Source organism: Erwinia tracheiphila (assembly GCF_021365465.1).
Taxonomy (GTDB): domain Bacteria; phylum Pseudomonadota; class Gammaproteobacteria; order Enterobacterales; family Enterobacteriaceae; genus Erwinia; species Erwinia tracheiphila.
The window spans coordinates 2,878,260-2,993,602 of record NZ_CP089932.1 but is presented as its reverse complement, the minus strand read 5'-3'; the positions used below and the strand labels follow the sequence as shown (position 1 = coordinate 2,993,602).

89 protein-coding genes, 1 tRNA gene and 16 pseudogenes (1 of these 106 only partly in view) are annotated in these 115,343 nt (G+C 49.6%); 62 read left to right on the top strand and 44 right to left on the bottom strand.

Features of this window, described 5'->3' with window-relative positions:
* The 4 genes from cydC to LU633_RS15735 all read right to left on the bottom strand — a co-directional run.
* Positions 1-1,246 carry the 5' portion of a heme ABC transporter ATP-binding protein/permease CydC gene (cydC, locus tag LU633_RS15750; RefSeq protein ID WP_016189681.1) on the bottom strand. Its footprint begins 482 nt before the window's first position, so the window shows 1,246 of its 1,728 coding nt (coding positions 1-1,246); its start codon is at positions 1,244-1,246; the stop codon falls past the left edge of the window.
* Between the two features lie 3 nt (positions 1,247-1,249).
* Positions 1,250-3,010 carry a heme ABC transporter permease/ATP-binding protein CydD gene (cydD, locus tag LU633_RS15745; RefSeq protein WP_040465275.1) on the bottom strand — a complete coding sequence of 587 codons (1,761 nt, stop codon included), beginning with the start codon at positions 3,008-3,010 and terminating at the stop codon, positions 1,250-1,252.
* 141 nt (positions 3,011-3,151) lie between these two features.
* The gene (gene trxB / locus LU633_RS15740) at positions 3,152-4,120 is read right to left on the bottom strand and encodes a thioredoxin-disulfide reductase (protein WP_016189679.1); all 969 of its coding nucleotides are present in this window, start codon (positions 4,118-4,120) and stop codon (positions 3,152-3,154) included.
* Positions 4,121-4,213: 93 nt separating this feature from the next.
* A complete protein-coding gene (locus LU633_RS15735; RefSeq protein WP_152664173.1) occupies positions 4,214-4,531 on the bottom strand; it encodes a hypothetical protein in 318 nt (105 codons plus the stop codon).
* A gap of 117 nt (positions 4,532-4,648) precedes the next feature.
* On the opposite strand from LU633_RS15735, the gene lrp reads away from it, so the two are divergent.
* From lrp to LU633_RS15705, 6 genes are all read left to right on the top strand, one after another.
* Positions 4,649-5,143, top strand: coding sequence for a leucine-responsive transcriptional regulator Lrp (gene lrp / locus LU633_RS15730; RefSeq protein WP_006118610.1), 495 nt, complete (start codon positions 4,649-4,651; stop codon positions 5,141-5,143).
* Between the two features lie 118 nt (positions 5,144-5,261).
* Positions 5,262-8,591: a DNA translocase FtsK 4TM domain-containing protein gene (locus LU633_RS15725; RefSeq protein ID WP_040465274.1), complete on the top strand. Its 3,330-nt coding sequence runs from the start codon at positions 5,262-5,264 to the stop codon at positions 8,589-8,591.
* 204 nt (positions 8,592-8,795) lie between these two features.
* On the top strand, positions 8,796-9,407 hold the full coding sequence (lolA, locus tag LU633_RS15720; RefSeq protein WP_016189677.1) for an outer membrane lipoprotein chaperone LolA: 612 nt from the start codon (positions 8,796-8,798) through the stop codon (positions 9,405-9,407).
* Positions 9,408-9,472: 65 nt separating this feature from the next.
* Positions 9,473-10,762: a replication-associated recombination protein A gene (locus tag LU633_RS15715; RefSeq protein ID WP_046372255.1), complete on the top strand. Its 1,290-nt coding sequence runs from the start codon at positions 9,473-9,475 to the stop codon at positions 10,760-10,762.
* A 91-nt stretch (positions 10,763-10,853) separates the two neighbouring features.
* Entirely contained in the window at positions 10,854-12,146 is a 1,293-nt protein-coding gene (gene serS, locus LU633_RS15710) for a serine--tRNA ligase (RefSeq protein ID WP_016189675.1), read from the top strand.
* Positions 12,147-12,476: 330 nt separating this feature from the next.
* Positions 12,477-13,628, top strand: a complete 1,152-nt coding sequence (locus tag LU633_RS15705) for an MFS transporter (RefSeq protein ID WP_016189674.1) — start codon at positions 12,477-12,479, stop codon at positions 13,626-13,628.
* Between the two features lie 27 nt (positions 13,629-13,655).
* Here the strand turns inward: LU633_RS15705 and pflA are convergent, their stop codons facing one another.
* From pflA to ycaO, 4 genes are all read right to left on the bottom strand, one after another.
* The gene (gene pflA / locus LU633_RS15700; RefSeq protein ID WP_016189673.1) at positions 13,656-14,396 is read right to left on the bottom strand and encodes a pyruvate formate lyase 1-activating protein; all 741 of its coding nucleotides are present in this window, start codon (positions 14,394-14,396) and stop codon (positions 13,656-13,658) included.
* 153 nt (positions 14,397-14,549) lie between these two features.
* Positions 14,550-16,832: a formate C-acetyltransferase gene (gene pflB / locus LU633_RS15695; RefSeq protein ID WP_016189672.1), complete on the bottom strand. Its 2,283-nt coding sequence runs from the start codon at positions 16,830-16,832 to the stop codon at positions 14,550-14,552.
* Between the two features lie 79 nt (positions 16,833-16,911).
* The gene (focA, locus tag LU633_RS15690; RefSeq protein WP_016189671.1) at positions 16,912-17,766 is read right to left on the bottom strand and encodes a formate transporter FocA; all 855 of its coding nucleotides are present in this window, start codon (positions 17,764-17,766) and stop codon (positions 16,912-16,914) included.
* 366 nt (positions 17,767-18,132) lie between these two features.
* Positions 18,133-19,890 (bottom strand): 30S ribosomal protein S12 methylthiotransferase accessory factor YcaO, encoded by a 1,758-nt coding sequence (gene ycaO / locus LU633_RS15685; RefSeq protein ID WP_016189670.1) that lies wholly within the window; start codon positions 19,888-19,890, stop codon positions 18,133-18,135.
* Positions 19,891-20,198: 308 nt separating this feature from the next.
* Between ycaO and serC the strand changes: the two genes are divergently transcribed.
* The 11 genes and pseudogenes from serC (at position 20,199) to LU633_RS15630 (ending at position 33,897) form a co-directional block, all read left to right on the top strand.
* On the top strand, positions 20,199-21,284 hold the full coding sequence (gene serC, locus LU633_RS15680; protein WP_016189669.1) for a 3-phosphoserine/phosphohydroxythreonine transaminase: 1,086 nt from the start codon (positions 20,199-20,201) through the stop codon (positions 21,282-21,284).
* 82 nt (positions 21,285-21,366) lie between these two features.
* Positions 21,367-22,653, top strand: a complete 1,287-nt coding sequence (gene aroA, locus LU633_RS15675; RefSeq protein WP_016189668.1) for a 3-phosphoshikimate 1-carboxyvinyltransferase — start codon at positions 21,367-21,369, stop codon at positions 22,651-22,653.
* A 185-nt stretch (positions 22,654-22,838) separates the two neighbouring features.
* A complete protein-coding gene (gene cmk / locus LU633_RS15670) occupies positions 22,839-23,522 on the top strand; it encodes a (d)CMP kinase (protein ID WP_016189667.1) in 684 nt (227 codons plus the stop codon).
* Between the two features lie 103 nt (positions 23,523-23,625).
* Complete coding sequence (rpsA, locus tag LU633_RS15665) at positions 23,626-25,299, top strand: 30S ribosomal protein S1 (RefSeq protein ID WP_016189666.1); 1,674 nt, start codon at positions 23,626-23,628, stop codon at positions 25,297-25,299.
* A gap of 88 nt (positions 25,300-25,387) precedes the next feature.
* Positions 25,388-25,672 (top strand): integration host factor subunit beta, encoded by a 285-nt coding sequence (ihfB, locus tag LU633_RS15660; RefSeq protein WP_016189665.1) that lies wholly within the window; start codon positions 25,388-25,390, stop codon positions 25,670-25,672.
* Positions 25,673-25,852: 180 nt separating this feature from the next.
* Positions 25,853-26,272 (top strand): annotated as a pseudogene (tnpA, locus tag LU633_RS15655) (IS200/IS605 family transposase).
* A gap of 311 nt (positions 26,273-26,583) precedes the next feature.
* Positions 26,584-28,842 (top strand): ComEC family protein, encoded by a 2,259-nt coding sequence (locus tag LU633_RS15650; protein WP_016189663.1) that lies wholly within the window; start codon positions 26,584-26,586, stop codon positions 28,840-28,842.
* A 34-nt stretch (positions 28,843-28,876) separates the two neighbouring features.
* Positions 28,877-30,628, top strand: a complete 1,752-nt coding sequence (gene msbA, locus LU633_RS15645) for a lipid A ABC transporter ATP-binding protein/permease MsbA (protein WP_016189662.1) — start codon at positions 28,877-28,879, stop codon at positions 30,626-30,628.
* Positions 30,621-31,601, top strand: a complete 981-nt coding sequence (lpxK, locus tag LU633_RS15640; RefSeq protein ID WP_016189661.1) for a tetraacyldisaccharide 4'-kinase — start codon at positions 30,621-30,623, stop codon at positions 31,599-31,601. Before msbA ends, lpxK begins: the two co-directional genes overlap by 8 nt.
* Positions 31,602-31,644: 43 nt before the next feature.
* Complete coding sequence (locus LU633_RS15635) at positions 31,645-32,778, top strand: winged helix-turn-helix domain-containing protein (protein ID WP_052734699.1); 1,134 nt, start codon at positions 31,645-31,647, stop codon at positions 32,776-32,778.
* 78 nt (positions 32,779-32,856) lie between these two features.
* On the top strand, positions 32,857-33,897 hold the full coding sequence (locus LU633_RS15630; protein ID WP_046371791.1) for an IS481 family transposase: 1,041 nt from the start codon (positions 32,857-32,859) through the stop codon (positions 33,895-33,897).
* Positions 33,898-33,931: 34 nt separating this feature from the next.
* Here the strand turns inward: LU633_RS15630 and LU633_RS15625 are convergent, their stop codons facing one another.
* Positions 33,932-35,275: an IS4 family transposase gene (locus LU633_RS15625; RefSeq protein WP_046371940.1), complete on the bottom strand. Its 1,344-nt coding sequence runs from the start codon at positions 35,273-35,275 to the stop codon at positions 33,932-33,934.
* A gap of 71 nt (positions 35,276-35,346) precedes the next feature.
* Here LU633_RS15625 and LU633_RS15620 point away from each other — a divergent pair, with 71 nt between their 5' ends.
* The 6 genes from LU633_RS15620 to LU633_RS15595 all read left to right on the top strand — a co-directional run bounded on the left by LU633_RS15620 (position 35,347) and on the right by LU633_RS15595 (position 39,084).
* The gene (locus tag LU633_RS15620) at positions 35,347-35,487 is read left to right on the top strand and encodes a hypothetical protein (protein ID WP_016189659.1); all 141 of its coding nucleotides are present in this window, start codon (positions 35,347-35,349) and stop codon (positions 35,485-35,487) included.
* 84 nt (positions 35,488-35,571) lie between these two features.
* Positions 35,572-35,754: a Trm112 family protein gene (locus LU633_RS15615; RefSeq protein ID WP_016189658.1), complete on the top strand. Its 183-nt coding sequence runs from the start codon at positions 35,572-35,574 to the stop codon at positions 35,752-35,754.
* Positions 35,751-36,497 (top strand): 3-deoxy-manno-octulosonate cytidylyltransferase, encoded by a 747-nt coding sequence (gene kdsB, locus LU633_RS15610; RefSeq protein ID WP_016189657.1) that lies wholly within the window; start codon positions 35,751-35,753, stop codon positions 36,495-36,497. Before LU633_RS15615 ends, kdsB begins: the two co-directional genes overlap by 4 nt.
* A gap of 515 nt (positions 36,498-37,012) precedes the next feature.
* On the top strand, positions 37,013-37,348 hold the full coding sequence (locus LU633_RS15605; RefSeq protein WP_052734695.1) for a hypothetical protein: 336 nt from the start codon (positions 37,013-37,015) through the stop codon (positions 37,346-37,348).
* Positions 37,349-37,356: 8 nt separating this feature from the next.
* Positions 37,357-38,571: an IS91 family transposase gene (locus tag LU633_RS15600; RefSeq protein ID WP_046371879.1), complete on the top strand. Its 1,215-nt coding sequence runs from the start codon at positions 37,357-37,359 to the stop codon at positions 38,569-38,571.
* A gap of 300 nt (positions 38,572-38,871) precedes the next feature.
* Positions 38,872-39,084: a hypothetical protein gene (locus LU633_RS15595; protein ID WP_016189655.1), complete on the top strand. Its 213-nt coding sequence runs from the start codon at positions 38,872-38,874 to the stop codon at positions 39,082-39,084.
* A 129-nt stretch (positions 39,085-39,213) separates the two neighbouring features.
* On the opposite strand, the gene elyC is transcribed toward LU633_RS15595, so the two are convergent.
* Complete coding sequence (gene elyC, locus LU633_RS15590; protein WP_016189654.1) at positions 39,214-39,987, bottom strand: envelope biogenesis factor ElyC; 774 nt, start codon at positions 39,985-39,987, stop codon at positions 39,214-39,216.
* A 128-nt stretch (positions 39,988-40,115) separates the two neighbouring features.
* Between elyC and cmoM the strand changes: the two genes are divergently transcribed.
* The 8 genes from cmoM (at position 40,116) to LU633_RS15550 (ending at position 51,345) form a co-directional block, all read left to right on the top strand.
* Positions 40,116-40,904, top strand: coding sequence for a tRNA uridine 5-oxyacetic acid(34) methyltransferase CmoM (gene cmoM / locus LU633_RS15585; protein ID WP_016189653.1), 789 nt, complete (start codon positions 40,116-40,118; stop codon positions 40,902-40,904).
* Positions 40,897-42,219, top strand: a complete 1,323-nt coding sequence (gene mukF / locus LU633_RS15580; protein WP_016189652.1) for a chromosome partition protein MukF — start codon at positions 40,897-40,899, stop codon at positions 42,217-42,219. Before cmoM ends, mukF begins: the two co-directional genes overlap by 8 nt.
* A complete protein-coding gene (gene mukE, locus LU633_RS15575) occupies positions 42,200-42,916 on the top strand; it encodes a chromosome partition protein MukE (RefSeq protein WP_016189651.1) in 717 nt (238 codons plus the stop codon). Before mukF ends, mukE begins: the two co-directional genes overlap by 20 nt.
* Positions 42,909-47,372 carry a chromosome partition protein MukB gene (gene mukB, locus LU633_RS15570; protein ID WP_016189650.1) on the top strand — a complete coding sequence of 1,488 codons (4,464 nt, stop codon included), beginning with the start codon at positions 42,909-42,911 and terminating at the stop codon, positions 47,370-47,372. Before mukE ends, mukB begins: the two co-directional genes overlap by 8 nt.
* Positions 47,373-47,549: 177 nt before the next feature.
* Complete coding sequence (gene ldtD / locus LU633_RS15565; protein ID WP_016189649.1) at positions 47,550-49,361, top strand: L,D-transpeptidase; 1,812 nt, start codon at positions 47,550-47,552, stop codon at positions 49,359-49,361.
* 186 nt (positions 49,362-49,547) lie between these two features.
* Positions 49,548-50,096 carry a YcbK family protein gene (locus LU633_RS15560; protein WP_016189648.1) on the top strand — a complete coding sequence of 183 codons (549 nt, stop codon included), beginning with the start codon at positions 49,548-49,550 and terminating at the stop codon, positions 50,094-50,096.
* Positions 50,097-50,134: 38 nt separating this feature from the next.
* Positions 50,135-50,764 (top strand): MBL fold metallo-hydrolase, encoded by a 630-nt coding sequence (locus LU633_RS15555; protein ID WP_016189647.1) that lies wholly within the window; start codon positions 50,135-50,137, stop codon positions 50,762-50,764.
* Between the two features lie 134 nt (positions 50,765-50,898).
* Positions 50,899-51,345: a hypothetical protein gene (locus tag LU633_RS15550; protein ID WP_152664172.1), complete on the top strand. Its 447-nt coding sequence runs from the start codon at positions 50,899-50,901 to the stop codon at positions 51,343-51,345.
* Between the two features lie 531 nt (positions 51,346-51,876).
* On the opposite strand, the gene LU633_RS15545 is transcribed toward LU633_RS15550, so the two are convergent.
* Positions 51,877-53,067, bottom strand: a complete 1,191-nt coding sequence (locus tag LU633_RS15545; protein WP_016189645.1) for an amino acid aminotransferase — start codon at positions 53,065-53,067, stop codon at positions 51,877-51,879.
* A 271-nt stretch (positions 53,068-53,338) separates the two neighbouring features.
* On the opposite strand from LU633_RS15545, the pseudogene tnpA (LU633_RS15540) reads away from it, so the two are divergent.
* A pseudogene (tnpA, locus tag LU633_RS15540) lies at positions 53,339-53,779 on the top strand (IS200/IS605 family transposase); the annotation flags it as partial.
* A gap of 85 nt (positions 53,780-53,864) precedes the next feature.
* On the opposite strand, the gene ompF reads toward tnpA (LU633_RS15540), so the two are convergent.
* The 4 genes from ompF to LU633_RS15520 all read right to left on the bottom strand — a co-directional run bounded on the left by ompF (position 53,865) and on the right by LU633_RS15520 (position 59,597).
* Positions 53,865-54,974: a porin OmpF gene (gene ompF, locus LU633_RS15535; protein WP_040465273.1), complete on the bottom strand. Its 1,110-nt coding sequence runs from the start codon at positions 54,972-54,974 to the stop codon at positions 53,865-53,867.
* Between the two features lie 297 nt (positions 54,975-55,271).
* Positions 55,272-56,672 carry an asparagine--tRNA ligase gene (asnS, locus tag LU633_RS15530; protein ID WP_016189641.1) on the bottom strand — a complete coding sequence of 467 codons (1,401 nt, stop codon included), beginning with the start codon at positions 56,670-56,672 and terminating at the stop codon, positions 55,272-55,274.
* 173 nt (positions 56,673-56,845) lie between these two features.
* Positions 56,846-58,051, bottom strand: a complete 1,206-nt coding sequence (pncB, locus tag LU633_RS15525) for a nicotinate phosphoribosyltransferase (protein ID WP_016189640.1) — start codon at positions 58,049-58,051, stop codon at positions 56,846-56,848.
* Between the two features lie 322 nt (positions 58,052-58,373).
* Entirely contained in the window at positions 58,374-59,597 is a 1,224-nt protein-coding gene (locus LU633_RS15520; RefSeq protein WP_046371938.1) for an IS91 family transposase, read from the bottom strand.
* 223 nt (positions 59,598-59,820) lie between these two features.
* Between LU633_RS15520 and LU633_RS15515 the strand changes: the two genes are divergently transcribed.
* Positions 59,821-60,654, top strand: coding sequence for an RNase A-like domain-containing protein (locus LU633_RS15515; RefSeq protein ID WP_016189639.1), 834 nt, complete (start codon positions 59,821-59,823; stop codon positions 60,652-60,654).
* 2 nt (positions 60,655-60,656) lie between these two features.
* Entirely contained in the window at positions 60,657-60,965 is a 309-nt protein-coding gene (locus LU633_RS15510; protein ID WP_016189638.1) for a contact-dependent growth inhibition system immunity protein, read from the top strand.
* A gap of 261 nt (positions 60,966-61,226) precedes the next feature.
* Here the strand turns inward: LU633_RS15510 and LU633_RS15505 are convergent, their stop codons facing one another.
* The 5 genes from LU633_RS15505 to LU633_RS15485 form a co-directional block, all read right to left on the bottom strand.
* Positions 61,227-62,450, bottom strand: coding sequence for an IS91 family transposase (locus tag LU633_RS15505; protein ID WP_046371936.1), 1,224 nt, complete (start codon positions 62,448-62,450; stop codon positions 61,227-61,229).
* A gap of 117 nt (positions 62,451-62,567) precedes the next feature.
* Entirely contained in the window at positions 62,568-63,272 is a 705-nt protein-coding gene (locus LU633_RS15500; RefSeq protein WP_046371935.1) for an IS6 family transposase, read from the bottom strand.
* A gap of 222 nt (positions 63,273-63,494) precedes the next feature.
* Positions 63,495-63,782, bottom strand: a complete 288-nt coding sequence (locus LU633_RS15495) for a hypothetical protein (RefSeq protein WP_016189636.1) — start codon at positions 63,780-63,782, stop codon at positions 63,495-63,497.
* 17 nt (positions 63,783-63,799) lie between these two features.
* The gene (locus tag LU633_RS15490; RefSeq protein WP_016189635.1) at positions 63,800-64,078 is read right to left on the bottom strand and encodes a helix-turn-helix domain-containing protein; all 279 of its coding nucleotides are present in this window, start codon (positions 64,076-64,078) and stop codon (positions 63,800-63,802) included.
* The gene (locus LU633_RS15485; protein WP_016189634.1) at positions 64,068-64,388 is read right to left on the bottom strand and encodes a type II toxin-antitoxin system RelE/ParE family toxin; all 321 of its coding nucleotides are present in this window, start codon (positions 64,386-64,388) and stop codon (positions 64,068-64,070) included. Before LU633_RS15485 ends, LU633_RS15490 begins: the two co-directional genes overlap by 11 nt.
* 162 nt (positions 64,389-64,550) lie before the next feature.
* Between LU633_RS15485 and LU633_RS15480 the strand changes: the two are divergent.
* The 5 genes and pseudogenes from LU633_RS15480 to LU633_RS15460 form a co-directional block, all read left to right on the top strand.
* Positions 64,551-64,625, top strand: a pseudogene (locus LU633_RS15480) (IS6 family transposase); the annotation flags it as partial.
* A pseudogene (locus LU633_RS15475) lies at positions 64,624-64,890 on the top strand (Mu transposase domain-containing protein); the annotation flags it as partial. The pseudogenes LU633_RS15480 and LU633_RS15475, both read left to right, overlap by 2 nt.
* Positions 64,890-65,345 (top strand): annotated as a pseudogene (locus tag LU633_RS15470) (ATP-binding protein); the annotation flags it as partial. The pseudogenes LU633_RS15475 and LU633_RS15470, both read left to right, overlap by 1 nt.
* A 354-nt stretch (positions 65,346-65,699) precedes the next feature.
* On the top strand, positions 65,700-66,008 hold the full coding sequence (locus LU633_RS15465) for a hypothetical protein (protein WP_016189631.1): 309 nt from the start codon (positions 65,700-65,702) through the stop codon (positions 66,006-66,008).
* Between the two features lie 295 nt (positions 66,009-66,303).
* On the top strand, positions 66,304-66,636 hold the full coding sequence (locus tag LU633_RS15460; RefSeq protein WP_046371934.1) for a hypothetical protein: 333 nt from the start codon (positions 66,304-66,306) through the stop codon (positions 66,634-66,636).
* A 134-nt stretch (positions 66,637-66,770) separates the two neighbouring features.
* Here LU633_RS15460 and LU633_RS15455 read toward each other — a convergent pair whose 3' ends face one another.
* Positions 66,771-67,994, bottom strand: a complete 1,224-nt coding sequence (locus LU633_RS15455) for an IS91 family transposase (protein WP_046371933.1) — start codon at positions 67,992-67,994, stop codon at positions 66,771-66,773.
* A 167-nt stretch (positions 67,995-68,161) separates the two neighbouring features.
* Here LU633_RS15455 and pepN point away from each other — a divergent pair, with 167 nt between their 5' ends.
* A complete protein-coding gene (pepN, locus tag LU633_RS15450; RefSeq protein ID WP_016189629.1) occupies positions 68,162-70,777 on the top strand; it encodes an aminopeptidase N in 2,616 nt (871 codons plus the stop codon).
* A gap of 259 nt (positions 70,778-71,036) precedes the next feature.
* On the opposite strand, the pseudogene LU633_RS15445 reads toward pepN, so the two are convergent.
* The 4 genes and pseudogenes from LU633_RS15445 to ssuE form a co-directional block, all read right to left on the bottom strand.
* A pseudogene (locus tag LU633_RS15445) lies at positions 71,037-71,180 on the bottom strand (aliphatic sulfonate ABC transporter substrate-binding protein); the annotation flags it as partial.
* Positions 71,181-71,195: 15 nt separating this feature from the next.
* A protein-coding gene (locus LU633_RS15440; RefSeq protein ID WP_233481926.1) for an IS1 family transposase occupies positions 71,196-71,893 on the bottom strand; the annotation gives its coding sequence in 2 pieces (ribosomal slippage) (positions 71,196-71,644 and positions 71,644-71,893; 699 coding nt in all).
* A 40-nt stretch (positions 71,894-71,933) separates the two neighbouring features.
* Positions 71,934-72,146 (bottom strand): annotated as a pseudogene (locus LU633_RS15435) (aliphatic sulfonate ABC transporter substrate-binding protein); the annotation flags it as partial.
* A 10-nt stretch (positions 72,147-72,156) separates the two neighbouring features.
* Positions 72,157-72,698 (bottom strand): annotated as a pseudogene (gene ssuE, locus LU633_RS15430) (NADPH-dependent FMN reductase).
* Positions 72,699-72,904: 206 nt separating this feature from the next.
* On the opposite strand from ssuE, the gene LU633_RS15425 reads away from it, so the two are divergent.
* The 4 genes from LU633_RS15425 to LU633_RS15410 all read left to right on the top strand — a co-directional run bounded on the left by LU633_RS15425 (position 72,905) and on the right by LU633_RS15410 (position 76,870).
* The gene (locus LU633_RS15425) at positions 72,905-73,612 is read left to right on the top strand and encodes a M91 family zinc metallopeptidase (protein WP_046371930.1); all 708 of its coding nucleotides are present in this window, start codon (positions 72,905-72,907) and stop codon (positions 73,610-73,612) included.
* Positions 73,613-73,645: 33 nt separating this feature from the next.
* Positions 73,646-74,866: an ISL3 family transposase gene (locus tag LU633_RS15420; protein ID WP_046371929.1), complete on the top strand. Its 1,221-nt coding sequence runs from the start codon at positions 73,646-73,648 to the stop codon at positions 74,864-74,866.
* A 286-nt stretch (positions 74,867-75,152) separates the two neighbouring features.
* Positions 75,153-76,163 (top strand): quinone-dependent dihydroorotate dehydrogenase, encoded by a 1,011-nt coding sequence (pyrD, locus tag LU633_RS15415; RefSeq protein ID WP_040465365.1) that lies wholly within the window; start codon positions 75,153-75,155, stop codon positions 76,161-76,163.
* A 161-nt stretch (positions 76,164-76,324) separates the two neighbouring features.
* On the top strand, positions 76,325-76,870 hold the full coding sequence (locus tag LU633_RS15410) for a cell division protein ZapC (protein ID WP_016189624.1): 546 nt from the start codon (positions 76,325-76,327) through the stop codon (positions 76,868-76,870).
* A 190-nt stretch (positions 76,871-77,060) separates the two neighbouring features.
* On the opposite strand, the gene LU633_RS15405 is transcribed toward LU633_RS15410, so the two are convergent.
* Positions 77,061-78,275 (bottom strand): IS91 family transposase, encoded by a 1,215-nt coding sequence (locus LU633_RS15405; RefSeq protein ID WP_046371879.1) that lies wholly within the window; start codon positions 78,273-78,275, stop codon positions 77,061-77,063.
* An 8-nt stretch (positions 78,276-78,283) separates the two neighbouring features.
* A complete protein-coding gene (locus tag LU633_RS15400) occupies positions 78,284-78,424 on the bottom strand; it encodes a hypothetical protein (RefSeq protein ID WP_161796965.1) in 141 nt (46 codons plus the stop codon).
* 405 nt (positions 78,425-78,829) lie between these two features.
* Here LU633_RS15400 and LU633_RS15395 point away from each other — a divergent pair, with 405 nt between their 5' ends.
* The 7 genes from LU633_RS15395 (at position 78,830) to rmf (ending at position 88,803) form a co-directional block, all read left to right on the top strand.
* Entirely contained in the window at positions 78,830-79,870 is a 1,041-nt protein-coding gene (locus LU633_RS15395; protein WP_046371928.1) for an IS481 family transposase, read from the top strand.
* A 776-nt stretch (positions 79,871-80,646) separates the two neighbouring features.
* A complete protein-coding gene (gene rlmKL / locus LU633_RS15390) occupies positions 80,647-82,764 on the top strand; it encodes a bifunctional 23S rRNA (guanine(2069)-N(7))-methyltransferase RlmK/23S rRNA (guanine(2445)-N(2))-methyltransferase RlmL (RefSeq protein WP_016189623.1) in 2,118 nt (705 codons plus the stop codon).
* Positions 82,765-82,769: 5 nt separating this feature from the next.
* Entirely contained in the window at positions 82,770-84,680 is a 1,911-nt protein-coding gene (locus LU633_RS15385) for an ABC transporter ATP-binding protein (RefSeq protein ID WP_016189622.1), read from the top strand.
* A gap of 28 nt (positions 84,681-84,708) precedes the next feature.
* The gene (gene pqiA / locus LU633_RS15380; protein WP_016189621.1) at positions 84,709-85,983 is read left to right on the top strand and encodes a membrane integrity-associated transporter subunit PqiA; all 1,275 of its coding nucleotides are present in this window, start codon (positions 84,709-84,711) and stop codon (positions 85,981-85,983) included.
* Positions 85,970-87,610, top strand: coding sequence for an intermembrane transport protein PqiB (gene pqiB, locus LU633_RS15375; RefSeq protein WP_016189620.1), 1,641 nt, complete (start codon positions 85,970-85,972; stop codon positions 87,608-87,610). Before pqiA ends, pqiB begins: the two co-directional genes overlap by 14 nt.
* Positions 87,610-88,236 carry a membrane integrity-associated transporter subunit PqiC gene (gene pqiC, locus LU633_RS15370; RefSeq protein WP_016189619.1) on the top strand — a complete coding sequence of 209 codons (627 nt, stop codon included), beginning with the start codon at positions 87,610-87,612 and terminating at the stop codon, positions 88,234-88,236. The genes pqiB and pqiC overlap by 1 nt, the downstream gene beginning before the upstream one ends.
* A gap of 399 nt (positions 88,237-88,635) precedes the next feature.
* The gene (rmf, locus tag LU633_RS15365) at positions 88,636-88,803 is read left to right on the top strand and encodes a ribosome modulation factor (RefSeq protein WP_016189618.1); all 168 of its coding nucleotides are present in this window, start codon (positions 88,636-88,638) and stop codon (positions 88,801-88,803) included.
* A gap of 101 nt (positions 88,804-88,904) precedes the next feature.
* On the opposite strand, the gene fabA is transcribed toward rmf, so the two are convergent.
* Positions 88,905-89,423: a bifunctional 3-hydroxydecanoyl-ACP dehydratase/trans-2-decenoyl-ACP isomerase gene (fabA, locus tag LU633_RS15360; RefSeq protein ID WP_016189617.1), complete on the bottom strand. Its 519-nt coding sequence runs from the start codon at positions 89,421-89,423 to the stop codon at positions 88,905-88,907.
* Between the two features lie 67 nt (positions 89,424-89,490).
* Positions 89,491-91,308: an AAA family ATPase gene (locus LU633_RS15355; RefSeq protein WP_232426800.1), complete on the bottom strand. Its 1,818-nt coding sequence runs from the start codon at positions 91,306-91,308 to the stop codon at positions 89,491-89,493.
* Between the two features lie 124 nt (positions 91,309-91,432).
* Between LU633_RS15355 and matP the strand changes: the two genes are divergently transcribed.
* Positions 91,433-91,909: a macrodomain Ter protein MatP gene (gene matP, locus LU633_RS15350; protein ID WP_016189615.1), complete on the top strand. Its 477-nt coding sequence runs from the start codon at positions 91,433-91,435 to the stop codon at positions 91,907-91,909.
* 174 nt (positions 91,910-92,083) lie between these two features.
* Here matP and ompA read toward each other — a convergent pair whose 3' ends face one another.
* Together ompA and sulA are read right to left on the bottom strand one after the other, a co-directional pair.
* Complete coding sequence (gene ompA / locus LU633_RS15345; protein ID WP_016189614.1) at positions 92,084-93,151, bottom strand: porin OmpA; 1,068 nt, start codon at positions 93,149-93,151, stop codon at positions 92,084-92,086.
* A gap of 347 nt (positions 93,152-93,498) precedes the next feature.
* Positions 93,499-94,008, bottom strand: coding sequence for an SOS-induced cell division inhibitor SulA (sulA, locus tag LU633_RS15340; protein ID WP_016189613.1), 510 nt, complete (start codon positions 94,006-94,008; stop codon positions 93,499-93,501).
* Between the two features lie 202 nt (positions 94,009-94,210).
* Here sulA and LU633_RS15335 point away from each other — a divergent pair, with 202 nt between their 5' ends.
* On the top strand, positions 94,211-94,849 hold the full coding sequence (locus LU633_RS15335) for a TfoX/Sxy family DNA transformation protein (protein ID WP_016189612.1): 639 nt from the start codon (positions 94,211-94,213) through the stop codon (positions 94,847-94,849).
* On the opposite strand, the pseudogene yccS reads toward LU633_RS15335, so the two are convergent.
* From yccS to LU633_RS15320, 3 pseudogenes are all read right to left on the bottom strand, one after another.
* Positions 94,809-96,161: pseudogene (gene yccS / locus LU633_RS15330) on the bottom strand (YccS family putative transporter); the annotation flags it as partial. The gene LU633_RS15335 and the pseudogene yccS overlap by 41 nt on opposite strands.
* Positions 96,146-96,857, bottom strand: a pseudogene (locus LU633_RS15325) (IS1 family transposase). The pseudogenes LU633_RS15325 and yccS, both read right to left, overlap by 16 nt.
* A 48-nt stretch (positions 96,858-96,905) precedes the next feature.
* Positions 96,906-97,628, bottom strand: a pseudogene (locus tag LU633_RS15320) (FUSC family membrane protein); the annotation flags it as partial.
* 75 nt (positions 97,629-97,703) lie between these two features.
* Here LU633_RS15320 and LU633_RS15315 point away from each other — a divergent pair.
* Positions 97,704-98,865: pseudogene (locus LU633_RS15315) on the top strand (IS3 family transposase).
* A 151-nt stretch (positions 98,866-99,016) separates the two neighbouring features.
* Here LU633_RS15315 and LU633_RS15310 read toward each other — a convergent pair.
* A complete protein-coding gene (locus LU633_RS15310) occupies positions 99,017-99,463 on the bottom strand; it encodes a YccF domain-containing protein (protein ID WP_016189607.1) in 447 nt (148 codons plus the stop codon).
* Positions 99,464-99,594: 131 nt separating this feature from the next.
* Between LU633_RS15310 and helD the strand changes: the two genes are divergently transcribed.
* Complete coding sequence (gene helD, locus LU633_RS15305) at positions 99,595-101,649, top strand: DNA helicase IV (protein ID WP_016189606.1); 2,055 nt, start codon at positions 99,595-99,597, stop codon at positions 101,647-101,649.
* Between the two features lie 458 nt (positions 101,650-102,107).
* Here the strand turns inward: helD and LU633_RS15300 are convergent, their stop codons facing one another.
* On the bottom strand, positions 102,108-102,536 hold the full coding sequence (locus LU633_RS15300; RefSeq protein WP_051124321.1) for a DUF2057 family protein: 429 nt from the start codon (positions 102,534-102,536) through the stop codon (positions 102,108-102,110).
* A gap of 117 nt (positions 102,537-102,653) precedes the next feature.
* Here LU633_RS15300 and LU633_RS15295 point away from each other — a divergent pair, with 117 nt between their 5' ends.
* Complete coding sequence (locus tag LU633_RS15295) at positions 102,654-103,862, top strand: IS256 family transposase (protein WP_046371926.1); 1,209 nt, start codon at positions 102,654-102,656, stop codon at positions 103,860-103,862.
* 36 nt (positions 103,863-103,898) lie between these two features.
* On the opposite strand, the pseudogene LU633_RS15290 reads toward LU633_RS15295, so the two are convergent.
* A pseudogene (locus LU633_RS15290) lies at positions 103,899-104,087 on the bottom strand (DUF2057 family protein); the annotation flags it as partial.
* Between the two features lie 196 nt (positions 104,088-104,283).
* Between LU633_RS15290 and LU633_RS15280 the strand changes: the two are divergent.
* A protein-coding gene (locus LU633_RS15280; RefSeq protein WP_325175726.1) for an IS1 family transposase occupies positions 104,284-104,981 on the top strand; the annotation gives its coding sequence in 2 pieces (ribosomal slippage) (positions 104,284-104,533 and positions 104,533-104,981; 699 coding nt in all).
* 63 nt (positions 104,982-105,044) lie between these two features.
* Positions 105,045-105,458, top strand: coding sequence for a CoA-binding protein (locus LU633_RS15275; protein WP_016189604.1), 414 nt, complete (start codon positions 105,045-105,047; stop codon positions 105,456-105,458).
* A gap of 12 nt (positions 105,459-105,470) precedes the next feature.
* On the opposite strand, the pseudogene hspQ reads toward LU633_RS15275, so the two are convergent.
* Positions 105,471-105,787: pseudogene (hspQ, locus tag LU633_RS15270) on the bottom strand (heat shock protein HspQ).
* A 58-nt stretch (positions 105,788-105,845) separates the two neighbouring features.
* Entirely contained in the window at positions 105,846-107,036 is a 1,191-nt protein-coding gene (rlmI, locus tag LU633_RS15265; protein WP_016189602.1) for a 23S rRNA (cytosine(1962)-C(5))-methyltransferase RlmI, read from the bottom strand.
* Positions 107,037-107,123: 87 nt separating this feature from the next.
* On the opposite strand from rlmI, the pseudogene yccX reads away from it, so the two are divergent.
* Positions 107,124-107,401, top strand: a pseudogene (yccX, locus tag LU633_RS15260) (acylphosphatase).
* Between the two features lie 42 nt (positions 107,402-107,443).
* Here the strand turns inward: yccX and LU633_RS15255 are convergent.
* A complete protein-coding gene (locus LU633_RS15255) occupies positions 107,444-107,770 on the bottom strand; it encodes a TusE/DsrC/DsvC family sulfur relay protein (RefSeq protein WP_016189600.1) in 327 nt (108 codons plus the stop codon).
* Positions 107,771-107,889: 119 nt separating this feature from the next.
* Positions 107,890-108,546 carry an FtsH protease modulator YccA gene (gene yccA, locus LU633_RS15250; RefSeq protein WP_016189599.1) on the bottom strand — a complete coding sequence of 219 codons (657 nt, stop codon included), beginning with the start codon at positions 108,544-108,546 and terminating at the stop codon, positions 107,890-107,892.
* Positions 108,547-108,763: 217 nt separating this feature from the next.
* Here yccA and LU633_RS15245 point away from each other — a divergent pair.
* Positions 108,764-108,851, top strand: a tRNA-Ser gene (locus LU633_RS15245).
* A gap of 439 nt (positions 108,852-109,290) precedes the next feature.
* Positions 109,291-110,778, top strand: a complete 1,488-nt coding sequence (agp, locus tag LU633_RS15240) for a bifunctional glucose-1-phosphatase/inositol phosphatase (protein WP_016189598.1) — start codon at positions 109,291-109,293, stop codon at positions 110,776-110,778.
* Positions 110,779-110,838: 60 nt separating this feature from the next.
* Here the strand turns inward: agp and LU633_RS15235 are convergent.
* Positions 110,839-112,210: pseudogene (locus tag LU633_RS15235) on the bottom strand (NAD-dependent succinate-semialdehyde dehydrogenase).
* Between the two features lie 724 nt (positions 112,211-112,934).
* Here LU633_RS15235 and LU633_RS15230 point away from each other — a divergent pair.
* A complete protein-coding gene (locus tag LU633_RS15230) occupies positions 112,935-114,143 on the top strand; it encodes an IS256 family transposase (RefSeq protein ID WP_046371923.1) in 1,209 nt (402 codons plus the stop codon).
* A 99-nt stretch (positions 114,144-114,242) separates the two neighbouring features.
* Here the strand turns inward: LU633_RS15230 and LU633_RS15225 are convergent, their stop codons facing one another.
* Both LU633_RS15225 and wrbA read right to left on the bottom strand, forming a co-directional pair.
* Positions 114,243-114,473: a YccJ family protein gene (locus tag LU633_RS15225; RefSeq protein ID WP_016189597.1), complete on the bottom strand. Its 231-nt coding sequence runs from the start codon at positions 114,471-114,473 to the stop codon at positions 114,243-114,245.
* A gap of 20 nt (positions 114,474-114,493) precedes the next feature.
* Entirely contained in the window at positions 114,494-115,093 is a 600-nt protein-coding gene (gene wrbA / locus LU633_RS15220) for an NAD(P)H:quinone oxidoreductase (RefSeq protein WP_016189596.1), read from the bottom strand.
* Positions 115,094-115,343: the final 250 nt, after the last annotated feature.

Below are 115,343 nucleotides of genomic sequence, written 5' to 3'. Positions count from 1 at the left end.
TGGTCATGCTACGTAACGAGGCTTCGTCCCATTTTTTAAGTGGCTGGCCATGAATAACAATGTCTCCGCTATCGACATCCCAGGCGCGCGTGAGCAGCTGCAATAGCGTGGATTTGCCACAGCCCGTTCGCCCCAGCAGAGCAATATGTTCACCGGCGCTCACGTCCAGTGAAACGTCATTCAGCACACTTCGGCCATTTGGGTAAGAAAAATTGACATTGTGTATACTCAACGCTGGCGTAGTCACCCCGCCTTGCTGGCGGGTGGGAAAAATAACGGCGGGCGGCTGATTGATTATCTGTGTTAATCGTTCTGCTGAAGCAATAACCTGCCCGAGGTGCAGGAAAGCGCCGCCGACGGGTGCAATTGCTTCAAAAGCGGCAAGTGCGCAAAAAACGAAAAGGGCAATTAGCGCCCCAGGGTGTGTCTCATTCCCGATACCACCAGCGCTTAACCAAAAAACCAGCACAACGCTGGTGCCAGTAATCAACAACAATAAAGCCTGTGAAAGACCTGTCAGACTGCTTTGTGTGCGCTGTACATTCTGCCATTTTGCTTCGGTCATCCGCAGATCATTTCTGAAGCGTTGAGCTGCGCCATACAATTTCAGTTCCGTCTGACTTTGCAGCCAGTCGGTAAGCTGTGCGCGGTACTGCGCCCGAAGGGCTGTTAACGTCTGACCTGCTGAAAGGCCCGGGCGATAAAAAAGCAGGGGAAGCAACAGTAAAGTTAACGTCAGTATGCCCCCCAGCAACAGTGCTAATTGCCAGTCCAGAAAACTTAACCCCGCTGTTATCGCAAGGATTACTATAAGTGCGCAAACGAAGGGGGAAAGGATGCGCAGGTAAAGATGATCCAGGGTGTCGACATCCGCAACCAACCTGTTCAGCAGATCGGTACGGCGAAAGTCTGTCAGCTTCGCCGGAGAGAGGGGAAAAAGTTTGCTGAAGGAAAACACCCGCAAATGTTCAAGTACTCTGAACGTAGCATCATGGCTTACTAACCGCTCAAAATAACGAGCAGCGGTGCGAACGATCGCTGCGCCACGAACGCCTGCTGCGGGTAACATGTAGTTGAAGCTGAACAACCCTGCCATGCCAGCAAGTGAAGAAGCCGCCAGAAACCAACCTGACAGGGTGAGCAGCCCAATACTGGCCAGCAACGTAATCATCGCCAGCACTACGCCCAAAGTCAGACGCCAAAAGTGACGGCGATACAGCGCAAGAAAAGGGCGTAAAATCTTCATAAATTATCCCCTGTCGCGTGAAATGAGTTGAGCAAACAGGCCACCCTCTTGTGAAAGTTGCTCGACGTTGCCTTGTTGAACCAGCCTGCCTTCGTGCATAAGCCAGATTTCATCCCACAGATGCAGTAAGTGTAAATGGTGAGTTACCAGTAAGGTGGTATGTTGGTAAGACGCTGCAATTAATGCTTTATTAACATGATATTCACTTCGGCTGTCGAGGCTGGCTGTCGGTTCATCCAGCAAAAGCATTTTACAGGATTTATACAATGCTCTGGCTACTGCGACACGCTGTGTCTGGCCAACAGAAAGTTTATCGGCCTGTTCACCGATTTCACTTGCGAGGCCGTCAGGTAAATGTGGGATGAACTCTGTCACGGCCGCTGTATCACAAATCTGCTGCAGTCTCGCCAGGTCTCTGCTGCCATCAGGCGCAATATTTTCAGCCAGCGTATTGGCTGGCAGGTGAGGATTCTGCCCGACCCATGCCAGGTGCTGGTGCCAGTATTTCTGTCGGACATCACGCAGCTCCACACCGTTTACGCGAAGCGAACCTTGATAAGGAAGATTGCCTAGTAGCACATTCAGTAATGATGTTTTGCCGGCACCGCTCTGACCAATCAGCACAACTCTTTTGCCAGCACTCAGGGTAAAATTGAGAGGGCCTGCCAGTAATGTATTGTGTGGTGAAAGTATCCTGAGTCCTTCAGCCACCACGTTGAATTCATGGCTGAAGTCCGGTTCCTGTTCGCCGCGTTCAGCTGGTATTTCTGCCGTTTCCGTCAGAAACGCTTCCAGCGCATCGGCTCCACCTATTGCCTGCGCTTTGGCATGATAAAATGTACCCAGCTCTCTCAAAGGGAGAAAAAACTCAGGTGCAAGAATCAGAGCCAAAAATCCTGCAAAAAGTGTCACCCCATGTCCATAGTGGCCAAAGTTGAGTTCACCCAGATACGAAAAACCAAAATAAACCGCGACCACGGCGATGGAAAGTGAAGCGAAAAATTCCAGCACGGCGGATGAGAGAAAAGCGAGGCGCAAAACGGCCATTGTATGCTGGCGAAAATTCGTTGAGGCCATGCGAATATCCTGCGTCTCCTTTTCTGCGCGATAAAAGAGTCTGAGCGTATCAAGCCCGCGTAACCTGTCAAGAAAGTGACCGCTAAGTCTTGCCAGCGCTTTAAAATTGCGCCGGTTGGCATCCGCAGCGCCCATTCCTGCCAGCGCCATAAATAACGGAATCAACGGCGCAGTGACAAACAGAATGACGGCTGCCACCCAGTTGATCGGCAACAAAATCAGCAAAATTAAGCAGGGAATAAGTGTTGCCAGCAGCATCTGAGGCAAATAGCGTGCAAAGTAATCCTGCATATCTTCAATTTGTTCGAGCAGCAAAGTGGCCCAGGTTCCCGCTGGTTTTCCCTGTATCCACGCGGGGCCGAGCACTTCCAGTCGGTTTAGCACGTTTTCACGGAGGTTTCTGCGAATAACGTTGCCATATTCAAATCCTGCTTTTTCTCGTAACCAAACCAGAAGAGCGCGCAGAAAAAAGCAGCCGATCAGCATAATAAACTGCGAAAAAAGGTTCTCGCGGGGCAGGTTATCGACAATCAGCGACTGAAACATGTCAGCCATCAGCCATGCCTGCGCCAGTATAAACAGCGCACTAAAAATGCCGAGAAGCTGCGAAAGCCGCAGCCAGCCTTTACCGTGGACGCTTTGGCATTTTAGCCAGCGCAATAGTTGTTGCTGCCGTGATTTATTCATATCTTTTGGGAAGCCCGCGAGTGAGCCGTCGGCGCGGCCCGTGATGAATCGGGAAAATTATGGTAAATAGTACCGTGCAGCAATTAAAAAGGCGACCAGTTATGGTCGCCCGCAGGAAAGTTAGCTCAACTTATTAACAAGTTACTGGGGCTTTTTAACTAACCCATCCAGATAGCGTTCTGCATCCAGTGCGGCCATACACCCCGTGCCGGCAGAAGTAATTGCCTGACGATAAATATGATCCATGACATCGCCCGCAGCGAATACGCCTGGAATATTGGTTTGTGTCGCATTACCCTGGAGGCCAGACTGAACTTTTATATATCCATTTTCCAGCTCAAGCTGATCTTTGAATATGGCGGTATTCGGGCTGTGACCAATTGCAACAAACAGGCCCGCAATATTAAGTTCTTTCGTCTCAGTATTATCCAGCGCTGAACGCAAACGAAGAGAGCTGACACCCATCTGGTCACCGATGACTTCGTCCAGCGTCTGATTGGTATGCAGCACAATGTTGCCATTGCGAACTTTTTCCATCAGGCGGTCAATAAGGATTTTCTCGGCCCTGAAGCTATCCCTGCGATGAATAAGGTGCACTTCAGCAGCAATGTTTGCCAGATAAAGCGCTTCTTCAACCGCAGTATTTCCTCCACCAATAACGGCAACTTTTTGGTTACGATAGAAAAAACCGTCACAGGTGGCACAGGCAGAAACCCCGCGGCCTTTGAATTCTTCCTCTGAAGGCAGTCCCAGATAGCGCGCTGATGCACCTGTTGCGATAATCAGCGCATCTGCGGTGTATTCCCCGTTGTCACCTGTCAATCTGAACGGACGATTTTGCAGATCAACGCTGTGGATATGGTCGAAAATGATTTCCGTGTTGAACTTTTCTGCATGTTCCTGCATGCGTTCCATAAGCCGCGGTCCTGTGAGATCGTGCGGATCGCCGGGCCAGTTTTCCACTTCAGTGGTGGTGGTCAGCTGACCTCCTTGTTCCATACCGGTAATCAATACCGGATTCAGATTGGCGCGAGCCGCATATACGGCGGCGGTATAGCCTGCCGGACCAGAACCCAGAATAAGTAATTTACTGTGTTTAACGGTGCTCATGAGACCCTCAACTGTTTTTATTTTCAGGATTGTTTGCGATTGTAGGGAATTTACCGGAGCAAAAAAAGCGTTCAGCGATTTTGTTCACAATGGTTATAACAGGCTAAATCGATTTAAGCTGATCCACTTTGGATAATAATGCGCAAAAACAGAGCAAATGATGATGCCAGATGGTGCAATAAGGCCAAAATATCTATTAAAAAATGGCCAGTTAGCAACACATACGGCATGTTGTACTGATTTAGGTTGTTTTACTTTGACAATCGGCTGGGCTTTTGCGAAAACATTATAGGAAGCAATGGGTGTTTCGGCTGGCGAATTAGTATAACTCGCTGATTTTGCGCTTTCGGTCAGATATACCCGGTCTGTCATTGGTAATGAAGCATGGTGTGGACAGACAACATGCTTCATGCGAATGGGCGGTAAATCTCGCAGCAGGCTCCAGACTTCACTTAGAACATCCCTGCGATAATTTAAATTGAGCAGGGGATGGCAGGTAAAGGGAAGGTTTTAAGAGAGACAATAATAATGGTAGACAATAAAAAACGGCCTGGTAAAGATCTCGACAGAATTGATCGTAATATTCTGAATGAATTACAAAAGGATGGGCGCATCTCGAATGTTGAACTATCCAAACGGGTAGGGTTATCTCCGACACCCTGCCTTGAGCGCGTTCGTCGCCTTGAACGTCAGGGGTTTATTCTTGGGTATACTGCTCAACTGAATCCACACTACCTTGATGCATCGCTGCTGGTATTTGTTGAGATTACTCTTAATCGTGGGGCCCCGGATGTGTTTGAGCAATTTAATGCTGCGGTGCAAAAACTTGAAGAAACTCAAGAGTGTCATCTTGTTTCAGGTGATTTCGACTATTTATTGAAAACGCGCGTTCCTGACATGTCGGCGTACCGTAAATTGCTCGGTGAAACCCTGCTACGCTTGCCGGGCGTTAACGACACGCGTACTTACGTGGTCATGGAAGAAGTGAAGCAAAGCAACCGACTGGTGATTAAAACGCGGTAACACACATCGGGTGCAAATCCTGACAGATTTCGGTACACTCCTGTGAATTCATACAGGTTCAGCGTCGGGTAAGCCCGGCGCTGCTGCTTTCATTGTTTACAAGCACCTGGAGATGCGCTTGAGCCAGGAATATACAGAAGATAAAGATGTTTCGTTACAACCGATGAGCAGCGGACGACGTCTGCTGGAAGCCTTGTTAATTATCGTTGCTCTTCTCGCCGTTTATTTAATGGTTGCTCTGGTGAGCTTCAACCCTTCCGATCCCAGTTGGTCACAGACTGCCTGGCATGAACCCATTCATAACCTGGGTGGTGGTGTGGGGGCCTGGCTTGCGGATACGCTGTTTTTCATCTTTGGCGTGATGGCTTATGTTATCCCGCCAGTAATATTGGGGTTTTACTGGATAGTTTTTCGTCAGTGCAACATGCAGGAGTATATCGACTACTTTGCTGTAGCATTGCGGCTTATAGGTGTACTTGCTCTTGTCGTGACAACCTGTGGACTGGCGGCCCTGAATGCAGATGATATCGGGTATTTCGCTTCTGGTGGTGTGATAGGAAGCTTGCTAAGTAATGCTATGTCACCCTGGTTTAGTGGTCCAGGAGGAACGCTGACATTACTGTTTATATGGGCTGCGGGCTTGACCCTTTACACGGGGTGGTCATGGCTGATAATTGCCGAAAAAATCGGCAGTGTGGTAATGGTCATCCTGACATTTGCCAGTAATCGTTCACGCAAAGATGATCGGTGGCAAGAAGAAGAGTACCAGAATGATGAGTACGAAGAAGAGTGGTACAAGAGGTCAGCATCTTCTGAGTCCCTGCCGCATCCATCTGATGAAAGTGATGATGTGCTCCTGTCTGCCCCGAAAAAAGCACGTCACGAAATTATTCAGCATAATAATGAAGATGACGCTCCATTTTTAGCTATGCCGCCCGCTTCAGTGAGGGCTGGCGAAGATTCAAAAATAGTACCGCAGCCTGTATCGCTTTCTGCAAGGCCAACACCACCAGTGATGGCAGCATCTGCTGATGCTCAAGGCCAAACCACAATTCCGCAACCTCTCCAAACGGCGTCTATACCAGACAAGAACGCACTGGCTGAATGGTCTGAGTTTACCGTGCCTGAAGAGGTACCAGCCATATCTTTGCCTCAGGTTGGCCAGGATGATGCTCCGAGCATGGGTAACTGGCGTGATGTATCTTTATCATGTGATTTTTCTTCGCAGGACGTTTCGCAGCCCGAAGATGTAAAACCAGCAGAAATACCTGCCGCCATGCCCTTTATGCCTGGATTGACAGCAGCCAGTGGGTCTGTAAATACGCAGGTGAAGCAGGGTGCTGGCCCTGAACTACCGCGCCCAAATCCGGTCAGGCTGCCGACTCGACGGGAGCTTGCTTCGTGGGGGATTAAATTACCTTCGCAGCGAATGGCTGAAGAGAAAGCTAAAGAAGATGCACTGCGTCAGCAAAGGGATCTGTCTCAGCCATCTGCCGAAACTGATGAAGGTGCGGAAGAAAGTGAACAGGCTCAGTTGCGCGAGGCTTTCCTTGCAGAGCAGCAGGATCGTTATGGTGAAAAATTTGCTGATGATGCTGATGAAGAGCGCGAGCAGGCAGAACTGGCGCGCCAGTTTTCAGCGCAACAGGAACAGCGTTATCAATATACGCAAGAACCGGAAGAAGGTCCGACTTTCCAACTCAATACGGCAGGCACTTTCGATTTCTCGCCGATGAATGACCTGGTCGATGACGGGCAAGGTGAACCATTGTTTACGCCCTCGGAGATTGTTGAGAGTCAGGATACCGTATGGCAACAGCCTGCCATACCGCCCCAACAGATATCATCCGTTGAGCAACAGCAAACTGTCATCACTGCTCAACCTGAAGCATCTGCACAGTCCGTTGCTGACAGCCTGTTCCATCCGTTTTTGGTACGCCATGAGCAACCATTGGAAAGGCCAACCACACCGTTACCCACTCTTGACCTACTGAGTGCTCCTCCGGCAGAAGCCGAGCCGGTGGATATGTTTGCTCTTGAGCAAACTGCTCGTCTGGTTGAGGCGCGTCTGGCTGATTATCGGGTGAAAGCGGAAGTGGTAGGCATCTCTCCTGGTCCGGTCATTACTCGTTTCGAACTTGACCTGGCACCAGGTGTTAAGGCCGCGCGTATTTCTAATTTGTCTCGCGACCTTGCGCGCTCCCTTTCTGCGGTTGCGGTACGTGTTGTTGAGGTCATTCCGGGCAAACCTTATGTTGGGCTGGAGTTGCCTAACAAACACCGTCAAACGGTCTATATGCGGGAAGTTCTGGAGTGCGATAAGTTCCGGGATAACCCTTCACCCCTTTCCGTTGTGCTGGGTAAGGATATTGCAGGGCAGCCTGTGGTCGCCGATCTGGCAAAAATGCCACATCTGCTGGTCGCAGGTACGACAGGCTCAGGTAAGTCAGTCGGCGTCAATGCAATGATTATCAGCATGTTGTACAAAGCCACGCCGGAAGATGTGCGATTTATCATGATCGATCCGAAAATGCTCGAGCTATCGGTTTATGAGGGGATCCCCCATCTACTCACGGAAGTAGTGACCGACATGAAAGACGCTGCAAATGCTCTGCGCTGGAGCGTTGGCGAAATGGAGCGGCGTTACAAATTAATGTCAGCGCTCGGCGTGCGTAATCTTGCTGGCTACAATGAAAAAATTGCTCAGGCGGCGGCAATGGGACGCCCTATTCCCGATCGATTCTGGAAGCCTGGCGACAGCATGGATAGCATACCTCCAGTATTGGAAAAGTTGCCTTTCATTGTGGTGCTGGTGGATGAGTTTGCCGATTTGATGATGGCGGTCGGGAAAAAGGTTGAAGAGCTGATTGCCCGACTGGCACAAAAAGCGCGCGCTGCCGGCATCCACTTGGTCCTGGCTACCCAGCGTCCTTCCGTTGATGTGATTACGGGACTTATTAAAGCAAATATTCCAACGCGCATAGCCTTTACCGTGTCGAGCAAAATTGATTCCCGCACCATCCTCGATCAGGGGGGAGCTGAATCATTGCTTGGCATGGGCGATATGCTATACATGCCCCCTAACTCTTCAATGCCAGTGCGTGTTCATGGCGCCTTTGTGCGTGACCAGGAAGTTCATGCCGTGGTACAGGACTGGAAAGCGCGCGGACTTCCTCAGTATATCGACAGCATCACGGCTGGTGAGGAAAGCGAAGGGGGGGCAGCTGGTATGGATGGTGATGAAGAACTTGATCCTCTGTTTGATCAGGCCGTGGGTTTTGTGGTTGAAAAACGCCGGGCATCAATATCCGGTGTGCAGCGCCAGTTCCGAATTGGTTACAATCGTGCTGCGCGCATTATTGAACAGATGGAAGCGCAAGGCATTGTCTCATCACCTGGTCATAATGGTAATCGTGAAGTGCTTTCACCACCACCTCATGAAATGTAATAATACTTCACCAAACTATTAACATTCAGGCGGGCCGGATTAACCGCGGCTCGTTGAGTCCCAGAACTGAAACGCCATATCAGACAGTGGTGGTTGATGGCATTCGGAACAGTCGTCTGTTGCTATTGTTCCAGCCTGAGTACAGTTATCCACATGAGCTTCCCTACGTTCAGGGATATAAAAGTTTTCAATAAGGATGCCGTGATGAAAAAAATAGTGCTTTCCTGCTGCCTGCTGGCGGCGTTCACTTCTGTAAGCGTATTAGCGGATGCCTCTTCCGATCTGCAACAGCGTCTTAATAAAGTGAACAGTTTTCATGCCAGTTTTACCCAGAAAGTAACTGATGGCAGTGGCCAGTCAGTTCAGGAGGGACAAGGTGAGCTATGGGTTAAGCGCCCGGACCTTTTTAACTGGCATATGACAGCACCGGACGAAAGTGTGCTGATTTCAGATGGGAAAACTCTGTGGTTTTACAATCCATTTGTTGAGCAGGTCAGCGCAACCTGGCTGAAGGATGCCACCAGCAACACGCCGTTTATCTTGATTGCGCGCAACCAAAATAGTGACTGGAAGCAATACAACATACGTCAGCAGGGTGACAGTTTCGAACTGACCCCTGAGTCAGCTGATGGCAATTTGAAGCAGTTCACGATTAATGTATCGTCTGATGGCACTATTCATCAATTCAGCGCGGTTGAGCAGGATGGGCAGCGCAGTAGCTATGCGCTGAAAAGCCAGAAAAATGGCGCGATTAGTGCCGATAAATTTCAGTTTACCCCACCAAAAGGTGTCACGGTGGACGATCAACGTCAGTGAGGTCAGCGTGCGTGAATCTGTCACTGGATTTTTCCCATAACAGTTTTCAACCGCTTGCAGCGCGGATGCGGCCCCGCACGCTGGTTGAGTATATTGGGCAACAGCATCTGCTGGCTGCTGGTAAACCTCTGCCGCGGGCGATTGAAGCAGGGCATTTGCATTCGATGATCTTATGGGGGCCGCCGGGTACAGGTAAAACCACGCTGGCTGAGATTATTGCGCATTATGCTTATGCCGGTGTCGAAAGAATTTCTGCGGTTACCTCTGGTGTTAAAGAAATTCGCGAGGCGATTGAACGCGCCCGACAAAATCGTGATGCGGGGCATCGAACTATCCTTTTTGTTGATGAAGTACATCGTTTTAATAAAAGTCAGCAGGATGCCTTTCTGCCGCACATCGAAGATGGCACCATTACATTTATTGGTGCCACCACTGAAAACCCTTCGTTCGAACTTAATTCTGCCTTGCTGTCCCGTGCCCGAGTTTATCTGCTGAAATCATTAACCAGCGAGGAAATTGAAGCAGTGCTGGGACAGGCAATGCAAGATAAGGAAAGAGGCTATGGCAACGAAAATATCAGGTTGCCTGCTGAAACTTGCAAAACAGTTGCCGCTCTGGTCAATGGTGATGCACGTCGGGCGCTTAACACGCTGGAAATGATGGCCGATATGGCCGAAGTCAACAGTACTGGAGAACGTGAACTGACGTTGCAGCTGCTCAATGAAGTTTCAGGGGAACGTAGCGCCAGATTCGATAATAAGGGTGACCGCTACTATGATTTGATTTCGGCACTGCATAAGTCTGTTCGCGGTTCTGCGCCTGATGCGGCTTTATACTGGTATGCCCGGATTATCACCGCTGGGGGCGATCCACTTTATGTGGCTCGCAGGCTGCTTGCTATTGCTTCAGAAGATGTCGGCAATGCCGATCCTCGTGCTATGCAAATTGCGATCGCAGCGTGGGATTGTTTTACCCGTGTCGGGCCAGCGGAAGGGGAAAGAGCAATTGCACAGGCAATTATTTACCTGGCCTGCGCCCCGAAAAGCAATGCCGTGTACACGGCTTTCAAGGCGGCCATGCGGGATGCCCGTGAAAGCCCGGATTATGATGTACCTGAGCATCTTCGTAATGCGCCAACAAAATTGATGAAGGAGATGGGGTTCGGAGAAGCCTATCGCTATGCGCATGATGAACCAAATGCCTATGCCGCCGGGGAAAATTATTTCCCATCGCAAATGGCACAAACGCAATACTATCAACCGACCTCACGCGGGCTGGAAGCGAAGATCGGCGAAAAGCTGGCCTGGCTGACAGAACAGGATCAAAATAGCCCGATAAAACGCTATCGTAGATAAGAGTGTTGCGGTAAGGTTAGCAATAAATCCAACGCATTCGCATACTGTATGTACCCTCTTATTACTTCAATATATTAATCACAGGATAAGCATGCTCGATCCCAATCTGCTGCGTAATGAGCCAGACGCAGTCGCTGAAAAACTGGCACGGCGAGGTTTTAAACTGGATGTTGAAACGTTGCGTTTGCAAGAGGAACGTCGCAAGGTTTTGCAGGTTGAAACGGAAACACTTCAGGCTGAACGTAATGCCCGATCCAAAACTATCGGCCAGGCTAAAGTGCGTGGGGAAGACATTGAGCCATTGCTGCAGGAAGTTAACCAGCTGGGTGAGCGCCTGGAAGCGGCTAAAGCGGAGCTCGATACATTACAAAGCGAGATTCGTGACCTGGCATTGACGATACCAAATATACCTGCAGATGAAGTCCCTCCAGGAAAAGATGACAGTGAAAATCTGGAGATCAGCCGGTGGGGTGAGCCGCGGCACTTTGACTTTCCCGTTCGCGATCACGTAGAACTTGGCGAGATGGCCCATGGACTCGACTTTGCCATGGGTGCCAAATTAACTGGCTCCCGCTTTGTGGTTATGCAGGGGCAAATTGCTCTGATGCATCGTGCACTGAGCCAGTTTATGTTGGATCTGCACACGGAGCAGCACGGTTACCTGGAAACCTACGTACCTTATCTGGTGAATCACGCCTCCCTGTATGGAACCGGGCAATTACCTAAATTTGGTGAGGATCTTTTCCATACGCGACCGTTGGAGGAAGAAGCCTCCAGCAGCGACTATGCCTTGATACCAACCTCAGAAGTACCACTGACCAATATGGTCCGTGATGAAATTCTTGAAGAGGAATCGTTGCCGCTGAAATTTACCGCGCATACACCTTGCTTCCGTTCGGAAGCCGGTGCTTATGGAAGGGATACCCGAGGTCTGATCCGTATGCACCAGTTTGATAAAGTTGAAATGGTGCAGATAGCCCGACCTGAGGAATCAATGCAGGCTCTCGAAGAAATGGTGGGGCATGCAGAGAAAGTACTGCAATTGCTGCAGTTGCCTTATCGCAAAGTATTACTGTGCACAGGTGACATGGGGTTTGGTTCTGGCAAAACCTACGATTTAGAAGTGTGGTTGCCTGCACAAGACACTTATCGTGAAATCTCATCCTGTTCAAATATGGGCGATTTTCAGGCCCGTCGTATGCAGGCCCGGTGCCGTAGTAAAACGGAGAAGAAACCACGTCTGGTTCACACCTTGAATGGTTCAGGGTTGGCGGTAGGTCGTGCTCTGGTTGCTGTACTGGAAAACTATCAGCAGGCCGATGGTCGAATTGCAGTGCCTGAGGTACTGAAGAAATATATGAGAGGGCTGGAATACATTGGCTAATTAATGCATTGAAGCCTGCTGGTTAACCAGCAGGCTTTTTTCTTTACTGCTTCAGTTTTGAGGCCTGACAGGTAAATAACTTAATATTTCAGCGAATTCTACAAGCAATAAATATCATCGATTAGCGTAATGTATAGTAAAATAAATTGATAAATTTCAATTTGATAGCTTCTATTCTGAATATGAATTTCACGCCGTATTGCGATTGCAGATAAAAAAATTAAATCCTTGTCGGGCAAATTGTGCGGTGGTCGATTTTAAGCCGTTGACAATAATTTCTTTACTGGCATGATGCGCGAAATTTCCCCGCCCTTTTGGTTGTTTTAAATAATGTCTACCTGGTCCCGACCCGTAATTGTCCTGCTTTGTGGTCTGCTGCTGCTTACTATCTCCATTGCCGTACTCAATACGCTGGTACCACTTTGGCTTACTCACGGTTCATTGCCGACGTGGCAGGTGGGTATGGTCAGTTCTTCGTGGTATAGCGGTAACCTGGTCGGGACGTTACTGGCGGGTACAGCGATAAAACGTTTAGGTTTCAACCGCAGCTATTACATTGCCTCGATTATTTTTGCGCTGGGTACAATGGCACTGATTTTTCAAAACGGTCTGCTGGCGTGGTCGGCGTGGCGATTTGTTGCTGGTATCGGTTGCGCATTACTCTGGGTGGTTGTTGAAAGCGCTTTACTTTGCAGCGGCACTATCCGCAACCGTGGGCAGTTGCTCGCTGCCTATATGATGGTTTACTACCTCGGCACCGTGGTGGGCCAGATTCTTGTCAGCAAAGTGTCAACGGAACTGATTCAGGTCATTCCCTGGGTAACGGGACTGGTGCTGGTAGCCATTCTGCCGCTGGTCTTTACGAAAATCATGGCAAAAAGCAATGATGAAGAGACTCAGCCATCACGTATGTGGTCAATATTGCGTTTACGTAGCGCACGTCTTGGGATTAATGGCTGCATTATTTCCGGTATTTTATTGGGTTCACTTTATGGACTCATGCCGCTTTATCTTTCTCACCAGGGAATGAGCGACTCAACGGTTGGTTACTGGATGGCTTTATTGATCAGCTCTGGCATCGTTGGTCAGTGGCCAACAGGACGTCTCGCGGACCGGTTCGGCCGCTTACTTGTACTTCGGGTTCAGGTATTTGCCATTATTATTGGTGCACTCGCGATGCTGGGCAACGCCGCAATGGCACCAGCACTCTTTATTCTCGGCGGGGCTGGGTTCACGCTTTACCCTGTTGCGATGTTATGGGCTTGTGAGAAAGTGGTGCATCATCAACTGGTTGCGATGAATCAGGCCCTGCTACTTAGCTACACTATCGGCAGCCTTGCTGGCCCTGCAATGACATCAGCACTGATGCAGAATTATTCCGATCATATGCTGTTTGTCATGATTGCCGGCGTGTCGCTGCTGTATCTGGTGATGCTACTGCGTAAAGCCGATCATCATGTTACGCCGATTGCGCATGCTTAAGCAGATCTGTTGCATTAAGTATGTAGATCAGTATATTACCTTATGACCATAGCTGGACAAAATATCCTTTATCCGTTCAATGGTCTCGGTTTTGGGCGGATGCACATTATGCAGCTTATATTCATGGCCCATCGCAACCCATTTATGTTTTCCAAGCTCGTGGTAGGGTAACAGTTCGATTTTCTCTACGTTATCCATATCACGCGTGAACTTCCCCAGGCGATGGGCGGAATCGTCATCGTCAGAATAGCCAGGCACGATAACATAGCGCACCCATGTCCGAATATTTTTCTTTGCCAGATAGCGTGCAAAATCAAGCGTACGATGGTTTGATACACCGACAAGGATTTGATGGACATCGTTATTGATTTGCTTCAGGTCCAACATAACTAAATCAGTAACCTCAAGTAGATCATCAATAATCGGATCATAGCGACGAACAAAACCATTGGTGTCCAGACAGGTATTGATCCCCTCAGCCCGGCATGCACGAAACCAGTCTCTTACAAATTCCGCCTGTAAAATAGCTTCTCCGCCAGATGCTGTTACGCCTCCACCGGATGCGTTCATAAAATGGCGATAAGAGGCTACATCTTTCATTAATTCTTCGACGGTTATCTCCCGACCGCCCTGCGTATCCCAGGTGTCACGATTATGACAGTAAAGACAACGCATCAGGCAGCCCTGAAAGAAAGTTATAAAGCGAATACCAGGACCGTCAACGGTCCCGCAGGATTCAAATGAATGGATGCGGCCTTTAACTGACATTGCGATATATTCTCCACGTTCGCCATCTGCCGTAGTCTTTCGCTACGTTGGTTTTTTATCAGTCACTTGAGAAACTGAACAGATGTCTGACAAATCTGGCTGATAAAAAGGCTCCCGTAGGGAGCCTTCAGTTTTTATAGGGAAGGGCCGTACTTACATTGTCTGTGTAAAGGTACGAGTGATAACATCCTTCTGCTGTTCTTTAGTCAAAGAGTTAAACCGAACAGCGTAACCAGACACGCGAATGGTCAATTGTGGATATTTCTCAGGGTTATCCATAGCATCCAAAAGCATCTCACGATTCATGACGTTGACATTGAGGTGCTGACCACCTTCGATGCTTGCTTCGTGATGAAAATAGCCATCCATCAGGCCAGCAAGGTTGGTCTTACGCACGTCATCATCTTTACCTAATGCATTCGGTACGATAGAGAAAGTATAAGATATACCGTCCTTAGCGTAGGCAAATGGTAGTTTTGCAACAGAAGTTAATGAAGCTACAGCACCTTTCTGATCCCGACCATGCATTGGGTTTGCACCCGGCCCAAATGGTGCACCAGCACGACGACCATCCGGTGTGTTACCCGTTTTTTTACCGTAAACCACGTTGGAAGTAATGGTCAGCACCGATTGTGTAGGAGTTGCGTTGCGATAAGTTTGCAGTTTCTGAATTTTCTTCATAAAACGTTCAACCAGGTCGCAGGCGATATCATCGACGAGAGGATCGTTATTCCCGAATTGTGGATATTCACCGTCGATTTTAAAATCAACAGCCAGGCCATCTTCATCACGGATAGTAGTCACTTTGGCATATTTAATCGCTGACAGTGAGTCAGCTGCTACCGATAGTCCTGCAATACCACATGCCATGGTGCGAAAGATATCCCGGTCATGCAGTGCCATCAGCGATGCTTCATAACTGTACTTATCATGCATGTAATGTATAATGTTAAGAGCAGTAATATACTGTTTTGCAAGCCAGTCCATAAAGTGGTCCATGCGATCCATGACTTTGTCATAATCCAGTACCTCATCCATGATTGGTTCTTCTTTAGGGCCAACCTGCATTTTTAGTTTTTCGTCGATACCACCGTTGATGGCATACAGCATTGTTTTTGCCAGGTTTGCACGGGCACCGAAGAATTGCATCTGCTTGCCGACGATCATGGGGCTAACGCAGCAGGCGATAGCATAATCGTCGTTATCAAAGTCAGGACGCATCAGATCATCGTTTTCATACTGCACTGAAGAGGTATCAATGGAGACTTTGGCAGCATATTTTTTGAAGTTGAACGGCAATTTTTCCGACCACAGAATGGTCATGTTTGGTTCGGGTGATGGCCCCATGGTATAAAGCGTATTCAGGAATCGGAAGCTGGTTTTGGTCACCAGAGTCCTGCCATCCACCCCCATGCCTGCTAATGACTCAGTTGCCCAGATAGGATCGCCAGAAAAAAGCTCATCGTATTCAGGCGTACGCAGGAAACGCACCATACGCAGTTTCATTACCAGGTGGTCAATTAATTCCTGCGCCTGCAGTTCGTTGATCTTACCTGCTTTAAGATCGCGCTCAATATAAATATCCAGGAAAGTTGATACGCGCCCGAAGGACATAGCCGCGCCGTTTTGCGATTTTACCGCGGCCAGATAGCCAAAATAGGTCCACTGAACTGCTTCCTGTGCGGTAGAAGCGGGCGCAGAAATATCACAGCCATATTTGGCCGCCATCTCTTTAATTTGCTGAAGCGCGCGGTGTTGTTCGGCAATTTCTTCTCGTAGCCTGATAGTCGCTTCGAGATTGACGCCATTCTCCATATCGCTTTGTAAGGAGGTAAACTGGGCAAATTTATCTTTCATCAAAAAGTCGATACCGTAGAGCGCAACACGGCGATAGTCACCGATAATACGACCACGCCCATATGCATCGGGCAATCCTGTCAATACCCCAGATTTTCTGCAGCGCAGAATATCTGGGGTATAAACATCAAATACACCCTGGTTGTGGGTTTTGCGGAAGTCGGTAAAGATTTTTTTCAGAGCGGGATCCAGTTCACGACCATAAACCTTGCAGGACCCCTCTACCATTTTGATACCGCCAAAAGGAATCAGGGCGCGTTTCAACGGTGCTTCGGTCTGCAAACCAACAATGGTTTCCAGTTTTTTATTAATATAGCCCGCATCATGTGAAGTGATTGTGGCCGCGAGGTCGGTGTCAAAATCTACAGGTGCATGGGTACGATTTTCGAGCTTGATGCCTTCCATCACCTGATCCCAAAGCAACGTCGTTGCTTCAGTGGCTCCAGTCAAAAACGTTTCATCGCCCTCATAGGGAGAGTAGTTTTTCTGGATAAAGTCACGAACGTTAACGCTTTTCTGCCATTCACCTTGTGTAAAGCCGTTCCATGCCGCAGCCAGTTTTTCATTGTGCTCGCTCATATGAATCTACCTCAATTACGTTAAATTCTTTCGTTCCCGCAGCTGGCAAAAGCTAACGGATGGCAAATTTTTTAATCAGTTAGTGATGCTCGTCACTACGCAAATAAATAACCCAGTAAGTGAGGCTGACAAGCAGCCCTCCAATGATATTACCGATAGTTACAGGGATGAGATTATCTGTAATGAAATTGCTGGTGGTCAGACTTGAAAAGTGAGCAGCCGTTGTTCCTGTTGCCTGCCAAAACTCAGGAGAGGCGAAGTCTTTAATCAGAATAGCCATAGGGATAAGAAACATATTAGCAATACTATGTTCAAACCCACTGGCCACAAACATGGCCACCGGCAGCACCATCGCTAACATCTTATCTGTAAGGCTACGCCCTGAGTAACTCATCCAAACCGCCATACAGACCATTAAATTCGCCAGTGTTCCCAAGCACACCGCTTCAAAAAAAGTATGGTGCATTTTATGATCGGCCGTTTGCAGAACATTTAATCCCCATGCACCATTTGCAGCCATATGTTGGCCAGCAAACCAGAGCAGTCCGACGAAGAACATCGCACCGAAAAAATTTCCGACATAAACATTTAGCCAGTTACCGGCAAGCTGCTCCCAGGTGATGCGACCGCTGGCTTTAGCGACCATTGTAAGCACGGTTGAGGTGAAGAGATCGGCACCGCATACCACAACCAGCATCAGACCTAATGAAAAGCAGATGCCACCTACCAATTTAGCCAGTCCGAAAGGCACTGCCTCTGTACCTGTTGTGGCGGTGATATAGAAAACAAATGCAATAGAAATAAATACACCAGCGGTGATTGACAGGAAGAATGTAGTGAACGGATGTTTCTGTGCTTTATAGACTCCGGCCTCTTCAGCAACTTTGGTCATTTCAGAGGGTAAAAGCAAATTAAACGGATTGCCAGCTTTCACACTAACTACTCCATAAATTAATTAACATGGAAATAGTAGCAGAGGAGCAGGTTTGATAAATTGACTTAGATCATGTTACATAATTAAGTGGATATTTAACATGCTGTTTTTTATTGCTTTTTATTTATAAACATTTGAATAATATGAATAAAAATTATTTTAACTTTCTTGATAAGATTTTATTTTGTTAAATTTTAGTAGTGCTTTTTTTGTAAGAAAATTAAAATGATTTATTTCAATTATCGTGCTTTTTGAGGCTGGATCGGTTTATTTTTTTAATTAGCCAAACTCATTCCTGTTTTGTTATTTATAATGGCACTTTAATTACTGGCGGCCTTATTATTTTACAGGCCGCCTTAAAGATTATTATTTCCAGTTGTTACGCTTGGCGTTTTGAAGTTTTTCGTATGCTGACAGGAGAGACTGATGAGCCGGGAATGCCAATAAATCATCATCTACCGGCTGTAAACCATAAAATGGTGCTTCACCACAGATTGCTGCTGACGCAGCTTCTACAGCTTCCTGCCCGTACATGCGTACAAAAGCATGATGATACTGTAAAGGATCGCGCTCATCTTCCATGCTAAGAAGCAATAATGTTTGCAGGCAACGGTAATAATTAGCCCGTTGAGGACTGAAAATGGAGGAGTTGAACTCCATGGTCCATTCGGTCCAGATCAGTGCCTGATTGATATCGCCGCCAGCCAGAGCCAACATGGCTTTTAGCTCACCCACGCGCAGCGTGTACCAACCATTATCCTTACCTGTGGCCATGCCGTACAGTTCACGGACGCGGGCAAAATCATCGTAGCCGTCCTCATCCAGTTGCTCCATTAAGGCCAGATAGTCTTCCTTATTCCACTTGCTATCAGGCAATTGAAGCACTGTCTGGCGTAATGGCGCACCCATGTTGTTATTAGCTAAAAGTAAATCTTCAGTCGGGTAAATATCTGACATACCAGGTACGATAATGCGGCATGCGTAAACGTCAAGATGCTGATAGTCGGCAATATATACCTCCTGGTTTTCAGCATTGAAAATCGCCATCAGCGTGGCGAATTCTTCTTCCGTAGTCCCGGCGAAGCTCCAGTCTGCAAATGGATAATCAGCATCATCCTTAAACATATCCCAGGAGATCAATCCGCTCGAATCAATAAAGTGGGTTTCCAGATTTGCATGTTCTGCCACTTCTTCATCATCAAAAGTTGGCGGAGTGAAAACATCCAAGTCTTTCAGACTGCGCCCTTGTAGCAGTTCAGTCACGGTGCGTTCAAGTGCTACGCCAAAATCAGGATGTGCCCCAAAAGAAGCAAAGCAGGTTCCGTTCTCACGATTGAACAACACGACGCAAATAACAGGGTATTTGCCACCGAGTGAAGCATCGTAAGAGAGGATCGGAAAGCCTTCTTCTTCCAATTTTTTTATCGATTCAACTACGGAGGGATAGCGATTGAGCACGTCATCGGGAATTGCCGGCAGGCTAATAGCCTCGGAAATAATACGATTTTTAATGAAACGCTCGAAAACTTCAGACAAACCCTGTACGCGAGCTTCATTAGCAGTATTACCCGCAGACATGCCGTTTGACACATACAGATTGCCGATAATATTCATTGGAATATAAACCGTTTTCAAATCGGACTGACGAATAAACGGCAGAGTACAGATCCCACGTTCACTATTGCCTGACTGTAGATCGATGAGATCGCTGGCATTCAGCTCCTGCTCAGGATCGTAGAATTTTTTCAGTCGTGAATCGAGCATTCCTTCAGGCAGTGTGTTGTCTGCCGGGAGTGGAAACCATTTTTCGTCAGGATAATGAACAAAATCACCGTTGGCGATGGTTTTACCCAGCCAGAAATCGGCAAAAAAATAGTTGGTTGACAGGCGCTCAAAGTATTCACCGAGCCCTGATGCCAGTGCCGCTTTTTTACTGGCACCTTTACCATTGGTAAAACACAGTGGGCAGTCCCGATCGCGGATGTGAACTGACCACACATGAGGGACCGGGTTTAACCATGAAGCCTCTTCAATATTGAAGCCAAGATTTTGTAGTTTTTGCTGAAAGCGTTCGATGGAATCTTCCAGCGCTGCATCTTTGCCTGGAATATAAGTTTGCGTCATAGTGCTCACTCGTTAGTGTTATACCGAAAACCTGTAATGATACGGGGTTTAGGTGAGGTGTGCTATCCGGTACAAAAAATTGATCAGGGCTATTCTGACCGTGTTTTTATATTTCTGTCAGGGGACATAGTGTGTTAACTGAAACCGTTTCGCAAAATATCGCGAACATTGCAGGTCAGGTTGCAAACTGTTGTGCAAGCTCACCTGTAACTGGTCGGTTTATCGGATAAAATATTGCAGCTCTTCGAAGGCAGTGATAAAACCGATTGCAGAATCGAAATTGATTATTCTGAAAGTGGTGAGGGTAAATGAGTCAGGTTTTCAATTTTAGCTCTGGTCCGGCAATGCTGCCGGTTGAAGTATTACAACGTGCTCAACAGGAGCTTTGTAACTGGCAAAGGCTGGGAACATCCGTCATGGAAATCAGCCACCGTAGCGAAGAATTTCTTCAGGTTGCTGAAGAGGCTGAAAAAGACTTTCGCGATTTGCTAAAAATTCCAGAAAATTACAAAGTCCTGTTCTGTCATGGTGGTGCCAGGGCGCAATTTGCGGCGGTTCCGATGAACCTGCTAGGGAACCATACCGTCGCAGATTATGTTGATGGCGGGTATTGGGCACAAAGCGCAATAAAAGAGGCGGCTAAATACTGCACGCCAAATATCATTGATGCTAAAACGACAGTTGATGGGCTTCGTGCCATTGCGCCAATGAGCCGTTGGTCGCTCTCTGCTGAAGCGGCTTATGTACATTACTGTCCGAATGAAACGATTGATGGTATTGCTATTCACGAAGAACCTGACTTCGGCGACAAGGTAGTGGTAGTCGACCTGTCATCGACAATACTTTCCCAGCCAATTGATGTTAATCGTTACGGTTTGATTTATGCCGGGGCTCAGAAAAACATTGGGCCTGCAGGTCTTACGCTGGTTGTAGTACGTGAGGACTTATTAGGCAGGGTGCATAACATGCTGCCTTCAATACTGAATTATCAGGTTTTGAGTGATAACGATTCAATGTTCAATACTCCACCAACATTTGCCTGGTACCTCTCGGGCTTGGTATTTAAATGGCTGAAACAGCAAGGTGGGGTGGCCGCGCTGGACAAACGTAATCAGGCGAAAGCTGACTTGCTTTACGGTGTAATCGATAAAAGCAGTTTCTACAGGAACGACGTTGCCGTCCCTAACCGCTCTCGAATGAATGTGCCGTTCCAGTTAGCGGATTCTGCATTGGATAAGCTCTTTCTGGAAGAATCTCTCGCTTCGGGTTTACACGCGCTCAAGGGGCATCGTGTTGTCGGGGGCATGCGTGCCTCAATCTACAATGCTATGCCAATTGAAGGTGTACGCGCGCTTACCGATTTTATGATCGACTTTGAACGTCGTCATGGTTAAGCCGGGAGTAATATCCTGATTTACCTGAAACCTCGCGATGCTGCGAGGTTTTATTGCTTTATATTTGGAGAATGATTTTTACATGCAGGAATCTCTGACGTTACAGCCTGTAGTATTGGTAGAAGGCACCGTTAATTTGCCTGGTTCCAAAAGTGTTTCTAACCGTGCGTTACTGCTGGCTGCACTGGCTAAAGGTACAACGCGCCTGACAAATTTGCTGGACAGTGATGATGTACGGCATATGCTCAATGCGCTCAAGATATTGGGTGTGAGCTACAGATTGTCTGATGATCACACGGTATGTGAAGTCATTGGACAAGGCGCGCCGTTGCATTCGGACAAGCCTCTGGAACTGTTTTTAGGTAATGCGGGTACGGCTATGCGCCCTTTGGCTGCTGTGCTTTGCCTGGGCGATAATGACATTGTTCTGACGGGTGAACCCCGAATGAAAGAACGCCCGATTGGCCACCTTGTTGATGCTTTATGCCAGGGGGGGGCCAAAGTAGAATATCTTGAACAGCAGAATTATCCACCGCTGCGCATTAAGGGTGGTTTCAACGGCGGTGAAGTTTCCGTTGATGGCAGCGTTTCCAGCCAGTTTCTCACCGCATTGCTAATGTCTGCACCGCTTGCTCAAAACGACACAAAAATAATTATCAAAGGTGAACTGGTCTCGAAGCCCTACATCGATATTACCCTCAATATGATGAAAGCTTTCGGTATTTCTGTTGAGAATGAAAATTACCGTGCGTTTAATATCACTGCCCGTCAACATTACATCGCTCCCGGTGAGTACCTTGTCGAGGGCGATGCTTCTTCTGCCTCTTATTTCCTCGCTGCGGCGGCTATTAAAGGCGGTACCGTGAAAGTAACGGGTATCGGACGTAATAGTATGCAAGGGGATATTCGCTTTGCAGAAGTTCTTGAGAAAATGGGTGCCGTGGTGAAATGGGGTGATGACTATATCTCCTGTTCACGTAACGTACTCCATGCTGTCGATTTTGACATGAACCATATTCCTGATGCCGCAATGACTATTGCCACAACCGCACTTTTTGCCACGGGTACCACGGTGCTGCGTAATATCTACAACTGGCGGGTAAAGGAAACCGATCGTCTGGCCGCAATGGCTACGGAACTACGTAAGGTAGGGGCAAAAGTAGAAGAGGGGCATGACTACATATGCATAACCCCCTCGGAAAACCTTCAATATGCCGAGATTGGCACCTACAACGATCATCGCATGGCAATGTGTTTTTCACTGGTGGCGCTGTCCGATTCGCCGGTGACAATTCTCGATCCAAAATGTACGGCCAAAACTTTTCCCGATTACTTTGAACAGTTAGCGCGTATCAGTCATTTTGCCTGAACCCGTAAGCCCACTGCCTGTAAGCGGTGTGCCTGTCTGAAAAATGTTCTCCAGGCCGGTATTAAAAGACGATTAATTCAGCCCTGCTGATGCTTAGGGGTAACGATTGCGGTTATTGAAGCGTATAATGCGCGTAGATACTTGTCTGAGCAGATTAATCGGATCCACACCGACAGGAGAATGACATGACGGCTTTAGCCCCGGTGATTACCATTGATGGCCCGAGCGGTGCAGGCAAAGGGACTTTGTGTAAGGCGATAGCTGAAGCATTGCAGTGGCATTTGTTAGATTCTGGCGCGATTTACCGTGTGCTTGCGCTCGCTGCCTTGCACCACCAAATTGATATCACCTCAGAAGAAGCGCTGGTGCCAGTTGCAGCTCACCTGGACGTGCGGTTTGTCTCAGAAAAAGGTGAGATGGAAGTAATCCTTGAGGGCGAAAACGTATCAGGTGAGATTCGTACACAGAATGTCAGCAATACCGCGTCAAAAGTTGCGGTATTTCCTCGTGTTCGTGAAGCATTGCTACGTCGTCAAAGAGCGTTTCGTGAGTCACCTGGCCTGATCGCCGATGGGCGTGATATGGGAACCGTCGTTTTCCCGGATGCGCCGGTTAAAATTTTTCTTGACGCCAGTTCAGAAGAACGCGCCCACCGACGAGTGCTGCAGTTGCAGGAGAAAGGCTTTAGTGTTAACTTTGAGCGCCTTTTATCCGAGATAAAAGAGCGCGATGAACGTGATCGCAATCGAGCGGTAGCGCCATTGCGCCCGGCGGCTGATGCGCTGGTATTGAATTCAACGGGTATGTCAATTGAGCAGGTGGTTAAAACTGTGCTCGAATACCTACACGAAAAGCTTGATAGTAAATAATGTATTTTAACCCTGTGACATGGATGTCATCGGGTATGTGAAACAACCCCACCCGGCAGGATGTCAGGTGGACGTTAAATTGAAGAATCATAAGATTATCAATATGACTGAATCTTTTGCTCAACTCTTTGAAGAGTCCCTGAAAGAAATCGAAACCCGCCCGGGTTCCATCGTTCGTGGTGTTGTTGTCGCTATCGACAAAGACGTCGTGCTGGTTGATGCGGGTCTGAAATCTGAATCTGCAATTCCTGCGGAGCAGTTTAAGAACACAGCTGGCGAACTGGAAATCCAGATCGGCGACGAAGTTGACGTAGCGCTGGATGCAGTTGAAGACGGCTTTGGTGAAACGCTTCTGTCTCGTGAAAAGGCTAAACGTCACGAAGCCTGGATCACGCTGGAAAAAGCTTACGAAGACGCTGAAACTGTTACTGGTGTTATCAACGGCAAAGTCAAGGGCGGCTTCACTGTTGAGCTGAACGGCATTCGCGCCTTCCTGCCTGGTTCTCTGGTGGATGTGCGTCCGGTGCGTGATACTCTGCACCTTGAAGGCAAAGAGCTGGAATTCAAAGTAATCAAACTGGATCAGAAACGTAACAACGTCGTGGTTTCACGTCGTGCGGTTATTGAATCTGAAAATAGCGCAGAACGCGATCAGTTGCTGGAAAATCTGCAAGAAGGCATGGAAGTCAAAGGTATCGTTAAGAACCTTACCGATTACGGCGCATTTGTCGATCTGGGTGGCGTTGATGGCCTGCTGCATATCACTGACATGGCATGGAAGCGTGTTAAGCATCCAAGCGAAATTGTCAATGTTGGCGATGAAATCACTGTTAAGGTGCTAAAATTTGATCGTGAACGTACCCGCGTATCTCTGGGCCTGAAACAACTGGGCGAAGATCCATGGGTCGCTATTGCTAAACGTTATCCTGAAGGCACCAGACTGACTGGCCGCGTGACTAACCTGACTGATTACGGCTGCTTCGTTGAAATCGAAGAAGGCGTTGAAGGTCTGGTACACGTTTCAGAAATGGACTGGACTAACAAAAACATTCACCCATCTAAAGTTGTTAATGTTGGTGATGTTGTTGAAGTTATGGTTCTGGACATCGACGAAGAACGTCGTCGTATCTCTCTGGGTCTGAAGCAGTGCAAATCTAATCCATGGCAGCAGTTCGCAGAAACCCATAACAAGGGCGACCGCGTTGAAGGTAAAATCAAGTCTATCACTGACTTCGGTATCTTCATTGGTCTGGATGGTGGCATCGATGGTCTGGTTCACCTGTCTGATATCTCCTGGAATGCAACCGGAGAAGAAGCGGTACGTGAATATAAGAAAGGCGACGAAATTGCCGCGGTTGTACTGCAGGTGGACGCGGAGCGTGAGCGTATCTCCCTTGGCGTCAAACAACTGGCAGAAGACCCGTTCAACAACTACATCTCTTTGAATAAGAAAGGTGCGATTGTTAACGGTAAAGTCACTACAGTTGATGCTAAAGGCGCTACAGTTGAATTGGCTGATGGCGTTGAAGGTTACCTGCGTGCTTCAGAAGCATCAGTTGATCGTGTAGAAGACGCGACACTGGTTCTGAACGTTGGCGACGATGTTGAAGCTAAATTCACTGGCGTTGACCGTAAAAACCGCCTTGTTAGCCTGTCTGTTCGTGCTAAAGATCAGGCCGATGAGAAAGAAGCCATCAATACTGTGAACGCTAAACAGGAAGAAGGTAACTTCTCTAACGCTATGGCTGAAGCATTCAAAGCAGCTAAAGGCGAGTAATAGCGTGTTTAACGAGGGCAGCGCAGGTTGTCCTTAATTGGCTGTTACTGTCGAGCCTTTTCCATTACAGGGATTAACCGGAGGATTCATGACCAAGTCAGAATTGATTGAAAGACTTGCTGGACAGCACTCTCATATACCGACGAAATTCGTTGAGGATGCGGTTAAAGAAATGCTGGAGCATATGGCGGCTACGTTAGCGCAGGGCGAACGCATTGAAATCCGGGGTTTCGGCAGTTTTTCTTTACACTACCGTGCTCCTCGCACTGGTCGTAACCCTAAAACGGGTGACAAAGTGGAGTTGGAAGGAAAGTATGTTCCTCACTTCAAGCCAGGTAAAGAGTTACGAGATCGTGCAAACATTTACGGCTAATGAATGCTGTCAGCTGACAATGTGATGTTAAACATGCAGAACCACGCTTTTGCGTGGTTTTTTACCCCTGCATGAACACCACCTTCTGTGGAGGTGGTCAGCAATAAGTTGACTCTGCCAGTCATGCTACTCATGGGAAAATCCGAATCTGTTATCCCTATAACTGCCAGAGATTTAACCATGAGTAGATTCCAGAAAGCATCTCATGTGTTCTGGTGTTGTCAATATCATATCGTATGGACACCCAGGTACCGGTTTCGCATCCTCAGGAACAATGTTGGTGGGCAGATAAGGATCTCAGGTGAGCAGCCCGGGATAGAAGTAGTGTAGCTGAATGACCAGACAGACCATGTCCATTTGCGGGTAAAAGTGCCTCCACGGCTTTCGATTTCCCATGTAACAGGCGACTTAAAGGGTAAAACAGCCCTTCGATTGTTCAGTAAATTTCCCTGCCTGCGTAAGAACAAGCAGTGGGGGAATGATTTTTGGGCAAGAGGTTATTGTGTCGATACCGTAGGTACAAACGAAGAAATGATAAGAAAGTACGTGAAGTATCAGGAAAAACATGAAGTTGAAGAGAGCCAGCTTCCACTGAAATAAGTGTGAAGGGAAGGCTCTCTGAGTCTGGACTTAGTGCGCCCCTGTGGGGCGAAATCAATGGCACCTGCTATGCAGGTGGTTTTTTACGCGAACATAAACCTCCCGGCACGGCTATACCTGAGTTTTCAATCAGACAAGGTTGAGAAAATTACCGGATAGGAATGATCTAATCGCAAGCAGGCCCGCAAAAAACATTACGTTTTGAAAGATTACATAATACTGTTGCGGCTCTTCTCTGGCTTATCAACTTTCCATACTGTTTCTCCGCAATGATTGCTGCACACTCTCTGAAATAAAAAGGAGTGTCTGCGATGCCCTACAGTCTTAGCAGATTAGCGATGTGGGTTATCATCGCGACACTGCCACTCAATATGCTTCCCCATTTACCAGACGCTAAATATGACTGGTGGTTCATCGCGGGAGCAATGGTTTTACGTTCAGCCCGTGCCAGATGGTTACGGGAGCTGGCTATACCACTGCTGCTGTTTATCTGGGTGGTATCACCAGCGAGAATTTTGCTGCAACAAACGGAGGCTTTCACTGCTCGCCCACTAGAAGCAACCGTACAAATAGAGCATGTTCAATCGGAAAGAATGACGCTGCGCGTTGTTCGTGTATCAGACAAGATGATATTTCCTCCAGTGCGTGCAACGGTCAGCCTGCCTGACCATGATGTATCATTTTGTGCGAGGCAGCGCTGGAAAATGAGACTGAAGCTGCGAGTCGTGCATGCCAGACTGAATGAAGGCGGATTTGATTCACAAAAGTTTTCTGTCGCTAATGCCGTGCCGATGAATGGAAAAATACTGACTTTTCAATCGATAAACACAGATTGTGGCTTGCGTCATCACATTATTGTCAAAAGCAAAGAAAACTACGGCAATCTGGCGTGGCATGCCATTCTCTCCGCTCTGGCATTTGGTGAACGAGGTGATATAGACGCTGTAGTGAACCAGCTGTTGAGAGAGACAGGAACGGCTCACCTTATGGCCATATCTGGAATGCATATCAGTCTGGCAGCCAGTTTTGGCTGGCTACTGACCCGTGTTATCCAGTTGTTTTTTCCTGTCCATTGGGTTGGCTACCGCTTTCCACTTATTTCAGGTCTCCTTGTAGCAGTGGCTTACACCTGGCTTTCAGGATGGGGGCCACCTTCAGTACGAGCAATAGTGGCTCTGAGCGTCTGGGGCATTCTGCGACTGCGCGGAATATGCTGTAGCAATTGGCAGGTATGGCGGATTTGTATTGGGTTTATCCTTTTCTTCGATCCATTGAGCATTCTTTCCGATAGTTTATGGTTGTCGGCCATGGCGGTGGCAGGATTGTTGTTCTGGTATCACTGGTTTCCGCTCCCCCAACGGTTTGCCGCAAAAAAACGCTGGTTATTATTGCAGCTCCTTCATTTGCAGCTCGCTATATTCCTGCTGCTCATGCCATTACAGATACAAATATTCCATGGGATCAGTATTAGCGCCCTTATTGCTAATTTATGGGCAGTACCTCTGGTTACCTTCCTTACCGTTCCCTTAATCCTCAGCGCCATAGTCTTCACTCTATTTACGCCTGTCAGCCAGTTTTTTTGGTGGCTGGCTGATAAAACGCTGCTGTTGGTTTTTACCCCGCTCGCTACATTGCCTGCGGGTTGGCTGCAGGTAAGTTATCAGGCTTTGTGGTTTAGCGCATTTGTATGGATGCTGGTGGTAGCGGGTCGTCTGGGATGGCTAAGAAGTTCTCCGGCATCCTTGCTGGCGCTTTGCATTGCTTTTTATTACTGGCATTTATCCGTTCGTTTGCCTGAATGGCGGGTAGATATGCTGGATATCGGTCACGGATTATCGGTAATTATTTCGCGCGATGGGAAAGCGGTCGTTTACGACACAGGTAATCGTTGGGAAGGTGGTGATGAGGCAACCCGACAAATCCTGCCATGGCTTAAATGGCAGGGACTTGAAGTGCAGCAAATCATTCTCAGCCACAATCATCTTGATCACACGGGAGGGCTGGAAAGTTTGCAGAAAGCGTTTCCGGATACGCTGTTACGAAGTGAAACAGGAAGGGGCGGGCATTTGCCCTGCCATCGCGGCATAAAATGGCGATGGCAGTCGATAAATTTTGAAGTGCTTTGGCCTGTGCAAGGGGAAGCGCTCTCTGTGAACAATCAATCGTGCGTGATTATGGTCAGTGATGGGAAATGGCGCGTATTACTGACAGGGGATCTGGAATCACTTGCAGAACTAAAAATGGTTAGCCGTTACCGCTCTGATCTGAAAGCTGATGTGCTGCAGGTACCTCACCATGGCAGTGGAACGTCTTCTTCACCTCCTTTTCTAAGGGCAGTGGAAGGAAGCGTGGCGCTGGCCTCTGTCGCACGTTACAATGCGTGGAAGCTGCCTGCTGAACGCGTTATTCAGCGTTATAAGGATTATCGCTATCGTTGGTTTGATACCGCAAGGGACGGGCAGATTAGCGTACAATTTTTCTCCTCTTACTGGCAGGTAGAGGGTTTAAGAGCGCAAATATTGCCCCGTTGGTATCATCAGTGGTTTGGCGTGCCACGTTATTCCAGGTAGAATATGCGGCTATTTCAATTAAACTGGTTAAATAATGCATCAGGATAAAGATCTTTCCACCTGGCAGACATTCCGCCGTCTCTGGCCGATGATCAAGCCATTTAAGACAGGGATAATCGTATCTTCCGTAGCACTGGTCATTAACGCTGCGGGTGATGTATTAATGATGTCATTGCTCAAACCGTTACTTGATGATGGTTTTGGCAAAGCAGACCCTTCCGTATTACTCTGGATGCCGCTGGCAGTCATCGGCTTAATGCTGGTACGAGGCGTAACAAGCTATATATCGAGTTATTTTATTTCGTGGGTTTCAGGCAACGTGGTGATGTCGATGCGTCGTCGTCTGTTCAGTCATATGATGGGAATGCCGGTCGCTTTTTTCGATCAGCAATCAACCGGGACGCTGCTCTCACGCATCACTTATGACTCTGAACAGGTCGCCTCCTCCTCTTCAAGTGCGCTGGTCACCGTGGTACGCGAAGGTGCATCCATTGTCGGTCTGTTCGTCATGATGTTTTATTACAGCTGGCAGTTATCAATTATTTTGATTGTTCTGGCACCAGTTGTCTCATTCGCCATCCGCTATGTTTCTAAAAGATTTCGTAACATCAGCAAAAATATGCAAAACACGATGGGGCAAGTCACCACCAGTGCAGAGCAGATGTTAAAAGGCCATAAAGAAGTGTTGATATTTGGTGGACAGGAGATCGAAAGCGAACGCTTTGATCGCGTGAGCAACCGCATGCGCCAACAGGGAATGAAACTGGTTTCCGCATCATCCATTTCCGACCCGATCATTCAGCTTATTGCCTCACTGGCGCTGGCTTTCATCCTTTATGCGGCAAGCTTCCCCAGTGTGATGCAGACACTGACCGCAGGTACGATTACGGTCGTTTTCTCCTCGATGATAGCGCTGATGCGTCCGTTAAAATCACTGACGAACGTCAATGCGCAATTTCAGCGCGGTATGGCAGCCTGTCAGACGCTGTTTTCCATTCTCGACAGCAAGCAGGAAACGGACAGTGGCAGTCGAACCATCGAACGTGCAAAAGGCGACGTCGAATTTCGTCAGGTCACCTTCACCTATCCGGGACGCGACGTTCCGGCCCTGCAGAATATCAATCTGTCTATCCCTGAAGGAAAAACCGTGGCGCTGGTGGGGCGATCTGGCTCGGGGAAATCGACAATCGCCAGTCTGATGACGCGCTTTTACGATATACAGCAGGGTGAAATATTAATAGATGGCCACGACCTGCGGGAATATACCCTGCGCTCATTACGCAACCAGGTGGCGCTGGTTTCGCAAAATGTTCATCTTTTTAATGATACCGTCGCCAACAATATTGCCTATGCACGGGCAGAGCACTACAGCCGTGAAGACATTGAGAAAGCTGCGATAATGGCGCATGCCATGGACTTTATTAAAAAAATGGACAATGGCCTCGACACGGTTATTGGTGAAAACGGCGTGTTACTTTCTGGTGGTCAGCGTCAGCGTATTGCTATTGCACGCGCATTGTTACGTGATTGCCCAATCCTTATTCTTGATGAGGCGACGTCCGCGTTAGATACCGAATCGGAACACGCCATTCAGGCCGCGCTTGATGAATTGCAAAAAAACCGCACCTCGCTGGTTATTGCTCACCGCCTTTCCACCATTGAGAAAGCAGATGAGATCGTGGTGGTTGAAGACGGTCACATCGTCGAACGGGGAAGCCACAAGGTGCTTCTGGCGCACAAGGGTGCCTACGCGCAGTTGCACAAAATGCAGTTTGGCAATGATTGAGAAACTCTGGAGTGGGCGTTCAGTACTCTGTCTGCTTTTGCTGCCGTTGAGCTGGCTGTACGGACTTGTTTCTAATCTGATTCGTTTCAGTTACCTGCTGGGTTTACGTAAGAGCTGGCGGGCAGCGGTGCCAGTGGTGGTGGTGGGAAATCTCACCGCTGGCGGCAACGGTAAAACTCCTGTGGTTATCTGGTTGGTTCAGGCGTTGCAACAGCGAGGCCTGCGGCCGGGCGTGGTTTCACGCGGCTACGGAGGCAAAGCTGAACGTTATCCATTGTTGCTCAACGAACAGACCTCCACCCGGGAGGCAGGGGATGAGCCAGTACTGATTTATCAGCGCACTGGCGCGGCGGTTGCCGTCTCTCCACACAGAAAAGATGCCGTGCAGGCGTTACTGGCTGGTGGGGAAATTGATGTCATCATCACTGATGATGGCCTGCAACATTATGCTCTGGCGCGAGATTTTGAGATCGTGGTCGTGGATGGCAAGCGCCGTTTTGGCAATGGCTGGTGGCTTCCTGCGGGGCCAATGCGTGAACGAGCATCGCGACTAAGCAGCGTGAATAGCATTATTACCAATGGAGGCGAAGCCCTGGCGGGTGAGATACCAATGCGACTGGTTCCCGGTCGTGCGGTTAATCTTAAAACGGGTGAAACCTGCGCGCTTGATATGCTGAACGCTGTCGTGGCGATGGCCGGTATCGGTCATCCCCCGCGTTTTTTCTCCACACTGCACCAGCAAGGGCTGATACCGATAAAAGAAGTGCCCTTTGCCGATCATCAGGACTACTCGCAAACGCAGCTTGCTTCTCTGGTTGCGCCCGATCAGACATTGCTGATGACGGAAAAGGACGCGGTAAAGGCACGACCTTTTGCCTTAGCCAACTGGTGGTATTTGCCTGTTGATGCGCAGTTGCCCGAGCCAGCCGCTTATGATTTGCTTGAGCGTATTGTTGATCTTCGGGTCAAATAGTCGTTAACACTCAACTTAATGCTTCTTTCTTTGATGGTGCGTTATGCCTGTTTTGTCTCTTTCTCTTCGTCATGCGCGTCATCTGCAACTTGCTGCCCAGGGGGTGCTGCGTCCCGTCCGACGTAAAGCCTGTTTTGATGACCTGAACGCGGTCATTCGCCGAATGTCTTTGTTACAAATTGATAGCATCAACGTCGTGGCTCGCAGCCCATATCTGGTGCTGTTCAGTCGGCTGGGCGATTATCCGCCACACTGGCTGGACGAGGCCCTTTCAGGCGGCAGACTGTTTGAGTATTGGGCGCATGAGGCCTGTTTTATATCCATTGAAGACTATGCCCTGTTTCGCCACCGGATGCTGAACCCGCGCCTTCCCGGCTGGAAATATGACACGGAATGGATTGCCGCCTGGCAACATGAAATTAGCGCGCTACTCGACCATATTGCCAGGAATGGACCGGTAAAGTCCGCCGATTTTTCTGCGCCATCAGGGCAAAAGCCAGGATGGTGGGCCTGGAAGCCGCAAAAGCGTCATCTGGAAAATTTGTTCAGCGCGGGAGAACTGATGGTCAAAGAGAGGCAGAATTTTCAGCGTGTATACGATCTGCGCCAGAATATTATGCCGGAATGGAATGATGTACTGCATACCCTGGATGAAGCAGCGGCCATTGAGCAGATGCTGTGTAACAGCGCGGCAGGTCTGCGCATTTTTCGTCCTCAATGGCTTGCTGGCTATTACCGCTTAAAAAACGCACTTGTTAAAGAAACCCTCTGCCACTGGCTTGAATCTGGCGAGATCGTGCGCGTCGATGCCGAAAAAATGGGTGAATGTTATCTGTATCAACCTCAGTCGACAGACCCTGAGTCTACCCTCCACGACACGTACACCGCGCTGCTTTCTACTTTTGACCCGCTGATCTGGGACCGCAGACGGGCGCGCGAGTTGTTCGATTTTGATTACCGACTGGAATGCTATACGCCAGAAGAGAGACGTCAGTATGGCTATTTTGTTCTGCCCGTACTGCACCGTGGCGCATTGAGAGGGTGGCTGGATGCAAAAATGCTGCGTAAAGAAAAAACATTGCTGATCAAGCAATTCTGGCTTCAACCAGAGGTAAAGATCGGTCAGCGTCTGCTTAATGCTGGTCACTTAAGGTGTATTAGTCGCGACTTGATCTGACACTGGACCTTGAAAGGTTGAGAGTTACCGGTTTTGATATGGGTGTCTAATCCTTAAACAAAACGCGAGGTAACTCTCATGATTCATACTAACAATCCCATCATCAAACACAAAGCCGGCCTGCTCAATCTCGCCGAAGAACTCGGTAACGTATCAAAAGCCTGCAAGATCATGGGCGTGTCACGCGACACGTTTTACCGTTATCAGGAACTGGCTGCTGAAGGCGGCATCGATGCGCTGATTAACCAGAACCGCCGCGTCCCCAACCTGAAGAACCGCGCCGACGAAGCCACTGAACGCGCTGTTGTTGAATATGCCGTTGAGTTCCCGGCCCACGGGCAACACCGGACCAGTAATGAGCTGCGTAAAAAAGGCGTGTTTATCTCCGGTAGCGGCGTGCGCTCCATCTGGCAACGGCACGACCTGGAGAACTTCCGTAAACGCCTGAAGGCACTTGAGGAAAAGGTCGCCAGAGAAGGCATCGTGCTTACCGACGCTCAAATCGCAGCGCTGGAGAAGAAGGCCCACGATGACGAGGCCAGCGGAGAAATCGAAACTGCTCACCCGGGTTATCTCGGGTCGCAGGACACCTTCTACGTGGGCAATCTGAAAGGTGTGGGTCGTATCTACCAGCAGACGTTCGTGGATACGTACTCGAAAGTGGCACACTGCAAGCTGTATACGAGTAAAACGCCGATCACCGCCGCAGACCTGCTCAATGATCGCGTACTGCCGTTCTACGAGGCTCAGGGACTGCCGATGCTGAGGATCCTGACCGACAGGGGAACGGAGTACTGTGGTAAGGTGGAGCAGCATGATTACCAGCTGTATCTGGCCATCAACGATATCGACCATACAAAAACGAAGGCGATGTCTCCGCAGACGAACGGCATCTGCGAGCGCTTCCATAAAACTATTTTGCAGGATTTTTATCAGGTTACGTTCCGTAAGAAGTTATACGAAGACCTGGAGAGCCTGCAAACGGATCTGGACAACGGGTTGTGGCATTACAATAATGAGCGAACTCATCAGGGAAAAATGTGCTGCGGGCGTACGCCAATGGCCACGTTACTTGATGGTAAACGAGTCTGGGCAGAAAAAAATCTGAACCAGATGTAATCTGACAGACACCTGTATAAATAACCGGTAACTGTCAGATCAGGTCTGAGCTAGTACACTTAAGGTGACCAGCAACCTTTTTATCCGGATATTTCCTGCTCTTTACCCTCAACTCTCTCGGGTAACTTCGCTCTCTTCTACCCGGTAACACAAGCCATTTCGCCTGTTCATACAGGGTTCTCAGTTCTCCCGGCATTTTTCCCGGCGAAGCCCAGGGCAGGGTTATCAGCATCCGGATTATTTCGCTTATCGCTCCACTGAAGCTCAGCTGGTAAGGCAGGTAATCTCCTTTCAGATGGAACGCCATCTGCACCATCTGATATCGCACCAGGTTATAAGCCAGCAGTACCCCCCATAGCTCCTGTCTCACCAGCTCCGGCAGGCGACTGCGTAATGTCCACCGGCTGTCCAGCATACCCTGCTTTGCTTCCCGGTAGCCCAGTTCTATTTCCCAGCGGTGGCGATATAGCTCGCTGATATCTTTACCCGGATAGCGATTCGGGTCTGTCAGTGACGTCAGCACCTGCCTCTCTTTACCGTCTACCCTGCGGGTCAGCAGTCTTGCCACCATTTCTTCCGGGACCCCTGGCCATTGCTTCCTGGCTCGTGGACTGGTTTTCAGGCATATCAGTTCATCTCCACGCCCCAAACGGCGAACCACCTGATACTGTACGTGTTTTTTCAACGGCAACAACCAGTGACGGTGTTCTCCTGCTGTCTGCCAGTGATGAAGCAGACCCATCGAATAAAATCCCTTATCGAACAGGGTGATACTGTTATTCGGGGTTTTCTCCGTCAGGTGTTCAGCCAGCCGCATTTCACTGACTTTTTCACTGTCGAATGCACTGGCGGCGATCAGATGGCTGCTCAGCTCCATCAGACAAACCATTCGCACCTGAGGATAGCCGCCTTCGCCGTACTGGCTGCTGTGTTTACTGAAGACGGCTCTGTTTTCCGGCGTATCGGCGGTACGCCAGACCACGCCGTCGACAGCAAACAGATTCAGACCGTGCCATTTTGGATGTGCAGCCTGCTGATTCCAGTGCTGCTGTGTGATATCAAAAAGCTCCCGCACTGCATTTTCACCCAGAGTCTTACGGCGCTGAATGACAGCGCTGCGTGCGGTAAAAGGAGCTCCGGTCCGGTCAGTAATATCCATCAGATTGACGATTTCGGTCATCGGACGATCGCAAAAAATGGACATCCCAACGACAAGCCAAATCATGGATTCGAGGGAAAGTTTACGTTTACGCAAAGTAACGGTATCGGTCAGGGTGAGCGCCTGCTGAATAAGCTCGGGAGGAATAAGGTCGGCGAGACTACGGGCGCGCTCAGGAGTGGCGGCATTGATGATGCCGAGGGCCTGGGAAAGTTCCATTTAAAAAGGGTTCCATGATGAACATAGAACCCTTTTTACCGCATAAACCGGATCGGTCAACCGATCCTTAAATGATCGGCATTAAGCGTCTGCTGGACGATGTGTGTCTTGCTGTTATCCGTTTCGCCCGCTGGCAGGGGGCAGAGTCCGTGCTGCTGGAAAAGCGAAATGATGCGCTGGCAGAAGCGTGGCATAAAAGCTGGGCAGTATAGACACAGCGCGCTCCGGGGTAACTTTCCTGCCGCGAGCTATGCTATTCTAATCGCCTGTCTGAACGGTTCCTCAAGGGAGATACCATGGATCACCGATTACTCGAAATAGTTGCCTGCCCTGTTTGTCACGGAAAGCTTTATTACATCAAAGACCAGCAAGAACTCATCTGTAAACCTGACGGTCTGGCTTATCCCGTTCGTGACGGCATTCCTGTTTTGTTAGAAACACAAGCGCGTTCACTTCGTCCTGAAGAGAGCCATCCATGAGTTTTATCGTCATTATTCCTGCCCGCTTTGCGTCTACAAGATTGCCCGGAAAACCGCTGCTGGATATTCACGGTAAGCCGATGGTAGTGCATGTGATGGCACGTGCGCTTGAGTCGGGTGCTGACAGAGTGATCGTGGCAACGGACAATCAGGATGTCGCGCGGGCGGTGGAAAAAGCCGGTGGCGAAGTTTGCATGACTCGGGCTGACCATCAGTCTGGTACTGAGCGCCTTGCTGAGGTGATTGAGCTCTACCAGTTTGCAGATGATGCCGTCATCGTTAATGTGCAGGGGGATGAGCCAACCATCCCGCCTGTCATCGTCCGACAGGTCGCTGATAATCTGGCAAAAAGCACCGCAGGTATGGCTACGCTTGCTGTACCCATTGCTTCAGCAGAGGAAGCCTTCAACCCGAACGCAGTTAAAGTTGTCAGGGATGCGCAAGGCTATGCGCTGTACTTTTCCAGAGCAACCATTCCCTGGGATCGTGAGCGTTTTGCTGTTTCTCATCAGACCATAGGTGATCATTTCCTGCGCCATATTGGTATTTATGCCTACCGTGCGGGTTTTATTCGTCGTTATGTCAGCTGGCAGTCCAGCCCGCTGGAACAGACAGAACTGCTGGAGCAGCTTCGCGTGCTGTGGTACGGCGAAAAGATCCATGTGGATGTTGCAAAAGTGGTTCCAGGCGTTGGTGTTGACACGCCGGAAGATTTGGTCCGGGTTCGTGCTGAAATGCAATAATGTTTTGGGGCTGTCCCGGCCCCTGCCTGTTCCGCGCATTTTTCAGGGATAAACCGCCCTACCGATGGATATGGGCAGGACGCTAACAATGGAACAACGTCGTTCAGAATTATCGCTGGTGAGCCGTCTTGCATGTATCAGTGGATACTGGAAACTCTGATCGCTTTACAATGATCGAGGCCATTTCATTTTGCTGGTGGTAAAATACTTTAATATCAAGAGTGTTGCTGCACAGGAAGCATACAAGCTTTCAATGCTGGCGCGGGGCCGCATGATTCGTATGCCGATGGTGTGGGGTGGTGGGTTCACGTATATCCTGAACATAGCGCCCTTACAGGGCGAGCGTCACGGCTCTGCCGTTCCGAGGGTGTTCATGACCGGCTCACAGCTTTATACTCTGCGGTATGTTAATTTCTCAGGAAATCATTCACATTGCCCGTAGCAAAGCCCCCAGAAAGCGTAAACCCACGCCCTCGTCCCGACGCGCTATACCCGGATATCCTAAGCGTTTTCTGGTGTCCATTCCGCCCCGGAGCGATTATGACGACCCCGACGAGTTTTTTTACGACACTCCGCAGGATGCCATTCGTCACTGTGTCCACCTGGGGCCACAGTTTTTCCTCGATACACACTTCGACCCGCCTCTCGTCTGCATCATCCGCGGCTTTGAGCCGCCTGACTCACCCGACGGCGATGTCGTCCTTGAGTCCATGCCAGCCGATGTGTTTATTATCGCCACAGAATCCGGCATGCTGCCGGTGACCTTCGCTCCCTGGGATAAACACACCGACAACTGGGCCGATGACTGTGACGACTGGCACTATAATACCGGTGCCACTGCAGAGCGATAATCCGCCGCATGTATATCCCGCGCCCGGCAAAACTGCTGTTCACCACTGATGACGCCTGGAACCGGTATATGGATAAACACGGGGACACCCTCAGCCCCTGGACCGTACTCTGCGTCGAGCGCATGCTCGCCTGCGGCACTGCTGCCATGGGGGTGAAGCGATACTGCTGCGCCTCCCCGGACTGCACCCACACCCGCTTCTTCTGCCAGACCTGTAAATCAAAAGGCTGCAGCTCCTGCGGACATAAGGCCACGGAGCAGTGGATTACAGAGCAACAGCAAATTCTGCCCGACTGCGACTGGCAGCATATCACCTTCACCATGCCCCATCTGCTGTGGCCCTTTTTCAACAATAACTGGCCTCTGCTCAATGCCCTGTTCCGCGCAGCCACCCGCGCCATGCTCCGCTGGGCCAGAAAACAGGGTGTGGAAGTCGGTATCTTCTGCGCCCTGCACACCTACGGTCGCCAGCTCAACCAGCATCCCCACATTCATCTCTCCGTCACCCGCGGCGGGCTTGATATTAAACACGGCGTATGGCGCGACCTCTTCTTTAAAAAGCATGCCGTGGAGGAAATCTGGCGCGGAGCCGTCATCCGGCTGCTGCGCCACAGCTATGACCTGATTAACCCCGGCAGGCTGCCGGGGCTGGGGCATATCCACGACAAAAAACAGTGGCTGCGCTATCTGCAGGCGCAGTACGGGCGCCGCTGGAAGGTCCACTTCGCGAAGAAGACCCGGGGGGCCTGGCGGAGCGTCAAATATCTGGGCCGGTACCTGAAACGGCCCCCCGTGTCGGCGGCGAAGCTGAGGCACTACAGCGGCGGCGCGGTGGTGCACCACTATTACGACCACCGTACGCAGCAGTACCGGCAGCAGACGCTGACGCAGGAAGATATGATCGGACGTTATATCAGCCATATCCCGGCGAAGCATTTTAAGATGGTGCGTTATTACGGTTTTTTATCAAACCGTAAACGGGGTAGCCTGCTGCCGAAGGTGTATGAAGCCCTGGAGATGGAAGCGCGGAAAAAACCGGAGAAGCCCGGCTTCGCCGCGCTGATGAAAGAATTTCTGCGCACGGATCCGTACAAATGCATTCTGTGCGGCAACCGACTGCGCTTCAGCAGTGCGCAGGCCGGGAGGCACGCGTCGGAGTTGGTGGCAGAAAGACTGCATAACATCGACCGGAAACGATGGCTTCTGGCACAGACTGCGGGATAAGTGCGTCTGAAAAACAGCTTTCAGGTTAAAAACGCGCCGCAAATGCCATTTTATGACCATAACGTTCCCGATGGCACATCATTACTGCATTACAGACACTGCTGCTCATGGTCAGGAAATTTTTAAAACGATGATTCAGTTTCCTAACCATGAACAGTGGCACGCAGACGTGAGTCGCTACTGGCCGCTAAATCAAGCTGTAGCGAGTGCAGCCTGTGAGATGCAGAAAAAGATTATGCGGCCTCCCAATTCTCTGGCTGTTTTCACGTTTCAACATTTAACGTTCCTGGAAACCAGGGCATGAAAAAATTGCCTGAACTCAGTCTCGAAAAAACCGCCTTCAAAACTCAGATGCGCTCTATCGTGGATGCAGGTGGTACAGCAAAACCGCCAAAAGTCCCGATTTGTTCTCGTGCTTGCAGCCCATCCGATCACCTGGTCTCAGAAGTGTTTTTCTCCCTCATCCGGGCAGCAGTAATTCTGTGTATTAGAAATGCTAATTTTTCATCGTAAATAGCCCATGTAAAACATAATATAAACAATGGATTGTAAATCTATTGCAATAAACCCAGGCAGCTTATCCAAACGAGTAAACTTAACCACAACCGTTTTAAACATGCCTTCAGGTGCTACTTCCCTGGTTTAACTGAAGCGGGAGCCGTTACCCGTTACCCGTTGCCAGAGCCGCCCCAGCGCTTCATAGGCTGCACCTTCGCTGTGACTCAGCCATAGTGGCGATGGCACCATTTTTTCCCACAAATTTAAGGGCGATGAAATTGCTAACTGGTTTGCTGGCGCGGGAAAAGGGTCAAGCCCCTGACGGCGGAAGAAAATCATGGCTCTGGGTAAATGGGATGCCGAGGTCACCAGCAGGAAAGGACGATCGCCAACAACCTTTGCGACTTCATGCGCTTCCTGTTCGGTATCGCGGGGTTTATCCAGCGTAATGATATCTTTTGCTGGCACGCCCAGTGACTGTGCGACGCGTGAGGTGACCTCTGCAGAACTCATCGGGTTATTTTGCGCTTTTGCACCGGTAAAAATCATTTTTGAACCGGGATTTTCACGCCACAGCCGGATCCCTTCTGTCAGGCGTGGCAGGCTGTTATTTAGCATATTTGAACTTGGCGCCCAGTTTGCATCCCAGGTGTACCCGCCGCCCAGAACCACCACATAATCTATTTTTTGCTGCTGCTGCCAGGTAGGATAGCGGCTCTCTGCTGGTCTGAGCAGGGCATCGGCAATGGGCTGCAGGCTTATTGCCGTCAGAAGCAGCCAGGCGCAGGAGAGAATGATTTTGCCGATTTTCTGCCAGCGACTGCACCAGAGCAGTAAAAGGCCCACAGCCATGGTGAGCAGCAGCAGCGGAAAGGGTAATAACAGGCTACCGATCACTTTTTTAAGCACAAAAAGCATGAAATCGTACTCCTTTTGTATGAAAAAACATCACCCGAAAGCGATGCGGTGGCTGAAAGGTTCATTATCGACCAGTGTATGCCAAAATAGGCCGCCGATTCATCCCCAGCACATCCCGGAGCCTGACCATGCAGGATCGCAACTTCGATGATATCGCGGAAAAATTTTCGCAGAATATCTACGGTACTACCAAAGGCCGTATCCGCCAGGCGATTGTCCGACAGGAGCTGGATGACATCCTTGCCAGTTTGCCCACCGGGCCACTTCGTGTTCTGGATGCGGGGGGCGGTGAAGGGCGAACCAGTTGTCAACTTGCCGCGCTGGGCCATCGGGTTTTACTTTGCGATCTCTCAGAAGAAATGCTGAACCGCGCCCGCACCCATGCCGCAGAAAAAGGGGTGAGCGAGAACATGCAATTTAAACAAATCAGTGCGCAACAGATTAGTCAGGATTTGGATAAGCCCGCCGATCTGGTATTGTTTCATGCTGTGCTTGAGTGGGTGGCGGATCCTGAGGCAGTTCTCGCTGCGTTATATGACGCGCTTGTCCCTGGCGGTGTGCTGTCATTGATGTTCTACAACGTTAACGGATTGATGATGCAGACGCTGGTACTGGGCAACTTTGGTTATATGCAGGCCGATTTGCGCAAAAGAAAACGAAAAACGCTGTCACCGGACCACCCGCGCGACCCTGAGCAGGTCTATGGCTGGCTGGAAGATATTGGCTTTGTTGTGGAAAACAAAACCGGCATTCGCGTTTTCCATGATTATATGCGTGACAGGCACAAACAAACCGAGCGCTTTGAGGAAATTCTGGCGCTGGAAAAACGCTTCTGCCGGCAGGAGCCTTTTTTAAGCCTGGGCCGTTATATTCACGTGACAGCACGGAAACCTATCAACAGGAACAACCATGAGTGAATTTTCCCAGACTTTACCGGAACTGGTTGCCTGGGCGCGAAAAAATGATTTTTCTGTCACCTTGCCTGGCGAACGTCTGACCTTTCTGCTGGCGATAGCAACCTTGAACGGCGAGCGAATGGATGGCGAAATGAGCGAGGGTGAACTCACCGACGCCTTTCGTCACGTTAGCGAAGGATTTGATCAAACCAGTGAAACCGTTGTCGTGCGCGCGAACAATGCGATCAACGACATGGTGCGCCAGCGCCTGCTTAACCGTTTTTCCAGCGAACATGCGGAAGGCAATGCCATTTATCGTCTGACGCCGCTGGCGATTGGCATCACCGACTATTACATTCGCCAGCGGGAATTTTCCACACTGCGCCTTTCCATGCAGTTGTCGATTGTCGCGGGTGAACTGAAACGTGCCGCTGATGCGGCAGAAGAGGATGGTGATGAGTTTCACTGGCATCGAAACGTTTTTGCGCCGCTGAAATATTCCGTCGCGGAAATTTTTGACAGCATTGATATTTCTCAGCGCGTGATGGATGAACAGCAGCAGCTGGTGAAAGGCGATATTGGCCAGTTGCTCAATAAGGACTGGCGGGCGGCAATATCCAGCTGCGAACAATTGCTCAGTGAAACGTCCGGTACGCTGCGTGAATTGCAGGATACGCTGGAAGCGGCGGGCGACAAACTACAGGCCAACCTGCTGCGTATTCAGGACGCCACCCTGAGTAGCCCTGACCTGGGTTTTATCGATAAGCTGGTCTTCGATCTGCAAAATAAACTTGACCGCATTATTAGCTGGGGCCAACAGGCAATAGACCTGTGGATCGGCTACGACCGCCACGTGCATAAGTTTATTCGTACCGCCATTGATATGGATAAGAACCGCGTGTTTGCCCAGCGTTTGCGCCAGTCGGTGCAGAGCTACTTCGAGGCCCCCTGGGCGTTAACTTACGCGAGCGCGGACCGTCTGTTTGACGTACGAGATGAAGAGCTGGCATTGCGTAATGAAGAAGTGACCGGGGAGCTGCCGTCCGAACTGGAGTATGAAGAATTCAACGAAATTCGTGAACAGCTTGCGGCGATGATTGAAGAGGCGCTGGCATTTTACAAAGCCCAGAAAAAGCCGCTCAATCTCGGCGTGGTAATGCGCGAATACCTCGCGCAATATCCTCGCGCCCGTCATTTTGACGTGGCAAGAATCGTTGTCGATCAGGCTGTGCGATTAGGCGTGGCCGAAGCTGATTTCTCCGGCCTGCCCGCAGAGTGGCAGGTCATTAATGATTACGGAGCCAAGGTACAGGCGCATGTCATCGATAAATATTGAACAAGTGATGCCGGTAAAACTGGCACAGGCGCTGGCAAATTCGCTGTTTCCGGCGCTGGACAGCCAGCTTCGTGCCGGTCGCCATATTGGCATTGAAGAACTGGACAATCACGCCTTCCTGATGGATTACCAGGAGTATCTGGAAGAGTTTTACGCGCGCTATAACGTTGAGCTTATCCGTGCGCCGGAAGGCTTTTTTTATCTGCGCCCCCGTTCCACCACCTTGATCCCGCGTTCTGTGCTTTCCGAGCTGGATATGATGGTTGGGAAAATCCTCTGCTACCTCTATCTCAGCCCGGAAAGGCTGGCCAATGAAGGTATTTTTACCCAGCAGGAGCTGTACGATGAGCTGCTGTCGCTGGCCGATGAAAGCAAGCTGTTAAAGCTGGTCAATCAGCGTTCAACCGGTTCCGATCTTGACCGCCAGAAGCTCCAGGAAAAAATGCGTGCATCGCTCAATCGCCTGCGCCGCCTGGGCATGGTGTGGTTTATGGGCAATGACAGCAGCAAATTTCGCATCATCGAGTCGGTGTTCCGCTTTGGCGCAGATGTCCGCAGTGGTGATGATGCCCGCGAAGCGCAGCTGAGAATGATCCGGGATGGCGAGGCCATGCCGATTGAAGGCGGGCTGCCACTGAACGATGAGAGCGATGAGGACGGTACAACGTCCGATCACGCGGAGAATGAGAATGATTGAACGCGGTAAATTTCGCTCGTTGACGCTGGTTAACTGGAACGGTTTTTTCGCCCGGACCTTTGACCTTGATGAGCTGGTCACCACGCTGTCCGGGGGCAACGGCGCGGGTAAATCCACCACGATGGCGGCCTTTATCACGGCGTTAATTCCCGATCTGACGCTGTTGCATTTCCGCAATACCACCGAAGCCGGTGCCACTTCCGGCTCCCGCGACAAGGGCCTGCACGGCAAACTCCGTCCTGGCGTCTGTTACGCCGCGCTGGACGTGGTTAACTCTGTGCACCAGCGCGTGATTGTCGGTGTCCGTTTGCAGCAGGTTGCCGGTCGCGATCGTAAGGTGGATATCAAACCCTTTAGTATTCACGGGTTGCCAGCGTCAATTAACCCGACGGAGATTCTGACTGAAGCAGTTAACGCCCGTCAGGCACGGGTGTTGCCACTCAGTGAACTGAAAGACAAGTTTGAGACCATGGAAAGCGTCCAGTTTCGTCAGTTCAATTCGATCACCGATTATCACTCCTTGATGTTCGAGCTGGGCATTGTGGCCCGACGCCTGCGTTCGGCTGCCGATCGCAGCAAATATTATCGCCTGATTGAGGCATCCCTCTACGGCGGCATCTCCAGCGCTATCACCCGCTCACTGCGTGATTACCTGCTGCCGGAAAACAGCGGAGTGCGCAAAGCCTTTCAGGATATGGAAGCAGCGCTGCGTGAAAACCGTATGACGCTGGAAGCCATTCGTGTCACCCAATCTGACCGCGACCTGTTTAAGCATCTGATTTCTGAGGCGACCAGCTACGTTGCCGCCGACTATATGCGGCACGCCAATGAGCGGCGTATTCATCTTGATGGTGCGATCCTCCATCGTGGCGAACTGTTTGGCAGCCGCCGCCAGCTGGCCACCGAGCAGTATCGCCATGTCGAAATGTCACGCGAATTGGGCGAACACAACGGGGCAGAAAGCGATCTCGAAACGGATTACCAGAGCGCAAGTGACCACCTTAACCTGGTGCAAACCGCGATGCGCCATCAGGAGAAAATCGAGCGCTATGAAAGCGATATCGATGAATTAGCCTGTCGTCTGGAAGAGCAAAGCGAGGTTGTGGCGGAAGCACAAGAGATCCAGGAAGAGAACGAATCCCGTTCTGAAACGGCGGAGCTTGAAGTTGACGAATTAAAAAGCCAGCTGGCGGATTACCAGCAGGCGCTGGACGTGCAGCAAACGCGCGCCATTCAGTACCAGCAGGCGCTTGCCGCCCTGCAGCGCGCGCAGCAGGTTTGCCAGATTCCCGAACTGAGCGTGGACAATGCGGAAAACTGGCAGGAAACCCTTCGGGTAAAAGAGCAGGAGGCCACTGATAAGCTGCTGATGCTTGAGCAGAAAATGAGCGTAGCCGAGGCAGCGCACAGTCAGTTTGATTTAGCGTTTGATTTGGTGAACCGCATCAGCGGGCCGGTCAGCCGCAGTGAAGCCTGGCAACGCGGACGTGACCTGCTGCATGACGCCAGTAACCAGCGTCATTATGCTGAACAGGTTCCCTCCCTGCGAGGCAGGCTGTCAGAGCTGGAGCAGCGTCTGCGTGAGCAGCAGGATGCCGAACGCCTGCTGAATGAATTTAATAAACGCCACGGCCAGCACTATCATCCTGAGGAACTGGAAGCGTTGCAGCACGAGCTGGAAGCGCAAATAGAACAGCTGGCTGAAAGCGTATCGGAAGCCGGTGAACGGCGGATGATTATGCGCCAGGAGCTGGAGCAGGTACGCGAACAGATCGCTCGGCTCACCCGCCAGGCTCCCCACTGGCTTGCGGCTCAGGAAATTCTCACTCAGCTTGGTGAGCAAACCGGCCAGTCGCTGGAAAGCAGCCAGCAGGTCACTGAATTTATGCAGCAACTGCTGGAGCGCGAGCGTGAAACCACCGTTGAACGTGATGAGGTTTCCGCCCGTAAGCGTGACGTTGAGAAAAAAATTGAACGTTTCAGTCAGCCGGGAGGCGCGGAAGACTCGCGTCTGAATACGCTGGCGGAGCGGTTTGGCGGCATGCTGCTTTCGGAAATCTATGATGACGTCACCATTGACGATGCGCCTTACTTTTCCGCACTCTACGGCCCGTCCCGTCATGCTATCGTGGTGCCTGAGCTGTCACGGGTGCGCGACCTGCTGGACGGACTGGAGGATTGCCCGGAGGATCTCTACCTGATCGAAGGCGATCCGCAATCCTTTGATGACAGTGTGTTTAATGTTGAAGAACTGCAAAAAGCGGTGGTGGTCAAAGCAGGCGACCGCCAGTGGCGTTACTCGCGTTTTCCTAAGGTTCCGCTTTTTGGTCGGGCAGCCCGTGAGAACCAGCTTGAACAGCTGCACGCCGAGCGGGAAACTCTTGCAGAGCGCTATGCCACGCTGTCATTCGACGTGCAAAAAACACAGCGTCTGCATCAGTCCTTCAGCCGTTTTATTGGCAGCCATCTTGCGGTGGCGTTCGAGGCAGACCCGGAAGCACAGATCCGTACCCTGAATAGCCGCCGTGGCGAGCTTGAAAGGACGCTGGGTGCACATGAAAATGAAAACCAGCAGCAGCGCCAGCAGTTTGAGCAGGCGAAAGAGGGCGTTGTTCAGCTTAACAGGCTGTTGCCACGTCTCAGTCTGTTAAGGGATGAAACGCTGCAGGATCGCTATGACGAGATCCTTGAGCGGCTGGATGAGGCGCAGGAAGCCGCACGCTTCCTGCAACAGCATGGTAATCATCTGGCGAAGCTGGAACCTCTGGTTGGCGTATTGCAGAGCGACCCGCAGCAGCACGATCAGCTGAAACAGGATTACCAGCAGGCACAGCAAGTCCAGCGTGATGCGCGTCAGCAGGCTTTTGCCGTGACAGAAGTGGTACAGCGTCGTGCGCACTTTGGCTACGTTGACTCTGCCAGCATGTTGGATGGTAACAGCGATCTGAACGAAAAATTGCGGCAGCGTCTTGAGCAGGCAGAATCTGAACGCGCCCGTGCCCGTGAGCAGCTACGTGCTCATCAGGCGCAGCTGACCCAGTATTCTCAGGTGCTTGCCTCACTGAAGAGTGCGCACGATGCCAGGCAGGATATGTTGAAAGAGCTGCGTCAGGAAATGCAGGACATTGGCGTGCAGGCTGATGCCAGCGCTGAAGAGCGCGCTCGCTTGCGTCGTGACGAGCTTTATTCCGCCCTGAGTAATAATCGTGCCCGCCGCAATCAGCTTGAAAAACAGCTGACTTTCTGTGAAGCAGAAATGGATGCACTGCAGAAAAAACTAAAACGTGTGGAGCGGGATTATCATCAGAGCCGTGAGCAGGTGGTCAGTGCTAAAGCTGGTTGGGTCGCTGTCCTGCGCATGGTAAAAGACAATGGCGTGGAACGTCGCCTGCACCGTCGCGAACTGGCTTATTTGGGCGGTGATGAACTGCGTTCCATGTCGGATAAAGCGCTGGGGGCGTTACGCCTGGCCGTTGCTGATAATGAACATTTACGCGATATTCTGCGCCTCTCGGAAGATCCCAAACGGCCCGAGCGTAAAATTCAGTTCTTTATCGCGGTTTACCAGCATCTGCGCGAGCGTATCCGGCAGGATATCATCCGTACGGACGATCCGGTTGAGGCTATCGAGCAGATGGAAATTGAGCTGGGCCGCCTGACTGAAGAGTTGACTGCCCGCGAGCAAATGCTGGCTATCAGTTCCCGCAGCGTTTCGAACATTATTCGTAAGACCATTCAGCGTGAGCAAAACCGTATCCGTCAGTTGAACCAGGGGCTGCAAAGTGTCAGCTTTGGTCAGGTACAGAGCGTGCGCCTCAATGTTAACGTGCGTGAATCCCATGCCACGCTGCTGGATGTGTTATCTGAGCAGCACGAGCAGCATCAGGACCTGTTTAACAGTCAACGTCTGACTTTCTCAGAAGCACTGGCAAAACTTTATCAGCGCCTCAATCCGCAAGTTGATATGGGGCAGCGCCTGCCACAGACTATCGGCGAGGAGCTGCTGGATTATCGTAACTATCTGGATATGGAAGTGGAAGTTAACCGTGGTTCTGACGGTTGGCTGCGCGCGGAGAGTGGCGCACTGTCTACCGGTGAAGCAATTGGTACCGGCATGTCAATTCTGGTGATGGTGGTACAGAGCTGGGAAGAAGAATCACGGCGTTTGCGTGGCAAAGATATTTCACCCTGCCGCCTGCTGTTTCTTGATGAAGCCGCGCGCCTGGATGCGAAATCTATCGCCACGTTGTTTGAGCTTTGCGATCGCCTGCAGATGCAGCTGATTATTGCGGCACCTGAAAATATCAGCCCAGAAAAAGGCACCACCTACAAGCTGGTGCGTAAAGTTATTAACAATACAGAGCATGTGCATGTGGTTGGCCTGCGTGGCTTTGCGGCTGAACCTGTGGCAGCGAGCGCCACAGGTTCAGCACCGGAGTGGCAGGCATCATCCTGAGCCCTATCTCTTAAATAATCCACTGACAAAGATAGAAAAAAGATGTCAGTACATTAATCTGAGCGGCGGCATGCGGTTTCTTTACAATCGATGCCGTTCGCTTATTTTATATATTTATAATGATAGCTGCTCATCATGCGGTCATCGTCTGATTCGACACTTAACAGGAAGCAAGGGATGTTGCTCACAAAATCACGTCTCGCAAGGTTAACATTTACAGGCAGTTGTCTGGCGTTGGTTCTGGGGCAGATGCTTCCCGCCGTGGCGGGTATTCCTCCTGTATCTGCTCCTGCCATCCCGCAATATACTATTTCACAGACACAGCATCAGCTGCTCTCGGCTTTTCAGAATGGCTCCCGGCCTTTCTTTCTCGACACGTTGGCACCTCTGTATGCTTCGCATGGCATGCGGTTAATGTGGCAGGACCGCGAGGCAGTGCAGCAGTTTCAGCAGCAGCTGGCTGAAGTCGCCATTTCCGGTATCCAGCCGCAGTTCAGCAATTGGGTTAAATTGCTCACCGATCCAACCGTAACCGGTTTGGCTCGCGATGTGGTTTTATCTGACGCAATGCTGGGCTATCTGCAATTTGTTTCTTCCGTTCCGAGCAGGGGAGAAAGCTGGCTTTACAGCAATGTACCTTATAAGCTTGTTGCCCCTTCTGCCGTGCTGATCAATCAGTGGCAGCAGGCGGTGTATCAGGGCCGCAGCACGGCTTTAGTTCATTCGTTGGCTCCTCAACACTCACAATATGCCCTAATGCATCAGGCGCTGAAAACCCTGCTTGCCGATAACCGACCGTGGCCACAGCTGAGAGGTTCGAAAACGCTGCGGCCAGGTCAGTTGAGTGAGGATGTTCCGGCACTGAGAGAAATCCTGCAGCGTACCGGAATGATGATGCCGGGCAACGATGCCCCACGCCCTGCAGACGATGCGGTCCCTGTGACCAGCGTCCCCGCAGCGGTAGTCGATGAAGATGCAGTGGTCAGCCCCTCTGCTGCTTCTCCTTCTGATAATGACAGTATCAATACGCCACAGCCTTCTGGTTTGGTACAGGCAAACGTGGTGCCAGCCGATCCCACACATGTTTATTCAAATGAGCTGGTTGACGCAGTAAAACGTTTTCAACGCTGGCAGGGACTTGAATCGGATGCGGCTATTGGTACGCGTACGCGTGAGTGGCTGAATGCTTCACCGCAGCTTCGTGCTTCGCTGCTGGCGCTGAATATTCAACGTTTGCGTCTGTTACCCGATGATATGCACAACGGTATCATGGTTAACATTCCCAACTATTCGCTGATTTATTATCTTAACGGCAATCAGATCCTTGCTTCGAGAGTGATCGTTGGCAGACCCGACAGAAAAACGCCTTTGATGCGCAGTGCTTTGAGCAATGTGGTGCTGAACCCCCCGTGGAATGTCCCTACCACGCTGGTACGTCAGGATATTATTCCTAAAGTTAAACAGGACCCGGGCTATCTCAGTAAACACAATTACACGCTGCTTTCTGGCTGGAGCAATGATGCAGAAGTGGTCGATCCAACCATGATCGACTGGCACACCATCTCTGCGTCGTCGTTCCCCTATCGCGTTCGTCAGGCACCGGGGGCCAACAATTCACTGGGCCGTTATAAATTCAATATGCCCAGCTCTGATGCGATTTATTTGCACGATACGCCAAATCATAATCTCTTCCAGAAAGAAATTCGTGCATTAAGTTCCGGGTGTGTACGGGTGAATAAGGCCTCAGATCTGGCAAGCCTGCTATTACAGAATGCTGGATGGGATGACTCGCGTATATCCAGCACTATTAAAGAGGGAAACACGCAATATATTCCTGTCAGACACCGCATTCCGGTCAACCTTTATTACCTGACCGCCTGGGTGGAGGAGGATGGCAAACCACGGTATCGTACAGATATTTACAATTATGATATGACGGCGCGCTCAGGTGCCGGAGCGCTGACAGCTGCTGGTCAATTATTGCTCTAATCTTTTATAATTGAGAATTTAGTTTATGGTGGCCTTGAGGGGCAACCGCGTGGATAAGGTAATAAAACGCTATATTGCCGCACCCATCATCTTCCAGAGGTTGACTCAGCAAATTCACCTGGTTATGGTTCTGCTCTGTGACGTTTTTTCAATCTTGTGCAAATCAATACCTGGTAATACGGATCTATGAAAACTTTTAACCCTAATCGCCGTAGATTGCTGGCTTTGGGCGGTGCTGCGTTGGGTTTAACGTTGCTTCCCGGACAATCATTCGCTTCACTTTCCACTTCACGGCCACGTGTTTTAACATTAAAGAATCTCAATACGGGTGAAAGCCTGAAAACGGAGTTTTTTAACGGAAAGGGCTATGACAAAAATGAGCTTACCCGGCTCAATCATTTCTTTCGTGATTACCGCGCGAATAAAACGCGCAATATCGATCCTCACTTATTTGACCAGCTTTATCGTTTACAGACCATGCTGGGGACGCGCAAACCAGTGCAACTGATTTCAGGCTATCGTTCCCTGGCGACCAATAATTTAATGCATGAACGTACCAGCGGCGTGGCAAAACACAGTTACCATACGTTGGGACAGGCAATGGATTTCCATATTGAGGGGATTTCCTTAAGCAACGTTCGCAAAGCAGCGCTGTCGATGAAAGCGGGTGGGGTAGGCTATTACCCCCGCAGTAATTTTGTGCATATTGATACCGGGCCGATCCGCCACTGGTAGTGGAATAACCGGTGCTTATGCCGGAAATAGGGAGAGTTATGCATTATCAAGTCATCCCGGTTACTGCTTTTGCCCAGAATTGTTCGCTAATCTGGTGTCCCTCTACCTTACAAGCTGCGGTTGTTGACCCCGGTGGGGATATTGAAAAGATTCAGACTGCGGTAAAACAACGCGGTGTGACCGTAATACAGGTTTTGTTAACGCATGGTCATTTAGATCATGTTGGTGCCGCTACTGATGTGGCTGCCTTTTATCATGCACCGTTAACAGGGCCGCATCGGGCTGATGCCTTCTGTCTTGAAGCGTTGATGGTACAAAGCCAGATGTTTGGTTTGCCTGATTGTCCGCCTGTCAGGCCCGATCACTGGCTGGAAGAGGGTGAAACCGTGCAGGTTGGCAATATCACCCTGGATATTCTGCATTGCCCGGGTCATACGCAGGGGCATGTTGTTTTTTTTGCCAGAAAAGAGCGTCTGCTGATTTCAGGGGATGTGCTTTTTAATGGTGGGGTGGGCCGTAGTGATTTTCCACAGGGTAGTCACAGCGATCTCATTACATCCATTAAAACCAGGTTATTGCCCCTTGGGGATGACGTTACCTTTTTACCCGGTCACGGCCCGATATCCACTTTAGGGCAGGAAAGCATCGCAAATCCGTTTCTGCAGTAACCTGTCTCAAGTAACGGTCTACTTTTTGGCAGGCTTTTTTGCTGTCCCCCTGAAGCACCTCCTGTGCAGCTGATGGCTTTGGCCCCAGAAGACGGAGGCTAAATGCAGTTCTGCTGGAAATATGCCAGTACTGTATGGACAGAGAGCTATCTCCTTACACATATTCTTTCGCTTTTAGCCTCACCTCGTTTGCATGCCGAAGCAACAATCCTCACGGCAAACCTTGGGTAAATAGCTTTACTCAAGTACATGTATTTACTGTGACAGAAGACCTGACGGCGAAAGAAGTGAACGTGAAGACAGAATCGTGTTCGTCTGGTGCTGATAATGCCATCGGCTATGCATATTCCAGCGGTGAGAGGGCCTCAGGAGAGGGGACCAGCAGCCGGGCGGCTTGCGACGTTTCTTTATCAAACCTGAGCTACAGAAAAATCATTTCTGGCAACGGATATCAGGTGGACTCAGAACAGCAAACGAAGAAGCAATCCGCCAGCATCTGTAATATCAGGCAAGGGAGCAAAAGATCAGGCCGAACGGCAGATAAAACATATTTAGCGCAGTGCTGGCTCTCTTTTCGCTGACTGTGTTAGCGAGGCATGGAATTATCTACGGGCAAAAAGGCCTTTTGAACGTGGTATCACCCGGTTTTGGCTCTTGTATTATTATACCGGCACCATAGTGATACAACATCGGGATCTTCAATTCGCTGATGTCGCTGCATTGAGGGCGGCCTTTTTAGCTGATGACTTTTACCAGGATATCCTCCACAGCCCCACAGCCATAAGGCTGCTCTTCTTCAGCCTGCTGTAACACGCAGTATTTATTCCTGAATGGCTCTTTGCTCCCGTTAAGAGATGTCGAAACGTTGGTTGACCTGAAAATATTTCCAGTGGGCCTGAGTCACCGGATTACACTACCCTGAATTCGAATCATCCACCACGCATAAGCGTTTTCTCAGATTGCGGTCTTCCAACAGCGGGTTAATCCGCCTTAAAAAGGCGGATTTTTAACGCAGTGCTTTGCAGTGAGGGCAAAGAAATTTCACGGCACCGGAAACCATTTATTCTGAAAATTTTTTCTGCGCGTGGTAGGGACGATGCACTTGTTGATCGCTAAAGGACGGCTACGATGGCTTCACAAAGCGGAGCCATATTATCCGGCGTCATGCCCGCGACATTAACCCTGCCGGAATTTATAGCGTAAACGCCGAAATCTTCCCGTAAGCGTACGACCTGGTCTTTAGTCAGCCCACTGAATGAAAACATGCCGTTCTGGTTGATAATAAAGCTGAAATCGCCCTTGGCTCCTTTTTCCTGAAGCATGTTCACAAACAGCTGGCGCATACGATGAATGCGCTGACGCATGCCGGTCAGTTCCTGTTGCCAAAGCGCCCGAAGTGCTTCGTTGCCGAGAATGGTTGCCACCACGGCTGCGCCATGTGAAGGTGGGTTAGAATAATTAGCACGAATTGTCGCCTTAACCTGACTAAAGGCGGTCTCTGCAATAGCAGATTCACTGGCGACCAGCGTCAGTGCGCCAACACGTTCGTTGTACAGACCAAAATTCTTCGAGTAAGAGCTTGCTACGATCAATTCCTGGTGGCTGGCAGCGAAAATACGCAGGCCTTCAGCATCTTCTTCCAGGCCACGTGCAAAGCCCTGGTAAGCAAAATCAAAAAGCGGCAGCCAGCCTTTATTCAGGGACATTTCAGCAAGCTGTGCCCACTGTTCGCTGGTTGGATCAATGCCGGTTGGATTATGGCAGCAGCCGTGGAACAGGACAATGTCGCCTGCGTTGGCGTCAGAAAGTGCCTGCTGCATGCCTGCGAAATCCAGCGAACGGCTGGCTGCGTCGTAGTAATGGTACTCGCAGACTTCGAGACCGGCGGACTCGAAGACATTTTTGTGGTTTGGCCAGCTTGGATTACTGATCCAGACACGTCTGGCGTCGGTCTGGGAAGTGATAAAATCGGCGGCTACGCGCAGTGCTCCGGTACCACCCGGCGTTTGTGCCGTTCGGGCGCGTTTCGAACTGATGATGGTATTCTCCGGACCAAACAGCAGAGCCTGAGTACAGCGCGCAAAATCAGCCAGGCCATCAATGCTCAGGTAATTTTTCGTGCTCTCGTTTTCCAGCAGAAATTGCTCTGCTTTCTTCACGCTGGTAAGTACCGGGGTTTTGCCGGTTTCATCTTTGTAAACGCCAATACCGAGATTGATCTTATTTAGGCGCTCGTCAGCGCGAAAGAGGTCGGCTAAACCAAGAATGGGGTCTGCAGGTGCAGCAGTAATACGTTCAAACATAGTCGAAGTCCATTAACTTTAACTGAAGCGAAATGAGGACTCAGGTTACCGCCGGGAGGTCCAAATTGCCAACCGTTTGCGTTAAAAAGTGCAGGATGAGTAAAGGATTAAATGAGGAGAGAATAAAAACGGGACCCGAGATCCCGTTTTTATTCTCAACTTTAAACCTCCTCCTATGGAGGTGGTGATCGTTCATGTAGGGCTTTGCCCGTAGCATGTCCATGCTAAATACTGCCCAGGTTTGTTACCAGCAAATCAAGGAGTAAATAGCATGAGCAGATATGAATCCGCTTCCCACGTATTCTATCGCTGTCAGTATCATCTTGTATGGACACCGAAGTACAGATACAAAATCCTCAAAGGTCATCTCGGTAAAGAGGTTTACCGCAGCATCTACATTTACAGCAATATGAAAAAATGCACAGTAGTTGAGCTAAATGTGCAGATATATCATATGCATCTGGTGGTGAGGACGCCGCCTGGCTTGAGTGTTTCTGAGTTGATGGGATTTGTGAAAGGGCGAACGGCCATCAGGCTGTTCGAGAAGTTTCCTTATCTCAGGAAGCACAAGCTTTGGTGTAACCACTTTTGGCAAAGAGGGTATTTTGTGGATTCGGTGGGTGCAAAAGAAGAAGTAATTCGAAGGTATGTGCGGTACCAGGACAAAGTTGCCAAAGAGGAAGAAGAAAGGCAAATACAGCTCGGACTGGAAAGGTGGTGTTTAAGCCCCCTTTTAGGGGGCGGTGTCAAAGCCACCTGCTATGCAGGTGGCTTTTTACAACGTTCAGCAATACGTCTTAGAACTGATAAACCAGACCTAACGCTACTGTGTCGTCTGTGTTCAGACCCAGTGCGTTGTTGCTGTTGAGCAGGTTAATCTGGTAGTCAACATAGGTATACATATTTTTGTTGAAGTAGTAGGTTGCGCCCACTTCAGCATATTTCACTAAATCAACATCGCCATAGTTTTCGATATCCTTGCCTTTAGTCTGCACGTAAGCAATGGATGGGCGCAGGCCAAAATCAAACTGGTACTGAGCAACGAACTCGATATCCTGAGTTTTATTAGCAAAACCAGAAACCGTATTGCCGTTAATATCTGTGGTCTGTGGGATACGTGTTGCATTACGTCCTTCTGCGTAAGTTGCGGCCAGATACACGTTATTAGCATCGTATTTCAGCCCGGTACCCCAGAACTCAGCACGGTCACCACGACCCAGAGCAACCAGAGTGTTCTGGTCGGTAGTGCGGTCATGTGCGCTGTATGCGGTTACAATTCCCACACCAATCGGCGAGACATAAGATGTGGACACGCCATAACCGTCACCATTCTGGCGTAGAATGTCACGACCGCTGTTATTAGTGTCAGAACTATTTTTACCCTGATATTGCAGAGCAAAATTCCAACCATCAACCAGGCCAAAGAAGTTGGTGTTACGGTAAGTCGCGACGCCAGTGGTACGGCTTGTCAGTGTATCTGATTGGCCGAAATCGCCGCCAAATTCTGGCAGCATATCTGTCCACGCCAGTGCGTCGTAGCCAATAGCATAGTTGCGGCCGTAGTCAAATGAACCAAAGTCTTTGAACTTCAGACCAGCAAACCCCAGACGGGTTTTGTTCTGGCTTTGTGCATCGGCAGCGCCTTCTGAATTATTAGTCTGGAAGTTATATTCCCACTGACCATAACCCGTTAACTGATCATTAATCTGCGTTTCACCTTTGAAACCAAAGCGCACGTAGGACTGATCACCGTTATTGCCGTCGTTATCAGAAAAATAGTGCAGGCCTATAGCCTTGCCATAGAGATCCAGCTTATTGCCGTTCTTATTATAAACTTCTGCGGCATTAGCAGCGCCTGTTGCTAACAGGGCAGGAATCACCAGTGCCAGAATGTTGCGCTTCATCATTTTTATTACCCTCGTTGGAGTTATTCAGACACCCGCCACTGCAGTCAATCATTCTTTACAGAACTCTGAAGCGAGTTTGGTGTCATTCTGTGTCTGCACGCATCTTTCCATTCACTGAGCGGTTAATCTAGCTGGAAAATGCTACAAATAGCTCATTCTGGTTTCCTTGTGAAAATTTATGTATCAAAATGTAAATTTAACGGAGCTTTGTGAACCAGCTCATAATTTACAAAAAATAAAAGGGCAAGCGAGTCTGCCCCTTTTTATCTATATGAATTTCTTATATAATGGAGGAGATCAGAAACTGGCGTTGCGCGGCGTACGCGGGAAAGCAATAACATCTCTTACATTTTGTACGCCAGTGACATAAGCGATTAATCTTTCAAAGCCAAGACCAAAACCAGAATGTGGCACGGTGCCGTAGCGGCGAAGATCGCGATACCACCCGTAGTCTTCCTTATTCAGGCCCATTTCCGCAAGACGCATATCCAGCACGTCCAGGCGCTCTTCACGCTGAGAACCACCAATTATTTCGCCAATTCCCGGAGCCAGTACATCCATAGCCGCAACGGTTTTACCATCATCGTTAAGACGCATATAAAACGCTTTGATATCTTTAGGGTAATTTTTTACAACGACAGGCGCTTTAAAGTGTTTTTCAGCCAGGAAACGCTCGTGTTCAGATGAGAGATCGATCCCCCATGAAACGGGATTTTCGAATTTTTCACCGCACTTAACCAGAATATCGATGGCATCGGTGTAGCCGACCTGTGCAAAATCTGTCGTTACAAATCGTTCCAGGCGAGAAATAGCATCCTTGTCTACGCGCTCAACAAAGAAAGCCATATCGTCTGCCCGCTCATTGAGCACCGCTTTAAACACGTATTTCAGCATGGCTTCCGCAAGGGCCGCGTTGTCTTCCAGATCGGCAAAGGCTACTTCAGGCTCCAGCATCCAGAATTCAGCCAGATGGCGGCTGGTATTGGAGTTTTCTGCGCGGAAGGTTGGCCCGAAAGTGTATATTTTCGAGACTGCGCTGGCGTAGGTTTCGCCGTTCAACTGCCCGGAAACCGTCAGGAAAGCCTCTTTGCCAAAGAAATCTTCCTCGAAGTTGACTTTGCCCTCAGGGGTACGCGGTAGGTTTTCCAGGTCAAGCGTCGAAACGCGAAACATTTCTCCGGCACCTTCGGTATCAGAAGCGGTAATAAGTGGCGTGGAAACCCAAAAGAATCCCTGCTCATCGAAAAAGCGATGCAGCGCCTGTGCCAGCGTATGGCGAACGCGCGCTACTGCGCCAATCAGATTAGTGCGAGGGCGTAAATGCGCCACTTCACGTAGATACTCCATGCTGTGGCGTTTAGCAGCCATAGGATAAGTATCAGGATCGTCTACCCAGCCAACCACCTGAACATTCGTGGTCTGAATTTCGAAGCTTTGCCCCTCGCCCGGCGATTCCACCACCTTGCCGGTCACAATGACTGAGCAACCCGTTGTCAGGCGCAGCACCTCATTCTGATAATTATTCAGCGAATTATTTACGACGGCCTGGACCGGATTAAAGCAGGAACCGTCATAGACGGCGATAAATGAAATACCGGCTTTCGAATCTCTTCGTGTACGGACCCAGCCGCGCACGGTGACTTCGCTGTCAACCGCGACCCGGCCGTGCAGTACATCCGCTACAGGCACAACGCTCATAAAAGTCTCTCTTTGTGATCGGAATTTGGAATGTATAACCCTCAAAAGGCTTCCACTATGTTACTTGCCGGGAAGCGAGACACAAGAAGAATTCGTACTGAGGCAGGAGATTAATTAAGCCAATACCACGAAAAATAAGGAAAAGAGGGCCATGCCCCTCTTTCCAGTGGCAGTCAGCTGGCTTTTTTGACTCGTGGTAGAGAGAAAGCCTTGCGCAATGCGTGAACGAAAGCTTTATCCTGGCAGATGGTTTTGCCCGGGCTGTCGGACAGCTTTGCTACAGGTCTGCCGTTGCATTCCACCAGTTTTATAACAATATTGAGTGGCTTAACGTCAGGAATATCACATGTCAGACGCGTCCCAATACCAAAAATAACGTTTGTCCGTTGCCCAAAATGGCGATAAAGAGTAAGCGCCTTGCTCAAATCCAGATTATCGGAAAACACCAGCGTTTTACTGCGCGGATCGATACCCAACTTTTGATAGTGGGCAATGGCTTTTTCTCCCCACTCTAATGGATTGCCCGAATCATGGCGCAGGCCCTGATAAGCGCTGGCGAAATGCGGGTGGAAATCACGAAGAAAAGCATCCATCGAAATACAATCGGTGAGAGCGATGCCAAGGCAGTCGGGATATTCATCCAGCCAGGCTTGTAATGCAGCCCGCTGGCTGTTCGCGAGCACCGGACTGATCTGCTGATGGGCCTGGAACCACTCATGGGCCTGCGTGCCGACGGGCGTGATATTAAGGCGACGAGCAACATCATAGTTGCTGGTCCCCACCAGCCAGGGGAATGCCTGTTTCAATGTGCTGACTATGGCTATCTGAACGTCACGGGAAAAGCGTCTGCGCGTACCAAAATCCAACAGTTTAAAACGGGACATATCCAGATCGGTGGTCATCTGCCTGAATTCTGTTAGCCTGCCCTGCAGCCGTTCGACCGCCTGACCTGGGCGAAGCAAAGGCGAACGCTGGCGATGCACCACTTCACTGATCATCGCCAGCAGTGGCACTTCCCACATAATCACCTCAAGCCAGGGGCCAGAAATGCGAATATGCAGCTTGCCCTGATTACGGCTCACGCAAACCTGTGTCGGGTCATAACGAAACTGACGCAGCCAGTCGAGATAATCCTGGGTAAAAAAAGGCAGGTCAGAAAGATAATGCATCTCGTCATCGCTGAGGGCCAGTGACTGCATGGCTGAAATCTGCTGGATAATCTCGTCAGCATACAAACCCAGCAGGTCATCGCTTCTGCAACGAAATTCGGCAACCACGGAAACGTTCTGGTAACGATGAAAAACCGCCTGTTGCATGTGCAGCTTATAGGCATCTGTGTCCAGCAACGTGGTTAATATTGGGGAAGCATGTTGTGTCATGGTGCGTGTCAGCATCTTCTGGCGAAGAGCGTTATCCCTGGATAAAAAAAAGTAAAAGTCTCAGGAGTATAACTGGAATACTTATTTATTGAAGCCAATCGCAGCACAATTCAGCTGGCCGCCACAAGGCAACCGCAGGCATTGCCCACAGTTTGTTATCTGAAGAAGCACCAGGCGTTCATGGTTAGGAGATTGAATCGCCTCTTTTGAGATCGCCTGACCATGAAAAGTGGCACGATCTACTCCATTGCTGCTGCTGATCTGTGTGGGTTTTGATGTGAAAATGCCATCTTCGCCGTATTTTTAACCTGAAACCTGTTTTTCAGGCGCACCGATCCAGCTCAGGCATCCGCAGCCATCGTTTTTTCGCCATCTGATACAGCCTGTCAGAGAGCATTTTTGTGGCGTGATCACCCGCCACGGCGCCGGCAAAACGCAGCCGGCCTTTGCAGAGGATGCACTGGTACGGATCCGTGCCCAGGAAGCCTTTCATCAGCACCGCAAACCCGGGCCGCTTCGGTTTTTCCCGTACCGTCATCTCCAGCGCTTCGTAAACCTTCGGCAGCAGCGTGCCCCGCTTGCGGTTGGCCAGAAAGCCGGAGTAGCGCACCATCTTAAAATGCCTCGCCGGAACGTGGCTGATATAGCGCCCGATCATCTCTTCCTGGCTCAGCATCTGGCGTTTATGCTTTCCCGTGCGGTGATCGAGATAGTGGTGAACCACCGCGCCACCGGCGTAGTGTCGCAGTCGTGAAGCCGACACTGGTGGCCGTTTCAGGTAGCGTCCGAGGTATTTAACGCTGTGCCAGGCTCCCCGGGTCTTCTTCGCGAAGTGTACCTTCCAGTGCCGGCCATACTGTGCCTTCAGGTAACGCCGCCACTGCTCCCCGTCGCGGATATGTCCCAGTCCCGGCAGGGTGCCGGGACTGACCCGCTCATAGCTGCTGCGCAGCAGGCGGATAACGGCACCCCGCCAGATTTCCTCCACGGCCTTCTTTTTGAAGAAAAGGCTGCGCCAGACGCCGTGCTTTACGTCAAGTCCACCGCGGGTGACGGACACGTGGATGTGCGGATGCTGATTCAGCTGCCGGCCGTAGGTATGCAGGGCGCAGAAGATACCGACTTCTATACCCTGCCGACGCGCCCACTTCAGCATGGCGCGGGTGGCGCAGCGGAACAGGTCGTTGAGCAGGGGCCAGTTGTTGCTGAAGAAGGGCCACAGCAGGTGGGGCATGGTAAAGGTGATGTGCTGCCATTCGCAGTCGGGCAGGACGTGCTGCTGCCCGGCTATCCACTGCTCAGTTGATTTCATGCCACATGCGCTGCAGGCCTTTGACTTGCAGCTCTGGCAGAAGAAGCGGGAGTGCGTGCAGTCCGGCGAGGCACAGCAGTAGCGGCGTACGCCCATGGCGCAGGTGCCACAGGCGAGCATGCGCTCAACGGAGAGTCGGGTCCAGTCGCTGATGTTGTCGCCGTGTTTTTCGAGGTAGCGGTTCCAGCCGTCATCGACGGTGAAGAGGAGTTTGGCGGGGCGGGGGATATGCATGGTTGCAGAGTATAAAGCGGAGCGCCGGTCATGCAAACACCCGAAGCTGCGCAGCAGGGCCGCTCACGCCAAAGGCGTGCTACGTTCTCTTCAGTACCGTCTGGCGCCTTCATGCGCTTACGCGCATAAAATACTCTTAGGCCTGTTTGTGATTTATTCTGCGGAAACGAATATGTCATTGCTGATATGATCGTGACTCAATTAAGGAAGAAAGGAATGTCACATGGATACGGATGAAGGTGTGAAAATTGTCATGTCCCCGGTACAACTGGCGGCGCTTTTATCTGACAAAAGCGTCAGCGAGGGAGAAACCATGAGCAACCGCCTCTATGGTGGTCTGGGACTTGCCAGCGGCATTGTTGAAATGTTTGGGGCCGGTGCGATGTGTATCGTACCGGAACCTACGATGCTGACCAAAGCAGGATGCGTCATCGTGGGCACTCACGGTCTCGATACCATCCAGTCCTCACTCCGTCAGGTCTGGTCCGGGCGTGATATCCGCAGTGATACGTATAACGTGGCGGTTTCACTGGCCAGCTCTCTGGGGGCTGACAGAAAAACGGCAATGAAGGTGGGATTTACGGTCGATCTGGCCATCCCTGTTGCATTCTCACTCGCAATTGGTGCCGTGCGGGTCATTTCGATCAGAAGTGGCCGGATAAAATTGGCGTCTTATGAGGCTCCTTCCGGAAGCCGTTCTGGTGGACACACCATCGAAAAGCACGCAGGCAAATCAGCAGATGAATTATTTACACGGCTCGGGTCGTCCCCGAGGCTCATGCAGTCGAGCAGTTTCATCTCTGTGCAGGATGCAGAAATCCTTATTTCAAAAGTACTCAGGAACAATAAAAATCAGATTGCCATTCTGGCTAAAAATGTCCCACAAGGACAAAATCTTAAAATGATATTCGACGGCAGTTTTGCCAGAAAGACAGGTATTTCTGTCAGCAGGGGGGCAGAAGAAGTTAAAGATTGCTATAAGGTCCGTGTGGTTCTGAAGTTTGAATACTGGCACGGGAAACCCTATTTCGTGCTGACGTCTTTCCCAATGGTATAGGCATGAAAAATTTAAATACGTTCGGGCTGGACAGCCTTATAGCTGTTTATTTTGGGCAGGATTACGATCTGTTTGGTAGCGGCGAGAGCGTGAGTGCCCAGATTGATGCGTGGATTGCTGATACTCCTGCCGCTTTCAGGGAGGGGATGCTCGGTGATATAGAGCAGTTCTGCCGGGAATGTGATGATGTTGATGAAGATTTTGAGGCCCGCTATGGGGATGATTTTTCGACAGAGCTGTGGGATACGACTCCGGGCGATTTTTTTGAATTGCTGAGGGAAAAAATAAAAGCTTCCCTGCCCGGGGATTGAGCAGAGGTTCTACGCCGGCATCGACTAAATTTCCCTTACCTCAGTTTCAGCCCGGCAAACAGTGCATCCAGGTCAATTAACGTGAAGTTGACCGGCCAGCAGTAACTTTATGCGCGTTCATGGTTAGGAGATTGAATCGCCTCTTTTGAGATCGCCTGACCATGAAAAGTGGCACGATCTACTCCATTGCTGCTGCTGATCTGTGTGGGTTTTGATGTGAAAATGCCATCTTCGCCGTATTTTTAACCTGAAACCTGTTTTTCAGGCGCACCGATCCAGCTCAGGCATCCGCAGCCATCGTTTTTTCGCCATCTGATACAGCCTGTCAGAGAGCATTTTTGTGGCGTGATCACCCGCCACGGCGCCGGCAAAATGCAGCCGGCCTTTGCAGAGGATGCACTGGTACGGATCCGTGCCCAGGAAGCCTTTCATCAGCACCGCAAACCCGGGCCGCTTCGGTTTTTCCCGTACCGTCATCTCCAGCGCTTCGTAAACCTTCGGCAGCAGCGTGCCCCGCTTGCGGTTGGCCAGAAAGCCGGAGTAGCGCACCATCTTAAAATGCCTCGCCGGAACGTGGCTGATATAGCGCCCGATCATCTCTTCCTGGCTCAGCATCTGGCGTTTATGCTTTCCCGTGCGGTGATCGAGATAGTGGTGAACCACCGCGCCACCGGCGTAGTGTCGCAGTCGTGAAGCCGACACTGGTGGCCGTTTCAGGTAGCGTCCGAGGTATTTAACGCTGTGCCAGGCTCCCCGGGTCTTCTTCGCGAAGTGTACCTTCCAGTGCCGGCCATACTGTGCCTTCAGGTAACGCCGCCACTGCTCCCCGTCGCGGATATGTCCCAGTCCCGGCAGGGTGCCGGGACTGACCCGCTCATAGCTGCTGCGCAGCAGGCGGATAACGGCACCCCGCCAGATTTCCTCCACGGCCTTCTTTTTGAAGAAAAGGCTGCGCCAGACGCCGTGCTTTACGTCAAGTCCACCGCGGGTGACGGACACGTGGATGTGCGGATGCTGATTCAGCTGCCGGCCGTAGGTATGCAGGGCGCAGAAGATACCGACTTCTATACCCTGCCGACGCGCCCACTTCAGCATGGCGCGGGTGGCGCAGCGGAACAGGTCGTTGAGCAGGGGCCAGTTGTTGCTGAAGAAGGGCCACAGCAGGTGGGGCATGGTAAAGGTGATGTGCTGCCATTCGCAGTCGGGCAGGACGTGCTGCTGCCCGGCTATCCACTGCTCAGTTGATTTCATGCCACATGCGCTGCAGGCCTTTGACTTGCAGCTCTGGCAGAAGAAGCGGGAGTGCGTGCAGTCCGGCGAGGCACAGCAGTAGCGGCGTACGCCCATGGCGCAGGTGCCACAGGCGAGCATGCGCTCAACGGAGAGTCGGGTCCAGTCGCTGATGTTGTCGCCGTGTTTTTCGAGGTAGCGGTTCCAGCCGTCATCGACGGTGAAGAGGAGTTTGGCGGGGCGGGGGATATGCATGGTTGCAGAGTATAAAGCGGAGCGCCGGTCATGCAAACACCCGAAGCTGCGCAGCAGGGCCGCTCACGCCAAAGGCGTGCTACGTTCATGCTGTACCTTTTGTATTACAGAAATGCCTTAAATTTCAAAAACCCTGCTCACCAGACGCATCTCGCCCAGAGGATGGCCGTAGTAAAAGTTTTCCGCCTGTCCTTTACGCAATGCCCGCATGACTTCAATCCCCCTGATGGTGGCATATGCCGTTTTCATGGATTTAAATCCCAGCGTGGCGCCGATTATCCGTTTCAGTTTGCCGTGATCGCATTCAATGACGTTATTCCGGTACTTAATCTGCCGGTGTTCAACATCAGGCGGACACCGGCCTTCCCGCTTCAGTAACGCCAGGGCGCGACTATAGGTGGGGGTTTTATCGGTGTTGATGAGGCGGGGGCTCTGCCAGCCTTTCACGTTGTTCAGAATCTTTCCCAGAAAACGGTATGCCGCTTTGCTGTTACGGCGCGGGGAAAGATAAAAATCGATGGTGCGGCCTTTGCTGTCAACAGCACGGTACAGGTATGCCCATCGGCCGTTAACTCTGATATACGTTTCATCAAGATGCCAGGAGCAGAACCCTGAAGGGTTACGCCAGTACCAGCGCAGCCGCTTTTCCATTTCAGGCGCATAACGCTGAACCCAGCGGTAAATCGTGGAGTGATCAACGTTGACACCGCGCTCGGCCAGCATTTCCTGCAGCTCACGATAGCTGATGCCGTATTTACAGTACCAGCGCACTGCCCACAGGATGATGTCACGCTGAAAATGCCGTCCTTTGAATGGATTCATGTGCTGCTCCGTCAGCAAAAGGTGACGATGAGTTTATCACCTCCAGATTTTTGCAACAGTGCCATCATTTGCACCTCTCTAAATGCATCATGAGTTTCAACAGTGGCTGGCAAAACGCCCTGAAAACACCGTATAGCATAAGAGTACACCCTTATGCGATAACGTGGTTTGCTCAAAAAACAGGCTTACCGTACGATAATTTCCGATATCCAAACTGCCCCCTCATTGAACACCGAGACTCCGACACCCAGCTTTAGCCAGTCCGGTTGCCTCTGCACATTCCTGCTGTTTAAGCGTTGTCGTGTAGTTAACGACCCCCCAGGCAATCATAACTCCCAGCGCGGCCCCGATCACCGTACCCAGCGCCCTGTTTTTGAGTTGGCTCCCGAGCCAGACGCTGGCAACCACGATCCCCACGGAAGTTACAGTCTGACCTGCTTCAAATATACCTGCTGCCATTAACAACGTAAAAAATGCAACTGCCGCAGCCGTTCCCAGAAGTACCCTCATTGTTCTTCCCTCTGTATTTAAAAATAAAGTTTCGCGTCACTGATACCGCAAGCCCTGGCATAACGTGCGAGAGTTTCAAACGTTGCTGACGTTATGTTTTTTTCCATCCGGGACACTGTCGGCGGCTTGACCCCCATCCGTTCAGCAACCTGGGAACTGGTGAGGCCCGCATGATTTCGCCACTCTTCAAGTAGCGCCTGCAGGCGTTCTTTGCGTTCTTCTGCTTCATATGCTGCGCGGAACTCTTCACGCTGCATCATTTTTGCTTTTACTTCTGCAAGAGTCTTACTCTTCATTCTGCATATCCTCCAGCCTGCGCCATGCCAGATCTATTTCAGGGCGCGGTGTTTTGGGTGTTTTTTTGATAAAAATCCGCAATACAAAAATTCGCTTACCCGACTGATAAACCCACAATCCACGGGCAATGTCACCGCCCTTTGTTGTCAGCTCAAACAGCCCATTTCCGATGGGTTTACAGTGCGGCTCTCTGAGCGCCTGTGGGTTTTGTTCCAGCTTCTCAAGTAGCTTCAACATTTTTGCACCTATCACCGGGTGCAACTCGTCTAACTCAGTTTCCGCTTCTTCATGAAATCTGACAGTAAACAATGTGCTGTCCTCCCTGATTTAATGTTAGCTCAAATACTTAATTAGCTCAAGTGCTTAATTAGCATGAAGGCTATTATTCAATACTGCATTGCATCCATAGGCTCTGTCGCATTAAGCAGTTAATCAGGTAACCTGCTGTTTTTTTTATGATGTTGCCTGACCATGCCCCTGATCCGAAAAACCTTTAAACGCCTGCATTATCCCGTTGATATTATCGCACAGTGTGTCCGCGGGTATCCGTCACGTGGCCTGGGACAGCTATATCGAGGTTCGGGGTAACCGTTACTCCGTGCCGGAAACCTGGTGCGGCCGCCCGGTGTCTGTCCGTATCACGCTGGATAATGAACTGAGGATTTACGGCAATGAACAGCTTGTGACCACTCATCGTCTGAAGGACCGCGGTGCAGGATGGCAGACCTTTCCGGAGCACCATGCGTCGCTGTGGCAGCAGGTCAGCATGGTGGAACACCGGCCGCTGAGCACTTATGAGGAGCTGTTGTGATGCATGAACTGGAAACGCTGCTGGGCCGTCTGAAAATGGAGCATCTGGGATACCAGGTGGAAAGCCTGCTGGAACAGGCAGCGAAGGAAGAACTTAACTACCGCGAATTCCTGTGCCGCGCACTGCAACAGGAATGGAGTGGCCGCCATCAACGTGGGATGGAGTCCCGGCTGAAGCAGGCCCGCCTGCCGTGGGTGAAGACGCTGGAGCAGTTCGACTTCAGCTTCCAGCCGGGCATCGACCGCAAGGTGGTGAGAGAGCTGGCCGGGCTGGCGTTCATGGAGCGCAGCGAAAACGTGATCCTGCTGGGCCCTCCGGGCGTGGGTAAAAACCATCTGGCGGTAGCACTGGGCGTGAAGGCGGCGGATGCCGGCCACCGGGTGCTGTTCATGCCGCTGGACAGGCTGATAGCAACGCTGATGAAGGCGCGTCAGGAAAACAGGCTGGAACGCCAGGGGAAATACCGCTAAACCGCAACGATGGAAAAGATGACCGGTTCCCCATACAGTTTTATGAAACAAGGCCAGACAGGAAAGTTAACTATCATAAAAAACCTACATAATCAATAAAAATTTTGACTAAGTTGTTAATTTATGTTAATATAATATAGAGGCAATTTAATTTGCTCTCATCCCTCCTTTATATACTTGGCTCATACGTCACGCAGCATCGAAATACTGTGTACAGAGTCGTCAGCGCGCGGCGATAAAAACGTAAATTGATACTCTCTGGCAAAATTTGCCGGAGCAACTCTGTGCGTCTGAAACCAGGTTGAAAAGGCATTTTAAAAAATAAAAAACGGAGATTCGATGAATGTAGAAAATCTTTTTGGCATTGTGTTGTTTGTATCTGGTATCGTTAAAAGCGTTTTTGCTCTTTATAAAAGTGAACGGCCTGGATTCGGAATACGGTTATTTATCTGCCAGCTTCTGCTCACGGCGGGTGTCATTTTCGCCGGGCTGTTGATACCGTGGATTGCCGGAGTTGCGCTGCATCACCCGGCCGGGATCTGGCCTCCCGCCGTTGTGACAGGGGAGCGGGTAATCAGCATCGCGATAATGAAGGCCTTATCCTGGGCCTGTCGCAGGGTGTGCCGGGCAGGATGTCTGCGGGGATAACTAAGCAGAACAACTGCGCTGACGCCGCTATTTTATTTTCAGATAGTCCCGACCATCCTGCAAAATGGTTTGCTTCAGTAATCAATAATAAGTTGAGGCAGTTATGAATAAATTTTTTTATTATAGGGGGTTGGGGTCCAATCGTGTAAAAAACCACGCTAGTAAAATATCATTCTGTTTTATCTATCAAAAAATCACCATCTGATGGATGGAATGAGCCAGATTTTCCCGAATTTTTTGTGTATACTTTGCTCCAGAGAAGTATCTACATTTTAAGGATGGAAGGTGAGATGCTATGAAAGTGAGTGAAGCAGCATTACTGAAGTCTGGTTTTAGCCATGCTGATCTACAAAAAATCAAAAACAATGTAGATAGTTATGGAGGGAGTTTGGGTGAATCCATTCATGATCTTGCTAATCGTTTTAAAATTGTGTTGTGGGTGCTTTTCGGCTGTATGGTTGTATTTATCTGGATAATTCTTTCAAGTAACCAAGTTTACATTATTTCTACGGGTATAGGCTTGTTAATTACAATGCTCATCGTAATATTCGTGCAACCGCCAGTTCTGTCTTACAAGTCCTGGCGATACTGTAGAATGTACCGGGCTAACGATGATCTTGATGGTTAGGAGATTGAATCGCCTCTTTTGAGATCGCCTGACCATGAAAAGTGGCACGATCTACTCCATTGCTGCTGCTGATCTGTGTGGGTTTTGATGTGAAAATGCCATCTTCGCCGTATTTTTAACCTGAAACCTGTTTTTCAGGCGCACCGATCCAGCTCAGGCATCCGCAGCCATCGTTTTTTCGCCATCTGATACAGCCTGTCAGAGAGCATTTTTGTGGCGTGATCACCCGCCACGGCGCCGGCAAAACGCAGCCGGCCTTTGCAGAGGATGCACTGGTACGGATCCGTGCCCAGGAAGCCTTTCATCAGCACCGCAAACCCGGGCCGCTTCGGTTTTTCCCGTACCGTCATCTCCAGCGCTTCGTAAACCTTCGGCAGCAGCGTGCCCCGCTTGCGGTTGGCCAGAAAGCCGGAGTAGCGCACCATCTTAAAATGCCGCGCCGGAACGTGGCTGATATAGCGCCCGATCATCTCTTCCTGGCTCAGCATCTGGCGTTTATGCTTTCCCGTGCGGTGATCGAGGTAGTGGTGGACTACCGCGCCTCCGCCGTAGTGTCGCAGACGGGAAGCCGACACCGGCGGGCGCTTCAGGTAGCGGCCGAGGTATTTCACGCTGTGCCAGGCTCCCCGGGTCTTCTTCGCGAAGTGTACCTTCCAGTGCCGGCCATACTGTGCCTTCAGGTAACGCCGCCACTGCTCCCCGTCGCGGATATGTCCCAGTCCCGGCAGGGTGCCGGGACTGGCCCGCTCATAGCTGCTGCGCAGCAGGCGGATAACGGCACCCCGCCAGATTTCCTCCACGGCCTTCTTTTTGAAGAAAAGGCTGCGCCAGACGCCGTGCTTTACGTCAAGTCCACCGCGGGTGACGGACACGTGGATGTGCGGATGCTGATTCAGCTGCCGGCCGTAGGTATGCAGGGCGCAGAAGATACCGACTTCTATACCCTGCCGACGCGCCCACTTCAGCATGGCGCGGGTGGCGCAGCGGAACAGGTCGTTGAGCAGGGGCCAGTTGTTGCTGAAGAAGGGCCACAGCAGGTGGGGCATGGTAAAGGTGATGTGCTGCCATTCGCAGTCGGGCAGGACGTGCTGCTGCCCGGCTATCCACTGCTCAGTTGATTTCATGCCACATGCGCTGCAGGCCTTTGACTTGCAGCTCTGGCAGAAGAAGCGGGAGTGCGTGCAGTCCGGCGAGGCACAGCAGTAGCGGCGTACGCCCATGGCGCAGGTGCCACAGGCGAGCATGCGCTCAACGGAGAGTCGGGTCCAGTCGCTGATGTTGTCGCCGTGTTTTTCGAGGTAGCGGTTCCAGCCGTCATCGACGGTGAAGAGGAGTTTGGCGGGGCGGGGGATATGCATGGTTGCAGAGTATAAAGCGGAGCGCCGGTCATGCAAACACCCGAAGCTGCGCAGCAGGGCCGCTCACGCCAAAGGCGTGCTACGTTCGCGCGCATTCCACATGGCAACATTGCCTCAACAGGAATAGACTGGCAAAGGTTAACTAATTATCGACGTAAGAGTGACTTATGACACAACTTCCTCAAGCTAAACATCGCCATGATTATCGGGCGGCCGATTACACTATTACCGATATCGATCTGACATTTCTTCTGGACGCCAGCAGAACCCGCGTCACTGCTGTCAGCCGTATTTGCCGCATGGGTGCGCCCGGTAGCGAATTACACCTTGATGGGGAAGAGTTAACGCTTATCTCCCTGGATATTAATGGTCAGCCCTGGCCGCATTACCGACTCGACGAGGGGATATTGATCCTCTGGCAATTGCCGGAGACGTTTACCTTAACCATCGTCAATGATATTCATCCCGATATAAACACCGCCCTGGAAGGGCTGTACCAGTCTGGTAAGGCGCTGTGTACGCAGTGTGAAGCGGAAGGTTTTCGTCATATTACCTGGTATCTTGATCGCCCGGATGTGCTGGCACGCTTTACCACGACAATCATTGCCGAGCAGGCCACTTATCCCTTCCTGTTATCAAATGGTAACCGTGTCGACGGCGGCCCAATGGAAGATGGTCGCCACTGGATGAAGTGGCACGATCCTTTTCCAAAACCTTGTTACCTGTTTGCCCTCGTGGCCGGGGATTTTGACGTGCTGCGTGACAGTTTCAAAACCCGTTCTGGCCGCGAGGTGGCACTGGAGATCTTTGTTGACCGTGGCAATCTCGATCGCGCTGACTGGGCGATGACCTCGCTGAAAAACAGTATGAAATGGGATGAAGAGCGCTTTGGTCTTGAATACGATCTCGACATCTTTATGATTGTTGCGGTCGATTTCTTCAATATGGGAGCGATGGAAAACAAAGGGCTGAACATTTTCAACTCGAGATGCGTTCTGGCGAAGGCAGAGACCGCGACGGATAAAGATTATCTGGGAATTGAAGCGGTAATCGGCCATGAATATTTTCATAACTGGACAGGAAATCGGGTGACATGTCGTGACTGGTTCCAGTTAAGCCTGAAAGAAGGACTGACGGTATTCCGCGATCAGGAGTTCAGCTCCGATTTGGGGTCACGTGCGGTAAACCGTATTAATAACGTTCGCACAATGCGTGGCCTGCAGTTTGCAGAGGATGCCAGCCCGATGGCGCACCCCATTCGTCCGGATCGGGTGATTGAAATGAATAACTTCTATACGCATACGGTGTATGAGAAAGGCTCTGAAGTCATTCGCATGCTGCATACGCTGTTGGGTGAAGTGAATTTCCAAAAAGGAATGCGGTTCTATTTCGAGCGGCATGATGGCAGCGCGGCGACCTGTGATGATTTTGTTAAGGCGATGGAAGACGCCTCTGGTGTTGACCTGCTCCTGTTCAGACGGTGGTACAGCCAGTCTGGTACGCCTGTAGTCTCGGTGCGGGATGATTATAATCCAGAGTTGCAACAGTATACCCTGCATGTCACGCAGATGACGCCCATCACGGCCGACCAGAAAGAAAAACTGCCACTGCATATTCCGTTAGATATTGAGCTTTACGACAGCGAAGGCGGCGTGATCCCGCTCCAGCGTCATGGTCAGACTGTCCATCATGTTTTAAACGTGACCGATGAATTTCAAAGTTTTGTGTTTGATAACGTCACGTGCCAACCCGTGCCGTCACTACTGCGCGAGTTTTCTGCGCCGGTAAAACTTGATTATAACTGGAGCGACGCACAGCTGACTTTTCTGATGCGCCATGCCCGCAACGATTTTGCCCGGTGGGATGCCGGGCAAAGCCTGCTATCCATGCATATCAAACTGAATGTGGTGCGCTATCAGCAGGGACAACCGCTGTTGGTGCCACTGCATCTCGCAGATATCTTTCGCGGCGTGCTGCTGGATGAAAACAGCGATCCGGCACTGATTGCGCAAATTCTCACGCTGCCGGCTGAAAATGAAATTGCCGAGCTGTTTGACACCATCGATCCCCCGGCCATTGCCGCAGTGCGTGAGGCACTGGTGCGGATGCTGGCGGCGGAGCTGGCGGACGAATGGCTGGCGGTGTACCTTGCCAGTCATGCTTCGGTCTGGCGGGTGGATCATGCCGATATCGGCCGGCGCGCACTGAAAAATGTTTGTCTGGGCTATCTGGCGTTTGGTGACGGGGTGCAGGCGGAGAAATTGGTGACTGCCCAGTATCATCAGGCTGACAACATGACGGATTCGCTGGCGGCCCTGTCGGCTGCGGTGGCGGCACAGCTGCCGTGCCAGAAAAGTTTACTTGAGTCGTTCGACCAGCGCTGGCACAAGGATGGGCTGGTGATGGACAAATGGTTTATGTTACAGGCCAGCAGCCCGTCTGACGATGTTCTGAGTCGTGTCCGTGAGTTGCTTAAACATCGTTCATTTGACCTCAATAACCCCAATCGTGTTCGTTCTCTAATTGGTGGATTTGCATCGTTTAACCCGTCGGTGTTCCACGCGCCAGACGGCAGTGGTTATCGTTTCCTGGTTGATATTCTGATCGAGCTCAACGCACGAAATCCGCAGGCTGCCGCAAGGATGATTGAGCCGCTTATTCGCTTCAGGCGCTATGATACTCAACGTCAGGTATTGATGCGCGGTGCGCTGGAACAGTTGCAGAAACTGGAAAAATTGTCTGGCGATCTTTACGAAAAAATCAGTAAGGCATTGACTGACTGATTGCTGCACAACTGACCATGAATAAGGGGTGATCGCTATCGCCCCTTATTCATGGTCAGCCTTACCGGGGAGCGTAAACTGCCACACTGCCAAATTGAATTTAGACCCGGACGACATGTTAATCGCCGTTTTCCAGAACAGGTACGGTTCCTGCCCCGTAAAATCCCCACTGACGGACCAAATTAAGCGCGACATTGAAACCACGGCGACATATTAATCGCCCTTTTTCCAGGGTAAGTCATTTCCTGTCTAATCCTTATTTAGGTTTTGGCGGTTCAGATCTCACATAAAGCAGATCGGCCCCGGCGGCCTGAGCGAAAATAGGAGCAATATCACCCGTGTTGCCTAAATCGATGCTGTTAACATTGAGCGCTTCAGGCATCTATGGACCAGCAGGAAATTCGGTCGTGACGCAGATTTATTGATAATGATGAAGAGTAAGATACCAACCGATGATCTTATCGTGCATTTCCTCTGACTTAGAAAAGCAAATTGTTCTGCGGGTCAGTCGTTTGATATGTGTGCGAAGATTAAGATTATGTCGTTCTGTCCGTTGGGTATATTTCTTGCTCACCACGTGGCCTGTTGCACTTAACCGAACTTTATAAACCGGCCAGGCATCTGTCATATAAAAGGCAATGTTAAATTTGCTTAACAGAGCCAGCAATCGTCGCAGGGTCGGGGCATTTCTCGGGCCGAAGACGTGGGCCAGAGCACGTTTGCGGATACGGTCATAAGCATAGAACAACCACCGGGGATTGCTTTTACACCGCACGTAAGACCATTGTTCACCGGCTTCACAGCAGATAACAACCTCCGTTTCGGGGTCGATATTCTCAGCTACCTGCTTTGGCGAAATTTTTTTACGTGCCGCAGAACCGTATTGAGGCTGATACCGAGAACCCGTGCGGTATCGCGACATCCGTAACCATTCATGGCCATATTAACAATGGTCTGGTGTGTGTCTGGTTTGGCACCGGAGTAGCTAAAGTTGAGCAGAAAGGTCTTTGAACAATGCTTGCAGATGTAACGTTGGGCACCGGATGCTGAATGTCCGTTACATCGTACAGCATGAGTTTCATTGCACTGAGGGCAGACGACATCAACTTTAGCCATATGTTACATCCAAAGCGCAAAGCATACGAGATCAGCAAGTCTGCGTCACGACCGGAAATTCTACCCATTTAATTTTTGTATCAGGAAAACGTGTTTCAAGAAGATGATGAGCGCGGGCTAACACCATGCTGACGGAAGCTTTCTGATAACCGATGCGGAAGGTTTCAGGTGCAGTGGAATCGGCAGAAAATGCGCTGCCGGTCAGCAGGTTGCCGATAAGAAATGCTGAGGTAAAACGTGAAAACAGATTCATGGTGAAATCCTTAAACCCCCGTGTCGAACGGCTGATGGCGATGGGCCAGCGCGTGCCGGAAGATGTCGACTGACTCCTCAATCCGTGAGGCCAGCAATGGAGAAAACTGTGGCTGACGGTCGTAATGTGTAATCTGTGTGTTGTCGGCAAATACGCCTTGCAGCGCTTTCTGCGCCTTTCAACGCATTCAGCACTGGTTTCATGGCATAATCGACTGCAAGCATATGTGCGAGGCCCCCCTTGTTGCCAGAGGCAGTAAGACTTTATGTTCCAGAGCGCGTTCAGGAAGCAGGGTTTTTAGCGTATCGTAGAAAGACGCTTTATAAACTGGCGTCGCGATAATTAACCCGTCCGCGCGTTCAGGATCTGCCCTGAGCACCAGCAGCGTCGGGAAATCAAAACGGGCATACAGTAAATCCGTCGGATGGAAATTATATAAACTCCAGGGAATGCCCCGACGCTTTGCTGCTCCAGCGTTTGCTGGCAAAGGGTGAGCAACGCGCCAGAGCCTGGAGGATAACGGGGGCTGCCCACCAGTGTAATAATGCTCATTATCACTCCTTATAATTTTAAGTTTATTAATATTTTTTTATAAATATTTTAAACTATCCTGACAGAGGTAAAGGTGAGCCTTAAATGATTTATCCGGCAGAACTAAGTCGGTTCCTGTATAAATAAGGGTCTTCCCCTGTTGTGGTGGCGCACACTGCCAATCAAGTATAATCCTCTTGACTTGCGCTTATCCTCAGGAGGTCTTAATGCGCCCTACATCCCTTAACCTGACATTACCTTCGTTACCTCTACCCTCATCTTCGAATTCAATTTCAGCCACAGACATTCAATCTCTTGTAAAAATATCGGGTGTGCGCTGGGTGAAAAACAACCAACAACTCTGTTTCCACGGGACTGACCTTAAAATCTACAAGCATCTTGAAGCTGCTCTCGATAAGATCGAATCCACAGACACTGGACGTACTCTTTTGAACTGTATTGAATTAACATCCCGACTCAAATCAGAAAAACTGGCAATACATCTCGATTCTGCTGAGTTAGGGGTGATAGCACACTGCAATACGGATGCTGAAAACTCCCGAGGAACTGGCTCCGACTTTCACTGTAATCTGAATGCAGTTGAATATCCCTGCGCGCAAGGAATTAGCCTGGTAGACTTTCATGCGTGCATTGTTTTCCATGAACTTCTCCACGTTTTCCACAATTTAAATGGAGAGCGCCTGAAAGTTGAGAGTTCTCAACCAGAATTACAAACACACTCCCCACTTTTACTCGAAGAAGCCAGGACTGTTGTGTTGGGTGCTTTTTCTGAAGAAGTTCTTTCAGAAAATAAATTTCGTGAAGAGATTGGGATGCCCCGCAGAACATTCTACCCGCACGATTCATCTCTCATTCATGATGACAATACAGTGACTCAGGGATTCCAGCGGAAAAAACTGCATCCGTTACTTTAGCTACGTTGCTTATATGAGGACTCATCTGCATATATGGATGAAAAATCGCTATACGCCCACATTCTCAACCTGTCCGCCCCGTGGCAGGTTGAATCACTTTCCCTTGATGAAAATACTGGCTCTGTCACCGTTGTTGTCGGGATCGCCAAAAATTCACTGCTAATCTGCCCGACATGCAGGCAGCAATGCCCTGTTCACGATCACCGCCACCGCAAATGGCGTCATCTTGATACCTGCCAGTTCATGACTGTCGTTGAGGCGAATGTCCCCCGGGTCATGTGTCCAGACCATGGATGCCAGACGTTACCTGTTCCGTGGGCCGGAGCTGGTAGCCGATATACGTTATTGTTCGAATCATTCATCCTTTCCTGGCTGAAAATTAGCACGGTTGATGCGGTAAGAAAGCAACTTAAGCTTAGCTGGAATGCCGTTGACGGCATTATGACCCGGGCAGTTAAACGTGGTCTTGCGCGAATAAAAAAGCCGCTATCAGCCCGGCATATGAATGTGGACGAAGTTGCGTTCAAAAAAGGGCACCGGTACATCACAGTGATATCAGATCGTGAGGGACGAGCGCTGGCATTAACGGATGATCGGGGAACAGAAAGTCTTGCCAGCTATCTTCGCACCCTCACCGACAGTCAGCTGCAGGCAGTCAAAACGTTCTCAATGGATATGAATGCCGGATATATCAGAGCGGCACGCATCCATCTTCCGGGCGCCGTAGAGAAAATAGCCTTTGACCGCTTCCATGTGGCAAAACAGCTGGGTGAAATCGTTGATAAGACACGGCAGAACGAACATCCCCGACTTCCGGTTGACAGCCGCCGTCAGGCAAAAGGAACCCGCTTCCTGTGGCAATACAGTGACAAATGGATGACAGAGCCCCGACAGGAAAAACTGGCATGGCTGAGAGAACAGATGCAACTGACCAGCCAGTGCTGGACACTGAAAGAGCTGGCGAAAGATATCTGGAACCGCCCCTGGAGTGACAAACGACGTGCAGACTGGTTGCAGTGGATAGCACTGGCGAAAAGTTGCGATGTGCCGGTAATGAGAAATATGGCAGGAACCATCACAAAAAGGCTGTACGGAATACTTAACGCCATGCGGTACAGCGTCTCAAATGGTAATGCCGAAGCGCTGAACAGCAAAATAAGGCTGCTGAGGATAAAGGCCAGAGGCTATCGAAACCGGGAGCGATTTAAACTGGGGGTGATGTTCCATTACGGGAAGCTGGATATGACGTTCTGATCCTCCCACCATGATTGGGGAAGACCCATAAATAAGCAGGTAAATGCCGGAGACAGCGCCTGAATTGCAGCTAAATATTTTACTTTATGACCAAAGCTCTTTACCATTTTTCCCTATGCCAGCGCCGTCTGCATCCCAGCCAGCTTGATTTGCTGTGCTCCAACACCACTTATCACCACTAAAAAGTGGGAAGGATCCTGTAGCAATGCACAACACCGTTCTCAGAGACGTCTCTGCGGAGGGTTACTATTACTTTTATGCCCGCATGTTCGGGCATTCAGGAGCGATCATGTATAACCTGGTTCGTCATGCGTTGTTTCAACTTGATGCTGAACGTGCTCATGAACTGACTCTTCAGCAACTGCATCGAATAGCGGGTACACCTCTCATTCATCTTGTTCGTCAGACGCTTCCTTTTAAACCGGTAAACTGCATGGGGTTGACCTTTAAAAATGCGTTGGGTTTGGCGGCGGGCCTTGATAAAAATGGCGAATGTATTGATGCCTTTGGAGCGATGGGCTTCGGTTTTATCGAGGTGGGTACGGTAACGCCGCGTCCACAGCCCGGTAATAATAAACCCAGGATGTTCCGTCTGCGTGAGGCGGAAGGCATTATCAACCGGATGGGATTTAATAATTTGGGTGTTGATAATCTGGTGGGGAACGTCAAAAAGTCACACTACGATGGCATATTAGGGATCAATATCGGAAAAAATAAAGATACGTCGGTCGAACAGGGCAAAGAGGATTATTTAATCTGCATGGATAAAATTTACCCTTATGCGGGTTATATTGCGATAAACATTTCTTCACCCAATACGCCAGGATTACGCACATTACAATACGGCGAGGCACTGGACGATCTTCTGCAGGCATTGAAACAAAAACAGAAAGACCTTGAAACACGCCATCATAAATATGTTCCACTGGCGGTAAAGATCGCGCCGGATCTTTCAGAAGAAGAATTGATCCAGATTGCCGATAGTTTAGTTCGTCATAATATTGATGGTGTTATTGCGACGAATACTACGCTGGATCGTTCGTTGGTCACGGGATTAAAACACAGCGAGGAATCAGGCGGTCTGAGCGGGCGTCCGGTTCAGCTGCGCAGTACGGAAGTGATACGCCGGCTGGCAACAGAGTTTAATGGGCATCTGCCGATTATTGGTGTAGGCGGAATCGATTCCCTGATATCTGCACGGGAAAAAATGGCGGCGGGTGCTTCGCTGGTACAAATATATTCTGGTTTTATTTACAAAGGTCCCCCGCTGATAAAAGAGATTGCCACCCACCTTTAAGTCGTTTCTTAATATAAACAGGCCAGGGGCTTTATTTTCACCCCTGGCTCGTTTATATTTTGTCCTGTTCAGGCAACATACGCTTTTTTGATGGTAAAGATTTGAATTTTCTTTATTGCTCATTGAATAGTTGATTTTAATTTTTCTCAACAGGACAGAACATGAGGATTAAACCTGACGACAGCTGGCGCTGGTTTTTTGATGCAAAGCATGATCGTATGATGTTAGATCTGGCTGATGGCATGCTGTTTCGCTCACGTTTTTCCCGCAAGATGTTGACTCCCGATGCCTTTAACGCGTCAGGTTTTTGTGTTGACGATGCCGCAATGTTTTTCAGTTTCGAAGAGCAGTGCCGTCGCTGTGCGATAAACGACGATCAGCGCGCCGAACTGGTGTTGAATGCGCTGGTAGCCAGTCGGTTTTTGAAGCCACTTATGCCTAAGAGTTGGCATTTTATGACCAGTGAACAGCAGGTGCTGCAGCCTCGCGAAGGTGAGCTTGTCGCCGTTCGCCTCTGTGAAAACGGTGAAGAGGCGGTTTTGCTGGTGGTTGAAGTAGGTGAAAGTGCTGCATTATGCCTGCTGGCTCAGCCAACGCTGACGCTGGCCGGTAAAGGTATGCTGCTGGGAGATGCCATTAAAATAATGCATGATCGTTTACGGCCTTATGCGCAACAGGCCGATCCCACCTTCGCCAGAGCAGTCTGAAGCAGCCCCGACAGCTTGTCTTCAGCACCCAGGCCGTTCATGGTTAGGAAACTGAATCATCGTTTTAAAAATTTCCTGACCATGAGCAGCAGTGTCTGTAATGCAGTAATGATGTGCCATCGGGAACGTTATGGTCATAAAATGGCATTTGCGGCGCGTTTTTAACCTGAAAGCTGTTTTTCAGACGCACTTATCCCGCAGTCTGTGCCAGAAGCCATCGTTTCCGGTCGATGTTATGCAGTCTTTCTGCCACCAACTCCGACGCGTGCCTCCCGGCCTGCGCACTGCTGAAGCGCAGTCGGTTGCCGCACAGAATGCATTTGTACGGATCCGTGCGCAGAAATTCTTTCATCAGCGCGGCGAAGCCGGGCTTCTCCGGTTTTTTCCGCGCTTCCATCTCCAGGGCTTCATACACCTTCGGCAGCAGGCTACCCCGTTTACGGTTTGATAAAAAACCGTAATAACGCACCATCTTAAAATGCTTCGCCGGGATATGGCTGATATAACGTCCGATCATATCTTCCTGCGTCAGCGTCTGCTGCCGGTACTGCTGCGTACGGTGGTCGTAATAGTGGTGCACCACCGCGCCGCCGCTGTAGTGCCTCAGCTTCGCCGCCGACACGGGGGGCCGTTTCAGGTACCGGCCCAGATATTTGACGCTCCGCCAGGCCCCCCGGGTCTTCTTCGCGAAGTGGACCTTCCAGCGGCGCCCGTACTGCGCCTGCAGATAGCGCAGCCACTGTTTTTTGTCGTGGATATGCCCCAGCCCCGGCAGCCTGCCGGGGTTAATCAGGTCATAGCTGTGGCGCAGCAGCCGGATGACGGCTCCGCGCCAGATTTCCTCCACGGCATGCTTTTTAAAGAAGAGGTCGCGCCATACGCCGTGTTTAATATCAAGCCCGCCGCGGGTGACGGAGAGATGAATGTGGGGATGCTGGTTGAGCTGGCGACCGTAGGTGTGCAGGGCGCAGAAGATACCGACTTCCACACCCTGTTTTCTGGCCCAGCGGAGCATGGCGCGGGTGGCTGCGCGGAACAGGGCATTGAGCAGAGGCCAGTTATTGTTGAAAAAGGGCCACAGCAGATGGGGCATGGTGAAGGTGATATGCTGCCAGTCGCAGTCGGGCAGAATTTGCTGTTGCTCTGTAATCCACTGCTCCGTGGCCTTATGTCCGCAGGAGCTGCAGCCTTTTGATTTACAGGTCTGGCAGAAGAAGCGGGTGTGGGTGCAGTCCGGGGAGGCGCAGCAGTATCGCTTCACCCCCATGGCAGCAGTGCCGCAGGCGAGCATGCGCTCGACGCAGAGTACGGTCCAGGGGCTGAGGGTGTCCCCGTGTTTATCCATATACCGGTTCCAGGCGTCATCAGTGGTGAACAGCAGTTTTGCCGGGCGCGGGATATACATGCGGCGGATTATCGCTCTGCAGTGGCACCGGTATTATAGTGCCAGTCGTCACAGTCATCGGCCCAGTTGTCGGTGTGTTTATCCCAGGGAGCGAAGGTCACCGGCAGCATGCCGGATTCTGTGGCGATAATAAACACATCGGCTGGCATGGACTCAAGGACGACATCGCCGTCGGGTGAGTCAGGCGGCTCAAAGCCGCGGATGATGCAGACGAGAGGCGGGTCGAAGTGTGTATCGAGGAAAAACTGTGGCCCCAGGTGGACACAGTGACGAATGGCATCCTGCGGAGTGTCGTAAAAAACTCGTCGGGGTCGTCATAATCGCTCCGGGGCGGAATGGACACCAGAAAACGCTTAGGATATCCGGGTATAGCGCGTCGGGACGAGGGCGTGGGTTTACGCTTTCTGGGGGCTTTGCTACGGGCAATGTGAATGATTTCCTGAGAAATTAACTGTATTAGTCGCGACTTGATCTGACAATGGGCCTTGAAAGGTTGAGAGTTACCGGTTTTGATATGGGTGTCGAATCCTTATACAAAACGCGAGGTAACTCTCATGCTTCATACTAACAATCCCATCATCAAACACAAAGCCGGTTTACTCAATCTGGCCGAAGAGCTCGGTAACGTATCAAAAGCCTGTAAGATCATGGGCGTGTCGCGAGACACGTTTTACCGTTATCAGGAACTGGCTGAAGAAGGCGGTATTGATGCGCTGGTTAATCAAAGTCGTAGGGTACCCAACCTGAAGAACCGCGCCGATGAGGCCACGGAACGTGCGGTTGTTGAGTACGCCGTTGAGTTCCCGGCTCATGGTCAGCATCGGACTAGCAATGAACTTCGTAAAAAAGGCGTGTTTATCTCCGGCAGCGGCGTGCGCTCCATCTGGCAACGACACGACCTGGAGAACTTCCGTAAACGCCTGAAGGCGCTTGAGGAGAAAGTCGCTAAAGAAGGCATTGTGCTTACCGATGCCCAAATCGCCGCGCTGGAGAAAAAGGCGCACGATGATGAGGCCAGCGGCGAAATCGAGACGGCACATCCGGGTTATCTGGGCTCGCAGGACACCTTCTACGTTGGCAATCTGAAAGGTGTTGGCCGTATCTACCAGCAGACGTTTGTGGATACGTACTCAAAAGTGGCACACTGCAAGCTGTATACAAGTAAAACGCCGATCACCGCCGCCGACCTGCTCAATGATCGCGTATTGCCGTTCTACGAGGCTCAGGGACTGCCGATGCTGAGAATACTGACCGACAGGGGTACGGAGTACTGTGGTAAAGTGGAGCAGCATGATTATCAGCTTTATCTGGCCATCAACGATATCGACCATACGAAAACGAAGGCGATGTCTCCACAGACGAACGGTATCTGCGAGCGCTTCCATAAAACCATTTTGCAGGATTTTTATCAGGTTACGTTCCGCAAGAAGTTATATGGAGACCTGGAAAGCCTGCAGGCAGATCTGGACAACTGGTTGTGGCATTACAATAATGAGCGAACTCATCAGGGTAAAATGTGCTGCGGGCGTACGCCAATGGCAACTTTACTTGATGGTAAACGGGTCTGGGCAGAAAAAAATCTGAACCAGATTTAATCTGACAGACACCTGTATAAATAACCGGTAACTGTCAGATCAGGTCTGAGCTAGTACAAATTAACATACCGCAGAGTATAAAGCTGTGAGCCGGTCATGAACACCCTCGGAACGGCAGAGCCGTGACGCTCGCCCTGTAAGGGCGCTATGTTCACTGAAAATCCTGATTCTTTTTCCGCTCCGGTTTTATATTATTCACCTGGCAATAATTGAGCATGCCGACCTCATTGCGCAGGATAGTAAAACGCCTGTCTTTTCTTCTTTGCCGCTCAGGTAAAACCTCAGGTTTTTACCTGGCGCGTCTTATTCTTCCTTGCTGCGTCTCTCGATCCTTTCCTTCGTGGCGTTCTGATTTGCTGGCAAAACGCGATGACGCCGTTTATTCCAGAATGCCCTCCGGTGAATGCTCGTATACCTGTCAGATTGAACAGCGGAAAGAGCAAAGATAAAACGCTGACGCCACGACCCTGTCTTCCCACCATAAAGCCGGTTTTCCCGCCTTTACGTGAGAGCAGTGCAGGGCGTATCAATGCGGGGTAAATGAGAGCCGATAACCAGGCACTGTTGTGCTGACTCTGTTTGAAAGTGCGTTATGCGGGGTTTTAGCGCAGAGAAACCTGATTTAACTACGCCATTCTGCCTACGTTATCAGCAGGGAGTACGCAATCTGGCTGGGGCTGAATAACTGGATCTGAACGAAACCACGCTATCTTTATGACATGCTTCCGTGATTAGCTATAATGCGCAACAATTTTCTTAAGACGATAAGTGACGCTATGAATTCTCTGTTTGCCAGTACGGCGCGTGGGCTCGAAGAGCTGTTAAAAAGTGAACTGGAAGCGCTGGGGGCCAGTGACTGCCAGGTCGTTCAGGGCGGCGTACATTATAAGGGTGACGATCGTCTGATGTATCAAAGCCTCCTCTGGAGCCGTCTTGCCTCGCGTATTCTGTTGCCCCTCACCGAATGCGGCATTTACAGCGATCTCGATCTCTATCTCGGCGTGCAGGCGGTTAACTGGCCTGCAATGTTTGGCAGTGACAAAACCTTTGCCGTTCACTTTAGCGGTCTGAATGAGGTGATCCGTAACAGCCAGTACGGCGCACTAAAGGTAAAAGATGCCATCGTCGACAGCTTTACCCGTAAAAATCTTCCGCGCCCCGATGTTGATCGCGAACAGCCTGATATCCGTATCAATGTCTGGTTGTACAATGACAAAGCGAGCATTGCTCTCGATCTGAGCGGTGATGGTCTGCACCAGCGTGGCTATCGTCAACAGACCGGGCAGGCGCCGCTGAAAGAGAATCTGGCGGCGGCTGTGGTGCTGCGTTCTGGCTGGAAACCCGGAAGTACTATGGTTGACCCAATGTGTGGTTCCGGAACTTTGCTGATTGAAGCGGCAATGATCGCCAGTGATCGTGCGCCGGGCCTGCACCGTAACCACTGGGGCTTCAATGGCTGGAGCCAGTTTAATGCAACGCTGTGGCGTGAATTGAAAAGCGAAGCCCAGGCACGCGCCAGTCGTGGTTTACGCGCAACGACCTCACGTTTTTATGGTTATGACAATGATCCTAAAGTGATTGAACGCGCTCGCGTTAATGCCCGCAAAGCAGGGCTGGCCGATCTTGTCGGGTTTACCGCTCAGGACGTGTTGAAACTGACAAACCCGCAACAGGAAGGCTCGGTTGGAACGTTACTCAGCAATCCGCCCTACGGCGAGCGTCTGGAGAGTAAACCAGCGCTGATTGCGCTATACAGCCAGCTTGGACGCCTTATGAAGCAGCATTTTGCAGGATGGAATCTTTCGCTGTTTAGCGCTTCACCTGAACTGTTAAGCTGCCTGCAACTGCGCGCCGAACGCCAGTTTAAAGCAAAGAATGGTCCACTGGATTGCGTGCAGAAAAATTATCAGCTGGCGGCCAGCACCATGTCCACAGGACAGGCGAAGATAGCGGAAGACTATGCTAATCGCCTGCGCAAGAACCTGAAAAAACTGGGAAAATGGGCCAGCCAGTCGGGTATTGAATGTTATCGCCTCTATGATGCTGATTTGCCAGAATATAACGTTGCTGTTGATCGCTACGCAGACTGGGTGGTGGTACAGGAGTATGCGCCACCAAAAACCATTGATGCAGCCAAAGCCCGCCAGCGTCTGTTCGACGTCATTGCCGCCACCCTGAGCGTGCTTGAATTGCCCGCCAACCGTCTGGTGCTCAAAACCCGCGAGCGTCAGAAAGGCAAAAGCCAGTATCAGAAGTTAGGTGAAAAAGGCGACTTTTTCGAGGTTGCAGAGTTCAATGCGAAACTGTGGGTGAATCTGACGGATTATCTGGATACCGGGCTGTTTCTCGATCATCGCATAGCCAGAAAGATGTTGGGTGAGATGAGCCGTGGAAAAGATTTCCTCAATCTATTTGCTTACACTGGCACTGCCAGCGTTCATGCCGGCCTGGGCGGTGCACGCAGTACCACCACGGTGGATATGTCGCGTACCTATCTCGAATGGGCGGAGCGCAATCTGCGTCTGAATGGATTGACCGGACGCCAGCACAGGCTAATCCAGGCCGACTGTCTGAGCTGGTTGAATGAATCTGACGAGATTTACGACCTTATCTTTATCGACCCACCTACCTTTTCTAATTCGAAAAGAATGGAAGAGAGTTTCGACGTACAGCGCGATCATCTGCTGTTGCTGAAAAATTTGCACAGACTGTTGCGAAAGGGCGGCACCATTATGTTCTCCAACAATAAACGTGGTTTCAAAATGGAGCATGACGGCTTGCGCGAGCTGCACTTTTCCGCACAAGATATTACCGTCGGCACACAATCGCAGGATTTTGTCCGAAACCGCCAGATTCACAACTGCTGGCTGATTACTCACGCCGGTAAGGAATAAATTACATGTCACTGATCAGTATTCATGGTGCCTGGCTGTCGTTTAGCGACGCGCCTTTGTTGGATAATACCGAGCTACATATCGAAGAAAACGAGCGCGTCTGCCTGGTTGGTCGAAATGGGGCGGGTAAATCGACGCTGATGAAGATCATCAACCGTGAGCAGCCGCTTGATGATGGCCGCATTATCTATGAGCAGGACTTGGTGGTGTCGCGCCTGCAACAGGACCCGCCTCGTAATGTGGGAGGTTCAGTATATGACTTCGTGGCGGAAGGCGTTGAAGAGCAGGCCGGTCATCTGAAGGCCTATCACGCTATCTCACACCGGGTTATGGACGATCCTAGTGATAAAAATCTCAATGAAATGGCTCGTTTACAGAGCATTCTTGACCACCACAATTTATGGCAGCTGGAGACGCGTATTCAGGACGTGCTGAAACAGATTGGTCTCGATGGTGACGCGCATCTCTCCTCGCTTTCCGGCGGCTGGCTGCGTAAAGCAGCGCTGGGTAGATCGCTGGTCAGTAATCCTCGTGTGCTGATGCTCGACGAGCCAACTAACCACCTTGATATTGAAACCATCGACTGGCTGGAAACGTTTCTGAAGACGTTTCAGGGCAGCATTATTTTTATTTCCCATGACCGTTCTTTTATCCGCAATATGGCCACGCGGATTGTCGATCTTGACCGTGGCAAACTGGTTTCCTGGCCCGGCGATTACGATCAATATCTGCTGGGCAAAGAAGAGGCGCTTCGTGTGGAAGAGATGCAGAATGCGGAGTTTGATCGCAAACTTGCGCAGGAGGAGGTGTGGATCCGCCAGGGAATCAAGGCTCGCCGCACCCGTAATGAAGGGCGGGTGAGGGCGCTGAAAGCATTGCGGCGCGAACGCTCGGAACGTCGTGAGGTAATGGGCAAAGCCAACATGCAGGTTGAGGAAGCCAGTCGTTCCGGCAAAATTGTGTTTGAACTGGAGAATGTCAGCTATGCGGTGGCCGGGTGTCAGCTTGTGCGTAATTTCAGCGTGCAGGTACAGCGCGGTGACAAAATTGCCCTGATCGGCGCCAACGGCTGCGGTAAGACCACGCTGTTGAAACTGATGCTCGATCAACTCAAACCTGACAGCGGACGCGTGCATATCGGGACTAAGCTGGAGGTGGCCTATTTTGACCAGCACCGCGCCGATCTGGATCCCGAGCGCACGGTGATGGATAACCTTGCCGAGGGCAAGCAGGAAGTAATGGTTAATGGTAAACCCCGTCATGTACTGGGCTATTTGCAGGATTTCTTGTTCCATCCCAGGCGGGCAATGACGCCGGTGCGGGCGCTCTCTGGTGGCGAACGTAATCGACTGTTGCTCGCCCGTCTGTTCCTCAAGCCCAGCAATTTATTAATTCTCGATGAGCCGACCAACGATCTGGATGTGGAAACGCTGGAGCTGCTGGAAGAGTTAATAGACGGCTACCAGGGAACGGTGCTGTTGGTAAGCCACGATCGTCAGTTTGTCGATAATACAGTCACTGAGTGCTGGATTTTCGAGGGCACGGGTGAAATCGGTGCTTTCGTTGGCGGCTATCATGACGCACAACAGCAGCGGACCGCCTATAAGCAACATCGTTCGCCAATAAAATCTACCACCGAGAGTGCAGATGTAGAAGCGAAAAAAAATGCGCCTGTCAAACGCCCGCCTGGCAAAATGAGTTACAACCTGCAACATGAGCTGGAACAGCTGCCGGCACAAATGGAAGCCTTAGAGGCTGACTTAACGTCGTTACAGGTTCAGGTGGCGGATGCGGCATTCTTCAGCCAGCCTCGTGAAGTGACACAGCCTGTGCTGGATGCGCTGTCACAAACGGAACAGGCGCTGGAAGCGGCATTCGAGCGCTGGGAATACCTGGAATCGCTTAAAAACGGTTAATTCTAAGGGGATCACGCAGAGGTTATTTATGTGTTCATCACACCACGCCGATAGCTGGATGCTTTGCCCACAGTGCGATCTGATGTCACAGTTACCGGAGCTGCAGCCCGGGAACAAGGCCAACTGCCCGCGCTGTGGGACAATTCTGTTAGCCAACTGGCATGAACCGCAGAATCGTCCGACCGCCTATGCGCTTGCTGCATTGGTTATGTTGGTGCTGGCTAATCTTTTCCCCTTCGTCAGTATGAGCGTTGCCGGATTGAGCAGTGAAATTACGCTGATGCGCATCCCTCAGGTGATGGCGTCAGAGAATTACAGCAGTCTTGCAACGCTTTTTATGCTTTTTGTTCAGGCGGTTCCGGCCATCTGTATGGTGGCCATTTTGCTGTTAGTGAATCCAGTAAGTCTGCCTTCACCCGTGAAGCAGCTGATGGCGAAAATGCTTTTTCAGATGAAAAGCTGGGGCATGGCGGAAATTTTTCTTGCCGGGGTGTTGGTAAGTTTTGTTAAACTGATGGCCTATGGTGACATTGGTATTGGCACCAGTTTCGTTCCCTGGTGTTTTTTTTGTCTTTTGCAGATTCGTGTTTTTCAGTGTATCGATCGCCGTTCGCTCTGGGCGCGCATATCCCCTTTGCCGCCGCTGTCATCATCCCCGTTGCCCGCTGTCAGCGGAATTCGTCAGGGCCTGCGCTCATGTAGCTGCTGTACCGCTGTGTTACCTGCAGAACAGTTTATCTGTCCACGCTGTGCAACCGGTGGTTATGTACGCCGCAGGCACAGCCTGCAGTGGACGCTGGCGCTGTTGTTGACCTCTCTTTTACTTTACATTCCGGCTAACTTGTTTCCGGTCATGGTGACGGAGGCGCTGGGCAGTAAGATTACCTCAACCATTATGGCGGGCGTGATCCTGATCTGGAGCGAAGGCTCATGGCCTGTTGCGCTGATTATTTTTATTGCCAGCATTATGGTGCCGTCGCTAAAAATGTTGGCTATCAGTTGGTTGTGCTGGGATGCCAGTGGCAGCGGAAAAAAGCATTATGGCAGTGATAAAATGCACAAAATTTATGAGGTGGTCGAGTTTGTTGGCCGCTGGTCGATGATTGATGTTTTTGTCATAGCAATTTTGTCCGCGCTGGTGCGCATGGGCCGGCTAATGAGTATTTATCCCGCGCCCGGGGCTTTATTGTTTGCCCTGGTGGTCATCCTGACGATGTTTGCTGCAATGACATTTGATCCCCGATTATGCTGGGATCGCGTAAGTGAAAAAAGCCCTGAGGAGCCGAGCATTGAAGGAAAATAATCACGGTATGGTGGCGGTTAGTCAAATTAAACGCTGGTCCCCTGTCTGGATCATTCCAGTCATCACTGTGTTAATTGGCGCATGGATTTTATTCTACCACTTCAGCCACCAGGGGCCGGAGGTCAATCTCATTACCACCAATGCTGAAGGGATTGAGGGCGGTAAAACCACCATTAAAAGTCGCAGTGTCAATGTTGGGGTGGTGGAGAGCGCGGTGCTGACTGACGATCTTCACCATGTGGAAATTAAAGCCCGCCTCAATTCAGGCATGGAAAAATTGCTTAAAAGTGACACGGCTTTCTGGGTCGTCAAACCTGCTATTGGCCGTGAAGGCGTAACGGGTTTAGGAACGTTACTCTCTGGCGCATACATCGAACTCCAGCCAGGGACGAAAGGCGACAAACCTGAACAGTACAAGTTACTTGATGCACCGCCGCTCGCACCACCCGATGCAAAAGGGATCCATGTCATTCTCGACAGCTCCCGTGCCGGCCAGTTAAATGCAGGTGACCCGGTATTGTTTCGCAGTTATCGCGTTGGCTCGGTGGAAACCAGCCGTTTCGACCCTGACAAACGTTTGATGAGCTATCAGCTGTTTATCAGCGCACCTTACGATCGACTGGTCACCACCAATGTGCGTTTTTGGAAAGACAGCGGCATCGCTGTGGACATGTCTGCTTCCGGTATGCGGGTTGAAATGGGTTCGTTAACCACATTGTTTAGCGGCGGTGTAAGTTTTGACGTACCGGAAGGGTGGGAACTTGGTCAGGTAGCCGAAAATGAGGCGGAATACACGTTATTTGATGACCAGCGTAGTATTCAGGATTCGCTGTATACCGTGCATAAAGATTTCCTGATGTTCTTTAACGATTCAATCCGTGGTTTGCAACCTGGCGCGCCAGTTGAATTCCGCGGGATTCGACTAGGTACAGTGGCTCAGGTGCCTTATCAGTCGAAAGCAGTCGCACAGAATTTGAATAACGATTACCGTATTCCTGTATTGGTTCGCATTGAACCCGATCGTTTCGCCAGCGTGTTGGGCAAGGATTTTGACATGGAGCAGCATTTGAAAGATGGCATTAAAACCGGACTGCGTGCGTCATTAAAATCAGCCAACCTGATTACCGGTTCGCTGTACATTGATCTGGATTTTTATGACAACGTTAAGCCATACCGTGGACCTGATGCGTTCGCCGGTTATGAACTGATCCCAACCACCAGTGCCGGACTGGCGCAGATTCAGCAAAAGCTGATGGCAACGCTTGATAAGATTAATAGCCTGCCTTTAGATCCGATGATTGGTGAGGCAACGGGAGCGCTAAAACAAAGTAAGGCAACGCTACGCGAGCTACAGAAAACGCTTGACAACATTAATCAGATCACCTCCAGCCAGTCAATGAAGCAGTTACCAGAGGATATGCAGAAAACGCTGCGTGAGCTGAATACCAGCATGAAAGCTTTCCAGCCCGGTTCACCTGCCTACAGCAAGATGGTTGGCGACATGCAGCGGCTTGATCAGGTGCTTCGTGATTTACAGCCCGTACTGAGAACTTTAAATAATAAAAGCAATGCGCTGGTGTTTGAAGCGAAATCCGGACAAGATCCACAACCCAAAAGGGCCAACTAATGATCAAATGGATTCCTGTGGCACTCACGCTGATTTTGACAGCCTGTAGCAGTAAGCCAGAAACCACCTGGTATCAACTGCCCTCAGCGCATAAGGGAGGTGCTGTTAGCAACAGCGTTACTCAGCGGCCAGCTGTGTTTGTACAGCATATTTCTGTGCCTGATTTCCTGGCAGGTAATGGTCTGGTTTATCAGAGTAGCGATGTTAAATACGTCATTGCCAGCAATAATCTCTGGGCCAGCCCCCTCGATCAACAATTGCAACAAACCCTGATTGCTAATTTGTCTGGGGAGTTGCCCAGCTGGTTGGTCTCAGGCTCGCCCCTTATTCAACAGCAGGACACGCTGAACGTGAATATTAGTGATTTCCACGGACGCTACGATGGACATGCGGTGATTAGCGGTGACTGGCTACTGGAACACCAGGGGCAGATTATTAAGCGTTCTTTTATTTTGACTGTTCCACTAAGGGAAGACGGGTACGATGCTCTGGTGCGGTCTCTGGCTGCAGGCTGGCAGCAAGAGGCGCAGCAAATAGCTCAGGTTATCCGACAGACAGGGGAGACCAGCCATCGACAAGATGAGCGTGATCGCTCCTCTGACGCTGTCAGCCAGAATGAAGGATAAGCCAAAGTATCAGGCTGTCTGAGGATATTTGTTTTTAAATACTGGTAGATATGCTTCCAGACTTTTATGATTTCAGACGGGTTAGTGTAAAGGAGTGCTTCGGTAGCTCGGTTATTGCACAAAAATGGCAGTAATAATCTTAAAAATCTCATTGCTTATTACAAAATCATCTTAAGTCTCCGTGTTTTTTTTGTTTGATTATCATGCGTTAGCGCGAAAGAAATAATTTTTGGGTGAAAAATAGCCAATATTTCTACAGAAATGTGACAATGACGTGAATCTTACGCATTGATTTCTGCTGCGGATGACGTTAAAAATTAACGCGTGGCTGCAAATATTGCAGTCACTGATTTCTTTCCACCAGATTCCACCTGACCTGAAGAGAGGACTACAGGCATGATGAAGAGACAGAAACGAGATCGACTGGAACGGGCACACTCAAGAGGCTATCAGGCCGGTATTGCCGGGCGGTCAAAAGAAATGTGTCCCTATCAAATGATAGACGCGAGGTCTCACTGGTTGGGAGGTTGGCGACAAGCCATGGAGGACAGGACGGTTACGGCGTAACCAGATTGTTTAGTTCAGACGATCCGTACTTGTGTTTTCACCTTGAGCGGATTATTGAGTAAGAACCTCCGCATTGCGGAGGTTTGCATTTGATAGCGCAATCAGAATGCAGCTGTATCTTTAAACAGCCCGACTTTCAGATCAGAAGCTGTATAGATCACCTTGCCGTCAACCAGCACTTCACCATCTGCCACGCCCATCACCAGTTTGCGATTTATCACGCGTTTAAAATGAATGCGATATGAAACTTTTTTAGCATCAGTTAGCACTTGTCCACTAAATTTGACTTCACCTACGCCAAGGGCACGACCTTTGCCTTCTGCACCTAACCAACCCAAATAGAAACCCACAAGTTGCCACATGGCATCAAGACCCAGGCAACCAGGCATAACAGGATCGTTCACAAAATGGCAGCTAAAAAACCACAGGTCCGGATTGATATCCAGTTCAGCTTCCACAAAGCCTTTATTGAAATTGCCACCGTCCTCGGTCATTTTAATGACACGGTCCATCATTAGCATATTTCCGGCTGGCAGGGGGGGGCCTCCGGCACCGAAAAGTTTACCCTGACCAGAGGCAATCAGGTCTTCTTTCGTATAGGATTCGCGTTTATCTACCATGTTCTCAGTAAGCCTTATTTAATGAAGCAGGGATATTAACTTACAGGTATAAGCTGAACAAGCCCGGTTAATTCTGGTTGAACCAGTTAAGCCAGCGTAGTGGCCATACAAATTGGCGTCGTTCCTGCTGATTAATTTGTGCAATGCGTTCCTGTATTGTACGAAGCAAGCAAGGCGCATCTTCTTTATTCCATTCAATACCTGTGAGCAAAAGCAACGCCTCATCAACATTACTGACTGCCCATATATGGAATCTGTCTTCCCGAACGGCATTAACGACCTCCTGGTTTAGTGAAAGATGTCGTATATTAGCCACAGGGATGATTACTCCTTGTTTTCCAGTGAGTGTACGTTGATTACATATATGGAAAAAGCCTTCAATCTTCTCATTCAATCCACCAACAGCCTGCACACGACCAAATTGATCTACTGACCCCGTAATAGCAATTTGCTGGCTGACAGGCTGGCAAGCCAGTGCGCTAATCAACACGCAAAGTTCAGCTAACGAAGCGCTGTCACCATCTAATTCGGTGTAGGATTGCTCGAAGGTTAATGAGGCCGAAAAGGGGAGTTGCTGTTCCAAATCCAGTTCAGAAATCAACCAGGCTTGCATAATCATCATGCCTTTGGCGTGAATATTACCGCCAAGTTCAGCTTTACGCTCAACATCAGTAAACTCCCCGTCACCAATGTGCACGACGCAGCTCAGACGTGAAGGTTCGCCAAAGGCACGGGGATGACCCGGCACTTCAATCACTGAAAGGGCATTGATTTGCCCAATCATTTCTCCCTCAGTTTCAATAACAACCTGATCGAGTAATATTTCGTCAAGCATGCGCTCTGCAAGGAAATTTTCCCGCCATTCACGAGTTTCAAGCGCATTTTGCAAGTGTTCGCCGCTGAGGTTTTGATCGGGACTGAACATTAAGGCTTCTTGCAACTGGCGATTTAGCCATGCCGGGCAAAGAGGCAGGGTATCTTGATCGCCTGTATATCTGGCGCCTTCGCAGATCAAGACCGACCAAAAATCATCAGTGATGGTGTTTATGTCCTGTTCCATAGACCAAAATTGCACCCATTTAATCCAGTGACTTAAATCGTCCCCATCACTTATCTGCAAATTATCCTCAAATTCTGAATAAAGTGCCTGCATGGCAAGATCGGGTTCCATTTGCTGAAATTCGGCAAGGACATCGCGTTCACCGATTAATACCAACCGCAGTTGTAACGGCATTGACGGTATTGCTACAGGTAGCGGGCGAGTTTCATCCGGTGAGTACCAGTCGAAATATTGTGTGGCAAGGATTTTTTTGAGCCTCAACCAAAGCAAGGGCTGTGCTAACAAAGTGCGTAAAGACAGAATCAGGGCACCGCCATTTGCTTTATGTAGCAACCCTGGTTGCAAGGTAATTGTTTGATTGTAGCAACGTACACAGCCAAAAAGTTGTTCAACTTCAATCCAGTCGGCAAAATGAACCCCACCATGACCTGCAAAATTATCCTCTGATGAAGTTGCAGGACGCCAGCTGACACTCGTACCATTAATTTGATAGTGGCCACCGTAAACTGTGATCTCATTATCTGCGGAGTCTGCTGAAATCCCCGCCATAATTTTTTCAAGTAAGGAAAAATAGTCAGTATGTTCAGACGATCTGACCAGCATGAGAGGAAACCTGGCCGTTGTTTGCATCAACAGATTCACACCATCAAAAAGGCGGGGCTGTACAGAAGCGAAACAGCTTAAATTGTCTTCGGGTATCTGCGAGATAGAGGGGGTTATATTTTCAGTCTTAGGCTGTAAGGCACGCCATTCCAGTCGATTATTGGTCAAGTTATCATTTTTCTGAGTGTAAGTTAAAAGGAGCATTATACTGGATTTAGGCATGTTAAGCATCGCAGAGATGTGTATCTTGCCCGGACGGCGTGTAAAAATTAATTGGTTTTTTTCAATGCGAGAGCGTTGGAAAAGCTGATATTCTAAATCAGTTAGTCAAAAACATGAGATTCCGATGAAATATCAGCAGCTGGAAAATCTGGAAAGCGGGTGGAAATGGAAGTACCTGGTTAAAAAACACCGGGAAGGTGAAATGATCACACGTTATTTGGAGTTCAGTGCTGCACAGGTAGCAGTAGATGAATTATTGGCAATGGAAAACCGACCTGTGCAAGTAGCGGAATGGATTACACGCCATATCAATCCAGCGCTGCAAAATCGCATGAATCAAACGATTCGTGCCAGACGCAAGCGGCATTTCAATGCGGAACACCAGCATACCCGTAAAAAATCGATCGATTTGGAATATCTTGTATGGCAACGATTGGCAGGTCTCGCACAGCGACGAAGTAGCACTCTCTCGGAAACGATAGTTCAATTAATTGAAGATGCAGAACACAAAGAAAAGTATGCAATCCGTATGGATTCCTTAAAGGAGGATCTAAAGGCGATATTAGGTAAACCAGAACAGGGCAGCCAGCCAGAAGGATGAATTCAAGCTAAAGCCTGAGTATTTTAAAAGAGAATATTTTATATCAGATTGATGATTGTAAATTTTTATTGACCAATGCAAAAGAATCAAAAGGGCGCATATATTTTCACCTGATATCGGTTAGCCCACATTCAAAGAATAACTTCAAACTGTGGGCTGTTTATATTAAAGCAATTAACCCTGAGGCTGGGTTACTACGTCTTTAATACCTTTAACCTGAATTTCTACACGACGATCTGGGCCAAGGCAATCGATAAGGGCATTACGACCTTTAACGCTGTCACAGGTATTTCCGGTTACAGGGTTAGATTTACCCATGCCACGTGCAGAGATCTTGTTAGAAGGAATGCCTTTGGATACGAGGTAGTCAACAACAGACTGCGCACGTTTTTCAGACAGCTTCTGGTTATACTGTTCGGAGCCAATACGATCAGTATAGCCCAGAACTACAACGGAACCATCTTTAGGATCCAGAGAGCTTAACTGGGAATATAGCTGATCCAGAGCTTGCTGACCTTCTGGCTTCAGAGTAGCCTTGTTGAAAGCGAACAGAACGTCAGAACGCAGAGTGAAGCGTTTGGTTTCCACGACTGGAGCCGGAGCCGGAGCCGGAGCTGGGACCGGGGCAGCAACATCATCCTGGCCAAAACGATAAGAAACACCTAAGCTCAACATTCCGTTATCAGGACGCGTGCCAACAGTGTTTGCATCGCCAATGTTGTTGACCCACTGGTAATCCAGACGGGTTGCCCAGTTTTTGGTCAGGGCATACTCAGCACCTATGGCTGCCAGAGGGGAAACACCTGTGTCGTGATCGCCAATGCGAGTACCGTTATTATTCTGAGTTGAATCTGCGCGCCACACCATGCCACCTAAGCGGGTGTAAACGTCAAGATCGTCAGCAATCGGGTAGCTCAGTTTGGCAGCCAGCTGAACGCCTTGTGCTTTGAACGCGCCATTTACGTTATTACCTTTGTAAGGCATACGACCTAACCAGTCGTAACCCAGCTCGAAGCCGAGATACTGGTTAGCCTGGTAACCTCCGAATGCACCTGCACCGAGCTGATTTTGGTGAGTTGGGCCATCATTGTTAACATAACCGTTACCGTAGTAACCGGTGTCGTGATACTGAGACCAACCCAGTTTTGCACCAGTATACCAGGTATTATCTTTAGGGGCGGCCTGCGCTAGGGTAGTGAAACCAGCCAGTGCCACTGCAACTGCGATAGCTGTCTTTTTCATTTTTGCGCCTCGTTATCATCCAAATAGGCAATGAGCTTTAATGAGCTCTTTGATTAATCCTTCGCCGGGTTAAGGCGCTCAATTGTTTATCGTCCGGGAAAGGAAGATTTTAGAGCACCCTGGCGACGTAAAGTCTACAACGTACCAGCAAAGTTACAAGTATGATGTGACATTAGTCTGTAAAAAAACAGAGTATTATACATATTCCTACACATTTTCCGGCAGGTTGTGTGTTGAAACAATTTAAGGAAAATACAGCTAACTCATTGTCACATCAAGTTATAATGTAATCATGATCTTATATTGGTAAAGCTCGTATACGGTGGCAAGAATATTCTTATTTTTACTTAATGATACAATCCAGACTGAATTTTTAATCCATTGAGAGGTCTATGCTGGGCAAAATTTTGCATATGAGGTCGCATTATAAGGCCTAGCGTTTGCCCTGATAAAGCTGCTGCCTCCAGTCTGCAACGATCCTTTGAGGAGATTTTTTCAGGCAACCACCCCAAAACCACACTGTAGTTTCCTGTCTGCATTGCCTTAATCATTGTTTCTACTGTATTGATGGTATCAGAGGCTTTTACATGCATCACTTTCTCTGGTGGCAAACCAGATTCTACCAGCCAGCTGCGGCTCAACTTTTTTTGTGGCGTAAGCCAAAGCTGCCATCGCGACTCAGTGCCTAATTGCTGCAGCAAAGGCAGCAGCAGAAGTTGTGCTATATCCAGCTTTTCCAGACTGTAAACCAGCTCACTTACTAAACCTGTTACTTTGACATTTCTGGAGGATTTACAGGTATGTGCTGAACTGAACCTGTTGTTAACTGGATGAGATTTAATGAAATTTGTTTGCATAGTAACATTGCCTCCATGATTGCTGTATGAATATACAGTATATCTGTGCCGGGCAAAGATCAACCTTATTTTTTCTAAACGTCTCGCAAAATCGTAATGCAAAAGACTACAACAGCAATTAGTAATTGAACCTGTAACTCCTATTGCATACTTTTTCTTTGCGGAGAGTAACTTCAGATAATAAGAGTTGAGGAAAATTATCATGGAAGAAACAAAAAAAAGAATCACAAGTACAAAAGATAAACTTGCTGAGATGGGCGAGATTACCTGTCGAAGCCAGTTTGGCGGCTACAGTCTTTCTGTAAATCACATTGTATTTGCTCTTATTTCTGACGGTGAACTGTATCTCAGAGCCTGCGAGCAAGTGATGCCCTATATTACTGAAAGAAGGATGAAGTCTTTAATAATTTACAAAAGAGGCATGCCTGTCTCTCTTGAATACTACAAAGTTGATGAGTTTCTGTGGCGAGAGTCACAACAATTATTAGCGTTATCGAAACTTTGCTTACAGGGCGCTATACAACAGCGGGTATGGAGCTGGAATAATCGACGGCTGAAAGATTTGCCCAATCTCAGCATGCGTCTTGAAGTACAACTGCGCAGCGTAGGAGTTAGTACGGTAAAAATGCTTAAAGAACAAGGGTCAAGACGCTGTTGGTTAAAATTACACGCAAATAATCAGAATGTGGGAATTAACGTTTTATTTGCTCTGGAAGGTGCAATTCTGGGACAGCATTATCAGGCGTTATCACAGGCTGTGAAAGCAGATCTTCGCGATTGGTATTGCGAAACTCTGCGCCTCACACACTGTGCAGAGAGCCGCGAACCTGTTTGCTCATAATCTGTTTTTTTAATTGTGCTATTTCCAAAAGTAGCGAAATCATCAGACCAATCTGTTGCAGGACAAGGGGATCTTTAGCTTTTTTGGTGGTTTGCATCGCTTCGATGCGCTGAGACAGATTCGCCAGCTGCAGTGCGTCAGTCCCATCATCCTGGTTTGACAAAAGGATGTCATCAATATAGCTAACAGCAGTATCCATCAGTTGCAGCAATGGTTGGCTGGTGATCTTTTCACGATGAGCACCAAGAGCCGAGATATAGCCTAACAAGGAATGATTGAGACATAACAGCCTGAAGGCGTGTTCTTTAAGTGTTTCGTTTGTATTTTTTTCAGCTGACAGGCTCGAAACAACGGAAGCAAGTTCAGCATCGGCATTGTGAGCATCCCGACGGGCAACACGGTAATCCAGTCCGTTATCTTTACCCTGGTGATATTGTTTAAGGATAGCGTCCAGATAACGGCAATTAGCATGACAGGCACGCTTAATTACTGATGAAACATTGCGAAAGCGCCAGTCTGGCCAGATGAAAGCAACAGCCAGCCAGGCAATACCGAAACCAATCAATGTGTCGACAATACGTGGCAGGGTAATATCAAATCCCTGCTCCAGCAGATTGAAGCAGCCTAATACCAGAAGAGTAATAAACAAGGTGGCGCTGGCATAATGTTACTGACGGAAAGCGAAGAAGAGTACGCCACTGAGTACAATTAAAATTAATTGTCCCTGAACAGAGGGCACCAGCCATAGTAGCGGAAGACCAACAATAATACCTGAAACAGTCCCTGCTATACGCAGTGCCAGTCTGCGTTTTGTTGCATTATAATTTGGCTGGCAAACAAACAGGCTGGTTAGCAGTATCCAATAGCCATGCTGCAAGCTGGTTAATTTGATAATTGAATAGCCGCAGCAGAGTAGGAGAGAAAGCCGTACTGCATGACGAAATAAAGCAGAATGTGGAGTCAGATGTTGACTGAGACGTAAGCGGATATCAGCCCATCCATTGAGCCCATCATCCGACAATGTCTGGTCACGGCTTGCTGGGTCACGATTATGGTTTTGCTCGATTTCAATCGTAGCCATTTGTGCATCAATTGCTTTTAAATTGTTCAGGAGGTAGGTCATTGCTTGTATGTCACTGCCTGATGCCATAGTTGCTTTCAGACGTTCAAGTGCAGCATTAAGATGTTTGAAAGCACGTTCAAAGATGGCATCGTGATGATATATTTCACGCAACAAAATACAATTTGCCAGCTGACGGCAAGCTTTTCCTTGCAGAAAGAGGTCGTGACGCAGATTTATTGATAATGATGAAGAGTAAGATACCAACCGATGATCTTATCGTGCATTTCCTCTGACTTCGAAAAGCAAATTGTTCTGCGGGTCAGTCGTTTGATATGTGTGCGAAGATTAAGATTATGTCGTTCTGTCCGTTGGGTATATTTCTTGCTCACCACGTGGCCTGTTGCACTTAACCGAACTTTATAAACCGGCCAGGCATCTGTCATATAAAAGGCAATGTTAAATTTGCTTAACAGGGCCAGCAATCGTCGCAGGGTCGGGGCATTTCTCGGGCCGAAGACGTGGGCCAGAGCACGTTTGCGGATACGGTCATAAGCATAGAACAACCACCGGGGATTGCTTCTACACCGCACGTAAGACCATTGTTCACCAGCTTCACAGCAGATAGCAACCTCCGTTTCGGGGTCGATATTCTCAGCTACCTGCTTTGGCGAAATTTTTTTACGTGCCGCAGAACCGGTGCCGCAGAACCGTATTGAGGCTGATACCGAGAACCCGTGCGGTATCGCGACATCTGGAATCATTCATGGCCATATTAACAATGGTCTGGTGTGTGTCTGGTTTGGCACCGGAGTAGCTAAAATTGAGCTGAAAGGTCTTTGAACAATGCTTGCAGATGTAACGTTGGGCACCGGATGCTGAATGTCCGTTACATCGTACAGCATGAGTTTCATTGCACTGAGGGCAGACGACATCAACTTTAGCCATATATTGCATCCAAAGCGCAAAGCATACGTGATCAGCAAGTCTGCGTCACGACCGCAGAAAGAGTAGGCGCTGGAAACGGAACAATATATCACTATGTCGATGAGTATGACGTAAAGAATGATACTGAGCGTGGGATGAACTGGCACGTTCATGGATATCCTGGGCGACAAAATAATAGTGTAGCGTGCGGCGTGTTCCTCGTTGTCCACGGTCTCCACGCAATCTTGATTGTATTGATGTTTTAGCCTGATTGAGTGTGGCGACAAGCTGGCTGTTGGCCATTGCGACATCAATTAAAACCTTGTCCGCCCGTTCTTCAATATCGGGATCAAATAAACCCGCTTTGGCTTCCAGATAAACTGATAAGATCTCAAAGAACCTTGCAATATTTTCTTGTAATGGTCGGACAGGAAATATCAGGTGCCCCGTAACAGTCAACAGATTGTACCAGGCTGCCCCAACAAGAAGTAGCAAAGGTTGAAGATACCATTGCGAAAAAAGGTTAATTCCCAGCAAGGTATAAATAGCGATGAGCAGCGTACCGAATGCGATGGTTGCATAACGTTGTCCAAGCGCGCCAAGCAGAATAAAACCCCATGTTGAGACCGCTAATCCAATAATAAAAAGCCACGGATAAGGCGATAGCACCTCGACCGAGATTGATACGACACAGAAGCAGAGCAAAGTGATCAACAGATTACGTAATCTGCCAGCCAACCTGTCATCAAGATCGGTGAGCGCTGCTGCAACTACACCCAGGGTGAGGGGTATAATTGTAGTGGCACACTGAATTTGGCCACCTGAGTTGAGGTGATATGCTCACCTCAAAATTTCACAGGTGAACCAATGAGCAAGGTATTTACTGCTGAATTTAAACTTGAAGCGGCAAAGCGGGGCCTCGACCAGCACTACACACACGGTGAAGCTGCTAAGGCGATGAATGTCAGTCTTTCTGCCATCAACCGGTGGGTAAAATCGTTACGTCTGCAGCGTCAGGGAAAAAAACATCGGGGCTGCCTGTCACTCCTGAGCAAACTGAACTCAGGGAAATGAGAAAACGTATACAGCGCCTTGAAATGGAAAACGAAATCCTAAAAAAGGCTACAGCGCTCTTGATGTCGGACTCCCTCAACAGTTCTCGATAATCGACAGTCTGAGGGCGCATTACCCGGTTGCCTCATTGTGCCGACTGTTCGGTGTTCACCGCAGCAGTTATCGCTACACACGTAAAAACAGTACTGAGCCTGATGCTGACCGTGCCGTTAAACGCCTTCTGGTCAGCGAGGTCTGGAACGCCAGTGGGGGTTCCGCCTGTGCCAGAAGTATCGCCACGATGGTCACGACAAAGGGCGTACAACTCGGTCGATGGCTGGCTGGTCGACTGATGAAAGAGCTGGGTATCACCAGTTGTCAGATACCGGGGCATAAATACAAACGTGGGGGCAATGAGCATGTTGAAATCCCGAATCTTCTTGCCCGGCAGTTTGCAGTGACAGAACCGAATCAGGTCTGGTGCGGTGATGTGACCTACATCTGGACGGGCAAACGGTGGGCTTATCTGGCCGTGGTGCTGGCTCTGTTTGCCCGTAAACCGGTGGGCTGGGCGCTGTCGTACTCACCAGACTCAGACCTCACTATAAAAGCACTTCAGATGGCATGGGAGCTACGGGGGCGGCCATCAGGCGTGATGTTCCACAGTGTTCAGGGGAGTCATTATACCAGTCGTCAGTACCGACAGATGCTGTGGGGCTACCGGAGCACACAGAGCATGAGTCGCCGGGGAAACTGCCGGGATAACAGTCCGATGGAGCGGTTCTTCCGTAGACTGAAGAGTGAATGGGTACCAACGACGGGCTACGAAAGCTTAGGGGAAGCACGGTTATCGATAATCCGATATATCACGGGGTACTACAGTGCTCTCAGGCCTCACTGGAATAACGGCGGCTTAACGCCAAATGAATCAGAGCGGCTGTTCCACGAACAGTCAAGGTCGTGTGGCCAAAATTAGTTGACTACTACAAATCCACGTGATATGACCCAACCACCATGGCAGGCCAGTGGCGCCAGCAAGCGAAATAAAAATCCGCAGGTTATAAAGCAAAGCGCTGTTATAAACGTAGTGTCTTAATTGCGGTGTTAATAGCGAGTGCATTGCGGCCTCAATTGAATATTTGGCGTGCATTTACCTCACGGGAAGCTCTTGCTACCTCAACGCTAACTACTCTGCGGCCTACGGGCCATAGTGCAATGCCCGCGATCTTTAAGTTAGCGATACCGGTTGGGATGCCGATCAACGTTATGCACTGAGCAATGCCCGTCATTATGTGCATCAGACAAAGCCACCAGCCAAAAAAAATGAACCATAAAATATTCAGAATAGTTCCACCAGAATTCATCAGCACACTTTTCTTTCCCGGGTGGAGCTCGTCAACATGAACTGCTTCATTACCATAAGGAAGAAGAGATAATTTGGTGATTTCCCAGCAGGAGCGTGTCAATGGCAGTGTAAAAATAAAAATAATGCTGAACAGTGTTGCGAGAAGCCAGGAAAAAGTTGTGAGAAAACCGCCCAAAACGAAATTCAAAATATTCAAAACAGCACGCATAGGTTCTTATTCCTTCAGACTCAAAGTAGAGCAGACTCAATACCAGGATTGTAACGTGTTTAGGGGGTGGAGCGGTACAGTTTGACCCGTTAAACTGGTGCGTGGATAAGCATAATGTACCCGGAAAACTCATGGAACTGAAAGCGACATCAATTGGTAAGCATCTTGCGCAGCACCCCTACAATCGGGTGAGATTATTGCCTGCTGGTGTGAAGGTCACTGGTGAAAAGCATGAATATATCATTCCGTTTAATCAGCTCCTTGCTATCAGATGCAAGCGTGGACTGGTTTGGGGAGAATTAGAGTTTACCGTTCCTGATAAGCAAGTTGTCCGCTTGCATGGTACGGAATGGCAGGAAACACAGCGATTCTTTCATCATCTTAACCAGCGCTGGCAGGGCTGGAGTGAGGAGATGAGCATTATATCAGCGCAGGTGCTCGATGAGCAGGTGATAAAAATTCGTCACTCAGAACAACAGGATAAATGGCTAAAATATAGTGATACGGTTGGCCAGGTTGAATCCATTGAACTGGCTCTTTCTTCAATCCCACTCCCGATTATGCGTCTGGAAGAATTCGTTAATTGCCGGGAAGCCTACCAGTTTCTCCGACACAGGTTGGAAAACATTGATCGCTACCGTCGTCAATGTAATGAACAATGGTCGCAGAGAATGATGGAGGTTTACTCTGATTTCTTTAATACGGTTGAACCATCCCCTCTTAATCCCTCTCAGGCAAAAGCTGTTGTAAATGGTGAAGATGCTGTGCTGGTGTTGGCTGGTGCCGGTAGCGGCAAAACCTCAGTGTTGGTGGCGCGTGCAGGCTGGTTATTGCTGCGTAAGGAGGCGACAGCGGAACAGATACTGCTGCTGGCATATGGCCGTAACGCAGCGGAAGAAATGAACGACCGCATCATCGGTCGGTTAGGAACTGACGGCATTGAGGCGCGGACTTTCCATTCACTGGCCCTGAGCATTATTAAGGAGGGCAATAAGAAATCACCCGTTATCAGTGAGCTTGAGTTTGACCGTGAGCGTCGCTATCAACTGCTAATAAACGTGTGGCGTCAGCAGTGCAGTGAAAAAAAATCCTGTGCCAATGGCTGGCGGCAGTGGCTAAAGGATGAACTGGGATGGGAGCTTAACGACAATGATTTTTGGCAGGATGAACAACTGGCCCGCAGACTGGTAATACGGCTTGAACGCTGGCTTTGCGTTATGCGCATGCATGGTGGCTCACAGACGGCGATGATTGCTTCCTCACCGGATGTAATACGCGATCGCTTTGCTAAACGCATAAAGCTCATGGCACCAATAATGAAAGCCTGGAAAAGTGCGTTAAAAGAAGAGGGCACCGTCGATTTTTCGGGATTAATTCATCAGGCTATTAATATCATTGAAAAAGGCCGCTTTATCACGCCCTGGAAGCATATTCTTGTGGATGAATATCAGGACATATCGCCGCAACGTGCTGCGTTATTGTCAGCGTTGAGAAAGCAAAATAAGCAAATTACATTATTTGCAGTGGGTGACGACTGGCAGGCTATATATCGTTTTAGTGGTTCTGAAATGGCGTTAACAACCGCTTTTAATCACCATTTCGGTGAAGGAGAGTGCGTTATGCTGGACACGACTTACCGTTTTAACGACCGCATCGGTAAAATAGCCAATAGTTTTATACAGAAAAACCCGTACCAGTTAAGAAAAACGCTGAATAGCTTGAGTAAGGGTAATAAAAAGTCAGTAGCTTTGTTGCCTGAAAATCAGCTGGAAGCCTTACTGGATAAAATCAGTGGTTATGCAGAACTAAATGAACGAGTGCTGCTAATTTCCCGGTACCAATACCAGCGTCCACTTTTACTTGAAAAAGTCCAGACGCGTTGGCCAAAGCTTAAAATCGATTTTTCTACAATACATGCCAGTAAAGGTCAGCAGGCCGATTACGTGATTCTATTGGGGTTAAAGTCGGGGCACAATGGCTTCCCGGCTGTAGCCCGTGAGTCTGTGATTGAGCAAGCTTTGTTGCCTGAATCTGAAGATTTTGAAGATGCCGAGGAGAGACGCCTGGCGTATGTTGCTATTACGCGCGCTAAAAAACAGGTATGGATGCTGTACGATCCAAACTCACCTTCTGTGTTTGTTGATGAATTCAAAGGGATGGGGGTACCGACGCTGCGCAAGCCCTGAATAATTATGGGATGGGGGAGGCGTATTTGGCGTAGTAGCTGTGAATACGGGGGACATAAATAATTGGAGTGTCCGGCTTACGCCAGAAAAAATGGGACAAAATTATCAAGTTAGCTGTAGTTGTAAGGATGGCTTCTTGCATGTCTGTCAGACGGCATGATACTTAGACAGTGAAATAATTCAGATCGTTATCAAATAACTTTCTCGATAATAGCACATCGGTTTTATTATTCGGACAGCTTGCTTCAATCCATTGCACCGCTGAATGCGGGCGTGGAAATTAACTTTAAAAGTAGAATTTTATTGATGATTTATGCCGCATTTGCCAGACGTGGTTGCCGGGTAATGCATAAGTGCTTTCTCCCGGTAGTTGTGTAATCAAGGCACTTTTTGGCAGGTATTATGTGTGGACAGGTAAATAACAACCTCTGATTATGAATGAGGCCGGGTCGATGGCTTCAACTGGCATGCAATGCTCTTAGCAGCAGTGCCAGCCTCTGGCGAGTGGCAGAGCCCATCTTAGCATACCAAAGTTGTAATATACGCATGTGCGAATAATTTTGGGTATCAGCCTCGCTGGCAAAATATAAATTGTTATTGCTGAAGGGAATTTGCTCCAGTGAATGAAAGTGTGCAAAACGAGGAACGGAAGCAATATGACCTTTAATGTTGTAATGCATCATCGCCCGCTCAAAGCTTTCTTCTTTATTACTAAAAAGTCGATCCTGTTGATTATCCAGTCGTTTATTACATTCATCATAAAGATGAATTTCAGGCTGCTGATTAAAACTTATCGCCTGTTGCAAGGTAGCTAAAGGTGGCAGACTGATTGAAACAGACTTAGCCTGAGCATTAAAGGTTACTATCAGTGGAGTTGATGACCACAAGACTGTCCCATGGGAGTCGGTTTGAACGCTTTTTTCAAGTCGTAAAGAGACTGTAATTAAAATTGTGTAATTGCCTGTTTTTGATATGTTCACTCCAACAATGGAGACAGGCAAATTATGGACGAGAAGAAACTTAAGGCCCTTGCTGCTGAACTGGCCAAAGGCCTCAAAACTGAGGCCGGCCTTAATCAGTTTTTCCGCATGCTCACGAAGCTGACCGTTGAAACGGCACTCAATGCAGAACTGACTGACCACCTCGGGCATGAGAAAAATGCCCCTAAAACCGGCACCAATACCCGCAACGGCTACTCTTCAAAAACGCTGCTGTGCAACGACGGTGAAATCGGGCTAAACACGCCGCGCGACCGGGAAAATACCTTTGAACCTCAGCTGATTAAGGAGAATCAGACGCGTATCACGCAGATGGACAGCCAGATTTTATCCTTGTATGCCAAAGGCATGACCACGCGGGAAATCGTCGATACGTTCAAAGAGATGTACGATGCTGATGTGTCACCGGCCCTGATATCAAAAGTCACGGATGCCGTTAAAGAGCAGGTCGCCGAATGGCAGAATCGCCAGCTGTATGCGCTCTATCCCATTGTTTATCTGGACTGTATTGTTGTTAAGGTTCGTCAGAATGGCAGCGTGATTAACAAAGCGGTGTTCCTGGCACCGGGCATCAATACCGAAGGCCGGAAAGAGCTTCCGGGGATGTGGCTGGCTGAAAATGAAGGTGCAAAGTTCTGGCTGAACGTGCTGACGGAACTTAAAAATCGCGGCCTTCAGGACATCCTGATTGCCTGCGTGGATGGACTGAAGGGCTTCCCGGATGCGATAAACAGCGTCTATCCACAGACTCACATCCAGCTGTGCATCATCCACATGGTGCGTAACCGCCTGAAATACGTGGCGTGGAAGGACTACAAAGCGGTCACGGGCGGGCTGAAAACCGTTTATCAGGCACCAACAGAAGCGGCCGCACGGATGGCGCTGGATGCGTTCGCCGAAGAATGGGATGACAAATATCCACAAATCAGCAAAAGCTGGCGTGCGCACGGGGAAAACCTCAATACGTTCTTCGGCTATCCGTCTGACATCCGAAAAGCTATCTACACCACGAATGCCATTGAGTCGCTGAACAGGGTGATCCGTGCCGCCATTAAGAAACGCAAGGTATTCCCGACGGATGACTCAGTGCGAAAGGTTATTTACCTGGCAATCCAGTCGGCATCGAAAAAATGGAGTATGCCGATCCAGAACTGTCGGCTGGCGATGAGCTGCTTTATTATTGAGTTCGGTGACCGCCTGAGCGTTCACCTTTGACGTGGTGGCAGTTACACAGAATTATTTACAGGGTCGTCGTAAAAGTACCTGATGCTGGCCTCGTTCAAGTTCAATGCCGTCTGCCCCTTTTAATAATGAGCCAGAAATTTTACGCCCATCAAGCACTAATAAGTTAATTTCATTGGGGAGTTTCAGGGTTGTAGCCGATGCCGTCGCTGAGGCTAACAAAATAATAAGTCCAGTTATAACCAGACACAGCTTCATTTTTCCTCCAGATAAAGATGGCAAAAGCATTGAGCGTATCAAAGTCTTTCAGTATGACAGCATATTAACATTTAAACATATTTGTTTGTGCTAAATTTATGAAATTACTTTCAGTACAAATCCGGGTTTTATGTCGATATTCGGGTCGTGACGCAGACTTGCTGATCACATATGCTTTACGCTTTGGATGTAATATATGGCTAAAGTTGATGTCGTCTGCCCTCAGTGCAATGAAACTCATGCTGTACGATGTAACGGACATTCAGCATCCGGTGCCCAACGTTACATCTGCAAGCATTGTTCAAAGACCTTTCAGCTCAACTTTAGCTACTCCGGTGCCAAACCAGACACACACCAGACCATTGTTAATATGACCATGAATGGTTACGGATGTCGCGATACCGCACGGGTTCTCGGTATCAGCCTCAATACGGTTCTGCGGCACGTAAAAAAATTTCGCCAAAGCAGGTAGCTGAGAATATCGACCCCGAAACGGAGGTTGTTATCTGCTGTGAAGCCGGTGAACAATGGTCTTACGTGCGGTGTAAAAGCAATCCCCGGTGGTTGTTCTATGCTTATGACCGTATCCGCAAACGTGCTCTGGCCCATGTCTTCGGCCCGAGAAATGCCCCGACCCTGCGACGATTGCTGGCCCTGTTAAGCAAATTTAACATTGCCTTTTATATGACAGATGCTTGGCCGGTTTATAAAGTTCTGTTAAGTGCAACAAGCCACGTGGTGAGCAAGAAATATACCCAACGGACAGAACGGCATAATCTTAATCTTCGCACACATATCAAACGACTGACCCGCAGAACAATTTGCTTTTCGAAGTCAGAGGAAATGCGCGATAAGATCATCGGTTGGTATCTTACTCTTCATTATTACCAATAAATCTGCGTCACGACCGATATTCGGAAAATATATAAAGTAATCCAACCTGTTAAGGAGGTATATATGGAAAATGATATCGTCGCTCATATTCTGGTCTCGACGAAGCACATTGCATTGGTGGGAGCCAGTGATAAAATCAGTCGGCCCAGTTATAGCGTAATGGCCTATTTGCTTTCGCAGGGATATAAAGTAAGCCCGGTTAGCCCGAAGCTGGCAGGGCAAACACTGCTTGGGCAAAACGTTTATGCGCAGTTGAAAGATATCCACGAGCCTGTCGACATGGTCGATATTTTTCGCAATGCCGAGGCTGCATTAGGCGTCGTCGGTGAGGCCATTGCTATTGGAGCAAAAGCGATATGGTTGCAAAAAGGGGTTATTAATCATCAGGCAGCAGAGCTTGCCAGAAAAAATGGATTGAAAGTTATTATGGATCGCTGCCCGAAACTGGAGATACCCCGTCTCGGGCTGGAAAAATAGCGAACTGCTGGCCTAATTTCTTAGCCGTGGTGTCTTAATTGCTGGCGAATGGATGTAGCAAGTTCTTCCATAGAAGAATGTTCGACAAAATCCCCCGGTGGTTGCCAGGACAGTTGTGCTTCAGCAAGATACGTATGCACAGTATCGCCATTTTCATTTTCCATAACGACATGATACCAGGGATGGGATCGCAGTGATTCATTATTGGCTTCTGAATCTGCATGTTGAAGCCCAAGGGAATATTCTGGATCTACATCGACCACCACACCTGCAAAACCGAGCAAAGTATGTCGCACCTGCTGACCGAGTCCAAATTTACTGGCAATCATGTCCACCTCCTGAAGATTTATGTTATTTCAATTTGGGGGCGGAACATGAGTTTTCAAGTCAGACTACGCGACAGGCAAAGCCTTTGAGATATAATCCTTCGGGATAACTGGTTATGACAGGGTGATCGGCTGCCTGTCGGAACTGTTCAAGAAATTGCACGTCCCTTTGTGCATCGAGTGCGGCATCAGCGATAATTTTTTGGAACAGATCGCTGTTCATCAGCCCCGAGCATGAGAAGGTGAGCAAAAACCCGCCGGGATTCAGCAGTTGAATCGCCAGCATATTTATATCTTTATAGCCCCGACACGCACCGGCGAGTTGATTTTTGTTTTCAACAAACTTAGGCGGGTCCATAACAATCAGGTCGAATTTTTCTCCGCTGTCACGATAGCGACGTAACAGTTTGAAAACATCGTCGCGTATAAATTCAGCTTTTGACAGGTCAAGCCGGTTCAATTCAATATTTTGTCGTGCTACATCAAGTGCGGCCTGCGATGTATCAACATTTATTACCTGTGCGCAGTTGCCCATTAAAGCAGAGACAGCGAAGCCTCCAGTGTAGGAAAAGCAGTTAAGCATACGAGCACCAGTGGCATAGCGTCGGGTGGCAAGACGGCTGTCACGCTGGTCGAGGTAGTAACCTGTTTTATGACCGGTACGAATGTCAACTAACAGCTTCATGCCATGCTCAGTGATGGGCAGGAGTTCTGGTGGCGCCTCTCCGCATATCACACCCTGAATCAACGCCAGCCCCTCTTTTTTACGAACAGCAACATCGGAGCGATCATAAATTGCACATTCCGGATAGCATTGCTGGAGAGCGGTCACCAGTGCCGCCCGTTGATATTCAGCACCCGCCGAGAGCAGCTGCAGCACCAGGAAAGTCCCGAAGCGATCGATGGTAATTCCCGGCAGGCCGTCAGATTCAGCGGCAATGAGGCGGTAACTATCAAGATTATCTTTCAGAGCCAGCCATGTTCGCAGCTGTTGGGCGGTTTGAATACGCTTAATAAAGAAAGCAATATCAACAGGTTCATCCTGTTGCCAGCTCCAGACGCGTGCATGAATTTGCGAGTCAGGGGACCAGGCTGCACGTGCCAGCCACTTACCATTGCTGTCACACACGTCAATGGTCTCGCCTCGTTGCGCTTTACCTTCCAGTCGTGCAACAGCACCGGAGAAGACCCAGGGGTGACGACGAAGTAAAGATTTCTCTCGCCCTTTAGCAAGAATTAAACGAACAGTCATATTTGCTATGCTTACAGTCAGAAAAACGGACATCATTGTCCGGTCTGGGCGATGAAATTGCAATCAGCGGTTGTTCAGAAGGCTTTAATGGCAACAATCACTCTGCGAGCCTGGGTTTACGGCAGGGTTCAGAGAGTAGAATTTCGTTATCAAACTCAGTCCAAAGCAAAAGCCTTGCTCTGAAAGGTTATGCACATAATCTTGATGATGGTGGTGTGGAAGTGCTGATTATTGGCAAGAAGGAAGCCGTTACAAAGCTGCTTAAGTGGTTAAATTCCGGGGGACCGCGCAGTGCAAGAGTTGAGCGAATATTAGTCGAACCCTGTCAGACATCTGAACAGCTATCTGGGTTCATAATTGGTTGAATCCTTCCTGAGAACCTCAGACTTTTAACAAAGTATCTGTAATCAAAGGCATTTGGCTGGTTTTGGCAAACCCGCTATTTTCGTAGCTTGTTTGGCCGGACCCTTTGGGAAGAGGCGAAACAGATAGCGGCTGTTTCCTTTTTCTTCACCATATTTTTTTGCGATCGCTTGCACCAGCATACGTACTGCGGGTGAAGTATTAAACTCAAGATAGAACTCCCGCACGAAAAATACCACTTCCCAATGCGCTTCGCTCATCACAATCTCTTCTTCTTCAGCCAGCGCAAGAGCAATGGCTTCACTCCAGTCATTCACTGATTTCAGATATCCCTGAGCGTCGCATTGAATCTCTTTGCCGTTAAAATACACTGTAATACCTCATTTATTTTGAGAATGTAGTTTAGCAAAATCGGGCTTAACAGATACACAGGGAATTTTCTGCAGGCAAAAAAAAGCTCCGCATGCGGAGCCTGAAGAAGAGTGATTTGTCAGTTGTTGCGTGACATTCCCAGGATACTCAGCAGGCTGACGAAAATGTTATAAACAGAGACGTAAAGGTTCACCGTGGCGCGGATGTAGTTGGTTTCGCCGCCATGAATGATATTACTGGTTTCCCAGAGGATGGCACCTGATGAAAACAGCACAAACATAACACTAATCGCCAGTTGTAGCGCTGGAATCTGCATAAATATGTTTGCTATAACGGCAACTAAAAGTACCACAAAACCTGCCATCATCATCCCGCCAAGGAAAGACATATCTTTACGAGTTGTCAGTACATAGGCTGAACAGCAGAAAAAAACCAGCGCAGTGCCGCCGAGCGCAAGGCCGATTACCTCTCCCATTCCTGCCGAAAGCAGGTTATTAAGCAGTGGGCCCAGACAATAGCCCAAAAAACCGGTAAAGGCAAAAGCGGCCAGAATGCCTGCAGGACTGTTAGCCAGTCGATAAGTCAGAAACATCAGCCCATAGAACCCAACCAGCATAAAAAGGAGTCCGGGGGTGGGCAGGGCAAAAACAGTACTGAGCGTCGCAGTTAGCGAAGAGAAAGCAAGCGTCAATCCGAGCAAAAAGTAGGTATTACGCAGAACCTTGTGAGTGGATATTAATGAGCTTTGAGCTGTGCTGGTTACAATACGATCCATAAAAATACCTCTCAGGGTCAGTAGACTGAGTCTGAGCATAAGGATCGCCATACAGAGGGGAAAGATTTTTTACCCTTCTTTACGCGACAATCTGTTGTTTTATTGCTCAAAGTGGCGAGCTTTAGGACAAAAGGAATTCGGAAGGCGTTTTTTCAGGCAACCGAATCAAAACAGACTTTACATTGTTCTGGGGGATGTTTATAGTGCGCCTCATTGCGGAGGAGTGGCCGAGTGGCTGAAGGCACCGGTCTTGAAAACCGGCGACGGGAAACCGTTCGAGAGTTCGAATCTCTCCTCCTCCACCATCAAAGTAGACAGGTCAGCATATGCTGGCCTGTTTTATTTTACCCCTTGCCGAAATGTCGTTGCCACGCTATTCCAGTTCTTTTTTGAAACTCCCTTTATCTTTTTGATTCATCTGTCAGTGCCTTTCAACCCAACAGATGATCCTTTGCTATATTCTCAAGGCAGATAAATGTGACTCTTGCCGAAATGCTGCTTTTCGCGCTTGATTTTGCCTTAAGGCAGCGCTCGAAATCCTGGCATACTTCGTGTAGTCTCCGGGCTGTTCATCTTCAGGTATACTGCATCAGCTTACACGGAGATATACCGACTCTGCATGTTGGCGCTCGTTTTTTTCTGGCGTACTGTTGCAATCATCATCCGTGTCGCAATGTTTTTTGCCCAGCCGTTAGCTTTAACGCTGTTCGGATGATTTCCCTACAGAATCAATGGATAAAACACATGATTAAAAAGTTTAGTCTTTGCGCGTTGGCAGTTTGTTCTGCAGTAAGCGGAATCTCAGCTTATGCAGCTGACGACAACTTCCAGCTTGAACAGGTGTTAATGATGAGCCGCCATAATCTTCGCGCCCCGCTGGCGGATAACGGGAGTGTGCTGGCACAATCTACAAGGAAAAACTGGCCACAGTGGGATGTTCCGGGTGGGCAACTAACCACTAAAGGCGGTATTCTGGAAGTCTATATGGGGCGTTACACTCGGGAATGGTTAGCACAGCAGCGCGTGCTAAAAGACGGCCAGTGCCCTGGCAGTGATGAAATTTATGCCTATGCAAACAGCCTGCAACGTACCGTCGCGACTGCACAATTTTTTATTACTGGCGCATTTCCGGGCTGTGACATTCCGGTTTCACACCAGAATGAAATGGGGACAATGGACCCGATATTTAACCCAATTATCACCGACGGCAGTGAGGCGTTCAATAAACAGGCGTTAACGGCGATGAACAGCACGGCTGACAAGTTGACTTTAAAACCGGCATTTCAGCGTCTTGAAAAAATGATTGACTATAAAAACGCTGAGGCATGTAAGGGTAAGAAGCAGTGCGATCTTTCAGGAGACAAGCAAAATAAATTTTCTGCTGATGAAGGCAAAGAGCCCAGCGTCACAGGTCCGCTGAAAGTGGGTAATTCTCTTATCGATGCCTTTACTCTCCAGTATTATGAAGGATTGCCGCTTGAACAGGTGGCATGGGGACAGATTAAAACGCCCGAACAGTGGAAAGAGCTGTCATCTATTAAGAACGCCTATCAGGATGCACTCTTCACTTCACCGGAAGTGGCGCGTAACGTTGCCGCCCCGTTAGTGGACTATATCCGCAGTTTGCTGGTGGACGAAGATAAAGCCAGCGCACCTAAAGTAACGCTTATGGTTGGTCATGATTCGAATATTGCATCATTGCTGGCGGCGTTAGATTTCAAGCCTTACACGCTGCCCGAACAAAATGAAAAAACCCCGATTGGCGGCATCATCCAGTTCCAACGTTGGCACGATAAGAAACAAGATCTGGAGCTGGTCAAGGTGGAATATGTCTATCAGAGCAGCGATCAGTTACGTAATGCCATGCCGTTAACCTTTGAGACGCCCCCAAAGCGGGTGACATTGGAAATGAAGGGTTGCCCAACAGATGCAAATGGATTTTGTCCGTGGGATCAGTTTACGCAGGTGCTGAATAACGCGCTTCAGGGAACGTCAGCGGCCGTGACATCGCCGGCAGCTGATAAGCACAACACGGTGACAGAAAAAGCAGACGCTGATCGGGCCGCTGATAACGCAGAACCGGCCAAATCTTCTGCGGAGAAAGCGGCTGCCGATAAAACTGCAGCAGAGAAAGATGTGAAAGAAAAATCTGCCGCCAGGTCGAAAGTGAGTGATGACAAGCCAGCAAAGACAAACGCTACTCAACAAACCGTTAGTGATAAGACTTCCTGATTGCTGATGTGTCAGCATAAGGCCAGGTCGTGAGGCGACCTGGCTTTCTTTGACCCGATGTTAACCGTTACTGATAACTACCAGTTTTTGGTTTACAAATTCCTTAATCCCCAAGTCTGATAATTCTCGCCCATATCCAGAACGTTTAATGCCGCCAAAAGGGAGTTCAGGAGAGGTATCACAGGTGGAGTTGATAAAAACCATCCCTGTTTCAATTTGCGAAGCCAGTTTCCTGGCGCGATCCATATTGCTGGTGAAAACCGACCCGCCCAGCCCATAGTGTGAGTCATTGGCGAGCTGCACTACTTCATCATCATTTTTAACGATGTACACTTGTGCTACCGGCCCGAAAAACTCTTCAAAGTATGCGGGATTATCACGGGTGATCCCGGATAAAATCGTGGGCTGATAGAAGCAACCTTCACCTTCAATTGCCTTTCCTCCAAGATGCAAGATTGCGCCTTTGCTCACGGCATCATCAACCTGCTTCACCAGCGTATCGCGTGCTGAAGCAGAAGAGAGTGGACCAAGCGTAGTGGTTTCATCCAGCGGATCGCCAACTTTCACATCACGAAATGCCTGTATGAATTTTTCCAGGAAGCTGTCAGCGACTTTTTCATGCACGATAAAGCGTTTTTCGGCGGTACAGACCTGACCACAATTACTGAGCTTGGCGACTGTGCCAGCCTTAACCGCTTTATCCAGGTCGCAGTCGTCAAGCACCACAAATACATCGTTGCCACCCAGTTCCAGGGTGGTTTTTTTCAGGTATTTTCCTGCCTGTTTTGCAACTGCACTACCTGCACGTTCTGAGCCGGTCAGCGCCGCGCCCTGCACGCGGTCATCTGCAATCAGGGCAGCCACCTGATCGTTGCTAATAAAAAGGTTGGCAGGTTCCCTCGGGTGCACCTGCTTCGCTAACCAGTTCGGCAAAAAGCGTCGCACAATGTGGTACGTTCGCGGCATGCTTTATCAGAACCGGATTACCCGCAGCCAGATTTGGAGCAAGCACACGCATTAATTGATAATAGGGAAAGTTCCACGGCTCGACGGCGACCAGCACGCCAACAGGATGATTTTCCACCCAGGCTTCGCCCAATTCACTGGGATAGCGGACAGGAGCCAGAAAGCGCCCGGCATTTTCAGCGTAATAACGGGCAATCTGTGCGCAGATTTTTACTTCCGCACGGCTTTGGTTTATCAGTTTACCCATCTCTACGCTGGCGGCTTTGGCCAGTTCCTCTGCACGATCATCAATCAGGTCCGCCATGTTTTTTAGAATTTGCAGACGTGGTGGGATCGGACCTTTACACCATTCTGAATGGTAAAGCTTGTCTGCGACAGTTAGAGCCTGCTCAACCTGCTGCTCACTGTGCTCAGGCCATGATTTAAGCAATTTATTCGTACAGGGATTGATCGTCTGATAAGCCACATCATTCTCCTCATGGTGAAATCTGCCCTGCGTTCAGGCAGTTTAGTGTGGATTAAGCGTAGTTAATACATTGATTCTTTACCAACAGGGCTGCCACGCATCTGCAATTTTTCCGCAAAAATTAAAAGCCAAGTAAAGAGGCAAGGGTGTAAAAGGTCCTTTACACGGTTTCAATATTCGGCGCAGCGGCAGGGTGGAATAGTTGTGACAGAAATCACTCATCAAGTGAGATGAATTCGCCTTCATCGAGACGGATTTTAACGATCCTGTAAAATTTTTTATTTCGGGCAGTAGTACTTAACGCCACAACAAGACACATATAGACTTATGGATAATCATGCCCGCAGACCCTGATTAAAAGCAGGGGGTAAGATACATGTTTAAGAGAGCGGCCTTGATGGTTTTCACTGGAGATAAGAATGATCATATAAGTTATGATTGGTCCGGCATTCCTGGCATCATAACTAAGCGAAACAAAACCCACCGACTTTCGTGCTCAGAAAAGGCTCTGGCGTTGGCAGTGATAATCCACATTCACAGCCCGAAGCGCTGATCGCTCTCTTAAAGGGACAATAACCTTAAAGTAACTCTCTGCCTGGCGTACAAGATTAGGGACGTAAGATAATGTGCCGAAAAACTGTGCACGGAGGTGAGAGACTGTAATTAAAATTGTGTAATTGCCTGTTTTTGATATGTTCACTCCAACAATGGAGACAGGCAAATTATGGACGAGAAGAAACTTAAGGCCCTTGCTGCTGAACTGGCCAAAGGCCTCAAAACTGAGGCCGGCCTTAATCAGTTTTTCCGCATGCTCACGAAGCTGACCGTTGAAACGGCACTCAATGCAGAACTGACTGACCACCTCGGGCATGAGAAAAATGCCCCTAAAACCGGCACCAATACCCGCAACGGCTACTCTCCGAAAACGCTGCTGTGCGACGACGGTGAAATCGGGCTAAACACGCCGCGCGACCGGGAAAATACCTTTGAACCTCAGCTGATTAAGAAGAATCAGACGCGTATCACGCAGATGGACAGCCAGATTTTATCCTTGTATGCCAAAGGCATGACCACGCGGGAAATCGTCGATACGTTCAAAGAGATGTACGATGCTGATGTGTCACCGCCCCTGATATCAAAAGTCACGGATGCCGTTAAAGAGCAGGTCGCCGAATGGCAGAATCGCCAGCTGGATGCGCTCTATCCCATTGTTTATCTGGACTGTATTGTTGTTAAGGTTCGTCAGAATGGCGGCGTGATTAACAAAGCGGTGTTCCTGGCGCCGGGCATCAATACCGAAGGCCGGAAAGAGCTTCCGGGGATGTGGCTGGCTGAAAATGAAGGTGCAAAGTTCTGGCTGAACGTGCTGACGGAACTTAAAAATCGCGGCCTTCAGGACATCCTGATTGCCTGCGTGGATGGCCTGAAGGGCTTCCCGGATGCGATAAACAGCGTCTATCCGCAGACTCACATCCAGCTGTGCACCATCCACATGGTGCGTAACCGCCTGAAATACGTGGCGTGGAAGGACTACAAAGCGGTCACGGGCGGGCTGAAAACCGTTTATCAGGCACCAACAGAAGCGGCCGCACGGATGGCGCTGGATGCGTTCGCCGAAGAATGGGATGACAAATATCCACAAATCAGCAAAAGCTGGCGTGCGCACGGGGAAAACCTCAATACGTTCTTCGGCTATCCGTCTGACATCCGAAAAGCTATCTACACCACGAATGCCATTGAGTCGCTGAACAGCGTGATCCGTGCCGCCATTAAGAAACGCAAGGTATTCCCGACGGATGACTCAGTGCGAAAGGTTATTTACCTGGCAATCCAGTCGGCATCGAAAAAATGGAGTATGCCGGTCCAGAACTGTCGGCTGGCGATGAGCCGCTTTATTATTGAGTTCGGTGACCGCCTGAGCGTTCACTTTTGACGTGGTGGCAGTTACACAGAATTATTTACAGGGTCGGAGGTGATGGGTTTCAATCAGTAAAAAAGGGCAAAATCAATGCCCTTTTATGTTCTGCGGATCTCAAACGTTTTTACGCTCGACGGTTTTATTATCCCAGACAAGCACATTGCTCACCGTTTTATTAAACGCACGAAGCAAAACATCATCACTACCTTGCTGCTGCCATATTTGTTCAGCCTGCCGTTCGTCATAGTTTGCCACTTCAAAAATGGCTTCCGCAATTTCAGGGGAGGTAGACCGAAGAGTGGCCCATTCCCCAACACGATGCGCTTTAGACTGTTGAGTTGCCATTGTGTGCTCCTGACATGAAGTTATCCGTTCAAACGCACCGCCAGCCCGGCGACGTATTCACCCTGGTAGCGTGCGATGTTCAATTCTTCTTCACTGGGCTGACGTGAGCCGTCGCCGCCTGCGATGGTCGTGGCACCATAAGGCGTTCCGCCACGGACATGAGAAATATCAAACATTTCTTTGGTACCGTAGCCAATCGGGACGATAACCATGCCGTGATGCGCCAGCGTAGTCCAGGTTGAGGTTATCGTTTGTTCCTGTCCGCCCCCGGTACCGGTAGAGGAAAATACGCTGGCAAGCTTGCCGTAAAGTGTGCCAGAAGCCCACAATCCACCGGTACGATCAAGAAAAGTGCGCATCTGTCCGGCCATATTTCCGAAGCGGGTGGGGGTGCCGAGAAGAATCGCATCGTATTCTTTCAATTCTTCGGGAGTAGCTTCAGCCGCGCGCTGATTCGTTTTACCACCTGCTTCGGCGAAACGTGCAGCATCCATTGTTTCAGGAACACGCCTGATTGTTACGCTGGCACCTTTGACCTTGCGCGCCCCCTCTGCTACGGCTTCCGCCATGGTTTCGATATGTCCATACATTGAATAATAAAGCACTAAAATCTTAGCCATTTGTCACTCCATGATTGGGTATTTACCTGTTTTGCTAATGAATAGCTCCTCATCGCAATTCATAGCCCGGTTTTGAGTATAGATGAGACCAACAGATGCTGCTAAATTGTGCAGTAATTGGGGGGAGGCCCATTGGCATATAAACCTCAAGGGAGATAACAAACATCTAGCCTGCTGCTTGACAATATTGTGACAAGCCAACATGGCGACGAGGCTAATCCGGTTTACTCTGGCCAGTCAGGACTATTTT

Excerpts from the sequence above, each read along its gene's own strand:
- LU633_RS15395 (WP_046371928.1), top strand. The coding sequence starts at position 78,830 with ATGCTTCATACTAACAATCCCATCATCAAACACAAAGCCGGTTTACTC.
- lolA (WP_016189677.1), top strand. The coding sequence starts at position 8,796 with ATGAAAAAAATAGTGCTTTCCTGCTGCCTGCTGGCGGCGTTCACTTCT.
- yccA (WP_016189599.1), bottom strand. The coding sequence starts at position 108,546 with ATGGATCGTATTGTAACCAGCACAGCTCAAAGCTCATTAATATCCACT.
- LU633_RS15515 (WP_016189639.1), top strand. The coding sequence starts at position 59,821 with ATGGATACGGATGAAGGTGTGAAAATTGTCATGTCCCCGGTACAACTG.
- LU633_RS15490 (WP_016189635.1), bottom strand. The coding sequence starts at position 64,078 with ATGAAGAGTAAGACTCTTGCAGAAGTAAAAGCAAAAATGATGCAGCGT.
- lpxK (WP_016189661.1), top strand. The coding sequence starts at position 30,621 with ATGATTGAGAAACTCTGGAGTGGGCGTTCAGTACTCTGTCTGCTTTTG.
- sulA (WP_016189613.1), bottom strand. The coding sequence starts at position 94,008 with ATGCAAACAAATTTCATTAAATCTCATCCAGTTAACAACAGGTTCAGT.
- LU633_RS15455 (WP_046371933.1), bottom strand. The coding sequence starts at position 67,994 with ATGCATATCCCCCGCCCCGCCAAACTCCTCTTCACCGTCGATGACGGC.
- LU633_RS15385 (WP_016189622.1), top strand. The coding sequence starts at position 82,770 with ATGTCACTGATCAGTATTCATGGTGCCTGGCTGTCGTTTAGCGACGCG.
- LU633_RS15410 (WP_016189624.1), top strand. The coding sequence starts at position 76,325 with ATGAGGATTAAACCTGACGACAGCTGGCGCTGGTTTTTTGATGCAAAG.
- elyC (WP_016189654.1), bottom strand. The coding sequence starts at position 39,987 with ATGCTTTTTGTGCTTAAAAAAGTGATCGGTAGCCTGTTATTACCCTTT.
- kdsB (WP_016189657.1), top strand. The coding sequence starts at position 35,751 with ATGAGTTTTATCGTCATTATTCCTGCCCGCTTTGCGTCTACAAGATTG.
- LU633_RS15635 (WP_052734699.1), top strand. The coding sequence starts at position 31,645 with ATGCCTGTTTTGTCTCTTTCTCTTCGTCATGCGCGTCATCTGCAACTT.
- LU633_RS15230 (WP_046371923.1), top strand. The coding sequence starts at position 112,935 with ATGGACGAGAAGAAACTTAAGGCCCTTGCTGCTGAACTGGCCAAAGGC.
- LU633_RS15520 (WP_046371938.1), bottom strand. The coding sequence starts at position 59,597 with ATGCATATCCCCCGCCCCGCCAAACTCCTCTTCACCGTCGATGACGGC.
- pflA (WP_016189673.1), bottom strand. The coding sequence starts at position 14,396 with ATGTCAGTTAAAGGCCGCATCCATTCATTTGAATCCTGCGGGACCGTT.
- LU633_RS15555 (WP_016189647.1), top strand. The coding sequence starts at position 50,135 with ATGCATTATCAAGTCATCCCGGTTACTGCTTTTGCCCAGAATTGTTCG.
- LU633_RS15615 (WP_016189658.1), top strand. The coding sequence starts at position 35,572 with ATGGATCACCGATTACTCGAAATAGTTGCCTGCCCTGTTTGTCACGGA.
- LU633_RS15600 (WP_046371879.1), top strand. The coding sequence starts at position 37,357 with ATGTATATCCCGCGCCCGGCAAAACTGCTGTTCACCACTGATGACGCC.
- LU633_RS15420 (WP_046371929.1), top strand. The coding sequence starts at position 73,646 with ATGGATGAAAAATCGCTATACGCCCACATTCTCAACCTGTCCGCCCCG.
- mukF (WP_016189652.1), top strand. The coding sequence starts at position 40,897 with ATGAGTGAATTTTCCCAGACTTTACCGGAACTGGTTGCCTGGGCGCGA.
- LU633_RS15405 (WP_046371879.1), bottom strand. The coding sequence starts at position 78,275 with ATGTATATCCCGCGCCCGGCAAAACTGCTGTTCACCACTGATGACGCC.
- LU633_RS15400 (WP_161796965.1), bottom strand. The coding sequence starts at position 78,424 with ATGCCAGCCGATGTGTTTATTATCGCCACAGAATCCGGCATGCTGCCG.
- serS (WP_016189675.1), top strand. The coding sequence starts at position 10,854 with ATGCTCGATCCCAATCTGCTGCGTAATGAGCCAGACGCAGTCGCTGAA.
- LU633_RS15505 (WP_046371936.1), bottom strand. The coding sequence starts at position 62,450 with ATGCATATCCCCCGCCCCGCCAAACTCCTCTTCACCGTCGATGACGGC.
- LU633_RS15355 (WP_232426800.1), bottom strand. The coding sequence starts at position 91,308 with ATGCCTAAATCCAGTATAATGCTCCTTTTAACTTACACTCAGAAAAAT.
- mukB (WP_016189650.1), top strand. The coding sequence starts at position 42,909 with ATGATTGAACGCGGTAAATTTCGCTCGTTGACGCTGGTTAACTGGAAC.
- ycaO (WP_016189670.1), bottom strand. The coding sequence starts at position 19,890 with ATGACGCAAACTTATATTCCAGGCAAAGATGCAGCGCTGGAAGATTCC.
- LU633_RS15715 (WP_046372255.1), top strand. The coding sequence starts at position 9,473 with ATGCGGCCCCGCACGCTGGTTGAGTATATTGGGCAACAGCATCTGCTG.
- LU633_RS15735 (WP_152664173.1), bottom strand. The coding sequence starts at position 4,531 with ATGAAGCATGTTGTCTGTCCACACCATGCTTCATTACCAATGACAGAC.
- cmoM (WP_016189653.1), top strand. The coding sequence starts at position 40,116 with ATGCAGGATCGCAACTTCGATGATATCGCGGAAAAATTTTCGCAGAAT.
- LU633_RS15595 (WP_016189655.1), top strand. The coding sequence starts at position 38,872 with ATGAAAAAATTGCCTGAACTCAGTCTCGAAAAAACCGCCTTCAAAACT.
- rlmKL (WP_016189623.1), top strand. The coding sequence starts at position 80,647 with ATGAATTCTCTGTTTGCCAGTACGGCGCGTGGGCTCGAAGAGCTGTTA.
- ihfB (WP_016189665.1), top strand. The coding sequence starts at position 25,388 with ATGACCAAGTCAGAATTGATTGAAAGACTTGCTGGACAGCACTCTCAT.
- LU633_RS15465 (WP_016189631.1), top strand. The coding sequence starts at position 65,700 with ATGAATGTAGAAAATCTTTTTGGCATTGTGTTGTTTGTATCTGGTATC.
- LU633_RS15275 (WP_016189604.1), top strand. The coding sequence starts at position 105,045 with ATGGAAAATGATATCGTCGCTCATATTCTGGTCTCGACGAAGCACATT.
- LU633_RS15335 (WP_016189612.1), top strand. The coding sequence starts at position 94,211 with ATGGAAGAAACAAAAAAAAGAATCACAAGTACAAAAGATAAACTTGCT.
- LU633_RS15630 (WP_046371791.1), top strand. The coding sequence starts at position 32,857 with ATGATTCATACTAACAATCCCATCATCAAACACAAAGCCGGCCTGCTC.
- serC (WP_016189669.1), top strand. The coding sequence starts at position 20,199 with ATGAGTCAGGTTTTCAATTTTAGCTCTGGTCCGGCAATGCTGCCGGTT.
- LU633_RS15295 (WP_046371926.1), top strand. The coding sequence starts at position 102,654 with ATGGACGAGAAGAAACTTAAGGCCCTTGCTGCTGAACTGGCCAAAGGC.
- wrbA (WP_016189596.1), bottom strand. The coding sequence starts at position 115,093 with ATGGCTAAGATTTTAGTGCTTTATTATTCAATGTATGGACATATCGAA.
- LU633_RS15310 (WP_016189607.1), bottom strand. The coding sequence starts at position 99,463 with ATGCGTGCTGTTTTGAATATTTTGAATTTCGTTTTGGGCGGTTTTCTC.
- helD (WP_016189606.1), top strand. The coding sequence starts at position 99,595 with ATGGAACTGAAAGCGACATCAATTGGTAAGCATCTTGCGCAGCACCCC.
- rmf (WP_016189618.1), top strand. The coding sequence starts at position 88,636 with ATGAAGAGACAGAAACGAGATCGACTGGAACGGGCACACTCAAGAGGC.
- pepN (WP_016189629.1), top strand. The coding sequence starts at position 68,162 with ATGACACAACTTCCTCAAGCTAAACATCGCCATGATTATCGGGCGGCC.
- cmk (WP_016189667.1), top strand. The coding sequence starts at position 22,839 with ATGACGGCTTTAGCCCCGGTGATTACCATTGATGGCCCGAGCGGTGCA.
- LU633_RS15545 (WP_016189645.1), bottom strand. The coding sequence starts at position 53,067 with ATGTTTGAACGTATTACTGCTGCACCTGCAGACCCCATTCTTGGTTTA.
- trxB (WP_016189679.1), bottom strand. The coding sequence starts at position 4,120 with ATGAGCACCGTTAAACACAGTAAATTACTTATTCTGGGTTCTGGTCCG.
- agp (WP_016189598.1), top strand. The coding sequence starts at position 109,291 with ATGATTAAAAAGTTTAGTCTTTGCGCGTTGGCAGTTTGTTCTGCAGTA.
- LU633_RS15650 (WP_016189663.1), top strand. The coding sequence starts at position 26,584 with ATGCCCTACAGTCTTAGCAGATTAGCGATGTGGGTTATCATCGCGACA.
- lrp (WP_006118610.1), top strand. The coding sequence starts at position 4,649 with ATGGTAGACAATAAAAAACGGCCTGGTAAAGATCTCGACAGAATTGAT.
- ldtD (WP_016189649.1), top strand. The coding sequence starts at position 47,550 with ATGTTGCTCACAAAATCACGTCTCGCAAGGTTAACATTTACAGGCAGT.
- LU633_RS15550 (WP_152664172.1), top strand. The coding sequence starts at position 50,899 with ATGGACAGAGAGCTATCTCCTTACACATATTCTTTCGCTTTTAGCCTC.
- cydD (WP_040465275.1), bottom strand. The coding sequence starts at position 3,010 with ATGAATAAATCACGGCAGCAACAACTATTGCGCTGGCTAAAATGCCAA.
- LU633_RS15510 (WP_016189638.1), top strand. The coding sequence starts at position 60,657 with ATGAAAAATTTAAATACGTTCGGGCTGGACAGCCTTATAGCTGTTTAT.
- LU633_RS15625 (WP_046371940.1), bottom strand. The coding sequence starts at position 35,275 with ATGGAACTTTCCCAGGCCCTCGGCATCATCAATGCCGCCACTCCTGAG.
- pqiC (WP_016189619.1), top strand. The coding sequence starts at position 87,610 with ATGATCAAATGGATTCCTGTGGCACTCACGCTGATTTTGACAGCCTGT.
- ompF (WP_040465273.1), bottom strand. The coding sequence starts at position 54,974 with ATGATGAAGCGCAACATTCTGGCACTGGTGATTCCTGCCCTGTTAGCA.
- ompA (WP_016189614.1), bottom strand. The coding sequence starts at position 93,151 with ATGAAAAAGACAGCTATCGCAGTTGCAGTGGCACTGGCTGGTTTCACT.
- LU633_RS15500 (WP_046371935.1), bottom strand. The coding sequence starts at position 63,272 with ATGAATCCATTCAAAGGACGGCATTTTCAGCGTGACATCATCCTGTGG.
- matP (WP_016189615.1), top strand. The coding sequence starts at position 91,433 with ATGAAATATCAGCAGCTGGAAAATCTGGAAAGCGGGTGGAAATGGAAG.
- rlmI (WP_016189602.1), bottom strand. The coding sequence starts at position 107,036 with ATGACTGTTCGTTTAATTCTTGCTAAAGGGCGAGAGAAATCTTTACTT.
- LU633_RS15425 (WP_046371930.1), top strand. The coding sequence starts at position 72,905 with ATGCGCCCTACATCCCTTAACCTGACATTACCTTCGTTACCTCTACCC.
- msbA (WP_016189662.1), top strand. The coding sequence starts at position 28,877 with ATGCATCAGGATAAAGATCTTTCCACCTGGCAGACATTCCGCCGTCTC.
- LU633_RS15560 (WP_016189648.1), top strand. The coding sequence starts at position 49,548 with ATGAAAACTTTTAACCCTAATCGCCGTAGATTGCTGGCTTTGGGCGGT.
- pncB (WP_016189640.1), bottom strand. The coding sequence starts at position 58,051 with ATGACACAACATGCTTCCCCAATATTAACCACGTTGCTGGACACAGAT.
- LU633_RS15460 (WP_046371934.1), top strand. The coding sequence starts at position 66,304 with ATGAAAGTGAGTGAAGCAGCATTACTGAAGTCTGGTTTTAGCCATGCT.
- rpsA (WP_016189666.1), top strand. The coding sequence starts at position 23,626 with ATGACTGAATCTTTTGCTCAACTCTTTGAAGAGTCCCTGAAAGAAATC.
- mukE (WP_016189651.1), top strand. The coding sequence starts at position 42,200 with ATGTCATCGATAAATATTGAACAAGTGATGCCGGTAAAACTGGCACAG.
- fabA (WP_016189617.1), bottom strand. The coding sequence starts at position 89,423 with ATGGTAGATAAACGCGAATCCTATACGAAAGAAGACCTGATTGCCTCT.
- aroA (WP_016189668.1), top strand. The coding sequence starts at position 21,367 with ATGCAGGAATCTCTGACGTTACAGCCTGTAGTATTGGTAGAAGGCACC.
- LU633_RS15705 (WP_016189674.1), top strand. The coding sequence starts at position 12,477 with ATGTCTACCTGGTCCCGACCCGTAATTGTCCTGCTTTGTGGTCTGCTG.
- LU633_RS15495 (WP_016189636.1), bottom strand. The coding sequence starts at position 63,782 with ATGAGGGTACTTCTGGGAACGGCTGCGGCAGTTGCATTTTTTACGTTG.
- pflB (WP_016189672.1), bottom strand. The coding sequence starts at position 16,832 with ATGAGCGAGCACAATGAAAAACTGGCTGCGGCATGGAACGGCTTTACA.
- pqiA (WP_016189621.1), top strand. The coding sequence starts at position 84,709 with ATGTGTTCATCACACCACGCCGATAGCTGGATGCTTTGCCCACAGTGC.
- asnS (WP_016189641.1), bottom strand. The coding sequence starts at position 56,672 with ATGAGCGTTGTGCCTGTAGCGGATGTACTGCACGGCCGGGTCGCGGTT.
- LU633_RS15225 (WP_016189597.1), bottom strand. The coding sequence starts at position 114,473 with ATGGCAACTCAACAGTCTAAAGCGCATCGTGTTGGGGAATGGGCCACT.
- LU633_RS15620 (WP_016189659.1), top strand. The coding sequence starts at position 35,347 with ATGATCGGCATTAAGCGTCTGCTGGACGATGTGTGTCTTGCTGTTATC.